At 39.8% G+C, this 115,343-nt stretch carries 97 protein-coding genes, 1 tRNA gene, 1 pseudogene and 1 riboswitch (1 of these 100 running past the window's edge); of the genes and pseudogenes, 34 read left to right on the forward strand and 65 right to left on the reverse strand.

Going from position 1 to position 115,343, the window contains the following annotated elements:
* From KNQ97_RS09375 to KNQ97_RS09385, 3 genes are all read left to right on the forward strand, one after another.
* The coding region (locus KNQ97_RS09375) for an IS3 family transposase (protein ID WP_139844455.1) at positions 1-81 on the forward strand (81 nt) is incomplete at its 5' end.
* A 771-nt stretch (positions 82-852) separates the two neighbouring features.
* On the forward strand, positions 853-1,755 hold the full coding sequence (locus KNQ97_RS09380; protein WP_253612140.1) for an AraC family transcriptional regulator: 903 nt from the start codon (positions 853-855) through the stop codon (positions 1,753-1,755).
* A gap of 111 nt (positions 1,756-1,866) precedes the next feature.
* Complete coding sequence (locus KNQ97_RS09385; protein WP_032043392.1) at positions 1,867-2,868, forward strand: aldo/keto reductase; 1,002 nt, start codon at positions 1,867-1,869, stop codon at positions 2,866-2,868.
* Positions 2,869-2,913: 45 nt separating this feature from the next.
* On the opposite strand, the gene KNQ97_RS09390 is transcribed toward KNQ97_RS09385, so the two are convergent.
* Complete coding sequence (locus tag KNQ97_RS09390) at positions 2,914-3,306, reverse strand: hypothetical protein (protein WP_253612142.1); 393 nt, start codon at positions 3,304-3,306, stop codon at positions 2,914-2,916.
* Between the two features lie 24 nt (positions 3,307-3,330).
* A complete protein-coding gene (locus KNQ97_RS09395) occupies positions 3,331-4,074 on the reverse strand; it encodes a hypothetical protein (RefSeq protein ID WP_253612143.1) in 744 nt (247 codons plus the stop codon).
* A gap of 228 nt (positions 4,075-4,302) precedes the next feature.
* Between KNQ97_RS09395 and KNQ97_RS09400 the strand changes: the two genes are divergently transcribed.
* Positions 4,303-5,190: a DMT family transporter gene (locus tag KNQ97_RS09400; protein WP_032061128.1), complete on the forward strand. Its 888-nt coding sequence runs from the start codon at positions 4,303-4,305 to the stop codon at positions 5,188-5,190.
* Here the strand turns inward: KNQ97_RS09400 and KNQ97_RS09405 are convergent.
* Positions 5,187-6,107, reverse strand: a complete 921-nt coding sequence (locus KNQ97_RS09405; RefSeq protein WP_000423163.1) for a LysR family transcriptional regulator — start codon at positions 6,105-6,107, stop codon at positions 5,187-5,189. The genes KNQ97_RS09400 and KNQ97_RS09405 overlap by 4 nt on opposite strands.
* A gap of 138 nt (positions 6,108-6,245) precedes the next feature.
* Between KNQ97_RS09405 and KNQ97_RS09410 the strand changes: the two genes are divergently transcribed.
* Both KNQ97_RS09410 and KNQ97_RS09415 read left to right on the forward strand, forming a co-directional pair.
* Positions 6,246-7,490 (forward strand): MFS transporter, encoded by a 1,245-nt coding sequence (locus tag KNQ97_RS09410; protein ID WP_253612144.1) that lies wholly within the window; start codon positions 6,246-6,248, stop codon positions 7,488-7,490.
* 124 nt (positions 7,491-7,614) lie between these two features.
* Positions 7,615-7,690: transfer RNA gene (locus KNQ97_RS09415), tRNA-Thr, on the forward strand.
* 641 nt (positions 7,691-8,331) lie between these two features.
* Here the strand turns inward: KNQ97_RS09415 and KNQ97_RS09420 are convergent.
* The 4 genes from KNQ97_RS09420 to KNQ97_RS09435 all read right to left on the reverse strand — a co-directional run bounded on the left by KNQ97_RS09420 (position 8,332) and on the right by KNQ97_RS09435 (position 12,205).
* Complete coding sequence (locus tag KNQ97_RS09420) at positions 8,332-8,754, reverse strand: GFA family protein (RefSeq protein WP_000114353.1); 423 nt, start codon at positions 8,752-8,754, stop codon at positions 8,332-8,334.
* Between the two features lie 8 nt (positions 8,755-8,762).
* Complete coding sequence (locus tag KNQ97_RS09425; protein WP_057094485.1) at positions 8,763-9,590, reverse strand: cyclopropane-fatty-acyl-phospholipid synthase family protein; 828 nt, start codon at positions 9,588-9,590, stop codon at positions 8,763-8,765.
* Between the two features lie 4 nt (positions 9,591-9,594).
* Positions 9,595-10,893, reverse strand: a complete 1,299-nt coding sequence (locus KNQ97_RS09430) for an NAD(P)/FAD-dependent oxidoreductase (protein WP_000350212.1) — start codon at positions 10,891-10,893, stop codon at positions 9,595-9,597.
* A gap of 439 nt (positions 10,894-11,332) precedes the next feature.
* Positions 11,333-12,205 (reverse strand): pirin family protein, encoded by an 873-nt coding sequence (locus KNQ97_RS09435; protein WP_253612145.1) that lies wholly within the window; start codon positions 12,203-12,205, stop codon positions 11,333-11,335.
* 277 nt (positions 12,206-12,482) lie between these two features.
* Between KNQ97_RS09435 and ycaC the strand changes: the two genes are divergently transcribed.
* Both ycaC and KNQ97_RS09445 read left to right on the forward strand, forming a co-directional pair.
* A complete protein-coding gene (ycaC, locus tag KNQ97_RS09440) occupies positions 12,483-13,109 on the forward strand; it encodes an isochorismate family cysteine hydrolase YcaC (protein ID WP_000046156.1) in 627 nt (208 codons plus the stop codon).
* Positions 13,110-13,129: 20 nt separating this feature from the next.
* Positions 13,130-14,104: a LysR substrate-binding domain-containing protein gene (locus KNQ97_RS09445; RefSeq protein ID WP_000912182.1), complete on the forward strand. Its 975-nt coding sequence runs from the start codon at positions 13,130-13,132 to the stop codon at positions 14,102-14,104.
* 104 nt (positions 14,105-14,208) lie between these two features.
* On the opposite strand, the gene KNQ97_RS09450 is transcribed toward KNQ97_RS09445, so the two are convergent.
* Together KNQ97_RS09450 and gabT are read right to left on the reverse strand one after the other, a co-directional pair.
* On the reverse strand, positions 14,209-15,657 hold the full coding sequence (locus KNQ97_RS09450; protein ID WP_000615675.1) for an NAD-dependent succinate-semialdehyde dehydrogenase: 1,449 nt from the start codon (positions 15,655-15,657) through the stop codon (positions 14,209-14,211).
* Complete coding sequence (gene gabT / locus KNQ97_RS09455) at positions 15,654-16,946, reverse strand: 4-aminobutyrate--2-oxoglutarate transaminase (protein ID WP_031963345.1); 1,293 nt, start codon at positions 16,944-16,946, stop codon at positions 15,654-15,656. The genes KNQ97_RS09450 and gabT overlap by 4 nt, the downstream gene beginning before the upstream one ends.
* Before the next feature lie 156 nt (positions 16,947-17,102).
* On the opposite strand from gabT, the gene KNQ97_RS09460 reads away from it, so the two are divergent.
* Complete coding sequence (locus tag KNQ97_RS09460) at positions 17,103-18,602, forward strand: PLP-dependent aminotransferase family protein (protein WP_253612146.1); 1,500 nt, start codon at positions 17,103-17,105, stop codon at positions 18,600-18,602.
* A gap of 64 nt (positions 18,603-18,666) precedes the next feature.
* Here the strand turns inward: KNQ97_RS09460 and KNQ97_RS09465 are convergent, their stop codons facing one another.
* Both KNQ97_RS09465 and KNQ97_RS09470 read right to left on the reverse strand, forming a co-directional pair.
* Complete coding sequence (locus KNQ97_RS09465; RefSeq protein ID WP_000718865.1) at positions 18,667-20,109, reverse strand: amino acid permease; 1,443 nt, start codon at positions 20,107-20,109, stop codon at positions 18,667-18,669.
* Positions 20,110-20,414: 305 nt separating this feature from the next.
* The gene (locus KNQ97_RS09470; protein WP_000081859.1) at positions 20,415-20,963 is read right to left on the reverse strand and encodes a helix-turn-helix domain-containing protein; all 549 of its coding nucleotides are present in this window, start codon (positions 20,961-20,963) and stop codon (positions 20,415-20,417) included.
* 68 nt (positions 20,964-21,031) lie between these two features.
* Here KNQ97_RS09470 and KNQ97_RS09475 point away from each other — a divergent pair, with 68 nt between their 5' ends.
* The gene (locus tag KNQ97_RS09475; RefSeq protein ID WP_253612147.1) at positions 21,032-21,727 is read left to right on the forward strand and encodes an AzlC family ABC transporter permease; all 696 of its coding nucleotides are present in this window, start codon (positions 21,032-21,034) and stop codon (positions 21,725-21,727) included.
* The gene (locus tag KNQ97_RS09480) at positions 21,724-22,047 is read left to right on the forward strand and encodes an AzlD domain-containing protein (RefSeq protein ID WP_000082714.1); all 324 of its coding nucleotides are present in this window, start codon (positions 21,724-21,726) and stop codon (positions 22,045-22,047) included. Before KNQ97_RS09475 ends, KNQ97_RS09480 begins: the two co-directional genes overlap by 4 nt.
* A 40-nt stretch (positions 22,048-22,087) precedes the next feature.
* On the opposite strand, the gene ssb is transcribed toward KNQ97_RS09480, so the two are convergent.
* The 3 genes from ssb to KNQ97_RS09495 all read right to left on the reverse strand — a co-directional run bounded on the left by ssb (position 22,088) and on the right by KNQ97_RS09495 (position 25,314).
* Entirely contained in the window at positions 22,088-22,669 is a 582-nt protein-coding gene (gene ssb / locus KNQ97_RS09485; RefSeq protein ID WP_001215080.1) for a single-stranded DNA-binding protein, read from the reverse strand.
* 51 nt (positions 22,670-22,720) lie between these two features.
* Positions 22,721-24,085, reverse strand: a complete 1,365-nt coding sequence (locus KNQ97_RS09490; protein WP_000980460.1) for an MFS transporter — start codon at positions 24,083-24,085, stop codon at positions 22,721-22,723.
* Positions 24,086-24,231: 146 nt separating this feature from the next.
* A complete protein-coding gene (locus KNQ97_RS09495; RefSeq protein WP_000680210.1) occupies positions 24,232-25,314 on the reverse strand; it encodes a DUF475 domain-containing protein in 1,083 nt (360 codons plus the stop codon).
* A gap of 262 nt (positions 25,315-25,576) precedes the next feature.
* On the opposite strand from KNQ97_RS09495, the gene tenA reads away from it, so the two are divergent.
* The gene (gene tenA / locus KNQ97_RS09500) at positions 25,577-26,251 is read left to right on the forward strand and encodes a thiaminase II (protein ID WP_000899418.1); all 675 of its coding nucleotides are present in this window, start codon (positions 25,577-25,579) and stop codon (positions 26,249-26,251) included.
* A gap of 49 nt (positions 26,252-26,300) precedes the next feature.
* Here the strand turns inward: tenA and KNQ97_RS09505 are convergent, their stop codons facing one another.
* The 4 genes from KNQ97_RS09505 to KNQ97_RS09520 form a co-directional block, all read right to left on the reverse strand.
* Positions 26,301-26,642, reverse strand: coding sequence for a GlpM family protein (locus tag KNQ97_RS09505; protein ID WP_000263330.1), 342 nt, complete (start codon positions 26,640-26,642; stop codon positions 26,301-26,303).
* 52 nt (positions 26,643-26,694) lie between these two features.
* Positions 26,695-27,048 carry a DUF1304 domain-containing protein gene (locus KNQ97_RS09510; RefSeq protein WP_000580165.1) on the reverse strand — a complete coding sequence of 118 codons (354 nt, stop codon included), beginning with the start codon at positions 27,046-27,048 and terminating at the stop codon, positions 26,695-26,697.
* 65 nt (positions 27,049-27,113) lie between these two features.
* On the reverse strand, positions 27,114-28,091 hold the full coding sequence (locus KNQ97_RS09515) for a zinc-binding dehydrogenase (RefSeq protein ID WP_253612148.1): 978 nt from the start codon (positions 28,089-28,091) through the stop codon (positions 27,114-27,116).
* Positions 28,092-28,094: 3 nt separating this feature from the next.
* Positions 28,095-28,697, reverse strand: a complete 603-nt coding sequence (locus KNQ97_RS09520; RefSeq protein WP_000826319.1) for a TetR/AcrR family transcriptional regulator — start codon at positions 28,695-28,697, stop codon at positions 28,095-28,097.
* Positions 28,698-28,993: 296 nt separating this feature from the next.
* Between KNQ97_RS09520 and uvrA the strand changes: the two genes are divergently transcribed.
* Positions 28,994-31,828, forward strand: coding sequence for an excinuclease ABC subunit UvrA (gene uvrA / locus KNQ97_RS09525; RefSeq protein WP_000083355.1), 2,835 nt, complete (start codon positions 28,994-28,996; stop codon positions 31,826-31,828).
* Positions 31,829-31,860: 32 nt separating this feature from the next.
* Here uvrA and KNQ97_RS09530 read toward each other — a convergent pair whose 3' ends face one another.
* Positions 31,861-33,567, reverse strand: coding sequence for a GGDEF domain-containing protein (locus KNQ97_RS09530; RefSeq protein WP_253612150.1), 1,707 nt, complete (start codon positions 33,565-33,567; stop codon positions 31,861-31,863).
* Between the two features lie 992 nt (positions 33,568-34,559).
* Between KNQ97_RS09530 and omp33-36 the strand changes: the two genes are divergently transcribed.
* Entirely contained in the window at positions 34,560-35,459 is a 900-nt protein-coding gene (gene omp33-36 / locus KNQ97_RS09535; protein ID WP_000733005.1) for a porin Omp33-36, read from the forward strand.
* Positions 35,460-35,517: 58 nt separating this feature from the next.
* On the opposite strand, the gene KNQ97_RS09540 is transcribed toward omp33-36, so the two are convergent.
* The 4 genes from KNQ97_RS09540 to KNQ97_RS09555 all read right to left on the reverse strand — a co-directional run bounded on the left by KNQ97_RS09540 (position 35,518) and on the right by KNQ97_RS09555 (position 40,560).
* Positions 35,518-37,485, reverse strand: a complete 1,968-nt coding sequence (locus KNQ97_RS09540; protein ID WP_001139476.1) for a choline BCCT transporter BetT — start codon at positions 37,483-37,485, stop codon at positions 35,518-35,520.
* Between the two features lie 165 nt (positions 37,486-37,650).
* Complete coding sequence (locus tag KNQ97_RS09545; protein ID WP_001256565.1) at positions 37,651-38,343, reverse strand: ion channel; 693 nt, start codon at positions 38,341-38,343, stop codon at positions 37,651-37,653.
* Positions 38,344-38,510: 167 nt separating this feature from the next.
* Complete coding sequence (locus tag KNQ97_RS09550; RefSeq protein WP_000871885.1) at positions 38,511-40,226, reverse strand: cation acetate symporter; 1,716 nt, start codon at positions 40,224-40,226, stop codon at positions 38,511-38,513.
* 1 nt (position 40,227) lies between these two features.
* Positions 40,228-40,560: a DUF485 domain-containing protein gene (locus tag KNQ97_RS09555; protein WP_000372818.1), complete on the reverse strand. Its 333-nt coding sequence runs from the start codon at positions 40,558-40,560 to the stop codon at positions 40,228-40,230.
* A 183-nt stretch (positions 40,561-40,743) separates the two neighbouring features.
* On the opposite strand from KNQ97_RS09555, the gene KNQ97_RS09560 reads away from it, so the two are divergent.
* Together KNQ97_RS09560 and KNQ97_RS09565 are read left to right on the forward strand one after the other, a co-directional pair.
* Positions 40,744-44,241, forward strand: coding sequence for a PAS domain-containing hybrid sensor histidine kinase/response regulator (locus KNQ97_RS09560; RefSeq protein ID WP_253612151.1), 3,498 nt, complete (start codon positions 40,744-40,746; stop codon positions 44,239-44,241).
* Positions 44,242-44,634: 393 nt separating this feature from the next.
* A complete protein-coding gene (locus KNQ97_RS09565) occupies positions 44,635-45,402 on the forward strand; it encodes a hypothetical protein (protein WP_001026735.1) in 768 nt (255 codons plus the stop codon).
* Positions 45,403-45,444: 42 nt separating this feature from the next.
* On the opposite strand, the gene KNQ97_RS09570 is transcribed toward KNQ97_RS09565, so the two are convergent.
* A complete protein-coding gene (locus KNQ97_RS09570; RefSeq protein ID WP_001023261.1) occupies positions 45,445-46,095 on the reverse strand; it encodes a response regulator transcription factor in 651 nt (216 codons plus the stop codon).
* 375 nt (positions 46,096-46,470) lie between these two features.
* Here KNQ97_RS09570 and msuE point away from each other — a divergent pair, with 375 nt between their 5' ends.
* Positions 46,471-47,208, forward strand: a complete 738-nt coding sequence (gene msuE / locus KNQ97_RS09575; RefSeq protein ID WP_000145860.1) for an FMN reductase — start codon at positions 46,471-46,473, stop codon at positions 47,206-47,208.
* 45 nt (positions 47,209-47,253) lie between these two features.
* Positions 47,254-48,366, forward strand: coding sequence for a dimethylsulfone monooxygenase SfnG (sfnG, locus tag KNQ97_RS09580; RefSeq protein WP_000192764.1), 1,113 nt, complete (start codon positions 47,254-47,256; stop codon positions 48,364-48,366).
* 93 nt (positions 48,367-48,459) lie between these two features.
* Here sfnG and KNQ97_RS09585 read toward each other — a convergent pair whose 3' ends face one another.
* Entirely contained in the window at positions 48,460-48,873 is a 414-nt protein-coding gene (locus KNQ97_RS09585; RefSeq protein ID WP_001019415.1) for an Lrp/AsnC family transcriptional regulator, read from the reverse strand.
* A gap of 105 nt (positions 48,874-48,978) precedes the next feature.
* Here KNQ97_RS09585 and KNQ97_RS09590 point away from each other — a divergent pair, with 105 nt between their 5' ends.
* Entirely contained in the window at positions 48,979-49,521 is a 543-nt protein-coding gene (locus KNQ97_RS09590) for a cysteine hydrolase family protein (RefSeq protein ID WP_253612153.1), read from the forward strand.
* A 46-nt stretch (positions 49,522-49,567) separates the two neighbouring features.
* Here KNQ97_RS09590 and acs read toward each other — a convergent pair whose 3' ends face one another.
* On the reverse strand, positions 49,568-51,517 hold the full coding sequence (acs, locus tag KNQ97_RS09595; protein ID WP_001002965.1) for an acetate--CoA ligase: 1,950 nt from the start codon (positions 51,515-51,517) through the stop codon (positions 49,568-49,570).
* A gap of 294 nt (positions 51,518-51,811) precedes the next feature.
* On the opposite strand from acs, the gene KNQ97_RS09600 reads away from it, so the two are divergent.
* Both KNQ97_RS09600 and KNQ97_RS09605 read left to right on the forward strand, forming a co-directional pair.
* Positions 51,812-52,387 carry a DUF805 domain-containing protein gene (locus KNQ97_RS09600; RefSeq protein ID WP_000457175.1) on the forward strand — a complete coding sequence of 192 codons (576 nt, stop codon included), beginning with the start codon at positions 51,812-51,814 and terminating at the stop codon, positions 52,385-52,387.
* Between the two features lie 112 nt (positions 52,388-52,499).
* On the forward strand, positions 52,500-53,480 hold the full coding sequence (locus KNQ97_RS09605) for a mechanosensitive ion channel family protein (protein ID WP_000752853.1): 981 nt from the start codon (positions 52,500-52,502) through the stop codon (positions 53,478-53,480).
* Here KNQ97_RS09605 and KNQ97_RS09610 read toward each other — a convergent pair.
* The 5 genes from KNQ97_RS09610 to prfB form a co-directional block, all read right to left on the reverse strand.
* Entirely contained in the window at positions 53,460-54,167 is a 708-nt protein-coding gene (locus KNQ97_RS09610; RefSeq protein WP_253612154.1) for a 16S rRNA (uracil(1498)-N(3))-methyltransferase, read from the reverse strand. The two genes, KNQ97_RS09605 and KNQ97_RS09610, sit on opposite strands and share 21 nt — an antisense overlap.
* Positions 54,164-55,456 (reverse strand): 3-deoxy-D-manno-octulosonic acid transferase, encoded by a 1,293-nt coding sequence (locus KNQ97_RS09615; RefSeq protein WP_253612155.1) that lies wholly within the window; start codon positions 55,454-55,456, stop codon positions 54,164-54,166. The genes KNQ97_RS09610 and KNQ97_RS09615 overlap by 4 nt, the downstream gene beginning before the upstream one ends.
* Before the next feature lie 168 nt (positions 55,457-55,624).
* The gene (locus tag KNQ97_RS09620; protein ID WP_000819048.1) at positions 55,625-56,683 is read right to left on the reverse strand and encodes an alkene reductase; all 1,059 of its coding nucleotides are present in this window, start codon (positions 56,681-56,683) and stop codon (positions 55,625-55,627) included.
* Between the two features lie 28 nt (positions 56,684-56,711).
* A complete protein-coding gene (locus KNQ97_RS09625) occupies positions 56,712-57,014 on the reverse strand; it encodes a helix-turn-helix transcriptional regulator (RefSeq protein ID WP_000350419.1) in 303 nt (100 codons plus the stop codon).
* A gap of 199 nt (positions 57,015-57,213) precedes the next feature.
* Positions 57,214-58,309 (reverse strand): peptide chain release factor 2 gene (gene prfB, locus KNQ97_RS09630; protein ID WP_096640204.1). Its coding sequence is split into 2 segments (ribosomal slippage): positions 57,214-58,236 and positions 58,238-58,309, totalling 1,095 coding nucleotides; the frame shifts between segments, so codons are not numbered across the junction.
* Between the two features lie 392 nt (positions 58,310-58,701).
* On the opposite strand from prfB, the gene KNQ97_RS09635 reads away from it, so the two are divergent.
* Entirely contained in the window at positions 58,702-59,469 is a 768-nt protein-coding gene (locus tag KNQ97_RS09635; protein WP_000731728.1) for a putative porin, read from the forward strand.
* A gap of 43 nt (positions 59,470-59,512) precedes the next feature.
* Here the strand turns inward: KNQ97_RS09635 and recJ are convergent, their stop codons facing one another.
* The 6 genes from recJ to KNQ97_RS09665 all read right to left on the reverse strand — a co-directional run bounded on the left by recJ (position 59,513) and on the right by KNQ97_RS09665 (position 66,224).
* Positions 59,513-61,213, reverse strand: a complete 1,701-nt coding sequence (gene recJ, locus KNQ97_RS09640; protein ID WP_253612156.1) for a single-stranded-DNA-specific exonuclease RecJ — start codon at positions 61,211-61,213, stop codon at positions 59,513-59,515.
* Entirely contained in the window at positions 61,214-61,870 is a 657-nt protein-coding gene (pdxH, locus tag KNQ97_RS09645) for a pyridoxamine 5'-phosphate oxidase (RefSeq protein ID WP_001286115.1), read from the reverse strand.
* A gap of 10 nt (positions 61,871-61,880) precedes the next feature.
* Positions 61,881-63,218: a phosphoglucosamine mutase gene (glmM, locus tag KNQ97_RS09650; RefSeq protein ID WP_000119868.1), complete on the reverse strand. Its 1,338-nt coding sequence runs from the start codon at positions 63,216-63,218 to the stop codon at positions 61,881-61,883.
* Positions 63,219-63,367: 149 nt separating this feature from the next.
* Positions 63,368-64,834, reverse strand: coding sequence for an IMP dehydrogenase (gene guaB, locus KNQ97_RS09655; RefSeq protein ID WP_000956023.1), 1,467 nt, complete (start codon positions 64,832-64,834; stop codon positions 63,368-63,370).
* A gap of 135 nt (positions 64,835-64,969) precedes the next feature.
* Complete coding sequence (locus KNQ97_RS09660) at positions 64,970-65,335, reverse strand: YkgJ family cysteine cluster protein (RefSeq protein WP_000952249.1); 366 nt, start codon at positions 65,333-65,335, stop codon at positions 64,970-64,972.
* Positions 65,336-65,426: 91 nt separating this feature from the next.
* Complete coding sequence (locus KNQ97_RS09665) at positions 65,427-66,224, reverse strand: MBL fold metallo-hydrolase (RefSeq protein ID WP_253612157.1); 798 nt, start codon at positions 66,222-66,224, stop codon at positions 65,427-65,429.
* A gap of 227 nt (positions 66,225-66,451) precedes the next feature.
* Between KNQ97_RS09665 and KNQ97_RS09670 the strand changes: the two genes are divergently transcribed.
* The gene (locus tag KNQ97_RS09670) at positions 66,452-68,590 is read left to right on the forward strand and encodes a TonB-dependent siderophore receptor (protein ID WP_253612158.1); all 2,139 of its coding nucleotides are present in this window, start codon (positions 66,452-66,454) and stop codon (positions 68,588-68,590) included.
* Positions 68,591-68,650: 60 nt separating this feature from the next.
* On the opposite strand, the gene KNQ97_RS09675 is transcribed toward KNQ97_RS09670, so the two are convergent.
* The 5 genes from KNQ97_RS09675 to KNQ97_RS09695 all read right to left on the reverse strand — a co-directional run bounded on the left by KNQ97_RS09675 (position 68,651) and on the right by KNQ97_RS09695 (position 75,541).
* Positions 68,651-69,226, reverse strand: a complete 576-nt coding sequence (locus KNQ97_RS09675; protein WP_001154984.1) for a TMEM165/GDT1 family protein — start codon at positions 69,224-69,226, stop codon at positions 68,651-68,653.
* A gap of 15 nt (positions 69,227-69,241) precedes the next feature.
* Positions 69,242-69,438, reverse strand: a riboswitch (yybP-ykoY riboswitch).
* Positions 69,439-69,474: 36 nt separating this feature from the next.
* Positions 69,475-69,747: a hypothetical protein gene (locus KNQ97_RS09680; RefSeq protein ID WP_000900285.1), complete on the reverse strand. Its 273-nt coding sequence runs from the start codon at positions 69,745-69,747 to the stop codon at positions 69,475-69,477.
* Positions 69,748-69,895: 148 nt separating this feature from the next.
* On the reverse strand, positions 69,896-71,878 hold the full coding sequence (locus KNQ97_RS09685) for a 2-oxo acid dehydrogenase subunit E2 (RefSeq protein ID WP_253612159.1): 1,983 nt from the start codon (positions 71,876-71,878) through the stop codon (positions 69,896-69,898).
* A gap of 2 nt (positions 71,879-71,880) precedes the next feature.
* A complete protein-coding gene (gene aceE / locus KNQ97_RS09690; RefSeq protein WP_000896433.1) occupies positions 71,881-74,598 on the reverse strand; it encodes a pyruvate dehydrogenase (acetyl-transferring), homodimeric type in 2,718 nt (905 codons plus the stop codon).
* 250 nt (positions 74,599-74,848) lie between these two features.
* The gene (locus KNQ97_RS09695) at positions 74,849-75,541 is read right to left on the reverse strand and encodes a M23 family metallopeptidase (RefSeq protein WP_000557460.1); all 693 of its coding nucleotides are present in this window, start codon (positions 75,539-75,541) and stop codon (positions 74,849-74,851) included.
* Between the two features lie 107 nt (positions 75,542-75,648).
* Here KNQ97_RS09695 and KNQ97_RS09700 point away from each other — a divergent pair, with 107 nt between their 5' ends.
* Positions 75,649-76,089, forward strand: a complete 441-nt coding sequence (locus tag KNQ97_RS09700; protein ID WP_000042455.1) for a DciA family protein — start codon at positions 75,649-75,651, stop codon at positions 76,087-76,089.
* 97 nt (positions 76,090-76,186) lie between these two features.
* Here the strand turns inward: KNQ97_RS09700 and lpxC are convergent, their stop codons facing one another.
* The 8 genes from lpxC to gshB all read right to left on the reverse strand — a co-directional run bounded on the left by lpxC (position 76,187) and on the right by gshB (position 85,423).
* Positions 76,187-77,089 carry a UDP-3-O-acyl-N-acetylglucosamine deacetylase gene (gene lpxC, locus KNQ97_RS09705; protein ID WP_000240700.1) on the reverse strand — a complete coding sequence of 301 codons (903 nt, stop codon included), beginning with the start codon at positions 77,087-77,089 and terminating at the stop codon, positions 76,187-76,189.
* Between the two features lie 110 nt (positions 77,090-77,199).
* Positions 77,200-78,375 (reverse strand): cell division protein FtsZ, encoded by a 1,176-nt coding sequence (gene ftsZ / locus KNQ97_RS09710; RefSeq protein ID WP_000135734.1) that lies wholly within the window; start codon positions 78,373-78,375, stop codon positions 77,200-77,202.
* A 164-nt stretch (positions 78,376-78,539) separates the two neighbouring features.
* Positions 78,540-79,802, reverse strand: coding sequence for a cell division protein FtsA (gene ftsA / locus KNQ97_RS09715; RefSeq protein ID WP_001287630.1), 1,263 nt, complete (start codon positions 79,800-79,802; stop codon positions 78,540-78,542).
* Between the two features lie 60 nt (positions 79,803-79,862).
* Complete coding sequence (locus tag KNQ97_RS09720; protein ID WP_000057904.1) at positions 79,863-80,717, reverse strand: cell division protein FtsQ/DivIB; 855 nt, start codon at positions 80,715-80,717, stop codon at positions 79,863-79,865.
* A 2-nt stretch (positions 80,718-80,719) separates the two neighbouring features.
* Positions 80,720-81,646 carry a D-alanine--D-alanine ligase gene (locus KNQ97_RS09725; protein ID WP_000063661.1) on the reverse strand — a complete coding sequence of 309 codons (927 nt, stop codon included), beginning with the start codon at positions 81,644-81,646 and terminating at the stop codon, positions 80,720-80,722.
* A 37-nt stretch (positions 81,647-81,683) separates the two neighbouring features.
* Entirely contained in the window at positions 81,684-83,132 is a 1,449-nt protein-coding gene (gene murC, locus KNQ97_RS09730) for a UDP-N-acetylmuramate--L-alanine ligase (RefSeq protein WP_000075472.1), read from the reverse strand.
* Between the two features lie 11 nt (positions 83,133-83,143).
* Complete coding sequence (gene murG / locus KNQ97_RS09735; RefSeq protein WP_000132435.1) at positions 83,144-84,241, reverse strand: undecaprenyldiphospho-muramoylpentapeptide beta-N-acetylglucosaminyltransferase; 1,098 nt, start codon at positions 84,239-84,241, stop codon at positions 83,144-83,146.
* 237 nt (positions 84,242-84,478) lie between these two features.
* Positions 84,479-85,423 carry a glutathione synthase gene (gene gshB, locus KNQ97_RS09740; RefSeq protein WP_001265491.1) on the reverse strand — a complete coding sequence of 315 codons (945 nt, stop codon included), beginning with the start codon at positions 85,421-85,423 and terminating at the stop codon, positions 84,479-84,481.
* A 160-nt stretch (positions 85,424-85,583) separates the two neighbouring features.
* Here gshB and KNQ97_RS09745 point away from each other — a divergent pair, with 160 nt between their 5' ends.
* Positions 85,584-85,796, forward strand: a complete 213-nt coding sequence (locus KNQ97_RS09745; RefSeq protein ID WP_032050638.1) for a DUF1737 domain-containing protein — start codon at positions 85,584-85,586, stop codon at positions 85,794-85,796.
* Positions 85,797-86,026: 230 nt separating this feature from the next.
* A complete protein-coding gene (locus KNQ97_RS09750) occupies positions 86,027-88,216 on the forward strand; it encodes a TonB-dependent siderophore receptor (RefSeq protein ID WP_253612161.1) in 2,190 nt (729 codons plus the stop codon).
* 71 nt (positions 88,217-88,287) lie between these two features.
* Here the strand turns inward: KNQ97_RS09750 and KNQ97_RS09755 are convergent, their stop codons facing one another.
* Positions 88,288-90,132, reverse strand: a complete 1,845-nt coding sequence (locus KNQ97_RS09755) for a N,N-dimethylformamidase beta subunit family domain-containing protein (protein ID WP_000257880.1) — start codon at positions 90,130-90,132, stop codon at positions 88,288-88,290.
* A 443-nt stretch (positions 90,133-90,575) separates the two neighbouring features.
* The gene (pyrE, locus tag KNQ97_RS09760) at positions 90,576-91,226 is read right to left on the reverse strand and encodes an orotate phosphoribosyltransferase (protein WP_000211302.1); all 651 of its coding nucleotides are present in this window, start codon (positions 91,224-91,226) and stop codon (positions 90,576-90,578) included.
* 38 nt (positions 91,227-91,264) lie between these two features.
* Between pyrE and KNQ97_RS09765 the strand changes: the two genes are divergently transcribed.
* Both KNQ97_RS09765 and KNQ97_RS09770 read left to right on the forward strand, forming a co-directional pair.
* Positions 91,265-92,089, forward strand: a complete 825-nt coding sequence (locus KNQ97_RS09765; protein WP_216117193.1) for an exodeoxyribonuclease III — start codon at positions 91,265-91,267, stop codon at positions 92,087-92,089.
* Between the two features lie 456 nt (positions 92,090-92,545).
* Positions 92,546-92,896 (forward strand): arsenate reductase, encoded by a 351-nt coding sequence (locus KNQ97_RS09770; protein WP_000913165.1) that lies wholly within the window; start codon positions 92,546-92,548, stop codon positions 92,894-92,896.
* A gap of 38 nt (positions 92,897-92,934) precedes the next feature.
* Here KNQ97_RS09770 and KNQ97_RS09775 read toward each other — a convergent pair whose 3' ends face one another.
* A complete protein-coding gene (locus KNQ97_RS09775; RefSeq protein ID WP_000717015.1) occupies positions 92,935-93,372 on the reverse strand; it encodes a DUF2147 domain-containing protein in 438 nt (145 codons plus the stop codon).
* A gap of 149 nt (positions 93,373-93,521) precedes the next feature.
* Here KNQ97_RS09775 and KNQ97_RS09780 point away from each other — a divergent pair, with 149 nt between their 5' ends.
* Together KNQ97_RS09780 and KNQ97_RS09785 are read left to right on the forward strand one after the other, a co-directional pair.
* The gene (locus KNQ97_RS09780) at positions 93,522-94,433 is read left to right on the forward strand and encodes an alpha/beta hydrolase (RefSeq protein WP_253612163.1); all 912 of its coding nucleotides are present in this window, start codon (positions 93,522-93,524) and stop codon (positions 94,431-94,433) included.
* Between the two features lie 175 nt (positions 94,434-94,608).
* Complete coding sequence (locus tag KNQ97_RS09785) at positions 94,609-95,802, forward strand: GGDEF domain-containing protein (RefSeq protein ID WP_000702279.1); 1,194 nt, start codon at positions 94,609-94,611, stop codon at positions 95,800-95,802.
* Here KNQ97_RS09785 and dsbD read toward each other — a convergent pair.
* The 12 genes and pseudogenes from dsbD to KNQ97_RS09845 all read right to left on the reverse strand — a co-directional run bounded on the left by dsbD (position 95,794) and on the right by KNQ97_RS09845 (position 110,988).
* Positions 95,794-97,608, reverse strand: coding sequence for a protein-disulfide reductase DsbD (gene dsbD / locus KNQ97_RS09790; RefSeq protein WP_253612196.1), 1,815 nt, complete (start codon positions 97,606-97,608; stop codon positions 95,794-95,796). The genes KNQ97_RS09785 and dsbD overlap by 9 nt on opposite strands.
* Positions 97,609-97,636: 28 nt before the next feature.
* Positions 97,637-98,404, reverse strand: coding sequence for a transporter (locus KNQ97_RS09795; RefSeq protein WP_001258761.1), 768 nt, complete (start codon positions 98,402-98,404; stop codon positions 97,637-97,639).
* Between the two features lie 12 nt (positions 98,405-98,416).
* Positions 98,417-98,962, reverse strand: coding sequence for an ankyrin repeat domain-containing protein (locus tag KNQ97_RS09800; RefSeq protein ID WP_000958427.1), 546 nt, complete (start codon positions 98,960-98,962; stop codon positions 98,417-98,419).
* A 378-nt stretch (positions 98,963-99,340) separates the two neighbouring features.
* Positions 99,341-99,571 (reverse strand): annotated as a pseudogene (locus KNQ97_RS09805) (transposase domain-containing protein); the annotation flags it as partial.
* Between the two features lie 416 nt (positions 99,572-99,987).
* Positions 99,988-101,277, reverse strand: coding sequence for a type II toxin-antitoxin system HipA family toxin (locus KNQ97_RS09810; RefSeq protein WP_086384371.1), 1,290 nt, complete (start codon positions 101,275-101,277; stop codon positions 99,988-99,990).
* Entirely contained in the window at positions 101,274-101,582 is a 309-nt protein-coding gene (locus KNQ97_RS09815; protein WP_004282130.1) for a helix-turn-helix transcriptional regulator, read from the reverse strand. Before KNQ97_RS09815 ends, KNQ97_RS09810 begins: the two co-directional genes overlap by 4 nt.
* A 190-nt stretch (positions 101,583-101,772) precedes the next feature.
* On the reverse strand, positions 101,773-102,033 hold the full coding sequence (locus KNQ97_RS09820) for a helix-turn-helix domain-containing protein (RefSeq protein ID WP_086384374.1): 261 nt from the start codon (positions 102,031-102,033) through the stop codon (positions 101,773-101,775).
* Between the two features lie 295 nt (positions 102,034-102,328).
* Positions 102,329-102,691 carry an MbcA/ParS/Xre antitoxin family protein gene (locus KNQ97_RS09825; RefSeq protein WP_004907123.1) on the reverse strand — a complete coding sequence of 121 codons (363 nt, stop codon included), beginning with the start codon at positions 102,689-102,691 and terminating at the stop codon, positions 102,329-102,331.
* Between the two features lie 130 nt (positions 102,692-102,821).
* Positions 102,822-106,037: a tyrosine-type recombinase/integrase gene (locus KNQ97_RS09830; RefSeq protein WP_253612164.1), complete on the reverse strand. Its 3,216-nt coding sequence runs from the start codon at positions 106,035-106,037 to the stop codon at positions 102,822-102,824.
* The gene (locus KNQ97_RS09835) at positions 106,021-108,348 is read right to left on the reverse strand and encodes a hypothetical protein (protein ID WP_004907117.1); all 2,328 of its coding nucleotides are present in this window, start codon (positions 108,346-108,348) and stop codon (positions 106,021-106,023) included. The genes KNQ97_RS09830 and KNQ97_RS09835 overlap by 17 nt, the downstream gene beginning before the upstream one ends.
* Positions 108,348-109,016: a hypothetical protein gene (locus KNQ97_RS09840; protein ID WP_010588950.1), complete on the reverse strand. Its 669-nt coding sequence runs from the start codon at positions 109,014-109,016 to the stop codon at positions 108,348-108,350. The genes KNQ97_RS09835 and KNQ97_RS09840 overlap by 1 nt, the downstream gene beginning before the upstream one ends.
* Positions 109,017-109,569: 553 nt before the next feature.
* Entirely contained in the window at positions 109,570-110,988 is a 1,419-nt protein-coding gene (locus KNQ97_RS09845; protein WP_086384373.1) for a phosphate--AMP phosphotransferase, read from the reverse strand.
* 306 nt (positions 110,989-111,294) lie between these two features.
* Between KNQ97_RS09845 and KNQ97_RS09850 the strand changes: the two genes are divergently transcribed.
* The 4 genes in view from KNQ97_RS09850 to rbbA are tightly spaced (at most 18 nt apart) and all read left to right on the forward strand, a layout consistent with a single transcriptional unit that may run on beyond the window.
* Positions 111,295-111,990: a TetR/AcrR family transcriptional regulator gene (locus KNQ97_RS09850; protein ID WP_057050471.1), complete on the forward strand. Its 696-nt coding sequence runs from the start codon at positions 111,295-111,297 to the stop codon at positions 111,988-111,990.
* Positions 111,991-111,994: 4 nt separating this feature from the next.
* Positions 111,995-113,392, forward strand: coding sequence for an efflux transporter outer membrane subunit (locus KNQ97_RS09855; protein WP_004907105.1), 1,398 nt, complete (start codon positions 111,995-111,997; stop codon positions 113,390-113,392).
* Positions 113,393-113,410: 18 nt separating this feature from the next.
* Positions 113,411-114,469, forward strand: coding sequence for an HlyD family secretion protein (locus KNQ97_RS09860; protein WP_057050470.1), 1,059 nt, complete (start codon positions 113,411-113,413; stop codon positions 114,467-114,469).
* A protein-coding gene (rbbA, locus tag KNQ97_RS09865) for a ribosome-associated ATPase/putative transporter RbbA (RefSeq protein WP_130114134.1) crosses the window boundary here: on the forward strand, positions 114,466-115,343 show its start. 1,879 nt of this gene lie beyond the right edge of the window; only the first 878 of its 2,757 coding nucleotides appear in the window; it begins with the start codon at positions 114,466-114,468; its stop codon lies beyond the right edge, outside the window. Before KNQ97_RS09860 ends, rbbA begins: the two co-directional genes overlap by 4 nt.

Below are 115,343 nucleotides of genomic sequence, written 5' to 3' on the forward strand. Positions count from 1 at the left end.
TATAATCATGAGAGAATCAAGGTGAAGCTACAAGGTTTATCCCCTGTACAATATAGAAACCAGTTTATAAAAACTGCTTAACTAACTGTCCAACTTTATGGGGGCAGATCACCCTACCGCTACGAAGGGGGACGAACGAGTTCGCCACCAAAAAGAGAACTTTTTGATGTCTTGTGTGTTATATCGATCTGTCAAAATCGACTGGCAATGTGGCCAGCAGGCAAAGGATAATCCGCGTGTTTTTGGGTGTCAATGTAAGGTTGAATAGAAATTGGTTAAATAATTATTGTTGTTTATTCAATTAGATATTTAAGCTAAAAAGACCTTTAATTTAAATTTAACGATATCATCATAATAGTAAAATTGGTGGCAGAACGAAAAGAGGTTAGCAGACTGGCCATACAGAACCAGCACACTCGAAAGTGTCCTCTTATCACTCTACCGTAGAATGGTGACAGAACGAAAAGGGGTTAGCAGATGGTACACAAAGGAAAACCCAATACACCCGAAGGTGTCACCCTTTTCGCTCTATCGTAAAATGATGGCAAAACGAAAAGGGGTTAGCAGGCTGGGTACAGTACCAGCACACCCGAAAGTGTCCCCTTTTCGTTCTACCGCAGAATCGGTTGCAGACAAAGAATAATTATCAAATTTTTAAGTGTCAATATTCATATATTATTAATTTATAAAATATTTTTATTTCTATTGGCTCATTTTTCTCATTGTTAATTTATCGTTCATTTTCAAAACTGTTTAAATGAACAGATTGATCACGCTATAAATAAAAGCTACAGTAAATAAAGTTTGAATTTTATAACTTTAAATAAATTGATAACGCACGCAGGCAAAGACATGGAAACCATACATGATTTTTATCGTCGATTTTCTTTAACCAGAGATAGCGATTACTTGGTTCCATCGACTTCGTTTGGACATTTTAACGTGTTCCAACGCGATGCCTGCTCGTTTCTGACGCCTTATAGCCGCCGCGATTATTATAAAATTTCACTGGTTTTAGGCACAGGTGAACTTCACTATGCCAACCGCTGGATACGAGTCGACCGCCCTGCTTTACTGTTTTCAAACCCAATGGTGCCCTATGCATGGGAAATTAATTCGCCCGAACAGGCAGGCTGGTTTTGTCTATTTACCGAAGAGTTTGTAAACCAAGAATCGCGACAAAGCTTTTTAAAAGACTCACCGCTATTTAAAGTCGACGGCGACCCGCTATATTTTTTAAACGAACAACAGGTTGAAGAAATTTCATTTATTTTCAAAAAGATGATGAATGAAATAAATTCAGACTACATTCATAAATACAACGTTTTAAGAAATTATTTGCATCTGATTGTGCATGAAGCCATGAAAATGCAACCGACCCAACAGTTTGAAAAACATAGTAATGCTTCGGTGCGCATTTGCCATTTGTTCTTCGAATTATTAGAGCGCCAGTTCCCCATCGACTCGCCACATTTTCAGCTTAAACTCAAAACTGCAAATGACTTTGCCTATGGCTTGTCAGTGCATGTGAACCATTTAAACCGAGCTGTAAAAGAAGCCACAGGTAAAACTACGTCTGAGCATATTAGCTCGCGCATTACGCAAGAAGCCAAAGCGCTGCTACAACACACCAGTTGGAATATTTCCGAAATTGCCTATAGCTTAGGCTTTGAATATTCAGCGTATTTCACTAACTTCTTTAAGAAAAATACCGGATTTTCGCCTAAAAAATTCCGCGAAGACTGTGTGGCCTAAAAACAGATTGTTTGAATTTTATAATTATTGGTTTGAATGTTATACGTCAGTTTGAGCCAAAGCATTTTATAGTTTTTCTACTCAAGTGATTTTGCAAAAAGAGTGTGAAAAATGAAATATAGAACTTTAGGACAAACAGGCGAAAAAGTATCAGCACTTGGTTTAGGTTGCATGGGAATGAGCTTTGCCTATGGTGCCTCAGACGACACACAAAGCATTGCAACTCTAGAAAAGGCCTTAGACCTCGGCATTAATTTTTGGGACACCGCCGACATGTACGGCAACGGCGCAAACGAAGTTTTGCTCTCAAAAGTTTTAGAAAAACATCGCGACAAAGTGTTCTTAGCGACCAAATTTGGCTTTCGTTATAAAGAAGATAACCTTAACCCGAAAAACTCTTTAGAGTCTTATATCGACGGCTCACCTGAGTGGATTAAAGTCGCGGTCGAAAACAGCTTAAGACGCTTAAATACAGACGTGATTGATTTGTATTATGCGCACCGCATAGACCCGAATGTTCCAGTTGAAGATACCATTGGTGCAATGGCGGACTTGGTCAAACAAGGTAAAGTGCGTTATTTAGGGCTCAGTGAAGCGTCGGCTGAAACTATTCGTAAAGCCCATGCAATACACCCGATTGCAGCGGTTCAACATGAATATTCGCTACTTACCCGTGAGTTTGAGCAAACCCATTTGCAAACCATTCGTGAGTTAGGTATTAGCCTTGTGCCGTATTCTCCGTTATCACGTGGTTTAATTACCAATACGCTTGATGTGAATAACCTAGATGAAAATGATTTCCGTCGCCAGTTACCACGTTATCAGGGCGATAACTGGAAAAATAACCAAAGCTTGGCGCAAGCATTTAGCGAGTTTGCTCAAAGTAAAAATGCAACAGCGGCTCAACTGGCTTTGGCTTGGATTTTGGCGCAAGGTGACGACATTATTCCAATTCCGGGTACGCGTAAAATCGAGCGACTTGTAGAAAATGTGGGTGCTGTAGACCTTCATTTAACAACGGCAGATTTAGCAGAAATTGAAGCGATTATTGCAAGATATCCAAACTTGGGCGCACGCTATAACGCTCAGCAACTTGCTGCGGTCAACCACTAAAATACAAGCCATAAAAAAGTCCGACTCAGTGTCGGACTTTTTTATTTAGTCTTTGCTATATGTGCCTTGCTGGCGTCCACCCTGCCAAATCGCGTCTAAAGATTTATCTGAAATCGTTAGGCTTTCAGGGAAAATACTTAAATCCTTTTTAAATTTAGCCTCTGGTTTTAAACCAATACAGTCACCGTTTTTCCACCATGTACCTTCGGCATATTGGTCTAAAGCACCCACAGCAAGCATCCATTGAAACTTGCCATCTGGCTGAAGTAAAAGTTCTGAACCAACTTCCATCACACCATTTAAATAATAGTGCCCACTCCACGCCTCATCGGCTTTTTGGAATTTCACTTCCTTACAGGTACTAGTCGGCTCTGCATAAATGTGAGCAGAAAAAATAGCTGTAGAAACAAGCAGTAAAGGTGCAAATATATTTTTCATTATTGTGTTCCTATATATTTAATCTTATTTCCCAGACTCAACTTTTAAATACATTCCATCGGCATAAACGTTATGTCCAAAGCCACAACCCGACTCACCTTCGTTTTGTTTAACCTGAATATAATTTCCTAATTTTGCATTAGATTTAAAATCGAGCTGAATACGGCAGTCTTGATCTTTATAAATGGTTTGCTTGGCATTAGTCGGCATTTTGGTGTCAAACTCACCCATATTTGGGCCATAAATTAAGCTTCTAAGTCCCATATAAACGCCCGAATAGCCAATGGCATATTGGCCCTGTTTACGACTTACCGTGATGTGATCCCACTCACCAAAACCTGAGTAACGGACGTATTCACCCGACAAATCATTTGATGCTTTAGGTTGAGGCAACTGCTTAAGGTTAAATTGACTAGACTTTGATTTTTCATCAAGCATAAACCATGCTCTTGCCCAAAGTGGCTGACCCAATTTGGCATAGGCTAAGCCCACGTTATTGTTGGCAACTTCAATATCACGGTCGGTAAATTTAACTGTGGTTTCATCTGCATTAGCCTTACAAAAAGCAGTCCAAGAGGCTTGGTTCTGGAAATTTTCGAGCGCTTTTTTATATTGTTTTTGATCGTAGAATTTCTTGCCTAAACTCGCGTATTGCTTCACTTTATTGCAGCTTTGTTGTAATTCTTGTTCATAAGAAAACTCTGCATGATTTACCGTTAAAGCTGAAAGCGTAAGAACCGCGCAACCTGTAATAATCGATTTAATCATTTTTAAAATTCTTTAATAATTAACTAATTATATAATATGAGCTGGCGCTATAAATCACAATTATTTGAAACAAAAGTCTATTAGAAGAGTTTATGTTTTTATAAAAATAGTTAAATCCATACAAAATAAATTTTTGAAAATATTAAACCTTAACTGGTTATTTTAATTGAATATTCAACCAAAAAATAATGTAGACTGCATGCGTAAAAATTAGGAAGAATTATAAGAGTGAATAATTTAATTATTGGAACCCTATTTGCACTGTGTGCAGCGGCTTTAAATGCATCTATTGGTGTAATTAGTAAATTACTCATGCACAGTGGTTTAAACCCGCAAGATATTGCCTTTTTAAAAACCATTATCGCCTTTTTCTTTTTAAGTGTGTTTTTATTTAAAGTACCTGTTAGCCAAAAGATTGCATTTATTAGCAGCACACCAAGTAAACTCAGTGTTTTTTCTCAAATTGCTATCTGTGCTTTTTTAGGTATTTTCTCGCTATTCTTTTTTGAGACCATTGCTTATAACCACGGTGCTGCGGCCAATGTGGTAGTGGTACTCATGGCTTCGGCTGCCATTTCTGCCCTATTTTTTGGGCGGTTCATTTTAAAAGAAAGCATCTACATTCATTCGCTTATTGGAACATTATTGGCAGTTGCGGGGATTAGTATCATTTCGTGGAAAGGTGAAAATAGCCTTTTAATGCTGATCAATGCTTCTATTGCCGGTACGGGTTATGGCTTATTTTCGGTTTTAGTGAAAAAGTTCAAATTAAACGGCGGGCTGTTTCTGACTAAATACTTACTGCTGTTTGGTAGTGTTTATCTTGCAGTTCCGTTTTTAGTAAATTTACATGCTATACACTTTAATATCGACATTGTCTTAGGTTTGATTGGTTTAGCCGTTCTACCAACCATACTCGGCTTTTTCTGTACCACTAAAGCGTTGTCTTATATGAGTGCCGCAAAAGTACAAGTGACCGAGCTTTCAGAACCTATTTTTGCAGCGCTCATGGCTTGGGTTTTCATTCATGAACAGCCGACTTTATCGTTTTTATATGGTGCAATCTTCATTATTTCAGGCATCTTTTTAATGAACAGAGCGCCGAAATCAAACTAGCTGATTTCATTTATTTCGTTGGCGTGGTGACAAGCCACTTGCACCACACTGGCAAAGTTAATCGCCATCTGTGAAGGGGCATGTTTCTTATAAGCAAGCCCTAAACCCACCGTAGGTACAGGCGCTTTCAAAGAGCGATAAGCCACACCTTGTATTTGCAATTGTTTGGTCGACTCGGGAACCAAAGACACCCCTAAGTTTGCAGATACCAACGATAAAATTGACACAATTTGCGGGGCATTTTGTCCAATTTTCGGTTCAAAGCCACGCTCATGGCAGGCTTGTTTAATCGCATCAAAAAGCCCTGCACTCACTGAAGGCGGCGAGACAATAAAATCAAGTTCTCGCAGCGCAGTTAAATCAATTTCTTGTGATACATCGTCGAGTTGAAAAGACTCTGAAGGTAAAGCAGCAATGAGCGGCTCAGCCAATAATTCTTGAAGAATGAGGCTATCCGGCATATTGCGTGGCGAGCGAATAATTGCGACATCTAAACGGTCTTCAAGTAATAGGTCGATGAGCAGTAAGGTATTGGCTTCTTCAAGCTTTAAATTTACTTTCGGGTATTGCTGCTGGAAATAGCGAACACATTTAGGAATTAAAGGATTCAACATTGAAGTACCTGTAAAGCCTAACCGTAATTGACCTACTTCGCCATTTGCCACTTGCTTAACAAGGTTTGCTGCATCTTCTACACGCTGCTGCACTGGCTGAATGGCATTTAAAAAGGCAAGCCCCGCTTCGGTCAGCTCCACCCCATGAGGCGAACGAATAAATAAATCTGCACCTAGCTCTTCTTCTAAGTCTCGTATTTGCATACTTAAAGGCGGCTGACTCATGTTTAAGCGCTGCGCAGCTTTGGTAAAGTTTTTTTCTTCTGCTACTGCCAAAAAGTAGCGTATATGCCTGAGTTCCATTGTTATATATAAAACATATCGTGTCCCATTATTAAATATATTAGAAAAATACCTTTTAAATTGCTAATTTTAATTTATCGAATTTTCTCGATGCAGCATGCCTTTAGGTCCTGCTCTTTTTTCTGTCATGGTCATGATATGAACTCTTCATCTACACCCAGTACCTTAAACACTGAGGCAACGTCTGTTCTTTCCCGTGAGTGGATTCACAAAGGGACTAAAGCTTATAAACATGCAGGATTTGCTTTATTCCTCGTAGGTTTTGCTAGCTTCTCTCTGATTTATTGTGTACAGCCACTCTTACCTGCATTTAGCCAAAGCTTTCAGATTAGTCCTGCGAGTAGCTCTTTGGCACTGTCATTAACGACTGCCTTTTTAGCAATTTCCATTGTGCTATCGAGTGCCTTTTCACAAGCGATTGGCCGTCGCGGCGTGATCTTTATCTCAATGCTGTGTGCCGCAATTTTAAATATTGTCTCGATGTTTACACCGAACTGGCACAGTTTGCTGATGGCGCGTGCGTTAGAAGGTTTACTGCTTGGTGGCGTACCCGCAGTGACTATGGCTTGGATTGCCGAAGAAATTGCACCTGAACACCTCGGTAAAACCATGGGTTTATATATTGCAGGGACAGCCTTTGGTGGCATGATGGGCCGTGTCGGTATGGGTATTTTGGTTGAATATTTTTCATGGCGCACCGCCTTAGGCTTACTTGGGGCAATCTGTTTTATTTGCTCAATTGCATTTTTAAAATTACTTCCCGCATCGCGTAATTTTGTGCAGAAAAAAGGGCTGAATTTAGGCTTTCACATGCAAATGTGGCGTGCTCATTTAAGCAATACTAAATTATTACGCCTGTTTGCCATTGGTTTCTTGCTTACCAGTGTTTTTGTCACCCTGTTTAACTATGCGACCTTCCGCTTAAGCGGTGCACCTTATTCACTGAGTCAAACACAAATTAGCCTTATTTTCTTGTCGTATAGCTTTGGTATGGTGTCTTCATCGTTGGCAGGTAGCTTAGCCGATCGCTTCGGTAAAAAAACCATGATGATGAGTGGCTTTGCCTTGATGATCGTGGGTAGTCTCATGACCCTGCTCAGCTCTCTTTTCGGCATTATTATTGGCATCGCATTTATTACCACAGGCTTCTTTATTACCCACTCACTTACGAGTAGTTCTGTGGGTGCCGAAAGCAAACAAGCCAAAGCCCATGCCAGTTCGCTTTACTTGCTGTTTTACTATATGGGTTCAAGTATTGTCGGCTCGGCGGGCGGTTGGTTCTGGTTACACGGTGGCTGGAGTGCGATTGTCGGTTTAACCGTCGTCTTGTCTTTAATTGGAATATTTTTAGCGGTTTATACTTCACATGCCAAAGCACATTAATGTAGTAAAACCCTAACTTTTTTAGGCTAAACCCGATGAGTATTTAAAAATCATATGAAAAAATTTAAATGCTCATTTTTTGGCTTGTATTTTTTTTAAGAAACTGTAAAATTCACTCCACATCGCCGGCATAGCTCAGTTGGTAGAGCAACTGACTTGTAATCAGTAGGTCCACAGTTCGAATCCGTGTGCCGGCACCATCATTAAACCTCATGAATATTTGATTTATGGGGTTTTTTGTTGTCTGTAGGTTTTGGAATAGACCTTTTGACTGTGCTGCCTTAGGTAGTAAAGAGATTCGTTAATAAGAAATGAAAAAAGCCCAACATCCTGTTGGGCTTTTTTCGTATTTCGTTACTAGGTATACATCCTGTAATACCTCACGTCCTGGTGCTTAAACTTATTATTGTTGTTTTACGTTTTGGAACTTCCTGTTCCTGATGAGTTCATCATAGGCAATTCATGAGGTCATAGAAAGACGTCAATTTCCTGAATGGATGTAGGAAAAAGCGTACATGGTTCTTTTAAATTTAAAACTTGATTTACCCATCATGAAATAAAAAATATGAATTTATAAACAAGTTCTGTTCTTCAATTAAATAAGAAAAAGATATAATGAGTTTATTACTTTATTTCTAAAATAAATTTAAAAACAACAAGGAACGAGATGTCTAATCTACCTTTAAACCTTTTTCAATCTTTAGTGATCATACTTGCATGCCTTATTATCCTTGTAAGTAAAATGCCTCAGCTAAAATTTAGAAAAACCATATTATTTTTAGCTCTTGGCAGTCTTACTTTAATCTGTGCTTTGGCAATATTTGGCTTCTTTAATTAAGCCTTATTTCTTGCTCTTCTCTATCATTTTTTCAAAGTGTTTAAGGTTTGGATTCAGCATGTCCCAAGCATAGGTCTGGCTCACAAAAACCTCCGCTTTAGGATGATAGAGACTTGGGTCATCCAAAGTGCCTGCGCGTATTGAAATCATTTCAGGAACAAGTTCAGGTAAGCCAAAAAGTTGAGAACCACAAGTCGGGCAAAAGGCTCTTTTAATGGGACGACCAGAAGAACCTAATGTCTCAAAATATTTAAGTTCGCCACTTATTTTCAATTCAGATTGATGAAAAAAAGCGATTGGTGCATAGGCCGACCCTGTTGCCTTTTGGCAATCTCGACAATGGCAATTAAAACTATAACGTGGCTCTGCATCGCTTTGATAGCTCACAGCTCCACATAAACATGATCCTTGATATTTAACTGACATGGCTCACCCTATTTTTTTATTGCTGTTATTTGAATATAACGTACATACCCATTTTGATAGAGTTGTTGGCATAACTTTGCAGTCATTTGGATTTTAAAATTTGCCAACCCTCGGTTATGGCTTTGTGCTTGTTGATTTTGAATATACTGTGAAAAACCTAATAATACCTGTTCTGATAAATCTTCGATTTTAATATCTGTAAAACCTTGTTGTTCCAAGGTAGTTCTCAGTATCTCTTCCGTGAGTAAGGCATCCCAAGTGACATCGGCTGCTTTAAGTAAATAACGATGCTTTTGTTCTTGTAGCATGGTCATGTTGTGACATGAGTCGGCACGCATCAAGTAATGAAAACCTAATCGTCCTTTTGAATTTAAAACTGGCGTAACCGAATCTAGAAATGAATTTAAATGACTGTGATAAGCCGCATCGATACATAAAATGGCATCGAAGCGTTGTTTAAATTCAAATTGTTTTAAATTTAAAAATGAACCGCAGAAAATCTGGCTTATTTCAGGAATAAGTTTTTGAATTTTATTAACACATGAAGCTTGTAGTTCAACTGCACTAAGGCTTTTAGGATGATAGTGCTGTAACCAGTGCAATAAACTTGCACCCTGCCCACAACCTAAATCGAGTAAGTGATCTTTTGAATTTAAATTGACAGCTTGTGCCAAATGATCAGCCAATTGGCGACAAGCTTCACGGTAGGTTTGGGTATTTTTCCAAAAACCCAAGTTTGTCCAAGCAAGCTCTTCACTATCCCCCAAACTTGATGCATCAATTGCATATTTATGAGGGATAAATCGAGAAAGAGCTGCTCGAACTTTTGCTTTCACAATTTTAGTAACCGAGTTCAGGGGCAACTTCGACCTTAGGCTTTAATCCCACGAATGGTAAAGGTGCACCCAAGATTTCAGCAATATGCATCGCAGAAGTCACTGCTGACTCTAAAATTGGCAAACCATCACATGACCATGAACCACAGTAGAATACTTTACGGTTTGGTTCTAAGTGACGTTGTTGTAGCTCTTTGTTTAAAGCAATGGTTTGCGAGTCTACAACTGCACGCGTTAAGGTCACTTTTGAAATGACTTTTTTAGGGTCAATATCCACTACTGGACGCCAAGTTTGGAATACAGGATTTTTACCTACCAGTGATGGCTCAACGGCATTCATCCAAACTGTAAACTGCTGGCGAGTAAACTTACGGTCCATCATATAGCTCAGCACTGACCAGTCTTTACGGCGTGGTGGCATTACTGTTGCATCTGTATGAATAACCAAGTCGCCTTGTTCAAAGCGGAACTGTTTAAGCAGATTCATATCTTCTGCAAACTGTTCAGGGTTTAAGAACTCTTCAAGTTTAGATGTCGGTGTCGCCACAATAACGCGGTCAAACGTACCTTGGTCACCTTTTTCATTTTCGACCAGTACTTTTTCACCTTGTAGCTCAACTTTTTTAATTGCCGAACCGCTATGGATATCAATGCCTTTAATTAGGCTGTCTACAAATGCAGGTGTACCACCTTTCATACGCAACAACATGTCACCATCAGTTAAATGACGCAAAAACTCAAGAAGGTTTTTCGCAGGCCAATCACCAATTGTTTTTGGGTTACATGTACAAATCGTATAAAGCACCGGCATAACTACACCATGCCAGAATACTTCTTCAATATCGTTCTGATTAATAAATTCAGCGAGAGTAATATCTTGATTTTTAGATTTAAAGAACTGGTGAATCGCAGTTTTTAATTGCAGCATCCCTTTTACCAGACGCCAGCCATATTGCTGGATACCTTTACGGTTATTGATAATTGGGAAATTACCAATACGGCTACGAGATGTGGTTAACCATGTTTCAGTACGATCTTCAAATAACCAGCTACAAGACATATAGGTACGAACCGGAAAAGTTTTAATGCCTAAATGTGCAGCAAGGCTGAGTGTATTTTTCCATAGATGCGGGTTCATAACACGCAATGGTGCATCAATAATCCCACCATCGAACTCAATGCTATGACTGTCCATTCCCCGGCCAGGAAGTGCTTCAAATATCGTGATTGTATGTCCTGCATCTTTCAGAATTCTTGCTGCTGCAAGTCCTGCCATTCCACTGCCAATAATTGCGATATCCAAAATGATGTCCCATTTTTCGAGAATTTTTTTGATTATCACTCATACCCTAAAAAAACACCGTATTAAAAACTACCAGATTTTTATTTTTTGCATCAATTTATATAGAAAAATTTTAAAAGGTAAGCCCAAAAGTTTTTCATAAAATTTTACAAAAGAGGATGACTGTATAAAAATCTATATTTTTTAAAAATTTAAAAAAATTCTTTTAAATAAAATAAGATAATTTAACTGTATTTATATCATTCGTTTTACAAGTATCATTTTTTGCGGTATTATGGTGGCATAATAATGAGAACTAAATCACACAAAACAATGCCGACACAATAATGATATCCATCATAAAAACAGAAACTTTACAGCGAAAAAGCCCGCTATTCACACTTGATAGCGGGCTTTTTATTACTTTGCTTTTAAAGATCATTAAGTACAGCTTAGCAATTTATCCTTCTTGCATGATTGAACCGAATTTTCCACGATTAAAATCGTTAATCGCTTCCATAATCTCGGCTTTGGTATTCATGACAAATGGACCATAACCTTCGATTGGCTCATTTAGTGGTTGGCCAGTCAACACCAAGAATTTAGTGTCTTCTTCAGCATTTAAGCTAAACTCAACGTCCTCACGAGATAAAATCGCAACGGTTTTGCCTTCAAGACGGTTTGTATCATTGACCACAACCGCGCCCTCTAGCACAACAACAAGGGTAGTATGCCCTTCAGGTACATACAGGGTATGTTTTTGGCCTTTTACCAATTTACCGTCCCATACATTTAATGGACTAAATGTAGTTGCTGCACCTTTTGCATCTGCATATTCACCTGCGATCACACGCAAATGACTACCATGCTCGTCTAGTGCAATGTCCGGAATATCTTTAGCTTCAATGGCTTGATATTTTCCAGGAGTCATTTTTGAATGCGAAGGTAAATTTACCCACAATTGCACCATTTCAAAAAGACCACCATGCTCTGCAAATTCAGGAGAATGGAACTCTTCATGTAACACCCCTGCACCCGCAGTCATCCATTGCACGTCACCGGTTTTAATGGTTCCGCCGCCACCACTTGAGTCTTTATGAGTCACTTCACCTTGATAGGCAATAGTAACTGTTTCGAAGCCACGGTGAGGATGTGAACCTACACCTTGTTGTTCGGTGGTTGGTGAGAAGTTATAAGGCGCTGCATAATCCAGTAACAAAAATGGGCTTAGGGTTTGGCCTAAACGGTCATAAGAGAACAGGTTATATACAGGGAAACCATCACCAACCCAATGCATGTGGTTATTTTGATATGCACCAAGAAATTTCTTCATCTGATCTCTCCTATATATGTAGGATTTTCTTGAACTGAGGTTGATTTTACGCCTCAATAATTGCAGTTTATAGATCAGGATTAGCAACACATTATTGCATTTATGGGACAATCATAAATTTTGATGTTTTGTTCAAGAGATCGTCCTATTTTTAAAATTCTTAATCCTATTTTTTAGACTTAATTACGACAACAAACTCATCTAGCATGATTTTAGGCACTGATGACCTACCCAATAATTTTTGATTATTCAATTTGATAACATGAGGACATAAAAAATGGCTCAAGATTATGTACGCTTAGACAAGGATAATGCTGCGGTTCTTTTAGTTGACCATCAAGCAGGTTTACTTTCTTTAGTTCGAGATATCGATCCGGATAAATTTAAAAACAACGTACTTGCTGTTGCAAATGCAGCAAAATACTTCAATCTTCCAACAATTTTAACAACCAGTTTTGAAACTGGTCCAAACGGTCCTTTAGTTCCTGAGTTAAAAGAAATTCACCCAGATGCTCCTTTTATTCCACGTCCAGGCCAAATCAATGCGTGGGACAATGAAGATTTCGTAAAAGCAGTTAAAGCAACCGGTAAAAAACAACTGATTATTGCAGGTGTTGTAACTGAAGTTTGTGTGGCATTCCCTGCACTATCTGCTTTGGCAGAAGGCTTTGAAGTATTCGTGATTACTGATGCTTCTGGTACTTTCAACGAATTAACACGTGATGCAGCTTGGGACCGTATGTCTAAAGCAGGTGCTCAGCTGATGACTTGGTTCGGTATGGCGTGTGAATTACACCGTGACTGGCGTAATGATATTGAAGGTTTAGGCACATTGTTCTCAAATCATATCCCTGACTACCGTAACCTGATTTCAAGTTACAATCACAACACTAGCCAAAAATAAGTTCTACTGCCAAGATTAGAATGCTTAAGCATTCTAATCTTGAATTTAAATGGGTTGAACGGACATTGATAAGCTCTTTTGATGATTTTTATTATTTCTATTTGGTCGTGAAACACGGCGGCTTTAGTGCTGCCAGTGAGGCCGAAAATATTAGTAAATCCAAGCTCAGCCGACGCATTATTGACCTTGAAAATAAATTTAATGTCAGCCTGATTCAAAGAACAACCCGCCATTTTAAAGTGACCGATTTAGGTCAAGAGTTTTACGAAGAATGCTGCAAAGTCATTGCTCAAGTTGAATGTGCAGAAAACGTGTTATTAAAGCAAAAAAGTGAGCCACAAGGTTTGGTAAAAGTAAGCTGCCCACCTTTAATGATGCATTTTCAAATTAGAAAAATTTTAAATCAGTTTTTAAAAACCTACCCTAAAGTTGAAATATCTCTTGAGCTAACCAGCCGTCGAGTAGATATCTTGCATGATGACATCGACCTTGCGATTCGAACCAATTTTGAACCGAATGAAGATTCAAATTTAATTGTTCGTGATGTGATTAAAACCGATCATTGTCTGGTGGCTTCACCTGAATTACTGCAAGGTCGTACCATTAAGCATTATTCCGAATTACAGGACTTTCCAAGTATTAGCTTAGGCACACAAAAGCAAAATTATATTTGGCATTTATGCAATATACGTAATGGTGAATCGGTTGATGTGCCTTATCAACCACGAATTAAAAGTAATGACTTGGCAGGTGTTTACTATGCCGTAATGGACGGTTTAGGTATTGCAGATCTTCCTTTTTTAACCGTTGAATCGGAAATTCGTAAAGGAACACTGGTCCATATACTTCCTGACTGGAAGTCGAATATTGGCATGCTACAACTGGTTTATGTGTCCCGAAAAGGCCAACGCCTTGTGGTCGAAAAACTCATTGAAACCCTCATTGATGAGCTTCGTCGTTTACCTGAAAGCCATGAAGGATATTTGCCGACTTAAATAAAAAAACCGGTCATGAATGGGCATGACCGGTTTTTTGTGAAACATCACATGCAGTATAACTGCATGTTTTCGTTCAGAACAAAGCGAACTCGCTTTGTTCCTTACTCAGATAAGTCTACGCAGAGGTATTTCATTTCGACATATTCTTCGATGCCGAATTTTGAACCTTCACGACCTAGACCTGACTGTTTTACGCCACCAAACGGAGCAACTTCGTTTGAAATTGCGCCTGTGTTAATGCCGACCATTCCGTACTCAAGTGCTTCACCCACACGCCATTGACGCGCTGTACTTTGAGTAAATAAATAAGCAGCTAAACCAAACTCGGTATCGTTCGCCATTGCCACTGCTTCATCTTCAGTTTTAAAGCGAAATAGTGGTGCAAGCGGACCAAAAGTTTCTTCTTTAGACACTTTCATGTCTTGCGTTACGCCAGTTAAAACTGTTGGTTCAAAGAATGTACCGCCAAGTGCTGAACGCTGACCACCAATACGAACTGTTGCGCCTTTCTCAGTTGCATCTGCAATATGAGACTGCACTTTAGCAATCGCATCTTCATCAATTAAAGGCCCTTGAGTTGAACCTTCTTGACGGCCATCGCCAACTTTAAGCTTAGACACAGCTTCAACCAAGCGCTCTGCCAACGCATCGTAAATGCCATCTTGAACATAAATACGGTTAGCACAGACACAGGTTTGACCGCTGTTACGATATTTACTTGCCATGATGCCCTGAACTGCTTGTTCAAGGTTGGCATCATCAAATACCAGTACCGGTGCGTTACCACCCAGTTCAAGCGAAAGCTTTTTAATGGTTGGCGCACATTGTTGCATCAAGATACGGCCAACTTGCGTTGAACCAGTAAAGCTTAACTTACGAACAATATCGCTTTCGCAAAGGGTTTTACCGACTTCAACTGCATCACCACTAATGTTAATTAAAACATCTGCTGGTAAGCCTGCCTGTAACGCCAAAACTTCAAGCGCATAGGCGGTTAACGGCGTTTGCTCTGCCGGTTTAACCAACATTGAACAACCTGCAGCAATGGCTGGACCTGCTTTACGCGTAATCATGGCAGCCGGGAAGTTCCACGGCGTAATTGCAGCTGTAACCCCAATCGCTTGTTTAATCACGAGCAGACGTTGGTTTGGCAACGTAGGTGTTAAGACTTCACCATCAATACGACGCGCTTGCTCGGCAAACCAGCGAATGAATGATGCTGCATAACCAATTTCACCACGTGCTTCTGCCAATGGTTTACCTTGCTCAGCTGTTAAGATTTGAGCCAGATTTTCTTTGTGCTCAAGCATGAGGTTGTACCATGCCAATAGCACATCAGCACGCGCCAAGGCAGTTTGCTTTTTCCAAGCAGCCTGCGCTTTTGCTGAACGGTTAATTGCGGCTTCAACTCCTGCACGGTCATAGGTTTTCACCCATGCCAAAGTTTCACCCGTAGCAGCATCCTTCACCTCGATATAGTCATTTGATGCAGGTGCTTCTAATGAAATATCAGGATGTTTTAATAAATACTGCAAATTATTTTGAATCATGCAGATTGCTCCATTGCTTTTGCACTACCTGCTTTTAGTGTCGCAAAACCTTGTTTCAAGATATCAAGACCTTGACGGAATTGCTCAGCAGGAATGGTTAATGGATATAAGAAACGAATTACATTACCGTATTTACCACAAGTAAGAAGTAACAACCCGTTCTCCATTGCATAGTTTTGTACAACTTTTGCTTGTTCAGCAGTCTCCAGTTCTACTGCAACCATTGAACCCAATGCACGAATATCTGTGACCACGTCACCTGTTGCTTGCTGAATATCTTTAAGCGTAGCAACTAACTCAGCGCCTAATTCATTTGCACGGTCGCATAAGTTTTCTTCTTCAATCGCGTCAATCACGGCATGCGCAGCTGCAACTGCAATCGGGCTACCTGCATAAGTACCGCCTAGACCACCCGGGTTTGGTGCATCCATGACTTCTGCACGGCCCACAACACCTGAAATAGGGAAACCACCGCCCAAGCTTTTCGCCATCGTGATGAGGTCTGCTTTAGTTTCATAATGGTTCATCGCAAATAACTTACCAGTACGAGCAAAACCAGATTGAACTTCATCAGCGACAAGTAAAATACCGTGCTTGTCACAAATTGCGCGTAAACGTTTTAAGAACTCGGCTGGTACCACATTGAAACCGCCTTCACCTTGTACTGGCTCAAGTACAATTGCCGCTACGTCATGTGGCGCAATATCTTCACTGAAAATATCTTCAACGCTTTCAATTGCCGCATCTACTGAAATCCCTTTTGCCGGTACTGGGTAACGTGCGTGGAACACACCCGCTGGCATTACACCGAAATCACGTTTGTAAGGTGCTGTTTTACCTGTCATTGCCATGGTCATGAATGAACGACCGTGGAAACCGTTACCAAAAGTGATAATGCCGTGACGACCTGTATAAGAACGAGCAATCTTCACCGCATTTTCAACAGCTTCTGCACCTGTTGTGAAAAAAGCTGACTTTGCAGGACCAGCAATTGGCGCGCGTTCATTAATACGCTCAGCTAAAGCGACATAGCTTTCATATGGTGTTACTTGATAGGCAGTATGCGTAAATTTAGTGAGTTGCTCGGTCACCGCTGCAATCACTTTAGGGTGGCGATGGCCTGTATTTAAAACCGCAATACCACCAGCGAAATCGATAAATTGGTTGCCTTCCTTGTCCCAAAGCGTGGCATTTTCAGCTTTTTCCGCATACCACTGACACATCACGCCTACACCACGTGGAGTTGCTTGCTGTTTACGTGCGTTAAGTGCAGAATGTTGAGTATCCATTTGATTCCCTCATATTTTCATCATCAGTTGCAGCTTAGTTTTTTTGCATCCTGTGCTTAATTTTCAGGGTGCTTTACAACGACTGCCTATGCATGTAATTTCGCTCGTCTGATGGCAACTGACGAGAGCCACTTTTTAACTGTAGGAGAGAGCCAATTGCGTAGTTTACTTGGAGATCATTTGCTGCAACGACTCCAACAGGACACTGAAGGGAAACTACATCAACGCCTTTTCCGTTGCCTGCGTGGTGCCATTATTGATGGAGTGATCCAGCCGAAGACTCGTCTACCTGCATCACGCGATTTAGCCAGTGAAATTCATGTTTCGAGAAATACCGTTCTTAGTGCCTACGAACAACTACAGGCCGAAGGCTATTTAGAAGCACGGACAGGACATGGCACATGGGTTGCCGAAAAATTACCAGAGAGTTTTTTAAATACACAAAACAAGAAAAAAGTAGTTTCTAGCCCAAATATTCAAAGTTCTTACGCCCTCTCACAGCGTGGCTCAAACTTATTAGGCTATGCCGCAGCCTCGCCACATCAATGGGGAGCCTTTGTTCCGGGAGCCCCCGATGTTACCGAGTTTCCACATCATATTTTTAGTCGTATTCAAGCACGCTTAAGCCGCGAACCGGATATTAACCGCCTGATTTATAGCAACGCAGGTGGATGCATAGAGCTTCGAAGTGCGTTGGCAGATTACTTACGTGTTGCGCGTTCAGTCCAGTGCGATGCGGACCAGATTATTATTACCGAAGGCATTCATCAAGCCATTGATTTAGTCTCACGTGCACTGAGTGATATGGGAGATAAAGTCTGGATTGAAGATCCCGCTTATTGGGGAATGCGTAATACGTTACGGATTAATGGCCTCGATATTCAGCCCATGCCTGTCGATGCTGAAGGCATTATTCCCGAAGAAAATCCGGATGTACCGCCCAAACTCATTTTTGTCACACCATCACATCAATATCCGCTTGGCTCACATTTAAGCCTTGATCGTCGCAGACAATTGATTCAGATCGCACGTCAGCACAATAGCTGGATTGTAGAAGATGACTATGACAGTGAGTTCCGTTTCTCGGGCCAGCCTTATCCATCTTTGCAAGGCTTAGAAAATAACGCACCTGTTTTATATATGGGCACGTTTAGTAAAACTATTTATCCATCTTTAAGAATTGGCTATTTGGTCGTCCCTAAGCCGTTATTTTCACCGCTACGTATTGTTGCGGCCGAACTTTATCGTGGTGGGCACTTGCTTGAGCAAAAAGCCCTCGCTGAATTTATTCGTGAAGGCCATTATGAAGCGCATATTCGCCGTATGCGACTGCTCTATGGTAAACGCCGCGATTACTTGGTGAGCTTAATTCAACGCTATCTTGGCCCCGAATTTATTCATAAATATGACGAAGCGGCAGGATTACATCTGGTTTTAAAACTACCGAACTCTTGCGATGATGTCGCGATTGCAGCCACAGCACTTGAACGTGGCGTCAAAGTTCGCCCACTTTCACAATACTACATGCAATCACATGCACATGCCGAACGTGGACTGCTGATGGGCTTTGCCTGTGTAAATGAAAAAGATATGGTGATGGCTTTTGGTGTCTTGCTCCAATGCTTACGTGAAGCAGGTGTACCTACGCTAAATTAACTATTCTCTCGTATTAAAACAAACAAAAAGAGCCTCACAGTGAGGCTCTTTTTTATTTAAAAATTTAAACTAACTTTTCTTCATGGCTATGAGTTAAATGGGTTGCACGACGCTCTTTACCCCAACCTAGCTTTTCAGACAACAATCCGAAGAACACAATAATGCCGAACAATGCTGTGGTGTAAATCACTTCTTTAAAATAGGTGCCTTCAATCAACATGGTAAGAATTGCACCAATAATTGCAAAGATCACCACATAGGTTAGGTAAGGGAACATCCACATTTTAAAGTCAATCTTCACGCCTTCAGCTTCTAATTTTTTACGCATACGAAGCTGAGAATAAGCAATGGTCAGGTACACATATAGTGTTGCTGCACCTGTTGTTAGCATGAAGAAGTCATAAACATTCATACTCTCTGTTGCAGTTAAAATTACCGCAATTACAGAGAAGAAGCATGACACAATCACGCCCACCCAAGGACTGCTTTTACTGTTTACAGAACCAAAACTTTTTGGTGCATCACCACGTTTAGACAACGAGAATAGCATCCGTGAACACGTGTAAAGCGCTGAGTTAAAGCAACTACATACCGATGTTAGAACTACAAAATTTACGATATGGCGCGCGCCCGGAATACCAAGTGCAGACAGAGTTACACTATAAGTACCCCAAGTTGAATCTTTTAAAAGTTCATTGTTGTGAGGAATCAAACATACAGCAACAAACATTGAACCAACGTAGAATAAAATAATGCGCCAAACCACCGAGTTTGATGCCTTACGAATTTCTTTAGATGGATTTGCAGACTCTGCCGCTGCTACAGTAACAATTTCAGCGCCAATATAGGCGAACATCACCCCAAGCAAGGCGGTAATCACTGATGAACCACCATTTGGCATAAAGCCTTGAGAGGTTAAGTTACTTATACCAGATGCAGCCGGATTGCCCCAAGGCCACAAATGCATAATGGCTAAACTACCAATCACAAGGAAAACAACAATCGCGATGACTTTGATGAGCGCAAACCAGAACTCGAATTCACCATAGTTCTTGACGTTTTGTAAATTGACAACAACCAGTGCAACAATGACGACGGTCATATAAACCCAGATCGGAATAAACGGGAACCAGTTATTTAAAATTTTTCCTGCTACATAAGCTTCCCAGCCCATGAGCATCGCCAGCGTGCACCAGTACAACCAACCAATTGAAAACCCTGCCCAACGGCCAATCGCACGGTCTGCATAAGTTGAAAAAGAGCCACTGTCGGGATTTAAAACGGCCATCTCGCCTAACATACGCATGATGAACCAAACTAGGAGGCCACCTAAAGCATAAGTTAGAAAAACTACTGGGCCGGTGTTGTAGATAATACTGCCTGAGCCAACAAAGAGAGAGCCACCAATAACCCCTGCAATCGAGATCATAGTTAAGTGGCGTGATTTAAGTCCATGTTTTAAACTTTGGGAGTGATTGGCTTCAGAACCATTTTGATGAGCTGCCATATCATTTTCCTTAATATATGGAGGATATCGGCTAGTCTCGGAAATCCTCCGAAGCCAAAAAATATCCCCTAAAAATTTAGCCGTTCTGCCCAATTCCTAAAACAGAAAATTCACTGAGCTTATCCGGCGCTTCCGTATGCATACTTCCAATGGCTTTAATTTGTCGTTTCGGCACTCAAGAAACGAGAGCCATTTTTGTAATAAAAGAGAGAGCCAATTGCAAAATTTATACGCAAAATTGGCCCTTTTTGTAGAAGATGCTGGTAAATGGCTTTTTGTTTTTATTTTAATCAGATTGAATTTCTTTAGTTTTGCTCAGAAATTAATAACGCCTTTGTGCCTGTTTCCAAGGCTCTAAATATATGTTTTTGATCGGCTGGATAACAAATATAGTCTCCAACACCCAGCTCAACCGCTTCATCAATTAAACCCACTAAAGCTCGCCCTTCAACCACAATAATATGTTCTACCGAACCAACTGGATGTGGTTCTGAAAGTCGATCTTCGCCCGGTTCAACAATCAATAAATACACATCTCGGCGCGCATGGGGTGGACAGGTCGCCAACAAAATTGCTTTGTAATTGGCAATCTCCGAACTCACCGTTGGCCCATCGCCACAGCGAATGACTTGCACTTGATTGCTCGGTTCTTCCATCAAACGTGCAAATGGAATATTGAGTGCAACACAAAGTGCCCACAAGGTTTCAATACTTGGATTACCTTGCCCTGCCTCTAATTGAGAAAGTGTAGATTTAGCAACACCTGCACGGCGCGCAACCTCTGCCAATGAAAGCCCTGCTCTTTGGCGTTCACGCGTTAAACCTTTGGCAATAATTTCGATTGGCTGAGACATTCATTCTATCCGTTCTATAAAAAAAACGATCGTTCGTTTTGACAAAACAATCAGACTTATTCATTATAATGGAAAATCGTTCGTTATATCATGCCATGACTACATACGCTCTTATTAGAAAACTTAGTAAAGATACTACTCGCTCGATTTTCTTTGTGTGCCTAGCAACGAGTGTCGTTGGTATGTCCTTAGGTTCACTCGCCGCAAGTTATGGCTTAGCACTCTGGATCCCACTTTGCCTGTCCATATTTGTGCTCGCGGGAACTGCTGAATTTATTTTTGTTGGATTCTTGGCGGTAGGTGGTAGCCCGATTGCAGCTGCAATTGCAGGACTACTCGTCAATTTAAGACATCTACCTTTTGGCATTGCGGTCAATGAACTGATTCGAGGCAAATTCTCTCAATATTTTGGGTCTCATATCATGAACGATGAAAGCGTTTTGTTTGGTATGGCACAGCCTGATTTCGAAACCAAAAAGGCTGCTTACTGGCTATGTGGTATAGGCATCATGCTCAGTTGGCCGCTCGGTGTCACTGCAGGTTATTTTATTGGGAGTGCTATTCCAGACCCTAAAACATTTGGCTTAGATGCGATTTTCCCAGCTATTTTAATTGCTCTTACTTTTTCTGCTTTAAAGAATAAGGTGACTCGAAAAGCTGCATTTGCCGGATCAACTTTAGCGTTGATAACCACACCTTTTTTAGCCTCAGGACTTCCAATCCTGATTTCACTTTTTGGCTTGATATGGGGTAGAAAAAAATGAGTCAACAGTTACTGATTATTGTAGGAATAGCTCTACTCGCACTGGGTACGTACAGTATCCGTTTTGCTGGTTTCCACTTAGGTGCCAAGTTTTCATTTTCTGAAAAATACCAAGTTTTACTCTCAAACGGCGCCACCGTTTTGCTCTGTGCTATTGCTGTAACCACTACATTTTTTGAAGGCCAACATTTCGCAGGTTTCGCACGTATATTTGGGGTGGGTTTGGCACTTTTCTTAGTTTGGAAAAAAGCCCCGCTTTTATTGGTGATTTGTCTGGCAGCGGCTGGCACAGCACTGGTACGTTTACTTGGAATTGAGTAATAAAAAAGGCGAGATAAACTCGCCTTTTTTAAAACTTTGATTAGAACGGTAAATCGTCGTCTAAATCAGCTGGTGCAGATGCTGGTTGTTGAGGTGCTTTAGGAGCGAAACCACCACCTTGTGGGCTATTGCCACCATTACCGAAACCACCTTGGCCACCATAACCACCATTGTTTTGGCCGTAGCCACCACCTTGGTTGTTATTTTGATAGCCGCCACCTTGTTGAGGCGCGTTAAAACGTGGTTGGTTAAAATCATTACCGCCAGCAAAACCTTGTTCACCTTGTTGACGAGCATCTAACATTTGCATCTGGTCGCCACGGATTTCTGTAGTGTAACGTTCTTGACCATTTTGATCTGTCCACTGACGTGTACGTAATGAACCTTCGATATAAACTTTAGAACCTTTACGTAAAAACTGCTGAGCAATTTCCCCTAAACGGTTATGCAAAACAATACGGTGCCATTCTGTTTGTTCTTTACGTTCACCTGTATTTTTATCGGTCCAAACTTCACTTGTTGCGATAGAAAACTGGGTCAACGAGCCCCCATTTGGAAAAGTTTTTGTTTCAGGATCACGACCCAAAGTACCAACCAAAATAACCTTATTTACACCACGCATTAGCTGTCTTCATCCTATACATTTCTATGTTTTACTTTATAAGAGTTATGCTTAAATGGCTACCTCTTTACCGAACAACTGCGTTAAATCACGTCGCGAAGCGTCATCAAGAGACTGTTTATCGACTTTAATATAAGCAACTTGCTGGTCAGGCATCACCACAACTTCTTCGATACCACGAATTGCCAATAGTTGTGTGGTCCACTCATTCACCTGTTGCACTTGCGGCAATGGCAGCACAATAGATGACAAATACCGCGGCTGAGCTAAACCAAAACTAATTAGCAGCCATATTATAGCAATCCCTGCTAAGACACTCCATCCAATCGCAGTATTATGTAACATCAATAATTGACCACCTAGTGTGCCACCAAAAAAGGCACCTAAGAACTGGCTACTGGCATTTACCCCCATAGCAGTGGCTTTCGACTGGATTGGAGCGGATTTTGACAGCCAAGAAGGTAATAAAGCCTCCATGACATTAAAGGCAATAAAGAAAATTCCTAAGCCAGCGAGTAATACATATTTTGATTGATAACCAAATATAAGAAGAAGCAAACCTGCAATAATGCCTGTAATTGCTGTTAAGAAAATGCCGCGCATTTTGCGATATTTTTCAGCGATGATAATGCTAGGAAATGCAAAAAACAGACTAATAACCAAAAGTGGCAAATACACCAAACCGTGGCTAGCCAAAGGAATATGCGCAAACTCGATAAGCTGTGACGGCACATAAATAAACATGGCGGTCAGCAATAAATGCAATGCAAAAACCGAAACGTGTAAACGGTTTAAATCACCCATTTGAATGACTTGTTTAAGCTGTGCCATGTAGCCTTGCTGATAATTACGATGGTGACGAGTGACTTTAGGCACCAGCAATAACATCGCAATCGCGATCAAACCCATGATGGTTGTCACAAAGAACAAACCAGAAATACCTACAAGGCTTGTGAGCCAAGGTCCAAGACTAAAAGCGACTACAAAAGATAGACCAATACTCATGCCCATGGCAGCCATGGCTTTAGTACGCTGCTCTTCACGCGTCACATCGGCTAAAAGTGCCATAACTACTGCCGAAACTGCACCCGCCCCAGCGATAGCACGGCCAATAATTACGCCATAAATGGTGTCAGATAATCCGGCAATTGCACCACCAATAGCAAAAAGCAATAGACCAAAGACCACAAGCGGTTTACGGCTAAAACGGTCAGCAAGTAAGCTAAATGGAATTTGTAAAATGGCCTGACTTAAACCATAAATACCTACAGCCAAACCAATGAGTGCTGGAGTCGCATATTGATATGACTGCCCAACTACAGAAAAGACAGGAATAATCATGAACAAGCCCAACATGCGTAGCGCAAAAATACTACTTAAGGCAAAAGTTGAGCGACGTTCCAAAGCATTCATCATATCAATACACGTTATCAAACTAAGTAAATTATAAGCCGATTCGTTTCTAAAAATACGGGACACCTTATTTAAAATAACGATTTGGTCTTAAAAAAATAAAGAGGCGTTTAGCCTCTTTAGTTTATCGAAGTTTGCTGAAAATTAGCTTAAGGCGACTGTTGCTCGCGCTTCGAATATTGAATTGAAGCGATAACCGCCCAAACAATGAACGCTACACCAATTAAACCTGTGACAACTTCCGGTACATGCACGCCTGTACCACTTGCAATCATAATGAATGCTAAAGCACCGATCGCATAATGCGCACCATGTTCCAAGAACACATAGGCATCTAACGTACCTTTTTCTACAAGATAAACTGTCATTGAACGGACGAAAATAGCACCAATTGCAAGACCGAGCATAATCACGACAACATCGCTAGTAATGGCAAATGCACCAATTACACCATCAAAACTAAATGATGCATCTAACACTTCAAGATATAAGAAACCACCTAAACCGGCTTTTACAACACCAGAAGCGGCGCCTGATCCATCTTGTAATACAGCATTACCATTTTCATCAATTTCAGGCTCACCACCTAACAAATGACTTAACACTTCAACGCCAATATAAACCACAATGCCCCAAATACCTGCCATGACCACAGCTAAGCGGTGAACTTCGTCCACATAAGCAGCCATCACGATTAAAGCAATCAAAGCAAGAAATACAGACATTGCCGGTACGCTTGCCAAGCTTGCAAGTTTAGATTCAAGCCATCTAAACCAATGCGTTTCTTTTTCGTCATCAAAGAAGAAGTTTAAGAAAACCAATAATAGGAATGTTCCACCAAAAGCCGAAATTTCAGCGTGATGTGCCATTAAACGTTCAGAATAGGTTTTCGGATCATTAAGTGCCATTTTGGCTACTTCGATAACACCCATATCAGCAGTCACTGCAACAATCACGACTGGGAAAATCAGACGCATACCAAAAACGGCGATTAAAATACCTACCGTTAAAAAGATCATTTTCCAGAACGGGTCCCAATTACGTAGAACCGATGCATTCACGACCGCATTGTCAAAAGATAAAGAAACTTCCATCACAGCTAAAATCGCGGTAATGGTTAAAGCTTTAAGCATGGTTGACACGCCCGCTTCAGGTCCATGGGTAAAACCCCAGTAAGCGGATAGTGCTAAACACACCACCGTAAAAAATATCGAAAATCGGAAATGCTTCATGGATCAGACCTATACCAAGAATTAAATTTAATCTTTCTTAAAACCGCGGCTATTATATCGATAATTAACCACAAAACGATGTTGTTTTGTGCCGTTATTCACTTTACTTTATCTCACTGTTTAATAAAGAAATTTATAATATTTCATTAACTTATTAATCGTATTAAATATTTTCTTGCGATATATCTATCATTATTATTTTTGTATTTTAAAATTGATTTAAAATCGGGTTTAGCTGTCTTATTTTAAATGGAATGTTTTTATGCTTTTTTCTCAAGAACTCTGGCAACGTAATTTAAATTTATATCAAAAAATTCTCGACCTGCCTTTTAATCAGGAACTTGCTAACGGTACTTTAGATAAAGAAGCTTTTTGTCATTATGTTATTCAAGATGCTCAATATTTAGTGGCCTATGGCCGTGTGTTGGCTGTTGCAGCAGCTAAAGCTTTTGATGCTGACGATATTATGCAGTTTTCAGATGCAGCTAAAATTGCAATTGTGGTCGAGCGCAGTTTGCATGACGACTTTATGAAAAACTTTGGTGTCACCAAAGAAGAATTTAAAAATACCCCATTGACACTGGCAGGCCATCATTACACTTCATTTTTGACAGCAACTGCTTGGTCTGAAAGCTACCCTGTTGTACTTGCTGCTCTATTACCTTGCTTCTGGATTTATGCCGAAGTCGGTAAAGACATTGTGAGTAAGTCTGTCCCAAACAATCCTTATCAGGCATGGATCGATACCTACGCAGGTGAAGAATTCCATACCGCCGTTCGTAATGTGATTGCGACGGTAGATAAAGTTGCCGCACGTTGTGATGCAGATACTTTAGAGAAAATGCATGCAGCCTATACCATGGGTGCAAAACTTGAATGGTTATTTTGGGATAGTGCCTACCATCAAAGACAATGGTTAGGTTTAGATCAGATCTAAAATAAGATGAGTTCTGACCATTTAGTTCATTAAATGGTCAGTGTTTAATTTAACTTTGAAACAATTGCCAGCCGTAAATCAAACCTGCCGCAGCCACAACCCAGCATAGTGTTGCGACTCCTAAACAAGACCACATCGACATACGAGTTGCCAGCACATAAACAGCAACTAAATAAATGGCATAAGGAATCAGTGACCATAGACCAAATAAAGCCGTTTTCTGTAATGCTTCAGCTCCTTTTTGCTGATAGACAATCACATGAGCAATTAAAGCGAAGGTTGGAAAAAGCGGGACTAAACCCGCAATATAAAATGCCTTACTTTTCGATAAAATCGAAATAATGAGGACAACCCCGGCCCCCAACATACACTTTAAAAATAACGCCCACATGCGCTGATCCTATCTGGTCATATCCATTTCAAAACGCTGTATTTTGCGCTTTTTAAAGAAAATTAACAGCGACTAAAGCAATCAATGCCGGAACCGCCTGAATATAAATAATCTTTTTACTGGCAGTCAGACCACCATAAATACCAGCAATCAGTACACAGCCTAAAAAGAAGTTGGCAATTGATGTTGCAAATGGTGCATCAGCCAATAAAGACCAAAATAAACCTGCTGCTAAAAAGCCATTATAAAGACCCTGGTTCTGTGCCATGACTTTGGTGAGTTTTGCTTTTTCTGCATTATTTCCAAAGGCTTTCATGCCATAAGGTTTGTCCCACAAAAACATCTCTAACACTAAAATATAGACATGTAATATTGCGATAAGCGCAATCAATATTTGTCCGATCATACAATTTTCCTTTTTATTTTAAAGATATGAAAAAAGATCAGTCTCTCGACTGATCTTTTAGTGTTTTACGGCTTTAATAATACTTTGCCTTGACGAGCGCCTTGCGTTGCTCTTTGAGCGGCAGTTTTAATCTCATCAAAACTAAATACACCTTCTACAGGAAGGATTAATTTTTTCTGAGTCGCTAATGTTAGCAGCTCAACGATCAGTTCCTTTTTACGAGCTGCTGGCATTTCTTTATTAACCACACTCGCCCAGAAACCTTTTACTGTGGCTTGTTTGAAAATTAGATCACCCGATGAAATCTGCATGGTTTCACCAGTCATACTACCGAACGAAACGAGCAAGCTATTTTCACTGAGTAAATTCAGCATTTCGCCACTTGCGGTTCCACCAATCGAGTCCACACCGGCAATAAGAGGTTGGTCACCGTGAATCTGTTTAACTTGCGCTTTCCAGTTAGGCTGATCAGTTGCCACAACATGTTGAATGCCTAATGCCTGCATCTCAGCAATTGCATCACTACGACGAACCAGATTAATCACAGGCAAACCACGTGCCTGTGCAATCATGGCAACTGTTTTACCGACTGCACCATTCGCTGTGTTTTGAATGAGCCATTGTCCCGGTTGAACATTTACAAAGTCGAGTAGCATGAGTGCACTAATTGGCATACCAATCAGTTGTGCTGCTGTTTCATCATCAATTTCATTATTGAGTGGAATAATCCCTTGAGCAGGCGCAATAAAGTATTCAGCCCAACTGCCATGCACAGCCGCAACAGCAATACGTTGCCCTACCTGTACATGTTCAACACCTTCACCTAACGCATCTACAATACCAACTGCCTCACTGCCACCAATCGCTGGTAAAGTTGGTTTATAGCCATAACTTCCTCGTACTGTCCATACATCATGGTTATGGATCGGAGACATGATGGTTTTAATACGCACTTCGCCTGCTTTTGGCTCAGGCTTTGGCATATCCGCCTGCTCTAAAACGTCTACAGGTTCGCCAAAATTACGATGGATAATACTTCGCATGCTTTATTCCTCTATCGGTTTTAAGAGTTGTTGGGTGGTTTCTAAGGCTAGATGTAGATGTGCTTTGTCTTGCGACAATTTTGTGAGTAAAGCAGCACCTAACCATAACTGGTACATGACTTGCGCAGTTTTCAAAGGATCAATATGTTTTGGAATTGATCCTTCTTGTTGCCCTTCTTTGAGTAGCAAAGCCAAACGTTGGGTTAGTTTGTGCACACCGTCATTTAGAATTTGACGCATATCTTCTGATAAGTCCGAAACCTCGGCTGCCAATTTCACAATCAAGCAGTTTTCAGCCCAGCTACCATGGACCGGATCATCAATCCACGCCTGCCATAAAGCCATTAAACGGGCATGGGCACTTTGCTCACTGTGCTGCCAAAGCTGTTCCATACGGACTTTATAATTAGCCATGTATTGCTCGAGCAACGCACAGCCAAACGCCTCTTTTGAAGCAAAGTAGTGATAGAACGAACCTTTAGGTACGTCACAAGCCTTTAAAATTTCTTGCAAACCAACACCGACAAAACCTTTATGTAGCACCAGTTCAAAACTAGTATCTAAAATGTGTTGTCGTGTGGTTTCGCTTTTATTTAATCGTTTCATACATTCATCATAAACAACTATTAGACCAGTCGTCTAGTAAAATTATGTTGCTGGTTAAAATTTGCTTAGAGTAGAAATGTAGAATGAGGAATGTTAAAAATACAACCTGCTTAATTAAACAAATTTTGTCGTTTGTCGTTTAACCGTCACAATTTGTCGCTTTAAATCATTTTATACCACTTGAACAATTTTAAATCGTTATCATATATAGGGTCTGTTGTTTATAACCAGTCACACCTCCCTGCGGCTGATCACTCAACACCTAAATTTTCATCAATACACAATTGAGATGTTTTATGAGCCAAAGTCATATCCGTATTCGAGGCGCACGTACCCATAACTTAAAAAATGTGTCACTCGATATTCCACGCGACAAATTTGTGGTAATTACGGGGCTATCAGGTTCAGGAAAATCTTCTCTTGCCTTTGATACCTTGTATGCCGAAGGGCAGCGCCGTTATGTCGAATCACTTTCGGCATATGCCCGCCAGTTCTTATCGCAAATGGAAAAACCTGAAGTTGACTCGATTGAAGGTTTATCACCAGCCATTGCGATTGAGCAAAAGTCTACTAGCCATAACCCACGTTCAACGGTTGGTACGATTACCGAAATTTATGACTATTTGCGTCTGCTTTATGCACGTGTCGGTACGCCTTATTGCCCTGAACACGACTTACCTATGGTTGCGCAAACTGTTTCTGAAATGGTCGATGCGGTAAAAAACCTTGAGGAAGGTACTGCACTCATGTTGCTTGCCCCTGTTGTTCGTGAGCGTAAAGGTGAATACAGCAACTTGTTCGAACAACTACAAGGTCAAGGTTTTGTTCGTGCTCGTGTTGATGGCGAAATCATTGATATTGATACACCACCGGAACTCGACAAAAAGAAAAAACATACCATTGAAGTCGTTGTTGACCGCTTCAAAGTACGTGATGACTTAGGCAACCGTATTGCTGAATCATTTGAAACTGCACTGCGTTTAGGTGGTGATATTGCAGTTTTATCGTGGATGAATGGCGAACACCCAGATCGCGTTTTTTCTGCAAAACACTCATGCCCTGAATGTGATCGCGCAGTCGCAGAGCTTGAGCCACGTTTATTTTCATTTAACAACCCTTTCGGTGCGTGCCCTGTCTGTGATGGCTTAGGTACACGTAGCCATTTTAGCCCTGAAAAACTCATTCCTAACCCTGAGCTTGCAATTAGTGAAGGTGCTATTCGTGGTTGGGATCGTCAACGTCCTTATTACTATTCAATGCTGCAAAAAGTTGCCGACCATTTTGGTTTTCAACTTGATACACCTTGGAATCAGTTAGATAAAGACACGCAAAAGAAATTCTTACAAGGTACTGGCAAAGAAAAAATCGATTTAAGTTATATCGATGAACGTGGTCGTAAACATACACGCGTGCAACCTTTTGAAGGAATTTTGCCACACCTTGAGCGTCGCTATCGTGAAACTGAAAGTAACTATGTACGTGATGATTTAGCACAATATTTGTCTAATGCAGCTTGTGATGCATGTGGCGGTTCACGTCTCAATGAAATTTCACGTCATGTTCGTGTAAAAGATAAAACCATTGCTGACATTACCCGCATGTCGATTGGTGATGCTGAAAGCTACTATCAAGGTATAAACCTTGAAGGTGCCAAAGGTGAAATTGCAGATAAAATCTTTAAAGAGATTCGTGAGCGTTTACATTTCTTGGTGAGTGTTGGCCTGAACTATTTAAGTCTGGCTCGTTCTGCCGAAACACTATCGGGTGGTGAAGCCCAGCGTATCCGTCTAGCTTCGCAAATTGGTGCAGGTTTGATGGGTGTCATGTACGTCCTTGATGAACCATCAATTGGTCTCCATCAACGTGATAATGACCGTTTATTACAAACGCTAATTCGCTTACGTGATTTGGGCAATACGGTATTAGTCGTGGAACACGATGAAGATGCAATCCGTGCAGCTGACCATATTATTGATATCGGCCCTGGTGCTGGCGTGCATGGTGGTGTTGTCATTGCTGAAGGTACGTATGATGAGCTGGCTAAACATGCCGACTCGCTCACAGGTCAATATCTTTCAGGCAAACTCAAAATTGAAGTGCCAAAACAGCGAACTCAACCACCTAAACCTGAAGAAAAAATTAAACTTTCAGGTGCAGCGGGTCATAACTTAAAAAATGTCGATTTAACCATCCCACTTGGCATTATGACTTGTGTCACGGGTGTTTCAGGTTCAGGTAAATCAACACTGATTAACCGTACGTTACTCCCACTGGCTGCAACACAGCTCAACGGTGCAACAACCTTAACAGCCGAAAAATTTGACTCGATTGATGGTCTACAACATCTGGATAAAGTCGTTGATATTGACCAAAGCCCAATTGGCCGTACACCGCGCTCTAATCCAGCGACTTATACGGGTCTATTTACGCCAATTCGTGAATTATTTGCTCAAACACCAGAAGCGAAAGCGCGTGGTTATAGTGCGGGTCGTTTCTCGTTTAACGTAAAAGGTGGACGCTGCGAAGCGTGTGAAGGCGACGGTATGATTAAAGTCGCAATGCACTTCTTACCAGACATGTATGTACCTTGCGATGCATGTCATGGCAAACGTTATAACCGTGAAACACTTGAAGTCGGTTATAAAGGCAAAAACATTTCTGATGTTTTAGAAATGACGGTTGAAGATGCTGCTGAGTTCTTTAGTGCTATTCCAGTTATTCACCGTCGTTTAGAAACCTTAACTCAGGTAGGTCTAGGCTATATTCGTTTAGGTCAAGCTGCGACTACACTCTCTGGTGGTGAAGCACAGCGTGTCAAACTGGCTCGTGAGTTAGCGAAACGAGATACGGGTAAAACGCTTTATATCTTGGATGAACCAACAACAGGTCTGCATTTCCATGATATTGCCAAGTTACTCGATATTTTGCATGAGCTACGCAACAAGGGTAATACCATTGTGGTGATTGAACATAACCTTGATGTCATTAAAACAGCAGACTGGGTTGTCGACTTAGGCCCTGAAGGTGGTTCGGGCGGTGGTATGATCATTGCTGAAGGGACACCTGAACAAGTAGCCGAGGTCGAGATTTCCCATACTGGCCGCTTCTTGAAACCGATGTTGAAGCAATAAAACAAAAAGCCGGAATTTATTTTCCGGCTTTTTTATCCCTCTACTACATTCCGTCCCCGAGCTTTAGCTCTTAAGAGTGAACGATCAGCGTTCTCTAATAACTCCATCCAGCTTGTCGCTCCAATCGCAAACCCAATACTGACCGATACATGCAATTTTTCTTGCGTACCAGATAGATCAATTTCCTCTAAAGAAATCGCAATACGAATTTTTTCGGCCAAGAGACGTGCATCTAAAAACTGCACCTGTTCTAACAAAATTAAAAACTCATCACCACCATAACGAACAATTAAATCAGAAGCCCGTACATTTACTTTTAATTGATCTGCGATACGCCGAATCACTTGGTCACCCACAATATGACCATATTGATCATTCACGTGTTTAAAACGATCAATATCAATAATCATTAAACAAGTTTGAGAAAATTTTTGAGGGTAACTCTCAACAATTTTTAAATACTCAGATAAAGCCAAACGATTGGATACACCCGTTAATGGATCTGTATTGGCAATATTTTTAAGCTGGAATTCAAAAGCATCTCGCTGCTTGAGCATTCTTTGTAAACGATCAATAGCTTCGAACAACGAAATAAATTCGCCTTTTTTAGGTTTCAACTCATCTATTGGGTAATCTGTGCTATGAGATAAATCAAGAATTAAGGTACGGGCCTGAATAAGAGGCTCAAACACCCTTCTCTTTGCATAAATTAGTGTAAGTAACGCTGCTGCTAAGGATATGCTTGAAATGAGTAAAGTAAGGAAAAACTTCTTTTTTGCTAAATAGTTTTCTTGAGATGCAATTAAGACGCTTTTATTAAGTAAAAACTTTTGCAAATCAATAACCGTGGTAAATTTATCAACGATTTGGTCTGTCAGCTCTGTTCCATTTAAATGATAGGCTTGGTGCTTTTGGCTTTCATCTAAAAGCTGACCCACAATAGGTACGCCTTTATCTAAAAATTCAGTTTTAACCCTTGAGTAAAGGCGATGATATTCCGGAGTTTTAGCTTGCTCTGACTGTAGTGTGTCTACAAGTGCCCATAAGTAGCGTGCTTGCTGCTGAGTCTGCAAAGACCGCGCCCGATTATCATTAGGTATGGTTTCTTTAAAAGTCACAGGCGCAATAACATTAGATGCGGTACGACCAGCTTGATCCCGCATATCGGTCAACACCACAATCAAAGTAAAGTAATTGTTAATTTGGCTATCTTTACTTTTTAACTGTAGCATCAAATTTTGTAAAACTTCTCGGCAGCTATCCCAAGCTCCAAACATAGCCAAAATTGCATTATCGAATTGTATAGAGCTTCTCGCTTGTTCAGGAGTTGCAACATAATAGTCAACTACAGCACGCGCCTGTTTTAAATCATCTCTAAATTTAGTATCTAAAGTATTTGCTAAATCGGTATAACCTTCTTCTTTTAAAATATGAATAGTTTCATTAAGTTGGCGATCAACAGAAAGGCGATATTCTTTTAAGTTTTTTTGATTTTTTAAAAAGTCGGCAGCGTTACTCGACATTAATTTATTTGCGGGCGCACGTTCTTTAGAGACTTTATTTGCAACTTCAGCAATTGATCTTAAGCTTTTAATTTCAACCAAAGCCTGTTTAGTTTTTAAGTACTCTTGATAACTGCTGACAATAAGCGGAACCGCCATAAACAGTAAGGACAAAATAATGACCAACATGAAGAAAAACAGTCGATTACTGATATGTTCTGAACGTAATCCTGACATTTCTAGCTGGTACTCCGTAAATGTCCTACCATGATCACTACTATAGAATGAAGTAATTAATCCGCATCCTAGCACTTTACTGAACAGAAGTTCAGCAACAAAGTTCGATTAACGCAATATACGCTTTCATCTTTTCTATTTCTTAAAAATTTGATCGAAAGAGCAAATGATGGCCATAGCAAAACTCCATTTTACAGATGATGTAAATTTCGCAATCCTATAATTAGCTTCTTTTTCCTCTTGGATGTTTCTCCCAGCATCCTAAACCCAGCCCTCAGCTGGGTTCTTTTTTATACACACTCAATAGAAGAAATTTCATATATTTTTTTTAATAAATATTAATGTTTTCTTATAGATAAAAAAAAGCTCAACCTTGGGGAAAGCTGAGCTCGTAAAGTCTGATGTGATAACACATCGTATCTGGGAAAGCACTTCCAACTCTAAAAATGTTAGATAGTGAACTTTGCAATTGAATTGTGTGACTTATCTCTAATTTTGTAAAGTAGATTAAATTGATCAGAATTAATTTTTTAATCGTTTTTTTAGTTTAAAAACATATTTTCTTTGCTTTATTCAATTATATAATAATTCAAAATAGATAGATTATTTAGATGAACTTATCAAAATAGTGTTAACTATTACTCAAAATACAGCAAAATTGAAAAAAGAATAATGTTTGAGTGGCTATTTATTAAACAAGTCGACAAATAAATTAACGTTAAAACCGATTAATAGAATCGCTTTTTCCAATTGTAAATGTAATTATTTTTAAACTATTTAGTGTCAATTCCCTATGAAACTTAAGGTTTAGACTCTTGTTAATGTTCATTTTTTTAGCAGGTTGACATAATACACTTCAATTGTTGTTTTTTTAACCATTTTTAACATAAGTGTCAAATTTCCTTAACATTACGTTTCATCTATTATTGACTTCATAAATTGTTACAATACAATGACCCCAGCTTTATCTCTTGTTAATGCTGGAAATGATTATGAAAAAACTTGGTTTAGCCACTGCTGTATTATTAGCCATGACCGGTGCTCATGCTTATCAATTTGAAGTTCAAGGTCAATCTGAATATGTTGACACAACTGCAAATGATAAAAACTTCACTGGTGACGTTGCTGGTACATTCTATTTGAAAAATGTTGATACAGCTAAGGGTCCTTTAGCTGAAGCAGCTTTCTTAAACCAAGCTTCTAGCGTGTCTTTAGGTTATAGCTATCAACAATATGACCAAAACAACGTAAACTACCACATTGGTACATACGGTGTTAAAGGTGAGGCATACGTTCCAACTCCTTACCTTCCTGTATATGCTAGCGCAACTTACAACCACACTGATGTTGATGGTAAAAACAACTTCTCTAAAGATGACAACGGTGACCGTTATGCATTAGAAGTTGGTGCTATGTTGTTACCTAACTTCTTAATGACTGTTGGTTATACAAGTGTTGCTAACCAATTCGCTTTAGATAACTTCGGTATCATCGGTAACGGTATCTACTCTGCTGTTAACCAAACTGCTGCTATCCAAAACGACCAAGATGCTGTTACAGCACGTGCTAAATATGTTGGTCCAATCGATGGAACTAACATGGCAATCGGTTTTGAAGCTGCTGGTGCATTCGGTCAAGAAAACCAATACGGTTTAAAAACTGACCTTTACTTAACTCCTAAGTTAAGTGTTGGCGCTACTTTCGTTGGTAACGATGGCGAAGCTGACATCAAAGGTAATGACCTTGGTGAATTCCGCCAAGCTTGGGGTGGTAATGTAAACTACTTCATCACTCCTGCTTTAGCAGTTGGTGCATCTTACATGAAAGCTGACGTTAAAAAGTCTAGCTACGATACACAAACTATCGGCTTAAATGCTAAATTCCGTTTCTAATTTAATTTAGAAATTGAATTAAAAAAAAGGACTCAATTGAGTCCTTTTTTTATGGCTATTAACTGCGTACGATATTTAAGAAATGTAAATGACGTTCGTACTGATCAATAATATCCTGAATCAAATCTTCCTGAGTCCAGTCCATTACATCATAGTTTTGTCCGCCTTCTCTCAAAAATACCTCAGCTTGAAAATACTGACCGTCTTCTGCTTCTGTACGACCAATTAAAAAACTTGGGGGTACTGTTTCACGTGAAACAACTTTATAAATAAAATTAATTTCATGATGATGATCGACTCGAAGCTGCATACCATCTTCCACTTCACTAATCGACACCTCAAGATGACGGCGTCTAAACTCATGCTGAATATTTTCAAAAGCACGTGAAACCTGCTTTTCAATATATTGCTTCACCTCTTCTTCACTATGAGGATAATGCATGATTAAACCAAGACGCTGCTGCCAGCTTCTAGGGTTATGAATGGCACGTGGTGTAATGCGAGCCTCTTGAATTGCTATCATTTTAGTAACATCAAGATGCAAGGCTTTTATTAGGCCCCAACTCATTAACAGCATGACTACGGTAAAAGGCAACGCACTCATAATGATTGAAGACTGAAGCGCCGCAAGACCGCCCACCAAGAGTAAAATAATAGCCAGCACCGCCATAAGCACTGTCCAGAACAGGCGCTGCCAAGTAGGTGAATTTTCTGTTTTTGCTGTTAAGTAGTCAGTAACCAATGCCCCTGAGTCAGCAGAAGTCACAAAGAATAAAACCACCAAAATAGTCGCCAGAATATTCATGACACCTGACCATGGCAAGTGTCCTAAAAACTCAAATAGAGCAACTGACGAGTCTTGCTGAACAGCCTGAATTAAAGTGGTTTGATGTTCATGGATAATGCTAAATAACGCAGCATTTCCTAAAAAGCCCATCCAGATAATAGTAAAGCCTGTTGGAATGAGGAGTACCCCGACAATAAATTCTCGAATAGTACGACCACGTGAAACCCTTGCGATAAACATACCTACAAATGGCGACCAAGAAATCCACCAAGCCCAATATAAAATAGTCCATCCCCCAATCCATCCATTCGGCTGATAAGCATATAAATTGAATGTCATGGTAAAAAGGTTAGAGATATACTGCCCAGTGTTTTGAATAGTGGTCTGAAGTAAATAAATACTAGGACCAGCGATAAAAACGAATACTAATAATATTAAAGCTAATACTAAGTTTAGCTCTGATAAACGTTTGACCCCTTTATCTAATCCTAAGAACACAGATAATGAAGCGAGAATACTCACAAAAATAATGAGTAAAACCTGAGTAGTGGTGCTTTGCTCAACACCAAATAGATAATGTAAACCAGAGTTAATCTGGGTAACACCAAATCCGAGAGAAGTCGCTACACCAAATACCGTACCAATGGTCGCAAATATATCAATGCTGTCGCCCCACGGTCCATAAATCTTTTTACCAATTAGTGGATACAGTGCTGAACGGGTTTTGAGCGGTAAATTATGCCGATAAGCAAAATAAGCTAATGCTAAACCGACCACGGCGTAAATTGCCCATGCATGTAAGCCCCAGTGGAAAAAGGTTACACGTAAAGCTTGTTGTGCTGCCTCAATTGTCTGTGGCTCACCACTTGGTGGGTTGACATAGTGCATGACAGGTTCAGCCACACCAAAGAACATTAAGCCAATACCCATACCCGCAGTAAACAACATGGCAAACCATGATCCGTTACTATATTCGGGCTGGCTATGGTCAGGGCCTAATTTAATACGTCCAATCGCAGAACAGGCAATATAAATGAGTAGGATAAGAAAGAAGGCAACCGATAAGACATAGAACCAACTAAAAGAATCAGTGATCCACTGCTTTAACTGTTGCGTGAGAAGTTCAAAAGAACTCGGAGCGATCACAACAACTGCTAAGAACAAAGCAATAATAATGACCGTACCCAAAAAGACATTGGGATTAACATTTGCGAACCAACTCGCTTGTTTGGAAGGCATAAATCCTCCATGTTATTTTAATGAAAATGACAGGCTTAAAGCCAATAAAGACATTCAGGAATGAACAAAGTTTTATCTTTCAATAGAGAAAGCCGATAATACTTTAAATAAACTTAAATAATATTGCAGTTACAAAGGTGTAAATAAATTAAAACACCTCCTTCTTTATTTATCAGAATTCTTTTTAGGCGTGTGCTTGATATATTGTAAAGCGATTAAACGCGTGACTATTAGGGCTAAATACATCACTCCACAAAACATCTGTAACATCGCTAAAACACGTGCTGGTGGACTAAGAGGCATTAAGTCAGACAGTCCCGTAGCGGACTGCAAACTAAAGCTTAAAAACAGTAAATCTAACCAAGTTTGTAAGTGATGGATGTGGTTTGGATTTTGAAAGCTATTAGGAATGAGTAGCTGGCAAATGTTATATAAAAATGCAAATCCCCAAGCCAGCAAGGTAAAAACTGCGGCAGCTGCAAACAACTCATCGCGGGTTAAATATCGGTCAGCAAACATATAGCGAAATAAACCATAAGCAGCCGAAAAGTAAGCTAAGGCTTCACAGCTATGGGCAAAAATCTGGATGGTTAAATTGCTATAGCCTAATAAAATAAAGACCGAAGCTATAATTGCCCCACTGACAAATGCGAGCCCCAGAAAAGTGAACATGGGTGTTTGGCGAATAACTTTAGCAATAATGAGTAATGCAAGTACCCCTAGCGCCCAAGTTAAGGTCCTATAAGCCTCGTTATCAAAAGTCAGCATAGCCAGAATAAGTAAAATGAATTGCACCAACAGCAGCCATGCAGAAGGCAACAATCGAAAGCTCGACCAGAATTCAATGATAGATCGCATTTAATTATTTTCCATTTTTTCATTATGTTTTGGATTATAGAAAATCATACTGTACAAAAAATAGGATAAACAAGTTGTTCTTTATTAAGGAGCTTCTTTCAATACACTTTACGAGATAAATAAAAAAAGCCCCGTAGGGCTTTTTTGAGATGTTCAATATATTTTGATTAGTGATCTGATGCGCCAGAAGCACCAATACCTGTCATTGAACGAACATATTGAGCGTCGAAAGAAGCGCGTTCTTTTTTCGCACGTGCTGAGCTGTCAGTTACCGAGAAGAACCAGCAGCAAAGGAACGACAAAGGCATTGCAAATAATGCAGGACCATTGAACGGGTTAATTGGGGTATCAGAGATTTTTAAAGTATCTACCCATACTGCTTTAGACAGAATAATGAGTACAACCGCTGTTACAAGACCAACTACGCCACCAATGACCGCACCACGAGTTGTTAAACCTTTCCAGAACATTGAAAGAACAAGAATTGGGAAGTTTGCACAACACGCTACAGAGAATGCTAAACCTACCATGAATGCTACGTTTTGCTTTTCAAACAAAATACCTAAAATCATGGCAAAGATTGCTAAACCAAGCGTCGCGATTTTTGACATGCGAAGCTCTGAAGCTGGCGTGGTTTGACCTTTTTTAAATACGTTAGCGTATAAATCGTGTGAGATCGCAGATGCACCTGAAAGTGTTAAACCAGCAACAACTGCAAGAATCGTTGCGAACGCTACTGCTGAAATGAAGCCCATGAATAAGTCACCGCCTAAAGCGTCACTTAAATGCACGGCTGCCATATTGTTACCACCAACAAGCTCAAGTTTGCCGGTCATTGCCATTTTCGCAACATCAAGGAATTGCGGGTTATTTGATACGAAAAGGATCGCACCGAAACCAATAATGAAAGTTAAAAGATAGAAGTAACCAATAAAACCTGTTGCAACGACAACCGATTTACGCGCTTCTTTTGCGTCTTTTACCGTGAAGAAACGCATAAGAATGTGTGGAAGACCTGCTGTACCAAACATGAGTGCCAAGCCAAGAGATAAGGCATCAATCGGGTTTGCGGCAAGTTTACCTGGTCCCATAATTTTTGCAGCATCTTCAAAACTTACATCATGAACTTTACTGAACACTTCAATTGATTGGGTGAACATGTTACTAAAGCTGAAACCAACCGCTTTCATCACCATAAAGGCCATGAATGTTGCACCACTTAATAACATCACTGCTTTAATGATTTGTACCCATGTGGTTGCTAGCATTCCGCCGAAAATAACGTATGCCATCATGAGTAAGCCGACAATCACAACTGCAATGTTATAGTTCAAACCAAATAATAGTTTGATGAGCTGACCTGCCCCTACCATTTGTGCAATCAAATAGAACGCGACTACAACAAGCGAGCTGAAAGCAGCTAAAGTACGAACTGGTTTTTCTTCAAGACGGAATGACACTACGTCTGAAAGGTTATATTTACCAAGGTTACGTAAGCGTTCTGCCACCAAGAATAAAACGATTGGCCAACCGACCATGAACCCGAGTGAATAGAGCAAGCCGTCAAAACCTGAGCTAAACACCATTGCAGAAATACCAAGAAATGACGCTGCTGACATATAGTCACCCGCAATCGCCAAACCGTTTTGGAAACCACTGATCCCACCACCAGCAGTATAGAAGTCTTGCGCCGATTGAGTTTGTTTAGCCGCCCATTTGGTAATAAATAAGGTAAAGCCAACAAAGATGATAAACATGATAATGGCATGCCAGTTGGTGGCTTGCTGTTCTGCTTCACCTAAGTCCGGGCTTGCCATAGCAACAGTTGAATATAGCGATGCTGCTGCCAATAAGGCTTTCGCTTTTAATGAATTCCATTTCATATTAGTGTAGTCCTTTCTCATGCGTGATGGCTTCAACTTCCTTCAACGCTTCTTCACTCAATTGGTCAAGGGTATTATTTGCGATATAGGAATACACACCACAAAGTAGGAAAGATAAAACAATAATTCCTAAACCTAGCGGGATCCCCCATGTCGTTACACCACCACTAAAGGAACTCATCAAAAATTCTTTGTTGTAGCCCACAAGTAGCATAAAGCCCACATAAAGCACTAACATGATGATTGTGAGCGTCCAGCTTAATGCACTTTTTTTCTTGACCATTTTTTGAAACTTTGGATTACGTAGAATCTGTTCTACTTGGCTTTGATCCATAACCAAACTCCTTACATAGTGCCCAACCTTGGTCACTTTTTTTTAATGTATTTTTTCATTATTAAAGTTAGCAAGATTCCAGCTCAGTCGTAACTTAGACTTTGGTCGTTAAAATTTAATCAATTTATAGCTTTGTTTCGGCTTGGGTTATGATAGGCATAAGGTTTCACTTATGTAGGTCATATGAACAGCTGGCTGATTATTGGGGTGCTCACTCTTTATATTGCGCTTTTATTTGTCTGTGCTTTTTTTGGTGAGAAGCATGCCAGTCGTCTTAGCACGCGTGGCCGTATGTTTTTATTTAGCTTAACTTTAGGTGTCTATTGTTCCTCTTGGACATTCTATGGGGCAACTGGGGCTGCCGTACGTGAAGGCGTTATCTTCTTACCTATTTATTTAGGTCCACTGTTATTTGTCTGGTTTGGTTATGATATCTGGCGGCGTCTAGGTCGAGTTCGTCAGCATCATGCGATTTCGTCAATCGCTGACTTTGTTGCGGCACGCTATGGTAAAAGTGGTGTACTCGCATCGTTGGTGACTATTCTTGCAGTTATTGCGATTATCCCCTACCTCGCGTTACAGCTGCGTGCGATTGCTTTAAGTACCTCGGTCATTATGGAGCAAAGCTCGCATATTCATACGACGACTAACAGCGTGTTATTGCTCACCAGTGTGCTTGCGATTTTAGCCATGATTTTTGGTACACGGCAGATTGCAAACACGGAGCAACACGGCGGCCTCATGCTTGCGGTTGCATTTGAATCATTTGTGAAGTTATTTGCCTTACTTTGTGTCGCTTTATTTTTTATTTTTGAATCACCGGCCAACCTGAGCCAAATGACCTCTGATGTAAACCAGACTTTTCAGGAAGTTCAGCTCTTTGGTGTACCCGAAACCTTCTGGATTCAAACATTATTGGCGGGTTTAGCCATTATTTGCTTACCACGTCAGTTCCACGTGGCGGTGGTCGAGCTACGCGATGAGAAGCATATTCGCGGTGCCCGTAAATGGTTCGCGGTTTATCTCATTTTAACTATTCTTGCCATTATTCCGATTGCAAGCTGGGCTTTACATGCCGCACCGAAGTTTCTAACCGTGCCTGATGTGGCTGTGCTGTCATTGCCTTTAAGTTATAACCAAGAGTGGCTGGCATTACTGGCCTTTTTAGGCGGATTCTCTGCCTCAACAGGCATGTTACTGGTGTCATCAGTAGCATTGTCTATTATGCTCAGTAACGACTTGATTATGCCTGCTCTATGGCGATTTAAGTTGCTGTCACGTCACGATAAGCATTTACCTAAAGTTCTTAAATTTAGCCGCCGTATCAGTATTGTTGCGGTGATGCTACTTGGCTTTTTATTCTTCCATTTCTTTAATGACATTAACCAACTTTCAGTTTTCGGCTTATTGGCCTTTAGTGCTGTAGCACAGTTTGCACCTGCCCTGATTGGTGGTTTGTATTGGCGTGGCGGAAGCCGTCAAGGCGTCTATGCAGGACTTATTATTGGATTTTTAATGTGGAGTTATACATTACTATTTCCAACTATTTTGCGTAGCTTGCCTGAAGCCTATCAGGAAACTGCTCAAAGTATTTTACTTTTCGGTCCTTTCGGCATTAATGCCCTACGCCCGGAATCTTTATTTGGTTTTGAGTCATTTGCACCTTTAACTCACGGTGTCATTTGGTCACTCGGTTTAAATATTGTTTTATATATCTGGATTTCAAAAATTTATCGGCCAAGCGTCGCTGAGCAAATTCAGGCAGAAAGCTTCTTTTATTATGAAACAAAGCCTTTACCATCACCGCACACCTCTACTGATTTAACCTATCTTCCTCATGATGCGGCCCGCTTAAAAGTGGGTGATTTATTTGCCCTAGCCAAAAGAATTACGGGTGAGCAACCCACTACGCAAGCGTTCGAAAATTTTTGTGAGCAAAATCACCTCACCCTCAACCCAAATAGTATTGCCAATGGCATGTGGTGGCGTTTTACCGAGCAATATCTGGCCGGTATTATCGGTGCCGCTTCTGCACGTACATTGCTCACAACAGCAATGATTAATAACGGTCTTGCTTTAGGGCAAGTGGCTAATATTTTAGACCAAGCATCGCAGTGGCAACGTTTTAATCAGAACCTTCTTATGACCATGATTGACCACATTACTCAAGGGGTAAGCGTGGTGGATAAAAATATGTGTTTGGTCGCATGGAACAATCAATATTTAAAACTGTTTGGTTACCCAAAAGACCTCGTTTATGTGGGCTGCCCAATTGCCGACCTCATTCGTTATAACGCCGAACGCGGTGAATGTGGTCCCGGTTCAGTTGAAGAACATGTGCGTAAACGCCTTCACTGGATGAAAGTGGGAAGTGCTCACGAATTTGAACGTATTCGTAAAGATGGCCGTGTAATTCAAATGCGAGGAAATCCGATTGCAGGTGGAGGCTTTGTAACGACATTTGCCGATATTACGGCCTTCCGTGCGAACGAAGCCGTGCTTGAAGCCCGCGTAAAAGATAGAACACAACAGCTTGCCGATGCCTTAACTGAACAACAGCTTGCACGTGAACAAGCTGATATGGCCAATATGTCAAAAAGTCGATTTATTGCCGCGGCAAGTCACGATCTATTACAGCCTATGCATGCTGCTCGTCTGTTTAGTACCGTTCTTGAGCAAAGTATTTCGACCGAAGAAGACCGCCAGACCCTACAACAGCTTGACCGAGCACTCTATGGAGCAGAAAGTATGCTCTCTGCCCTACTCGATATTGCACGTTTGGAAGGCGGCACCATACAACCAAAGAGACAACCTTATCCGTTGCATGATTTGCTCAGTGATCTTGAGTTGCAGTTTAAATCGATCGCTGCTCAGCGAAATATCTCACTGAAAGTCCACGATGTGTCTTTCTGGATCGATACCGACCCGCAGTGGATTCGTCGTATTATTCAGAACTTTGTCAGTAATGCTTTGCGTTATACCGCTAAAGGTCGAGTGGTGGTGGGTGTACTCCGCTCTGCGCAGCAGTCTGGACATATTCGAATTGGGGTTTGGGATACTGGACCAGGTATTGCCGAAGAACAACGAATTAAGCTATTCCAAGAGTTTGAGCGCTGCGGGCATTTATCACCTTGGGGTGAACAAGGTTTAGGGCTAGGACTTGCCATCGTACAACGTATGACAGGTTTGCTAAATTACCCTGTTCATGTTTACTCAGAGTTGGGCAAAGGCTCATGCTTTATGATTGAAGTACCTGTTGTCGAGCCACCAAAAGTTGCAACACCAGCTGTACAAGCCGTACCTTTAAAAACTAAAGCTTACCGTATTTTGTGCCTAGACAATGATGAAACTATTCTTGAAGGAATGAGTAGTTTATTAGGACGATGGGGTTATCAAGTTTTCAAAGCGACTGAACCTGAACAGGCGCTAGAAATTATTCAAAAAGAGAATATTCAGGTTTGGCTCATTGACCAGCATTTAAACCACAATCAACTTGGGGTTGATTTTATTACTCAAAATCGTCAAGAAGATGTTCCTGTTGCCTTAATCACAGCGGACTCGCACCCAGAGTTACCGCAGCAATTAAAAGAACTGAATATTGTTTTACTCAAAAAGCCGTTAAAACCAGCTTCATTAAGAGCATGGTTATCTGGGCTTAAAATTGCCAGCACGACAGACTAATCATTTATCGCTTCCCAACCTTTGATAAGTTTGGGGAGCGGTTCTTGGCAAAAATGTTTGACTGAATTTAAGCCAATAGGCAGAACTGCTCAAAAAGTCTACTTTTACCCATTAAATCATTGACCAAAATTTCCAATACCTTTTTTTCTATGGCAAAGCCCACCTTTTTTGTAAGTGAACACTTGTATACTTAGTTACAATTTAATAAATCATTGTTTTTATAATAGATTATTTACAAAAAAACACCTCATACGACTTTAGTCGTATTCTACTTGCATTCTTCATGACACATAAATATTCAAAACGAATTTTTAAATTGTATAACGAATTATCAAATCGATTTCCAATCTATATAGCTTCACTGCTCTAGAATGAATGCAAAGGATAACTGCCATGAATATTTCTGATAACACCCCACAAGGGCAACTCTCGTCTCAACAATTTTATCGTCAATACAGTGCCAATGCCTTACTTCCTGAGTTAGATTGGCAAAGTATTTTTCCGCATAGCAAGCTTAGCGAAGCACATATCAAAGCACTCAATACTATTTATCAGTGTGCTGTACCTCTCGCACTTAATGTATTTCATGATCTAAATTTTGATGTATTTGCGCCTGCTGCTTATCATCCGCAAGGCTTAGGTTTATTTGATAAATTAGCCCAACAAGAAGAGAACTTCTTAAAAGTTCTTACTGCTGAAAGTGAAAACCTTGACCATGAAACACGCCATCAAATCTGGAGCATGCTTCTACGCGGTGGTGCTGTTCTGGTTTTCAAGGCTTGGCTTGGTCATGTCAAACTCGGAGAAAACCAGTTAGATATGACTCAGTTCGATGAGCTTTCTGACTTGCTGTTTATTAAGACTCCTCCACATCAACTTGCTGAACGTTTGCATGTAGATGAAAAAGCAAAACTTGACCATATCTTCTTAATGTATGGCAATGATATTTTCCTTGACCGGTTCAATAGCCTAGAAACTGCAGCTCTCTTTGTTGATTTAGGTGTTTATGATGCGGCTTTCTTAAGCTTGCGTGATGACCGTGTAGCTGAATATTTAAAAAGCAAGGGCTATGTGACCCAAGAACAAATTGATGATTTGCAATGTGCTCTTAACCCACTGTACTGCGACAGCCTAACACCTAAGCAAGATTGCCTTGCCTAAGTGGAACATATAAAAAAGACCTCAATTGAGGTCTTTTTTATTTTAGATTTTTTTATCTTCAATATTTAATGCACTAATTGCCAATACAGCCTGTGTACGATTTTGTACGCCTAGTTTTCTAAAAATAGCGGTTACATGCGCTTTAATGGTAGCCTCTGAAACATCGAGTTCATAAGCAATTTGTTTATTTAATAAACCTTCTGCAACCATCATCAAAACTCGGAATTGCTGAGGCGTTAACGACTGGATACGTTCAGCCAAAGCAGTTTCATCTGCCGCTCTCGGATCAAGATTAATATTTGATGGCAAGTTTGGCGGTAACCAGATTTCCCCATCTAACACTTGACGGATTGCTTCACCAATATGACTTGGATGAGCCGATTTAGGAATATAACCCATTGCACCATGCGCAATTGCACGTTGAATAATTGATGCTTCTTCGTGTGCAGAAACCACAATAATAGGAATAGATGGATATTGTGCTCTTACATAGACCAGAGCCGAAAAGCCTGAAGCACCCGGTAAGTTTAAATCAAGTAATACCAGATCAGGTTCTGCCCCATTTTCCAAACGCTCATAAAACTCATCAACCGAAGCTGTTTCATGAATTTGTGCCTGCGGCAGGCTATAACGTACTGCTTGAATCAAAGCATGACGAAACAAAGGATGATCATCAACGATTAAAATATTCATAAGCGATTAAAGTAATCTTGAGCATAAGTATGGCCTATTGTAACCCTACTATTTAGATGAAAGATATGCTCATCTTATCCATTTTTATGCAAAATGTTGTTAAATACAGACGTTTGCTTCGATTTTCAGATGTTTTTACCTTTTAATCAAAATTAATCTGTTTTTTATATAAGCTTTATTTTTATTCTAAAAAATATATCATCAATAATTATATAAAATAAAAACAGTTATTTAACTCGCTATTTACTGATAAAAATCAACTATTCGGGTTTTATATTTAAAACTGATAAGGTTGACCAATTTCGTTATTTTACAGTTCGCCAGCATTGTTGATTAATAAGTCCAATCTTCTTTTTTAGGCTTAGGAACCAAATCATGACTGGTATCACATCATCAAAACCCTTAAATATTGTTGCTGTTTCTGGTGGTTTGAATACGCCATCTAAAACCGAAAGTCTGGTTCAGGCCATTCTTGATGAGTTATCTGAAGCAATTGATATTAAAGTTCACTTTATTAAATTGAGTGAAATCGGGCCATTATTAGGCGGCGCATTTTATCGCAACCAACTTCCACAGCGTGTACAAGATGACCTTGCAGCAGTTGAAGCAGCAGATGCCTTAATTGTTGGTACACCTGTCTACCGTGCCTCTTTTACAGGTCTTTTTAAACACTTTTTCGATTTTGTTGAACAAACGGCATTGGTCGATGTGCCTGTACTTTTAGCTGCATCAGGCGGTAGTGATCGTCATGCACTCGTACTTGAACATCAGCTTCGCCCATTGTTTAGCTTCTTTCAGGCACAAACTTTACCAATTGGCGTATACGCAACAGATCGCGACTTTACTCCTGAATATACGGTGAAAAGTGAACAGTTATCTGACCGTATTACGCTAGCCGTAGCGCGTGCATTGCCAATTTTAGAATGGGCACCAGCGAAAGGTAAACGTGCTGAAGTGGTTAAACCTAAATCTCAGCAAGCGAATCAAGAGCTCGGTATTAACAAGCAAATTGAGCAAGAAGAAGTATTGCCTTCAGCAGCTGTACCAAATCTCGATGCAGCAGAATCTCGTTTGCATCATAAGTCCGGTAAATCATTAACACATGTTGCCTAAATGCAATATAGCTAAATAAAAATAACGAAATTGGGAGAGAGCACCATGACGCAATTACAACAACCAATTAAATTTGCTTATTGGGTACCAAATGTAAGCGGTGGCCTTGTCGTAAGTAACATCGAACAACGTACAGACTGGAGTTATGACTACAATGTTCGACTTGCACAGGCAGCCGAAAACAATGGTTTTGAATATGCGCTCACCCAAATTCGTTTTACGGCGGGCTATGGGGCAGAAAACCAGCATGAGTCTGTGAGTTTCAGTCATGCATTACTTGCAAAAACTGAGAAACTCAAAGTGATTGCGGCTATTCTGCCCGGCCCTTGGAAACCGGCACTTGCAGCTAAACAACTCGCAACGATTGATTATCTAACTCAAGGCCGTATTGCCATTAATGTGGTAAGTGGCTGGTTCAGAGGTGAGTTTGATGCTATTGGCGAAGAATGGCCTGAGCATGATGAACGTTATGTCCGCTCTGAAGAGTTTATTCGCACGCTAAAAGGAATCTGGACCACCGATAACTATAGTTTCGATGGTAAGTATTACCAATTTCAGAACTACACACTTAAGCCAAAACCTCTGCAAAAACCGCATATTGAAGTCTTTCAAGGTGGGAGTTCACGTGCCGCACGTGACATGGCCTCTCGTGTGTCTGACTGGTATTTTACCAATGGTAATACTGTCGAAGAAATTCAAAAACAGGTCGAAGATATCCGAGCCAAAGCAAAAGCCAATAACCATCAAGTTAAAATTGGAGTGAACGCTTTCATTATTGCTCGAGATACCGAAGAAGAAGCAAAAGCAGTACTTCAAGAAATTATTGATAAAGCCAACACTGAAGCAGTAAATGCGTTTGGCGATGCAACTCGCGAAGCGGGTGCTGCTTCACCAGAACAAGAAGGCAACTGGGCAAAATCAACTTTTGAAGATTTAGTTCAATACAACGATGGCTTTAAAACCAATTTAATTGGTACACCTCAGCAAATTGCAGAGCGGATTGTGGCGCTTAAAAATGTAGGTGTCGACTTGGTTCTTTCAGGTTTCTTACACTTTATTGAAGAGGTGGAATACTTTGGTGAAAAAGTTCTGCCGCTCGTTCGTCAGTTAGAACTACAACAGGAAAAGGAGGTAGAAATTCAAGCTAAATCAGCCTAAAACCTCCAGTTAAAACAGCGCAAGACAATAAAAACAATAAATAAAAAAAAAAGACATATTGGCTCCAAGACTCGGCTTGGAGCTTTTATTTTTTTAAGCTTTCTCTACTTCTCGAATGACAGTTTCAACTGAGTAACGACACCATTTTGAGAGGACTTCAATAAAAGCATTGAGTTCTGCTGGTTCGAAATGACTAACGATCATATAACAAGCATTACCCATAACTTTAAAGCACTCATCGATTTGTTCATATTGCTTCACTAAATTTTCAATTTCTTCAAAGGAGCGTTGTTCATTTAAATGCAAATGAATAAATTGTTTATGCCTGTATTGCACAGCAATGGTGTAATTTTTAATAACGCCTGCATCCATTAACTGAGCAATTCGCGCTCCTACTGCCTGTCCTGTCCGATGAACACGCTGCCCAATTTCTTTATTTGTTAAGCGAGAATCTTGCTTAAGCAATGCAATAATTTTTAGATCAATAGGGTCTAATTCAATATTCATTTTTCATAACGAAAGAAAACTGGCGATAATGCTTTCATAGGACTATAGCCGATTTTGCGGGCAGAGAATAACCTTGTTTTATCTTATACCAACAAGAGTATTCTCATGAAACAAGCACTATTAGTTATCGATGTACAAAATGATTATTTTAAAAATGGCAAAATGGAATTGGTTGGACCAGATCAAGCGCTCGATAAAATAAAACAGCTCGAGCAATATTTTAATGAAAAAGGTTTACCGATTATTTATGTGCAACATATTAACCCGCCACAAGCCAGCTTCTTTCAAGAAAATACTGAAGGTGTGTTACTTCATCCAGAACTTAGTGCTGGCGGTGATTCATTAATCGTGACAAAGCATTATCCAAACAGTTTTTTAGAAACCAATTTAGAAGAACTTTTAAAAGCACATCAAATTGAACAACTCGTGATCACAGGCATGATGACACATATTTGTATTGATTCTGGCACACGTGCAGCCAAAGAGTTAGGTTATCAACCCATCTTAATTGGAGATGCCACTGCGACCCGTGATTTAAGCCATAACGGAAAAACTGTTAAAGCCGAAGATGTACAAACTGCTTTTTTAGCTGCTCTTGGTATGTTTGCGAGCGTACAAAATACTGCTGACTTTCTAGCAAAATCTTAAACAGGCTTAATAAAAAAGCCCCTATCGGGGCTTTTTTATTAAAACGTTATTTTTGTCTATCAGGATAAACTGTCGCAATCAGCTGATCCACCACAGCAGGTTCAGCTAGGGTTGAGGTATCGCCCAAACTATCCAGTTCATTCGCTGCAATTTTTCTTAAAATACGGCGCATGATTTTACCCGAACGGGTTTTAGGTAATGCTGGCGCCCAGTGCAGTGCATCTGGTGAAGCTACTGGTCCAAGTACTTTACGTACCCAGCTAATTAACTCTTTTCGCAGTTCTTCCGATTCCGGAACCCCCGCCTGCAGGGTCACAAAAGTACAAATACCCTGCCCTTTAATATCATGCGGCATACCCACAACAGCAGCCTCTGCTACCGATTCATGCGATACAAGAGCACTTTCAATTTCAGCCGTACCTAGACGGTGGCCTGAAACGTTTAAGACATCGTCAACACGACCCGTGATCCAGTAATAGCCATCTTCATCACGGCGGGCGCCATCCCCTGTAAAATAAGTATTTTTAAAGGTCGAGAAGTAAGCTTCAATAAAGCGATCTGGGTCACCCCAAATGGTACGCATCTGGCCCGGCCATGAATCTTTAATCACAAGGTTACCTTCGGCAGCGCCTTCTAGTTCATTGCCTTCACCATCGACAATCGCTGGTTGAATACCAAATAAAGGACGCGTTGCCGAACCGGGTTTTAAAGCTGTTGCCCCCGGTAATGGCGCAATCAAAATACCACCTGTTTCGGTTTGCCACCATGTATCAACAATTGGACAGCGGCCTTCACCAACAACGTTGTAGTACCAGTTCCAAGCCTCTGGGTTAATAGGTTCACCCACTGAACCTAACAAACGCAAACTACTACGGTTACTTTCACGTACATACGAATCACCCTCTCGCATCATGGCACGAATCGCGGTTGGCGCTGTATATAAAATAGAGACTTTATGTTTATCGACCACATGACCAAGACGTGCCCATGTTGGATACTGAGGCACACCTTCAAACATTAAGGTCGTCGTACCATTTGCCAATGGTCCATAGATTAGATAACTATGGCCTGTAATCCAGCCGACATCAGCGGTACACCAGTACACATCATCTTGTTTTAAATCAAAAACTTCTTTAAAGGTACTCGCCACATACACCAGATAACCACCTGTAGTATGCAACACTCCTTTAGGTTTACCTGTCGAGCCAGAGGTATAAAGAATAAATAAAGGGTCTTCGGCCTTCATTGGTTCTGGAGGACAGTTTGCATCCACCTCCATAATAATAAGGTGATACCACAAATCACGACCCGGCTTCATCTCGATTGGGTTTGCATTACGGTAAACCACAATCACGTTTTCAACGCACTCTGTGCCCGGCAATGCTAGAGCCAAATCAACATTTTCTTTAAGTGGTAACAACTTACCGGCACGTAGGCTTGAGTCAGCCGTAATCACAAGTTTAGCTTGGCTATCTTCAATACGGCTCGCCAACGAGTCTGGTGAGAAACCACCAAATACCACGCAGTGCACCGCACCAATACGGGCACAGGCTAACATGGCAATTGCAGCCTCAGTCACCATTGGCATATACAGCACAACGCGGTCACCTTTACCAATGCCATATTTCTTTAAAACGTTGGCGAAACGGCAGACTTCGTCGTGTAATTCTTTATAAGAAACGATTTTATGACGAGAAGGATGGTCACCTTCCCAAATAATTGCAGGTTTGTGAGGGTGTTCTTTAAGATGCCTGTCCAAGCAGTTTGCTGATACGTTCAACTCACCATCAGCAAACCATTCAATCTTGAAATTGTCTTTGTCAAAACTGGTATTTTTAACTTGGGTAAATGGCTTTATCCAATCGACAATTTTAGCTTGCTCTGCCCAGAATTCATCTGGGTTCTCGATAGAGTGTTGATAACGTTTAAAGTAGTCTGCTTCAACAGTACGAGCTGTTTTTTTAAATTCCTCTGGTACTGGATAGATCTCATTCATACGCAACTTCCTTGATCTTGTGCATCCCATCTCGAGACTGTGGCTATTATTTTACTGGATCTTATTTGTTTGCCTTTTCAGTATGATGACTCTTTCAAAGCCTAGACAATGCGACTTTGGTCATATATTAATCACTTACTCAAGCATACGAAATTGTGAACATTTTTATAAAATTAAGTTGATTTAAAACATTTGTCTATAGCTTTTACTTTTATAATTTTTTTAAGTTTTGATGGTTTTGACCATCAACAAAGTTTATTTTAGCTTTTAGAAGCAGTGCAGGAATAAAATAAGATGTTTGCCGAAACTCCCTCTTCACGTCCACCTCAACTCCCGTTTAAAGACAGCCCTTTTTCAATTCATGGCCGCTTTAACCGAATGAGTTATTTGGGTGGATATGGCCTGATTTATTTAGTCACAATCGTGGGCTATTTTATACTGGCTTCGTTTCTTGGAAGTTTTCAGCTTTCAAGTGATCTATTTAATTTTGAATTTTACAGCTCTCTCTCCGGTATAAGTGCTTTAATGGTCTGGGCTTTCTGGCTATTTCTGATCTATCTCAACATTATTCTGGTCGTTCGACGCCTACATGATTTAAATAAAAGTGGCTGGATGGGACTACTGTTATTTATTCCAGTCGTTCAGTTCTTTTTTATGCTTTATTTACTGCTTGCTTCTGGTACAGCGGGCACTAATCAATATGGTCCCGTTCGGCCTTCAACGTTTATAGAAAAACTGATGGCTTGGCTTATTTTAATCGCTATTTTAATTAGCCTTATTTCTACAGCAGGCTTTTTCTACTACTTCTCTGGTACCGATACTATTCAAACCCCCACACAAATCTTACAAAAAGGAACGGAATACTTTTAATTAAAAAACACTTTATTATTTAGATGAACTCATTATAGTAGGCGCACATTTTATCTCCTACTATGATGGAAGCTGAAAAGGCTTTCTGAATTTATTCAATTAGAGACTTGTCGTGGCTGATGAACAAAAATCCTTAACGGATGTTGCAAAAAATACAGGCGAACTTTTGCAAGAAGCAGGTACTAAAACCACTCAAACAGTTTTAGCGCATACCGAGAAATATCATGATGCCTATACCACTATCGACAAAATCGTAGATAGTTTTTGGGAACGTGTACCTTATATCTGCATTGCAATTGTTGTTTTTCTTATTTTTTGGCTACTGACCAAATTATTTAAGTTCTTTGTTCGTAAGACCTTAGAAAATCGCTCTTATACTCGTCAAAATCTAGTTTTAGTTTTAAACCGTGTCGGTAGTACAGCGATCTTATTCTTTGGTTTCTTAATAGCTCTCGTCATTATGATTCCGGGGTTCACACCAGGCCAGCTTATGAGTGCGCTAGGTATTGGTTCGGTCGCCATTGGTTTTGCATTTAAAGATATTTTCCAAAACCTACTATCAGGTATTTTGATTTTATTGAGCGAGCCATTCCGTATTGGCGATTCAATTGTGGTGAATTCACTTGAAGGAACTGTAGAAGACATCCAGATCCGTGCAACCTTCCTACGCTCACCGGATGGTCGCCGTATTGTTATTCCAAATGCAACGGTTTATACAAGTGCCTTAACTGTTAATACTGCTTATCAACAACGACGCTGTGAGTTCGTAGTCGGAATTGGCTATGATGATGATGAGCAAAAAGCAAAACAGATTATTTTAGATATTCTCAACAATGATCGAAATGTACTGAGTCAGCCTGCGTTTTCGGTTAACGTCACAGCTTTAGCAGATTTCTCGGTTAACCTGACTGTACGCTGGTGGGTTGATACCACTGAAACTGATATCTCTTCATCTATTAGTAATATTCAAGCTCAAGTGAAACAAGCTTTCAATGAAAATGATATTGATATTCCTTACCCAATTCAGGAATTAAAAATGGTATCTAATCCACCAGCTTTAAACCCTGAAACATCAGCTAAACAAACGACCTAAAATATAAGAAATAGACGTTTCGGTTCTTAAAATACGGTTGCCTAAGCTCATAGCTTGGCAGCCGTTTTTTATGAGCAAATCTACTTCGTAAGGAATAAATCCCCCTTCCGGCCCGACCACTACACTACAAGCATGGCTAATATTAATTGGCATACGTTGTTCAGCATAAGGATGAGCCACATAGGCAGGTGTTTCCTGCGTAATTAAGCTTGGCAAGACGTCTTCAACAAAAGGTTTAAAACGTTTATAAAGTTGAATTTCAGGAACAATTGTATCGCCTGCTTGCTCAAGTCCCAGCGTAACGTAGTTGTCTATTTGCTGTAAAAAAGGAGTTTGCCAATAGCTTTTATCAACACGATAACTATGAATCAGGCTTATCTTCTCAACACCTAAAGTCACACTGTCCATAATTAGACGGCGTAAAACTTTAGGTCTTGGTAAAGCTACAATTAAATGAACCGGAAGTTTTGCTGGTAGTGGTTCTTCACGAATAGGCCATATACAGACTTCATGCTCATTCATCGAAACAATTTCAGTGATATAACGGGCGCCGTTGCGAATACCAACTTTTAGGTTCTGGCCGACTGTAATATCAAGATGTTCACGCAAATGCTGTAATTGACGTTTTGAATGGATAGACCATGTATCCGATTGAACATCTTTAGGCTCTAGTAAAACAATATTCATGATTTTTCGGCCAGATAGCGATTAATCACCCCGATATGTTTTTGTAAGGAACCTTGATTACGTTGCAACACTTTATGCGCCTGTACCACTAACTGTTCAGTCGCCTCAGGTTCTGTCAGACATGCTAACCAGATATCAACGACCTGCTGTGCATCTTGAGCAATAAGCACAGCATTTTCATCAATGAACTCATCGACAATCGTTTGAAAGTTAAAATAACGCGGTCCAACTACAGTAGGTACATTTAAAACCATAGGTTCTAAAATATTATGCCCACCACCCGGCTCATTTAAAGAACCGCCTACAAAACACACCTGACTTAAGGCATACCATAACCAGAGCTCCCCCATACTATCAGCGAGATAAACTTGCGTGCTGGCATGAATACTTTGGCCCATACTTCTACGATGCGTAATTAAATTTAAATTTTGGCAAATTTCAAATACTTCATCGAAACGCTCAGGATGACGAGGCACCACAATACACACCAACTCACGATCTGAATTTAAATAAGGTGCGAGCGCTTCCAAAATTTGTTGTTCTTCGGGTGCATGTGTACTGGCAATCGTCACAACCTGCCGATTTTCCAGATACCACTGCTGATGCAATTGGGCTGCTTGTTTAATAAAAGCCTCTGGTGCATGAATATCAAATTTAATATTACCAACAACCTGACTTTTGTGTTCGTCTAAACCTAGCTCAACATAACGCTGACGAGTTGCACTATCTTGCGCTAACACCCAGTCCAGCTGTTTTAACATACCTGCGGTTAAACCCGAGACTTTGCCATATCCTTTTGCAGATTTTTCTGACAACCGAGCATTAAGCAGCAAACAAGGTACATGCTGTAACTTGGCTTGATCGATTAAATTTGGCCAAAGTTCAGTTTCAACCAGTGCTAAAAGCTTTGGCTGATATAACTCAAAAAATTTTTTTAAAAGAGGCTTCTGGTCTACAGGCAAATAAACGGCTTGAAATAAATCTAAATATGGTTCTTTTAGAAAAAGTGACTTGGCACGAGCCTGACCTGTTTTCGTGGTATTGGTCACTAAGACTGGCTGCCCAAGTTTTAGGTAATATTCAATTAAGGGCTGTGCAGCATTGGTTTCCCCGACTGAAACAGCATGAAACCAGATCGCTTTTACATTCTTCGGTGCTTCAAACGGCCCAAATCTTTCCAGACATTCCTGCTGATATAATTCTAGACTTTCTGCACGTCTTTTTATCCGCCAACGATAAAACGGTTTTAATAAATGAAGTGCGGTGTTGTACCAAAATGGGGTCGCCAAGCGATTTGCCTCAAATAGTCAAAATTCAAAAACTGCGGAAAATATAACATAGATAAAAAAAATGGCAGAGTTTCGATACCTAAACTCTACCATATACAAGAAAAGTCATTTACTGAACTCACGAAAGAGCAAGTTCAGCACATAGTAAATTTTAATAATATTATGAACTTATGAAGCTTCTAAAGCCGGATAGTCTGTATATCCTTCAGCGCCTTTAGCATATAAAGTCGTTGGTTGAAGTTCATTTAATGGTAAGCCTTGTTCTAAACGCTGTAAAAGATCTGGATTAGCGATATATGCTTTACCAAAAGATACAGCATCTGCTTGACCTTCACGCAAGATACGTTTTGCTGACTCTGGTGTCAGATTTTCATTGGCAATCCATACACCATTAAATTTTTTACGTAATTGTGGGCTAATACTATCAGCTGCTTCATATTCACGAGAGAAAATGAAAGCCACATTACGTTGGCTGAGTTGTTCAACCACATAACCAAATGTCGCTAGCGGGTTTTCATCACCCATATCATGCGAGTCGCCACGCGGTGCAATATGCACACCTACTCGGCCAGCGCCCCACACTTCAATAAAGGCATCAACTACTTCTAATAACAAGCGAGCGCGGTTTTCAACCGGACCACCATACTCATCATCACGCTGGTTAGTATTACTTTGAAGGAACTGGTCAATTAAATAACCATTTGCTGCATGTAGCTCAACGCCATCAAAACCTGCTGCTTTAGCCAATTCAGCTGAATGCTTATATTGAGCAACAATTTCCTGAATTTCTTCAATTGAAAGCGCACGTGGCGTTACATATGGACGTTTAGGGCGTAATAAACTTACTTCACCCGCAGGTTGAATCGCACTCGGTGCAACAGGAATATCGCCATCTAACAGCTCTGGATGTGAAATACGACCCACATGCCACAGTTGAACTACAATTTTTGAACCTTGAGCATGAACTGCTTCAATAATCTTATTCCATGCTTGTGCTTGCTCTTGTGACCATAGTCCCGGAGTATCTGCATAACCTACGGTTTTTGAACCAATCACTGTTGCTTCAGTGAGAATGAGACCAGCATTTGCACGTTGCTGATAATATTCCACCATTAAATCGTTTGGAACACGGCTTTCGCCACTACGCGCACGTGTTAATGGGGCCATTACCAGTCGATTTTTAATTTCAAAATCACCAACTGTTAAGGGAGTATTGAGTTCAGCCATGATCGCCTCGACTTACACTTTATTTGTTTTAAAGTGTTTGTTTTAAATGTTCGATATATTGCTGAATCAAAGCTTCGTTACGTGAAAAATAAGACCATTGTCCATATTTTTGGACCTGAATGAGACCCGCCTGCTGTAATACAGACAAATGATTGGACATTGTAGACTGAGCTACTTTACCCAAACGTTCAATATGACCTGCGCAAACCCCTTTTTCAAAACTACCACCACACTCTTCTACTGGTAAATAATGCTCCGGCTCTTTTAACCATTGCAGAATCTGCCGACGCAGAGGATTGGCTAGGGCTTTGCTAATTGCATCAATATCCATAGGCTCAACACGTCTTGTAAACGAACAAAGCTTTGTTCAGCATTTCGAAAACATAATATCGTATTTTTACGATATTCATATCTATTTTTTTCGATATTCATATCGTATTTTTCCGATTAACTTCCAAACACTGAACTGCTTTGCCGTTTTAATCGCTAAAAATTTAAGAGTTATAGAGAATTAAAAGTTCAAAAGACTCTTATAACCCCTGTTTTAAACTCGCTTCAATAAAACGATCAAGGTCACCATCAAGAACCGCACCAGTATTTGAATTTTCAACACCCGTACGTAAATCCTTGATTCGAGAGTCATCAAGTACATAAGAACGAATTTGGCTACCCCAACCAATATCAGACTTCGAGTCTTCAAGTGCTTGAGCGGCTTCATTACGTTTTTGCATTTCTAATTCATACAATTTTGCACGTAACTGTTTCCATGCATGATCACGGTTCGCATGCTGTGAACGTTGGTTCTGACATGCCACTACAATACCAGTCGGAATATGTGTCAAACGTACTGCCGAATCGGTTTTGTTAATGTGCTGACCACCTGCACCAGATGCACGGTAAGTATCAGTACGAACATCTGAAGGATTAATATCAATTTCGATATTGTCATCAACTTCTGGGGAGATAAATACCGCAGAGAATGAAGTATGACGACGGTTACCACTGTCAAATGGTGATTTACGTACTAAACGGTGTACACCAGATTCTGTACGTAACCAACCATACGCATATTCACCTTCAACACGAATCGTTGCAGATTTGATACCTGCGACGTCACCGTCAGAGACTTCCATAAGTTCTGCTTTAAAACCATGACGTTCAATCCAGCGCATATACATACGTAATAGCATTGAAGCCCAATCTTGTGCTTCTGTACCACCTGAACCCGCCTGAATCTCGACATAGCAAGGATTCGGGTCCATTGGATTGCTAAACATACGGCGGAATTCAAGTTTTGCTAATTCTTCTTCAGCAGTACTCAGTTCAGACTGAACATCTTCAAGCAAGCTTTCATCATCAGCTTCTACAGCCAAATCCAACATTGCTTTTGCATCTTCAAGCTGTGTAGATAAGCCATCTAATACATTAATAACGTTTTCTAGTTCGCCCTTTTCTTTCGCCATTGCCTGAGCACGGTTTTGATCATTCCAGATCGCAGGGTCTTCTAACTCACGTAAAACTTCTTCTAAACGTTCTTTTTTTAGATCGTAGTCAAAGATACCCCCGTAGTGTTTGGCTACGATCAGTTAAGTCTTTCAATTGGTTTAGATAAGGATTAATTTCCACGCGAGTGTTCCCATAAAAGCAGATAAACAGTCGAATATTTTATCATAGCTACGGTTATCTTCGAACCTGCTTTAATCGCTAACTCTTATTTCAATGAATAAGTTTGCTAATTTTCTTTCAGTAGATTTTAAGCTTAACTCGTAACATCCCCATACAAAATTGGGTACTTTTCCAGCATTTTTAAGTTTCTACACAAAATCTCCTCATTTTTAATAAAATAAAACATTGTTTTTTTATTATTTAAAATCAATATATTAAATTAAATGTAGTTACATAAAAAGCACATGGTTACAGTCCAGTTACTTGGACAAGATTGACGGTGAATGATTTTGCTCTAGACTGAAAGTTGTAACAAAACATTTATAAAATCGTTTTTAGAGGGGAGAGATTCCATGAAAAAACTAGCAATTGCATCAGCTCTTTTATCTGCGCTTGCAGTAAGTGGCGCAGCAAACGCTTACCAAGCTGAAGTTGGTGGTTCTTACAATTATCTTGATCCAGATAACGGCAGCAGCGTAAGCAAATTCGGTGTTGATGGGACTTATTATTTCAACCCTGTTCAAACACGTAATGCACCGCTTGCAGAAGCAGCATTCTTAAACCGTGCAAGTAACGTTAACGCACATGTTAACTATGGCGATAACAGCGGCACAAAAGACACTCAATATGGCGTAGGAGTTGAGTACTTCGTTCCTAACTCTGACTTTTACCTTAGCGGTGATGTAGGCAGAAACGAACGTGAAATCGACAACACTAATATCGACAGTAAAGTGACTACTTATGCTGCAGAAGTAGGTTATTTACCAGCTCCTGGTTTATTACTTGCTCTAGGTGTTAAAGGTTACGACGAGAAAGACGGTAAAGACGGTGCAGATCCTACCGTTCGTGCTAAGTATGTAACCCAAGTTGGTCAACATGACGTAAACCTTGAAGCTTATGGTGCGTTTGGTGACCTTGACGAATATAAAGTTCGTGGTGACTACTACATCGATAAAACTTTAAGTTTAGGTGTGGACTACTACAATAACGACTTAACTGATAAAGATGAATTTGGTATCAATGCTAAAAAATTCTTAAATCAGCAAGTAAGTGTTGAAGGTCGTGTTGGATTCGGTGATAACGACAACACTTATGGTGTTCGTGCAGCATACCGCTTCTAATCTAACCTAGATTAAAAAAGTCCGCTCAATTGAGCGGATTTTTTTATTGATTTAAATGCACAATGCGTAGCTGTAAGCTCACATTACCATTAAAGACATTACGGTCTATTTCATAAACCAAATGCACATGGTCTCGCATCGGATCAAACTCGAAGCGACCTGCTGCATTAAAAGCAATAGCATCGAAACTATATTGGTCTATCGCTAATCTAAGCTTTAAATGTGTCTCTTTGAGCCAACGAAAATCGATAACTTTAAAATATCCTTCAAATTGAGGCAGTGGAAATTTTTGTCCCCACGGACCTAATTGCTCAATCCAGTTTAAGGTATCTAATTGCAAAGCAGAGACAGGTAGCTCACCATCGGTCCATAATGTCGCTTGAAAGATTGATTCATCCATAGCAGCTACACAATCATTAAATACAGTTTTAAAAGCTTCAAAGTTTTCTTTACGAATCGTTAAGCCTGCCGCTGCCGCATGTCCACCAAAATGACTCACCAGCTCAGGATGTTGTTCGGCAACTTGTTCAATGGTATCTCGAATATGCACCCCATCAATGGAACGTGCTGAGCCTTTAATATGAATACCATCTTCATCTGGAGCAAACACAATCGTTGGGCGATGAAACTGTTCTTTTAAACGTCCCGCGACAATCCCGATGACACCTTGGTGCCAGTTTTCTTTAAACAGAACAAGCGCCGCGGGAATATCTTGTTGTGAGAGTTGTAAACTGTCTAAAGCAGATAAAGCTTGTTGCTTCATCTCCCCTTCAATTTGACGGCGATCGATATTTAACTGATTTAATTGCTGAGCAATGGGGTATGCAGTTTCCATTGTCTCGGCCAATAAACACTCGATCCCAATACGCATACTCTCCATACGTCCAGCAGCATTAATGCGCGGTCCGAGCACAAAACCTAAATCTTGAGCACGTATTGAAGTAGCTTCCCGACCAGCGATATCGAGTAAGGCTAAGATTCCCACTCGACACTGATGTTGCTGAATACGTTTTACACCGGCATCAACCAAAATACGGTTGTTATAATCCAAAACAGCAACATCGGCATAAGTTCCCAAAGCGACTAAATCTAAATATTGAGTCACTTTACTTGTGCTTTTACCCTGTCTATTGCGTAGACTCGCCAAATTGGCAAGTACATAAAAAGCAACGCCAACACCGGCAAGTGCCTTACTTGGAAACTCACAGCCTAATTGATTTGGATTAACAACTGCTTCTGCAAGTGGTGTTTCTTTAGTCGTTAAGTGATGATCAGTAATAATCACTTGCATGCCTAGGGCATGTGCTGCATCAACACCAGCATGGCTAGAAATTCCATTATCTACTGTAATTAATAGATCGGGTTGATAGGTGTGATGAGCAAGCTCAGCAATGGCAGGAGTAAGTCCATAGCCATATTTAAAACGGTCCGGTACCAGATAGTCGACTTGTGCTCCCATATCGCGAAGCACGAGCATCATTAAAGCAGTGCTGGTTGCGCCATCAGCATCATAGTCCCCCACAATAACTATTTTTTTCTGCTCATCGATGGCTTGATCCATTAATGCTACAGCAGCGTCCAACCCTTTGAGTTCAGGAGCCAGTAAATTCTTAAGCTTTAACTCTAGTTCTTGCTCGGATTGTACGCCCCGTCTTGCCAAAATTTCGGCAATAAACGGAGGCACGCCCTGAAACTGTTCAGGGCGTGTCAATAAAGGTCTTTGTTTAATTTGTATTTTTGTCATTTAAGGCATCAGTCGGTGCAACGTCCATTGACCGTCGATTTTTTCATAACTCAAGCGGTCATGTAAACGATTTGGTCGCCCTTGCCAGAACTCATAATAATCCGGCTGTAGACGATATCCGCCCCAGAACTCCGGCTTATCGAGTACTTCACGGCTTTGAACTTGTTGTTGCAAGTCTTGAAAACGCTGTTGTAACAACTCGCGACTTTCAATTTTGCCACTTTGGGGGGTACTGATATGAGCTGCGATCTGGCTATCACGTGGACGTTTATGATAGTAGTCTGTAGATTCCTGTTCAGGAATTTTTACAACATGCCCACCTACTCGTACCTGACGCTCTAGACTTGGCCAATAAAATAACAATTCAGCATATGGATTTTCTGCCAAATCTATACCTTTCTGGCTGTCATAGTTGGTATAGAAATCATAGCCCGCTTCTGTCGCACCGCGTAACAACACAGTTCTGACATGCGGACGACCACTAGCACTCGCAGTTGCTAATGACATTGCATACGGTTCATGCAAGTTAGCTGCTAAGGCATGATTAAACCAACCTAGAAATTGTTCGTGGGGATTGCTAGCAACTTGAGTCTCGTACAACTCGCCTTGTTCATAGCTTAAGCGCAATTCACTTAAGTCTTTAATGACATCACTCATGCCATACACCTTATGCGACTTGTGCCTGTGAACGAACTGCATTTGCTAAATGTTCAGCTAAAGTTTTCACTTCTTGCTCGTTATCACCTTCAACCATGACACGAATGACTGGCTCAGTTCCAGACTTACGAATTAAAATACGTCCACGTCCTTTGAGCTGCTCTTCAGCTTTATTAAACTCAGCAACTAATGCAGGAATAGAATATGGATCAAGCATTTGTTCCAAACGTACATTTACAAGAACTTGTGGGTACAGTTTAAAGTCGTGAACTAATTCGTGCAGCGCTTTGTTCTGCTCAACCATCACAGTTAACACTTGTAATGCTGCAATAATCGCATCGCCTGTTGTGCTCTTGTCTAAAGTCAGAATATGACCAGAAGGCTCACCACCTGTTACCCATCCATTTTCTTCTAGGGCTTGTAACACATAACGGTCACCGACTTTTGCACGGACAAAGCCAACATTTGCTTTTTCAAGTGCAACTTCAAGTGCCATGTTACTCATTACCGTACCAACAACACCTGCTGGCTTATTTTTTGCCTGAGTCGCTAAAATATATAAGATGTGGTCACCGTCAATTAAGTTACCGAACTTATCAACCATCACTACACGGTCAGCATCACCATCAAAGGCAATACCTAAGTCAGCCCCATGTTCCACAACCGCCTTTTGTAAGCTCTCTGGATGAGTTGAACCACAGTTTTCATTAATATTTAAACCATCTGGCTCATTGTATAAAGCGACAACTTTAGCGCCGAGTTCACGGAAAACCGAAGGGCCAACGCTGTAAGCAGCGCCGTGAGCACAATCCACAACAATTTTTAAATTATTTAAATCAAAATGATATGGGAAGGTAGATTTACAAAATTCGATATAACGACCATTTGCATCGGTCACACGAACACTTTTACCTAAGTTTGCAGTGTCTTCGATAAATAAATCTTTTTCTAATTCTTTATTAATTTCTTCCTGCAATGAATCTGGTAATTTTTTACCTTCACTTGAGAAGAACTTAATCCCGTTATCAAAATATGGGTTATGTGATGCAGAAATAACAATCCCTGCATGTGCATGTAAGGCACGGGTAAGATGTGCAATTGCCGGTGTCGGTAATGGTCCAAGTAAGTGAACATATACACCAGCAGCATTTAATCCCGCCTGCAAAGCAGACTCTAAAATATAACCGGATAAACGAGTATCTTTTCCTAATACAACAAGTGGTTTATTTTTCGGACTCGTTCGTTTTAATACCTTCCCTGCAGCAAAACCGAGTTTTAAAGCAAACTCTGGCGTAATCGGCATTTGCCCAAATTTTCCACGAATACCATCCGTTCCAAAATAACTCATAGCTTATCTCATTTTTACGCCACTTCAGCCGTGGCTCATTTCATATATGGCTATTCCGCCATATCTCTTTTCATCGGATTTACTTTACACCAAAAACAAAAAGCCGTCAGTGTACTGACGGCTTTCTTGATTGTTTTGGTTACCAAAATCTAACCAACACGATAGTTCGGAGCTTCTTTAGTAATCGTTACATCATGAACATGTGACTCAGACATGCCTGCTGAAGTAATTTTCACAAATTTCGCATTTTGGCGAAGATCTTCAATCACAGCTGAACCTGTATAACCCATCGATGAACGTAAACCACCCATCATTTGATGAACGATATTACCCATTGGGCCTTTATATGGAACGCGGCCTTCGATTCCTTCTGGTACTAACTTCTCAGCACCCGCTTTTGAATCTTGGAAATAACGGTCAGCAGAACCAGTTGCTCCCGCCATTGCACCTAATGAACCCATACCACGATATGCTTTGTAGTAACGACCTTGGAAAAACTCAACTTCGCCCGGCGCTTCTTCAGTACCTGCAAGTAATGAACCAACCATGATCGTACTTGCACCCGCACCGATCGCTTTAGCCATATCGCCAGAGAAGCGGATACCGCCATCTGCAATTAAAGGAATTTGATCTTTTAATGCACTAGCAACGCTGTCAATTGCAGAAATTTGTGGCATACCGATACCAGCCACAATACGTGTTGTACAGATAGAACCAGGACCAATACCCACTTTTACAGCATCTGCACCTGCATCTAATAATGCTAATGCAGCATCACCAGTTGCAATGTTGCCACCAATCACTTGTACTTGAGGGAAGTTTTGTTTCACCCAACGTACACGTTCAATTACACCAGCAGAGTGGCCATGTGCTGTATCAACAACAATGACGTCAACACCAGCTTCAACCAATGCTTCCACACGACTTGGTGTATCAGCACCTGTACCTACCGCAGCACCAACACGTAAACGACCAAGATCATCTTTACAACTGTTTGGATAACTCTCAGCTTTGCGGAAGTCAGTCACTGTAATTAAGCCTTTAAGTTCGTTGCTCTCGCCAACGACCAAGACTTTTTCAATACGGTGTTTTTGCAATAATGCTTGAATATTTTCTTTAGACTCGCCTTCACGTACAGTGACTAAACGATCTTGGCCTGTCATGATGTTGCTAACAGGTTGTTCTAAATTGGTTTCAAAACGCGTATCACGGCCTGTCACAATACCAACAACCTTGCCGTCTTTAACAACAGGTACACCACTAATGTTATTAGCAGAGGTAATTGCAATCAGTTCACGTACTGTAGTTTCAGGGCTTACAGTGATAGGGTCTTTCACCATACCCGCTTCGAATTTTTTCACACGGCGTACTTCTGCAGCTTGAGCAGCAATATCCATGTTTTTGTGCAAAATCCCGATACCACCATTTTGCGCCATTGCAATCGCCATACGTGACTCAGTCACTGTATCCATTGCAGCTGAAACTAATGGGATATTTAAATAAATGCCGCGAGTTAAACGTGTCTTTAGAGAGACATCTTTTGGGAGAACAGTAGAGTAGGCAGGAAGTAATAAGACATCATCGAAGGTTAGCGCTTCTTGAACGATGGTCAGCATAACAATCTCACTGGTAAATTCCGTGAGCTATTATAAACAAATTTCGATGCAATTTTCATATTATCTTTGCCTTTTTCAGCAATAGATATTCGCCTACTCTAAATATTTCCCACTTATTATTGTGTTAGCTTATATTTAACTCACCTGATCATAGTCGTGATCATTCTCTGAATCTGCCGGGCTAACTTGAATAAGAGGAATAAGCTGGTGCGCTAAACGAGCTTTATTACACTGCTCATCCGCAATCTGCACTTCTCTACAGGTAGAACTACGCACCGCATAGATGGAACAACCCACCTCTTTACCAATTTCACCCGTCAAAGCCTGACATCGGGGCTCAGGCTGATTAGTTCCACGCATACATGAATAGACAGGTGTCAAAGGTTCAACTAGATGTTCTTCCATTAACTCGGCCTCAGCCCAGTAAAATGAAACCCGAAAATGTGCACAACATGCCCCACAGCGTAGGCATTCATCTGGAGTCGCAACTTGAGATAACATTTTTATTCAAATTCTCGTCATCAAAAATTTTTCTGCGACGCGAAATCCTAAAAAAATTTCAAATTGGACTCAATATGTCGAATATTATTTTTTATGTTGGACAGCTAAAAATTTGTTCTGTCATTAAATCTACACCGCATGGCAATGTTTCAATCCAGTCTAAAAACTGATTAATCATCTCTTTACCAATAAATGGACTACCGTGCTGAGGGACAATCATTTCAATATCCATCTGACGAACCATGTTGCCCCATAAGCGAATGACTTTATTTGAACACATATAACGTTGATGAAAAGCTTTCATTTTCATCACATGGCTATCAAAATCTTTTAGAGGCTGACTTGCATCATCTACAATAGATGCTCCCATATCGCCCGAAAACAAAATTTTAGCCACGGGATCATAAAACTGAAAATTACCCACCGAATGTAGAAAATGCGCTGGAACGATTACAAGTTTCGATTCACCTAATTGAATCACTTGACCACGATCAGGCAGCTCAATCAGACGGTCTTCCCAATTCCCTTTCATACGCTCACTCATAAATGATGAATTTAAGTGAGGTAAAAAACGTGCCCATAATTTTGAGGCCACCACTTTAGCATCGGTATAGACTAACCAGCGGGGCATTGAGGTGATAATATCTGGATCCTGATGCGAAGCCATCACATAATCAAGATTTTTAAGGCGCGTATATTTATTAAGTTCCATTGTCAACGGAACATAGGTCAAATCACCACCCGGGTCGATCACGGCAGCACGCTCATGATCAATAATTAAAAATTGATTGGCTTGTATGCCTTCCCCTTTGACCAAACTGGTAAAACTAATACATTTGTGTACGCCATTATCAAATAATATCTGTGATGTTGTTTTTTCAAACCCCATAAAATTCCCCAAAAAAACTTTAAATATTAGATATTTTTATTTCCATAATAAAATAATGGGATTCAATAACTCATGCAATGAATTACTTTATTTTTCTCATAATATTTTAAAATTGATTTTGTTTTTCTTATTTTATAAATGAATCATAATGTTATTTAAAATTAAACTGCAATAAATTAAAATAATTCTCATTATCAAATTTACTTTTTGTGCTGTTTAGGCCTCCCATGACTCAACGCTTTGCTTTTTCAACTTCAAAAACTTTGTTAGCAGTTGCTATTTTTACTTCAATGACAACAAGTCATGCTGAAGAAACGGCAGAACAGCAAAATTCAACCAATGTGTTACCCACTATTTCTATTCAAGCACAAAAAGAAAACCCCACTTCTTATGTCGCAACAAAAGCAAATTCAGCTTTAAAATCAGATGCACCTCTATTTAAAACTGCTCAATCCGTTTCTGTCGTCACCCGTGAACAACTTGACCAAAAACAAGCAAGAACTTTAGCAGATGCACTTGAAGGTGTTGCAGGCGTAGAAGCTGGGAAACTTGGTCGCCGCGGTTGGGATGATTTCATTATCCGTGGGCAAACTTCTTCTGATTCGGTCTATGTCGATGGTTTAAGGGTAGGCCAAAATACTTATGTTGCCACCGAACTATCGGGCATGGATCAGGTACAAATTTTAAAAGGTCCTGCTTCTATTAATTTCGGTTTAGTTGCTCCAGGTGGTATGGTCAATTTAGTGACTAAAAGACCGGAAGCAGAAAGCTTTGCACGTGCTAGCATGACTTATGGTAGTTACAGCCTTAAAGAAGGAACATTCGATTTAAACTACAGCCCAAACAATAGCGAAAAAGGTGCTTTCCGTTTAAATGGACGTATCTCTGATCAAGATGATCCAACCGATTATGTTTATTTTAAAAATTTTTATATCTCGCCTTCTTATAATTTTGACCTCGGTGATAACACTGACCTCTCTGTAATCGCAAGCTATCAACACCGCGAATATATTCGTCAGCAAGGTTTACCTGTAATTGGTACATTAAAAGACAACCCTAATGGACCTATAGATCGTAGTTTATATATTGGCGATCCTAATTTCGGTAAATATGAGGCAGATGTTTATCGCACTGGTTATACGTTTAAACATACTTTTGATAATGGCTGGAACCTTAACCAGAATTTTGCCGTACAAAAAACTGAAATGGATGGCCAAGCAGTCTTTGCTCAAACTAAAAAGTTTTGGGCTGACTCAACTTACACAACAATAAATCGAGCAAATAACAGCCGTCACCAAATTATTGATAACCTAAGTTTCGCCATTGATAACCGTTTAAATAAACAATTTGATCTATATGGCATGCAACATGACGTTAATATTGGAGTTGATGCTTTTCAGGAAAAAAGTGATTACACCAATGATAAATATAATATTGGTAATTTAAATATCTATGACCCCGTTTATGGTCAAGCTGTGGAATTGACGGAAAATGTACGTAATATCAACCGTCTCAAATATCTAGGACTTTATTTACGTGACCGCATTCAGCTTAATGATCAATTACTTTTAAGCTTATCTGGTCGTCAAGACTGGGCACAAACTCAAACTAGAAGTTTGGTTAATAGCAATACGAGTAAACAATCAGATAATGCATTTACGGGCAGTGCTTCTGTCATGTATACCCTCAATGACATTGTGGCACCTTATGTGAGCTACGCTACTTCATTCACCCCAAATAGTGGTACTGATGTAAATAGCAACCCATTTAAGCCAGAAAAAGGAAAGCAGGTTGAGGTCGGGATGAAACTACAAAGTCCCGATCAACGAATTCAAGGTGCTATCGCTTGGTATGATTTAAAACGTCAGAATGTTGTAGTTAATGATTCAGTAAATCCAAATGAAAAAGTACAACGTGGTGAACAGTTAACTCGCGGTATTGAAACTGAACTTAGTGCAGTAATTTTAGAAGGTTTAAAATTAACGGCTGCATATACCTACACAATTGATGCAGAAATTAGTAAAGATGCAAATGCAAGCAATGTAGGGAAAGCGCTCGACAATATTCCTGAACACGCTTATAGCTTGTCAGCTCGTTACAAATTTGACCCTGCCTCAAAACTTGGTTGGTATATCGGCGGTGGATTCCGAGGTGAAACCTATAAAACTATGGATAAGCTAGATGTCCATATTCCAGGCTATACCGTATTTGATACAGAAGCTGGTTATAATGCTGAGCATTGGGGTGCTCAACTTGCGATCCGTAATCTATTTGATAAAGATTACTATGCGGGAGCTCTCAACGAAAATTTGGTAACTCTCGGCAATCCACGCCAAATTAACTTTACTGTGAAATTTAACTATTAAAATTACCTATAGAAAAAACGCACTCCATTCGAGTGCGTTTTTTTGGCAGCTTAAAATGCATTAGAAGAAATAATGCTGTACGAGCGTAGAAACACCTACAATGAAGAAAATAGCAGCGCCAATTTTATGAATGAGCGCAATAGACAAACGTTCAGCCAACTTATTGCCAATAAATACAGCAGGTGCATTGGCAATCATCATTCCTAAAGTTGTGCCTAACATTACCCAGAAAATGCTGTCATAACGTGCAGCTAAAGCGACTGTTGCAATTTGGGTCTTATCACCAATTTCCGCCAAGAAAAACAAAATAAAAGTTGCGCCAAAAACACCAAACTTTTGCCATTTATTAATACTCGCTGTTTCATCATCAAGCTCATCCGGAATAAGCATCCAGAACGCCATACCAATGAAACCAACCGCAAGTACCCAGACTAAGATTTCAGGGCTTAAAACCGTTGTAATCCACTGCCCAAGCACAGCAGAAATACCATGGTTAATTAAAGTTGCTAAAAGAATCGCGATTAAAATAGGGATTGGCTTACGAAAACGTGCAGATAATAAAAGTGCCAACAATTGAGTTTTATCGCCCATTTCAGCGAGGGCAACAATCGAGGTAGAAATCAGAAATTCTTGCATGTCGGTTCTCTGGCTAGCATAAATGCCTATGACCTACCCCTCCTGCTAGCCAAATATCATAAAATGATTGCAGAGTGGTAAATCAAAGGTCTTGCCAACTCAGGAACGATGAGACGTTTAAGCTATGATGACCATGTTCTGTTGAACAATTATGTTGACCATCACCTATTCACATTTGCTGTGAATAGCGGCTACTCCCCAATGAAGTATGGGCTTATTATATTCGACTAAATCTATTTTTCAAATATTCAGGCAAAAAATTTTACCCATGTCCACACGAATAAACGGGCTATTCCTAACAGCACTGCAAAACAAGCACTTATACTGATAAAACCAATATGGCTGCTACTTGTTCCAGTTTGATATTCAAGGGGTAAAATCAGAGTAGCGACAAACACTTCAATCCCCATGACAACATAAGTCATCCACTCCCAAGGGAAGTGCAAAATACTGACCCATATTCCCATCAATAAAAATACAACCAACAACAAGGGCAACATAATTTTCAGAAAACCCAACATTTACTATTTCTCCTTTACGTAATAACGAGAAATGTCTCCTCACTCTCGATAAGTCCTGCTTAATCTGTAGATTAACCTAAAATTAAGTCAAATAGACATTAAAACAAAACCCCGCCGAAGCGAGGTTTTAGTATGTTCTTTCAAAGCATTAGATTAATAAAGTACGAATATCTTTAAGAAGTTTCGTAAGTTTATTTGTAAAGCGCGCTGCATCCGCACCATTAATTACACGGTGATCATAAGACAATGACAACGGCAACATTAAGCGTGGATCAAAGTCTTTACCATTCCATACAGGCTGCATCGTTGCAGGTGAAATACCCAAAATTGCAACTTGTGGCCAGTTAACTAGTGGCGTAAATGCTGTACCGCCAATTGAGCCCAAGCTTGTGATCGTGAAGTTAGCACCTTGTAAATCTTTCGGTGTTAATTTCTTATCACGCGCTTTTTTACTCAACTCACCTAATTCAACAGCAATTTGCTTAATTGATTTTTGGTCAGGATTACGTAGTACAGGTACTGTCAAACCATCTGGAGTCGCAACCGCAATACCCATATGGATTTCATTACGGAGCAATACAGATTTCTGATCATCTGCTAAGTGACCCGCGAAATAAGGCTCTTCTTTCAACAAGTGTGCTACTACTTTTGCAATAAATGCCAAAATTGTTAGGCTCACACCTTGTTTCTTAAAGCCGTCTTTCAACTCACCACGCCAAGCTTCTAGCTCAGTAATATCCGCAAGGTCAAACTGAGTTACTTGTGGAATGTAGTTATTTAAAGACAACTGCGGTACAGAAACTTGCTGTAAACGCGTCATTGGTTTCACTTCACCGCCACCAAAAGCAGTAAAGTCAGGTAATGACGGCAATCCAGCCGGAGCAGCAGTAGCTTGAGCCACTGGTGCAGCTTGCGGCGCAGTTAAACGGCTCTTCACATAAGCAAAGATATCTTCTTTAACAACACGGCCATGCTCACCAGAAGTTTTAACTTGTGACAAGATCACACCAAGTTCACGAGCCAGCTTACGAACAGCAGGACCAGCATACACTTTAGCGTTTTCTGCTTCTTGCTCTTTCGTTAACTTATCAGTACCAGATGTAGGTGCCGCAGGTGCAGACTGAGTTGCAACAGGAGCGGCTGCTTTAGGTGCTGCTGCCTGAGGAGCTGGGGCTGCTTCTGCTTTTGCCGCTGGTGCAGCAGCAGGTGCTTGGCCTTCAGCTTCAATTGTTGCAAGCAATACACCTTGTGAAACTTGTTGGCCTGCTTGCAAGTGAATTGCTTTTACAACACCAGCAACGGTACTTGGAACTTCCACAGTTGCTTTATCTGACTCAACAACAACAAGGCTTTGGTCTACATCAACTTTATCGCCAACTTGAACCAAGATTTCAGCAACAACAGCTTTGTCTACACCCAAGTCAGGAACATTGATATCAACTGAACCAGACTGAGCTGGAACCGCTGCCACAGTTTCTTGCTTTGCAGCAACCGGTTCTGCTACCGCAGCTGGAGCTGGTGTAGTAGCAGGAGCTTCTGCTTGCGCATTAGATGCAGCTGCTGTTTTCACTTGAATAAGAACAACACCTTCTTTAACGGTATCGCCTTCTTTTACTTGAATACTTTCTACAGTACCAGCAACACTACTTGGAACTTCTACAGTCGCTTTATCTGACTCTACAACCACAATACTTTGTTCAACATCGATCTGGTCACCCACTTTAACGAGGATTTCACCAACCAATGCTTTTTCAACACCGATGTCAGGTACAGTCACTTCAACAGTTGCAGTTGATGTAGCAGCAGAAGGTTGAGCTGAAGCTTGAGTTTGTTGCGCAGGTGCTGGAGCAGCTGGCTTTTCAGCCGCAGGAGCTGGTGTTGGTTCCGGAGCTGCTTGTGCCGCACCTTCTGCTTCGATCTCAATCAAAGCAACACCTTCAGTCACATCATCACCTTGATTAATCAAGATACTTTTTACGACACCTGCTGAAGTGCTAGGCACTTCAACAGTTGCTTTATCAGACTCAAGCACAACGATACTGTCGTCAACTTCAACACGGTCGCCAACTTTTACTAAAATTTCAGCGACGTTTGCTTTATCTACACCAATATCAGGGGTCTTAATTTGCATGCTTAGTTCCCCTCACCTGTTTGCGTTTCATTGTATTCAGCAACTGGCTGAACTTCCGGATGTGCTTGCGGCGCCCATGCAACCGGACGGTCAGTATCTAGCTCAAAGTTAGAAATTGCATCTTTCACTAAACGTGCGTCTACTTCACCTTCGTCAGCTAATTTTTTCAAGGTAGCAACAACGATGTGCGCAGCATCAACACCAAAGAAACTACGTAAGTTCGCACGTGTATCTGAACGGCCGTAACCATCTGTACCCAATGCAACAAATGGGCGACCATCTGGAAGATAAGCACGGATTTGTTCACTATAAGCACGCATATGGTCGGTCGCAGAAACTACGATACCTTCCGTACCACGTAATTGTTTAGATACCCAAGATTCTTTAACTTCTTCAGCAAGTGGGTGTAGGCGGTTGTATTCTTCACATGCCATACCATCACGTGCCAATTCATTGAAGCTTGTTACACTCCAAACGTTTGAATGGATTTGGTATTCATCACGTAAGATTTTCGCAGCTTTAATCACTTCGCGAAGGATTACACCTGAACCAAGTAACTGAACAGTTGCTTTTTCATCTTTCTCGAATAAATACATACCACGTTTAATGCCTTCTTCAACGCCTTCTGGCATTGCAGGATGCTCGTAGTTTTCATTCATTACCGTTAAGTAATAGAACACACGCTCTTGGTTCACATACATACGTTGTAAACCGTCATGTACGATGACAGCCAACTCATAACCAAAACATGGGTCATAAGATACGCAGTTTGGAATCGTGTTCGCCAAGATGTGAGAATGACCGTCTTGGTGCTGCAAGCCTTCACCGTTCAATGTTGTACGGCCAGCAGTCGCACCTAACAAGAAACCTTGAGCTTGTGCGTCACCCGCAGCCCATGCAATATCACCAATACGTTGGAAACCAAACATTGAGTAGTACATGTACATTGGAATCATTGGCAAGTTATTGGTTGAATAACTTGTCGCTAACGCAGCCCATGCACTCATCGCACCTGCTTCGTTAATCCCTTCTTGTAACATGTGACCGTCTTTTGCTTCACGGTAATGCATTAACTGCTCTTGGTCTTCCGGTGTATATTTTTGACCGTGAGCGGCATAAATACCAAGCTGACGGAACATACCCTCTAAACCAAAAGTACGTGCTTCATCCGGAACGATTGGCACTACGCGGTCTTTAATTGCTTTTTCTTTAAGTAAAGCAGCAATTAAACGAACCATCACCATAGTGGTTGATTGCTCTTTGCCCCCCGAACCTTTCAACACTGCATCAAATACAGATAAATCAGGAATCGCTAAAGATTCACTCTCACGACGACGTGCAGGTAAGTAACCACCTAACGCTTCACGACGCGCTTTCATATATTTCATTTCTGGAGAGTTTTCACTTGGGCGATAGAATGGAAGCTCTTCTAATTGCTCATCTGTGAATGGAAGGTTGAAACGGTCACGTACATATCTTAAAGAGTCGATTTGCATCTTTTTGATTTGGTGAGTTTTGTTCACCGCTTCAATTTCTTCAGACAAACCGTAACCTTTAATGGTTTTCGCCAAGATTACTGTTGGTTGACCTTTTGCTTTCATCGCTTCTGCATATGCAGCAAAAACCTTGTAAGGGTCATGACCACCACGGTTAAGATTATCGATATCTTCATCGCTTAAATCTTTTACAAGTTCCGCAGCTTCAGGGTATTTACCAAAGAATTTTTCGCGTGTATATGCGCCGCCTTTTACCTGATAGCGCTGATAGTCGCCATCAACAGCTTCTTCCATACGTGCTTTTAATGCGCCACTTGTGTCTTTAGCTAGTAATGGATCCCAATGACGCCCCCATACTACTTTAATGACACGCCAGCCTGCGCCACGGAAGATTGATTCAAGTTCTTGAATAATTTTACCGTTACCACGTACAGGACCATCTAGACGCTGTAAGTTACAGTTAACTACCCAAATTAAGTTATCAAGCTTCTCACGACCAGCAAGTGAGATCGCGCCTAAGCTTTCTGGCTCATCCATCTCGCCATCGCCGAGATATGCCCAAACTTTACGATCTTCTTCTTTGATCAAGCCACGGTTCATCAAATATTTTTGAATGTGCGCTTGATAAATCGACATGATTGGACCAAGACCCATTGATACAGTTGGGAATTGCCAATAGTCAGGCATTAAATATGGATGTGGATAGCTGGGTAAACCGTTACCGCCAACTTCACGGCGGAAATTACTTAACTGTTCTTCAGTTAAACGTCCTTCAAGGAATGAACGTGCATAAATACCAGGAGCACAGTGTCCTTGGTAATAAATCATATCTCCGCCAAAGTTATCACTGTTAGCGCGGAAGAAATGGTTAAAACCTACGTCATATAATGTTGCACTTGATGCGAAGCTCGCCAAGTGACCACCTAAATCATCACCTGTTTTATTCGCGCGAAGTACCATTGCTAAGGCATTCCAACGAATCAATGCACGAATACGGCGTTCCATATCTTGGTCGCCTGGCATTGCAGGTTGCTCTTCAACAGAAATTGTATTTAAGTAAGGTGTATTGAGACGTTGAATTGGAACATGCTTAGCAATTGCTTGTTGGTAAAGTTTTTCCAACAAGAAAGCCGCTCGCTCAGTTCCCATGTGTTGTAAAACTGAATCGAATGCATCTTGCCATTCTTGGGTTTCTTGTGCGTCGGAGTCACCGTAAAACGCCATAATTCACCTGTTCCTTGTTCTCTAATCTACTTTGTATTTTTACCACGTTTTACCCCTTTCAAGTTATTGCCACGGGTGAATGTGGGGGGGGCCTATTATTTTCTGAATGAATAGTCATTGACCGAGCAGTAAACAAAATAACAAAAAAACGCCAATAAAGGCGTTTTTTTATACAATCATTACGTTAAAAAAGGTTTAAGTTAATTTCAAATTCATAAATTTAATAACCTTGACCTTGGAGGCAATGTAATTAAGGCAACATTGCCAAGTAAGTTGATGGATTCTTACGTTGACCATCTTTAACTACTTCGTAATGTAAATGTGGACCAGTACAGCGGCCTGTACAACCAACATTAGCAATATGGTCACCAGCAGAAACCTGATCACCTACTCGAACCATTAAGCGTGAAGCATGCGCGTAACGTGTTAAATAACCATTACCATGGTTAATTTCAACATATTGGCCATAACCTGTGCCCCAGCCTGATTTAGTCACAATACCCGGGCCAGTCGCATAGATTGGCGTACCACTTGGTGCAGCCATATCTAAACCACCATGATGCTCTGCACGACCACCCATGGTACGACCACCAAAGTTAGAAGAAACACGTACTGTATCAGGAAGAGGATGAGAAACTAACCAAGAATAAGGATTTGAAGAAGAGGTTTTAAATGAGTTTTTAGCTGTCGTTGTGCCGTATTTCTTTGCCAGTGAATCATTGTTGAGTTCAACTGTTTTCTCACGTAAAGTCACTGAAACTTTTGCACTCGCCGGAAGATCTAAATCATCAGGATGAGTATATGAGCCTTGAGATAGTGTTTTTGATAACTGTTCCAATCGATCTGAATCAGTAGATTGGTTAATATTTTGATAATCTGCAAAAGCAACCGATGCTGCCGAAGCGGCAAGTGAAAACGCTAATAAAATACGACGCGTGTGCATAAAAACCTCTTGAAACTGTTCTTACTCAAGTTCCTTATGATCTCTTCCTTGATATCGGTTGAAATGAACGCTTAAGATTAGGACAAGAAACCATTTGAGAATGATCAATGTCTAAACCCGATAACGTTTTTCAACAAACCGGAAAACACATAAAAACAGGAAACCTTACGTTTCTAACAACGCAAGTCGCGCAATGGCAAAGACTTACGAAAATAATCCAACCCTTATTGCCCCAACCGGAACAATGGCAAGTCGTGTGTTATCAAAATGGCTCTTTAATTATTACTGGTGAAAATCAGGCAATGATTAGTCAACTCAGCTATTTACAGAGCCAATATGTATCTAAATTATCTCAACTTGAAGGATTAAAAGACTTACAAAGAATTCAAGTTCGCTTAAGAAATAAAACTATTCCTGTAACGACCTCATCTGAGCCTTCTAAATCCATCCCCCCGGAAACACAAGAAATGTTACGTAGTGCCGCCGACTTCGTGAGCGACCCTAAGCTTAGCCAAGCTTTACTACGTTTGGCAAGCAATAAAAAATGATGAGCTTTCTATTTCTTAATTAGAATCGTTCTTAATATGTGATAAAAATCACACTTACCAATGTTACATTATAACATAGCCAAATAAAGACAATGACTTATGTCACACTCACGTATGGAATTGGACAGTCTTTCTCGTCATCAAATGTTACAATTTCATAATTACTCGGATCGCTTTGAACATTGCGTAATAGCTGATTATTTAAGGCATGTCCTGATTTATAGCCATCAAACTTGGCAATAATTTGATGACCAAGTAAATACAAATCACCAACTGCATCTAAAATTTTGTGACGAACAAACTCATCGGCAAAGCGTAAACCTTCTTCGTTCACCACACCCGTATCATCTACGCCAATTGCATTATCTAGACTTGCTCCTAAAGCTAAATTATTTGCTTTGAGATAATCCAAGTCTTTCATAAAACCAAAAGTTCGTGCCTCACTGACCTCATACACAAACGTTTCAGTAGAAAAATCGATGGTTGCAGACTGATACTCTTTGGCAAATGCAGGATGATCAAAATCAATCGTAAAGTTAAGCTGAAAGCCATTATGCGGGCTGAATATTGCTTTTTTATCATCAATTAAAGCCTCAACTGGCTTTAATATTTTTATAAATTTCTTAGGAGCATCTTGTTCACGCAGGCCACCTTGCATGAGCAAATAAATAAATGGACCAGCACTACCATCCATAATTGGAACTTCAGAAGCAGACACTTCCACAATTAAGTTATCGATTCCTAAACCTGCAATCGCACTCATCACATGTTCGATTGTCCCGACTTTAATATCGCCAGTAACAAGATTTGAACACATAAATGCTTCTTGAATCAGCAATGCATTAGCAGGAATATCGACAGGTGGATCCAAATCGATACGGCGAAATACAATACCTCCATCCACGGTATGTGGAATGAAATTGATCATCACTTTTTGACCGCTATGAAGACCTATTCCACTCGCTTTTACCACACGATTGAGAGTACGCTGTTTCACCATGCTTTGTAACTTCTTTTTTAAAACCGCTATACGTTAGCATATTTAGTCATTGATCAAAAATAAAAAAAGGCAGTGTTTATACACTGCCTTTCAATAGATTGTACGCTAAATTACTTACGTTGCTGATTTTTCAAGTAATCTTGAATACTCATTGGCGAAGAACGCGGTGTTGAACTTGGCGCATTATTCACGTCATTTTCAGCATTTTGGCGTTTATTAATTGCAGGAACGTCATCTTCATCTACAGATTGTGCAGATTGAGTTGATGTATGGCTAACTGTATTACGCTTTCTTGGCTCTGCATCAGCTGCATTACGTGTTAAACCAGTTGCAATCACAGTTACGCGTAATTCATCACGCGCATCTGGGTCAAATACTGTACCGTAGAAGATTTCACCTTCATCGAGGTCAACAATCTGGTTAACAACGTCAGTAATGATTTCTGTTTCACGTAATGTGATGTCATCGCCACCAGTAATGTTAATTAATACGCCTTTCGCATTAATAATATTCACATTATCAAGCAATGGGCTACGGATAGCTTGTTCAGCTGCTTGACGCGCACGGTCTTCACCACGGCCCAAACCAGCACCCATCATTGCGTAACCACGAGTACTCATTGCAGTTTTCAAGTCCGCGAAGTCAAGGTTAATGTGACCACGGTTAACTACAAGGTCAAAGATACTACGTACAGCGTTTAACAATACGTCATCTGCCTTCTTATAGGCATCTTTCATTGAAATATCACCATAAACGCTTAATAAACGTTGGTTAGGAATAATAATCAATGAATCAACATGAGCTTCAAGCGCTTCAATACCACGCTCAGCAGACTTTTGACGACGACGGCCTTCAAAGTTAAATGGAGTTGTTACAACACCAACAGTCAAAATCCCCATTTCTTTAGCAACTTCGGCAACAACCGGAGCTGCACCAGTACCTGTACCACCACCCATACCAGCGGTTACAAACACCATGTCAGTCCCTTCAAGGTGCTGACGAATAATTTCACGGCTTTCTTCTGCTGCTACCTGGCCTACTTCAGGGTTAGCACCTGCACCTAGACCGCGTGTACTTTGCTCACCTAACTGAATTTTGAAAGGGGCATTCATACAGTCAAGTGCTTGTTTATCTGTATTAGCACAAACGAATTTAACACCCTGAATATCAGACTGTACCATGTGCTGAACGGCATTACCGCCACCGCCACCTACACCAAATACAGTGAAACGGGCTTGACCGTTGCCATCGTTTAGTTCATCTTCTATAAATTCAAATGAGGCCATGACCTTTAGGGTTCCTAATACATTATGGCAGTCACTTCAGCCCGTATACTGCCTTGATTTTCAAAAATAACTAATTTTAAGAATGCTGTGCAATACCAACCTTGTCAAGTACAGTGGTTTTCTCTTACAACTTCCTAACAATTCTACCAATAAATACATACATCCTAAAAAATGGCTTTAAGTTTGCTATTAAAAGCATTCCAGCCATTCACCATTCGTTCCCATACCGAACGGTCATTTCCCTCTTCAGGCTCCTCAACAGCTTCTTGTAATTCACTTTGGCTAAACATAAGTAAACCAGCTGCTGTTGCATACATTGAGCGGCGTAATGCAGCTTGATGCTGATCATCAGCATACACCTGTAATGGCGGATTACCTAGATGGGCAGACACACCTAACATACGACGCGCCAAACTTACCATACCTTCAATCTGGCAAGCATCACCAGTCAATACAACACCATGATATAGACCATGGATTGCACCGCTTTGTTCGAGTTCTTCGCGAATCTGGCTGAAAATCTCTTCATAACGAGCAATAATAATTTCCGCTAACTCAATTCGGCTAATCGTTTGCGGACCATCAATACCCTGTACTTGAATCATATGGTCAGGCTTAACAGCACTTAGATCAACGCAGCCATGCAGAATCTTAATACGTTCAGCTTCTTCAGTGGTTGTTTGTAACACGGCAGCAATATCACGTGTCACATGCTCACCTCCACGCTGTAAGGTGCGTGCTAAAGCCAAACGGCCATCTAAATAAACTGCTAGATTGGTAATACCTGCACCAATATCGACAAGACAGACACCATATTCTTTTTCATCTTTAAGCAAACTTGCCTCAGCCGTAGCCAAGCAAGAAACCACCATTTTCTCAACTCCAATGTTCGCGCCTTTCATGGCACGATCAAGGTTTTGCATAGTGGCAATCGGCATCATCATAAGCTGATAATGACCAGTCATGCTGTGAGCGGTCATATTGATTGGGTTTTGAACCCATTCAGATGAGTCGCCTAATTCAAATCCTAATGGGACTGCACTCGCTAGATAATAGTCAGAAGTCACATGGCTTGCTTTTGCCAACTCTAATGCACGTACAACTTCATTGGTTGTAATCACATGTGCCGGGTTAGCAACAGGTGTGCGTCCAGAAGCATAGAAACTTTGTAGCTCGGTACTCGGAATAGATACCCACGCACTATGAATGCGACATTCGGCCATATTTTCCGCTTCAGCAACAGCGTTTTTAATCGCAGCAATGACTTTATCGAGACTTACAATTTTTCCTTTGTTCATGCCTCGATTGCGAGCAGTTGCCATACCGATAACCTGAATGTTATCCGGCGCATGAATTTTTCCAATCAAAACTGAAACTTTATGCGTCCCAATGTCAATCGCAACAACTGAGGGAACAGCTTCACTCATCACTCATACCATTTCTTTGTTGTCTAATACCAGGCAAATTGCCTATTTTAAAGCCACGTATTATGGCTTTGCTTTTGTACCACCTGCAATGCTTGTGTCATCACTCGTTACAACAAACTGACCATTCACGATTTTAGGTGGGGTTGCATTCTTCCATTGAATAGATAATCCATTACGATATCGCAAATCAATGGCTGAGATTTTCGTCCACACAGGTTTTAGGTCAGATTGTGCCAAGTGACTTAAACGTTGCAATTTATTCATTGTTTGATCTTGGTCAACAATAATTCGTAAACCAGAGTCAAACTGCATAAACCAAGTCATTCGCTCTGTTAGATATAACTCTTTTAAACGCAAATTAACAGGATGGAATAACTGATTAATTTCATTATAGCGTCGCATCATCATTTTAGACTGACTCACCGGACCGTGTAGTAACGGAAGCTCAGGATGAAGTCTCGGCTCTGCTTCACTAAATACATCGCCACCATCGCTCAATAAGCGACCTGTTCCCCAACGGGCGATAGCATGTCGAGGCATAACACGAACGCGAATACCATTGGGCCAGGCACGAGATACGACGACTCGGTCTACCCATGAAATTTCTAATGCTTTATCACGAATCTGCTCTAAATCAGATGTAAAGTAGTTATCTTTTACAATCGGCTGCACATATCGCATCACTTGCTGAGTCTCAACTGGAGTCGTTGAACCTACAACTTCAAGTTTTGCAACAGTTGCATCAGTAATAACTTTATATAGTCCGTAAATTCCGACCGCCAAGACTAAAAAGGCAATAACCAGCAACACCCATCCGCCGGCATTGGCAAGTTTTTGCTTGCGCGTAGGCGGTTTTTCATGAATGGAGGTAATTGCCGCACGTTTACGGCGCATGGATGCCGGAAGTTGTGCCATATTTAAGCCGTACCTTCCAATGTTTGCTCAAGAATTGCAACACACAATTCATCAAAGCTATAACCTACTGCTTTAGCAGCCTTTGGTACAAGCGAATGACTGGTCATGCCTGGCACAGTATTTACTTCTAAAAGCCAGAAATTACCTTGCTCATCCTGCATTGCATCAATACGTCCCCAGCCTTCTGCACCTACGGCTTGGAAAGCGCGTAAACATAGAGCTTGTAGTTTTTTCTCTTCAGTTTCGCTAAGACCACAAGGAATGCCATACTCAACATCATTACGTTGATATTTTGCTTCATAGTCATAGAAAGCAACATCTGCTGGTGGCTGCAAACGAATAACTGGTAGAGGCTGACCATTTAAGAATGAAATCGTAAATTCGCGTCCTGTAATCCACTTTTCTGCCATAACTACAGCATCGTGCTGAGTTGCCTTTTCAATTGCTGCCGCAAAATCTTCAGCTTTCTCAACCTTACTCATGCCTACACTTGAACCTTCATGTACAGGCTTGATAATGACAGGCAACCCCAATTCAGCAATCACTGAATCCAAGTCAGTTTCTTTAGTAATAATGCGATACGGTGCGGTTGGTAAATCACTACCTTGCCAGATTTGCTTGGTTTTGACTTTATCCATACCAATGGCAGAACCTTGTACACCCGTTCCTGTATAAGGGATGTTCAACCACTCAAGCACACCTTGGATTTGACCGTCTTCGCCACCACGACCATGCAATACAATAAATGCACGGTCATAGTTTACAAGTTCAGTCACGCTACGGTCTTGCGGATCAAATGCCTCAGCCTGAACACCTGAACGTAACAAGGCGTCCAAAACTGCCTGACCACTATCTAAAGACACAGCACGCTCAGCCGATTTCCCACCAAGTAACACGGCAACTTTGCCGAATTTTGTAGCATTTGACACGTTTAAATCCTTAACCCGATAATTCAATACTTTTTGTTTATTTCACATACAAATGGTGCTGTGCAAGTTCTACTGAAATTGCTCCCACGTTACCTGCACCTTGCGTTAATAACAAGTCATTTGGTTGTAACACATTTTGCATGATGTTTTGCAAATTACCTTCAACCGGATCAATCAAAATCGGTTCAACCTGACCACGCAAGCGAATACTACGCGCCAAAGTACGGCTATCTGCACCAACAATTGGTTTTTCCCCAGCCGGATAAACTTCTAGTAATAATAATTGGTCGACTTGAGATAAAACTTCAATAAAGTCATCAAAACAATCACGAGTACGAGAGTAACGGTGTGGTTGGAAAAGCATAACTAAACGACGATCAGGATGGCTCTGACGAGCAGCTTTAATCGTAGCTTCCACTTCTTTAGGATGGTGTCCATAGTCATCGACTAATTTTACATTCCCTTCACCAAGTTCAAATTCACCTTGTACTTGGAAGCGACGTCCAACACCACTAAAACCTTTTAATGCACGGCTAATTGCTTCATCCGAAACGCCTTCATCAGTTGCAACACCAATTGCAGCCAAAGCATTTAAAACGTTATGTAAACCCGGTTGATTAATGGTTAGACGTAACGGCTCACGTCCTTTACGTAATACCGTAAAGTGCGAACGCATACCATCTTGCTCTACATCAATCGCACGGATGTCATTATCTTCATTAAAACCATAAGTAATAACCGGACGGCCTACACGTGGCAAAATCTCGCGGATGTTCGCATCATCACCACAAACCACAGCCAAGCCGTAGAATGGTAAGTTATGAAGGAACTGTACGAAGGTATCTTTTAATTTATCGAAACTGCCTTCATAGGTATCCATATGGTCAGCATCGATATTGGTTACAATCGCTGCCATTGGCTGTAAATAAAGGAAAGATGCGTCCGATTCGTCAGCTTCAGCAACAATAAAGCGGCTTTCACCAAGCGCTGCATTTACGCCTGTACTGTTAAGTAAACCACCGATCACATAAGTTGGGTCGAGGTTTTCTTCCGCCAACATTGTTGTTAATAAACTGGTGGTTGTAGTTTTACCATGTGTACCTGCCACAGCAATACCATGACGGTAACGCATAAGTTCACCGAGCATTTCTGCACGACGTACAATCGGAATACGTTGTTCAATGGCAGCTTTAACTTCCGGATTTTCCGGGTCAATTGCTGTTGACACGACAAGCACATTTGCATTTTTAATATTTTCTGCTTCGTGTCCGATATAGACCTTAATGCCATTTTCTTCTAATTGTTGTGTGGTTTTTGAGGCCTTAATATCTGAACCGGAAATTTTATATCCTTGGTTAGCTAACACCTCAGCAATACCACACATACCTGCACCGCCAATTCCCACAAAATGAATGTGTTTGATACGGCGCATTTCAGGCACTTTAATCAGTTTTTTTGCTTGGTTCGCAGCTGTTGTTGGAGACATAGTAAATCCGATTACATTTTTTGGATAAGATCAACCACATGCTGAGTTGCATTTGGTTGGGCATGTTGACGCGCTTTCACTGCCATTTCTGTAAGTAATTGGCGATTCATCAGCGTAGTAAACAATTGATTTAAAACTTCTGGTGTCATAGTCGATTGCTGGCAAATTTTTGCAGCACCGACATCAGCCAGAAATTTGGCATTTGCAGTTTGGTGGTCATCCACCGCAATAGGAAGCGGTACAAAAACTGCTGCAACACCAGCTGTTGCTACTTCTGTCACAGTTAAAGCGCCAGCACGGCAAATAATCAGGTCTGCTTCGCTATAAGCTTTCGCCATATCTTCAATAAACGGCAAAACCTGTACGGTCAAATTTGCTGGCGCATCTGCGTACAAAGCTTGAGTTGCTTCAACCTGTTGCTGACCACATTGATGGAAAATATTCAGTGGAACTTCAAGTTGTTTTAATGCCGGAGGTAAGCGTTCATTCAGTGCTTTTGCACCTAAAGATCCGCCCACAATTAAAATATTTAACGGCTTACCCGCTTGCTCGCGTTCATCATAGCGCCACTTTGGACTTAAGATATCAGTGATTTCACGACGTACCGGATTGCCGGTTGTTACTACTTTTTCGCTAGCAGGAAATGTATTTGGAAACGCTTCACATACCACTTTAGCAACACGGGATAACTGTGCATTGGTAAATCCTGCAACCGCATTTTGCTCATGGATGAGAACAGGAATACCTAATAAACGCGCTGCTAGCCCACCCGGGCCTGCCACATATCCCCCAAAGCCTGCAACAGCATCCACTTTAAGCTGTTTCATATAGCGCATTGCACTAAAAGTTGCTTTTAAAATTTTAAAAGGTGCAGCAAGTTTACGGATCACTCCGTTTCCACGCACACCTTGAATATCAATTTGATAAATTGGAATATTTTGATCTTTTAATAAACGATTTTCCATACCTGTTGGCGTGGCTAACCATGAAACTTGACAACCTTGTTGTTGAAGTTGTTTGGCTACGGCGAGGGCTGGAAAAACATGTCCACCAGTACCGGCAGCCATCATCATGACATGTTTAGGTTTGCTTTGCTGTGAATCGGTCACGGTCTAATTCTTCAACTCAAAAAACAATGGAAATTGTCATCTATTTTTGTAGCCGTTTATTTTAATCCTAAAGCTTCATTAACGAAAAGCGAATTTCACTCGTTTATAACAGAAAGATGTGCTTTTTTGAAAATATGCCTACAAAGCGCTAGCGTATTTCATATTGTGATTTTATTAATTCATATATTTTCGGGTGATTTCCAATAATAAGCTTAGGAAACCACCCGAACTAGACCCTTATGCTGGACGACCGGCTTCTAATACATCAAATAGGTCATCGGCAATTGATGTACCAAATTGCGCATCAATTTCACGAATACAGGTTGGACTTGTCACATTAATTTCAGTGACATAATTCCCAATTACATCAAGACCTACAAATACCAAACCTTTTTCACGTAAGAAAGGACCAACTTTAGCAGCAATGAGTTTGTCATTTTCTGTGAGTGGACGCGCTTGACCTAAGCCACCAGCTGCCAAGTTACCGCGTACTTCACCATTTTGCGGAATACGTGCCAGACAGTAAGGAATAGGCTCGCCATTTACCATTAAAATTCGTTTATCCCCTTCTACAATTTCAGGAATATAACGCTGAGCCATAATTGGGCGGGTGCCTAATTCTGTAAGCATTTCTAAGGTAGAACCAATATTTACACCGTCTTGGTATAAACGGAAAATACCCATACCACCCATACCATCAAGTGGCTTAACGATCACATCACCGTGCTCGGTAATAAATTCGCGAATCAAGCTCTGCTGCGATGTTACTAGTGTCGGCACCTGTAATTCAGGAAATTGCGTAGCAAACAATTTTTCATTGCAGTCACGCAGTGATTGAGGCTTATTAATAATCCATGAACCTTCACGCTCAGCTTGTTCGAGCACGTAAGTTGTGTAGACAAAGTTCATGTCAAAAGGCGGATCTTTACGCATGAGTACAACATCATAAGCCGCGATTGATTCTTTTTTCTTTTCGCCTAACTCATAATAATGGTTGTAATCTTCGAAAACTTTTAACGGAGAGATGAGACCGTAAGCCTTACCTTGATCGATATATAAATCTTGTTGTAATGCATAACCTAACTCATGTCCACGACGGCTCGCCGCCCACAACATTGCCATGGTTGAATCCTTTTTCAGATTTACGGTTTCAATCGGATCCATGACGACAAGTACACGCATGCTCAAGCTCTTCTTAAAATTTAAATTAGCATGAGTATAGCTGAGATTTTTCACTCGTTTTTCTTAATTTTAGTAAAACCTTATCCGTTATTTCTTTATCTTGAATTAAGGTAAATTCAGTTAAACTACTCCCATAAAATATTATTTTTAAAGGCTAAAGATGAAACTTTATCGCTATTTAACCGGACCTGATGACTCTGCTTTTTGTGCACGAGTGACTAAAGCACTTAATCATGGTTGGGAGCTCTATGAAGCACCTACTATGACTTTTAATGGCTCTCAAGTCATTGTAGGCCAAGCGATTTGCAAAACAATTGACGAAAATTATGATCCAGAAATGGATATTTTAGATGTTCTCAAAAATAACACGTAATTCCAGAAGGGTGCTTTTAATCGATGAAAAGCCCCCTTTAAAACCCAATTAACAAGAAAAACTAATGAGTCAACTCATACAATTCGTTTAATTTGCTAATTAACTTATTAAAAATCAGTTATTAAAAAATAAATATGTCATTTTTTAAGATAATAGTTCTTTTATTCTAAATAATTAAATGATTATAATTATCATTTATACTTTTATTTTTGTTAATTGATTTTATTTTTATGTTAAGAATTTCTATACCATCTCCCCAAATGAAGCGTCTTTTCCCGCTCAGCTTACTCAGTTTAATGATTTTAAATATTCAAGGTGCTAACGCCGAGGAATTGATTGGCTCCTCATCAAAAGCCGCAGCCAGCATGCCAACCATAAAAATCGAGGCCATGAGTGAGCTCGACCCGATTAAAAGCTATATCGATTATGACAAAGCCAATGTCACTCGTAATGGTTTAGATAAAAAAGATATCCCTCAAACCGTTGATACCATTGATGTCCAGAAATATAAAATTTATGGATCGAATGACTTAAGCGTCATGCTGCAAGGTACACCAGGGGTATCAACCAGTTACGATATGCGTGGTGATGGGATCACGATTCGTGGTTTTGGTGCTGATACAGGTGATATTTACCGTGATGGCATACGTGAAAGCGGACAAGTACGCCGTAGTACAGCCAATATCGAACGTATAGAAATTTTAAAAGGCCCCGCTTCGGTTTTATATGGCCGTAGTGCTGGCGGCGGGGTTGTAAATATGGTGAGTAAATTCGCCAATTTTGACTCTAAAAGTTCAGTTGGCGCATATGCGGGTTCATACGATAACTACGGAACAACCGCTGACATCAACCAAGTACTTAATGACAATTTAGCAGTGCGTTTGACTGGAGAATATGGCGAGGCAGGCAGCTTCCGCTCTGGTATTGAAAATAAGATTGAGATGTTTTCCCCAAGCTTTACCTATAAAAATGACGATGGAAAGCTGACTTGGACCACACAATATACCTATGACAAATTAGGTCGAGTTCCTGACCGTGGACCAACACGTGACAACTTGCCTGCGGGAACTTCAATTAAAATGGGATTTGCCCAAGACGGCGATTATGTTGATGATATTTTGCAAGTCGTTCGCTCCGATGTGAATTATGAATATGCGCCTGATTGGAACTTCCACTGGGCGGCAAGTTACCGACAAGCAGAACAGAACTTTGACCACTTTTATTTTGGAAATTATTGTGGTTTAGATGGAAAAAACTCAAAGAATGAGGCTTGTACAAAAAAAGGTTACATCGACCAAATTTACTACTGGCAACAAACCAGCAATAAGACCACCACCAATACATTTGATATTAAAGGAAAGTTCAAGACAGGCCAGCTTGAACACCAAATTATGGTTGGTACAGACTGGACTTATGAACAACGAGAACCACGTCTAGCCAATAAAACTCAAAATGGATCGGCCATTTATGGTTACGTTAATCCAATCACTGGTGAACGAGAGTACAGTCGTGGCAATGGCCCATTAAAGATTAGTCAGCATAACTATAATGAAGGCACAACTTACGGCGTATTTATTCAAGATTTAATTGGTCTAAATGACCAACTTAAACTTATGATGGGACTCCGCTACGATTACTTCGACTTTTCAACTACTAACAAAATTAAGAATGAACATCGTAATGTAAAAGACAGTACTTTTAGCCCAAATGTTGGCTTGGTATGGCAACCAGTTCCTGAACATAGCTTTTATACGTCTTACTCTAAAAGCTTCGCACCATTTGGTGGACAAATGGGTGTCAACCAAGTTACTGGAAGTACCGATGTCGCGAAAATGGATAAAGAGCCTCAATATAACGAGCAATATGAAGTTGGGGTAAAAAGTGAATGGTTCGATAATCGTTTAAATACTCAATTTTCTGTCTTTGATATCCGTAAAAATAATATTCGCTATAAACCAAACCCTGACAGTAAACCAGAGGTTTGGGCAACTGCTGGTCAACATCAATCTCGTGGTCTCGAATTTAGTTTTATTGGCCGTGTACTTGATAATGTCTTTGTTCGCGGTGGGTATGGCTATACCGATGCCAAAGTTAAAGAAGATAATCAAAACCCTGAGCGAGAAGGCAATTATTTAGCCAACACTTCTAAAAATACGGGTAATTTATTTGTTCGCTATTTACCAACTGAACAGTGGTATACCGAAGTGGGCGTGACCTATGTCGGGTCTTATTATCCAAATATTAATAATCAGGTAAAAATGGAAGGCTTTAACCGTGTCGATGCGGCGATTGGGTATAGTGCAGAGCCGTGGAATGTCACACTTGCGGTGAACAATTTAACCAATAAAGAGTACTGGCGTTCAGACAGCATGCCAGGCACACCACGTAATGTGTTATTGCGTTTGAATTATCAGTTTTAAGTAAATATTAAAAAGGCATACCCCTATTTTAGAGGTATGCCTTTTTATTAGATAGTATACATTTTAGAATCTTAAGGCTGACGGAGTCCATAAAGGTCAATTTTCCAAAGAAGATTTTGGGTTGTAGCAACAAAGAGGATTGATTCAACTACTGCCAGACCAGCAGAATAGTTACAGTGATGGATATAGGCCCATGCACTACTTTCACAAATAAAGTCATTGTTTGAACGTAACAAGCGATTATCTGTAGTTGAAGCGAAGAGAATATCTCCATAAGCAGCCATTGCATTAACAGTAGCATCCTGCGTGAATGTCGTCATTGCTACCCATGACGGAGTTGTTCTCGTTGCTGGCGCCCTCCATAATGCTCCCAGACTATCAACTGCATAAAGCATTCCGCCCGTAGCAGCTAACGCCTTGGTTCCACCAGTCGGGCCAGTCCCCATTGAAGCCCAAGGCTGCCCCCCCTCTGAAGCAGGCTTCCACCAAAGTTGATTATCGGATGTAACACAATAAAGTGTATCTCCAAGAGCTGTCATTGCAACGACATTATACGCATGACTAACATCACGCCAAGCTACATCTGCACCAATAGGGTACCGCTGTAAAAGTCTATTTTGTGTTGTTGCCATGAAAATTTTGCCTTGCAATGCGGTGAGCGCACAGCAATCATTTGCATATCCAATATTCTCCCAATCCCATGTTATACGCTGTTTAAGACGGGAAAATACATTACGTGTGATAGTAGTCACAACGGCATCACTACCCAAAACATATATCCAGTCCGTTGTTGCAGCATTAAAAACTGTACCGTTATGAGAAAATATACCCATTGTCGCGCGCCCTGGTTTACCAGTCCATGAACCAAGCTCTGCTGAGGCAAGCACAGTCATAGTCAGTGGTGTATTTTCATCTCCAGTAACACGTGGGTAACCCTCCTCCTCATCTACATAAGCTGCAGCATCAGTCTCATAGGTCATAAAAGCTGATGTTGTAGTTGTGGATAAAACTCCGTTGAACACCCAATGTTCTGGAAACCGGATTGTATATGCTGTCGCTGTTCCACCATAAGCACCTTCAGTGAAACCAGTCCCAAGAAATGAATTCTGGGGTCGGTTCAATGGTGGTTCTGCCCATGCTACAGTCGTATCATAAGCATTTTGATTCGGGTCACTACCAGCAAATTTATAAAAAACAACCATGCGGTTCCCTTGTTCTAACCTTACAGCTCGGTAGCATGTGTTACCAGAAAGTATGATCAGGTTACCACCGTTAGCAATAAACTGCTCCGTTTGGTCTCGCATTGCTCTTGTCCAGTACTCATCATGTCCTGCAATGATCAAACACTCATAGTTCGTGAGTAGATTTGAAATACTATGGAGGTCCACACTTGAGCAATATTCAATTGCTATTCCTTCAGTTTCAAGCCAGTGAATGAGAATAGACTCAGGCCCATTACTTGCTGGTGTACCACCAGATCGATTAAATGAAACTTTATTCGCACGAGCTCCTCCCACACTATTAAAATCATATAAACTTTTGCCACCTGCCGCATTATAGGCGGTCGGTGTCAGAAAAGAGACTTGTAAAAGCACCTTAGAAACGGCCGCCGGAATGACTGGCCGAATCACAAAAGTAAGCACATCTTGAGACATATAGGCAAGTCTGTATAACCCAGAAGGCCAATTTGAAGGGATATTAAATGTTGTTGAAACTGGCCAACCAAATCCTTCCCATGGGTTGGTAGTCGGAAGTGATCGGGTAAAAAGAGTTGTAGTAATTGTTGATGATACTGAGGTTGTTCCTATACGCTCTATGGTTAAATTCATTACCCCAGGTACATCAGTACTGAGATAAAAACTAATTGAACTTCCAGGTAAGACGGAAGTTGCTGATGAATATCCAAAAACTGCCATGTTTCCACCTCTTATCCTTATGAAATGAAAAACTGGAAAATTTCTTACATCTTTTAACGCTTTTATCTATAAATGAGCTCATTTCTAGCATTCGTCAAGATCAATAACTTAGGTAAAATTTTTAAAATTAAAAATTATTAAATTTATTATTCATCAGCAATTTAATATATTTTATCAAAAAGAAAAAAATATAGTTTCTAAAGAGTATTTTAAGTTTTAAATATAATTATTGATTTCACATGAATTTTAAAATAAAAACAAAACCAAAAATAAAAATAAAAAATATTATTTAGTAAAAAAATCAAAGTATTATTTAGTAATTTATAATATTTACAATAAGAAAGAATATTTTATATAATTTTTAACTCTATTTTTTATATATCCTTTAAGAAAAATTAATAATGAAAAAGGAAGCTTTGTGCTTCCTTTTAAATTGTTAAAAATTAAATTCCGTACTTTTCACGATACGCTCGCATATCGGCTAAAGCTTCTTTTTCGTCTTTTCCATCTAAATAATCCATTAAATCTTTCATGGTAATCAGTGCGTGCACAGGGATTTCTAATTCTTTTTGAACTTCTTGAATTGCAGAAAGTTCACCTTGCCCACGTTCTTGACGATCTAGCGCAACCAACACACCCGCAATAGTTGCACCGGCATTTTTCAAAATCGTTACCACTTCGCGAATCGCTGTGCCTGCGGTAATCACGTCATCAATGATCCAGACTTTTTTACCTTCAACCGCAGCACCGACTAAAACACCGCCTTCACCATGATCTTTTGCTTCTTTACGGTTAAAGCCCCATGGCACGCTCTTGTTATGTGTTTGCGATAAAGCAACAGCAGTCGCAGCTACAAATGGAATACCTTTGTAAGCCGGTCCAAAAATCACATCAACATTTTCACATTGTGTTAATTTATCGGCATAGCCTTGTGCTAAAAGAGATAAAGCTTCACCATCGTTGAGTAGGCCTGCATTAAAAAAATAAGGACTCACGCGTCCAGATTTTAAAGTAAACTCACCAAATTTAAGCACACCGCGTGATAATGCGAGTTCGATAAATGCTTGCGGGTGAAATGACACAGGCGTTGTCATGAGGTGCTCCAAATTCACAATTGAGGTTAAATTTTCGCATGATACCAAAGGATCAGTATCCAAGTGATGTAAAAATTCTTCGAGTCGTTTCCATTAACGTAAATGGCTTACGTTCTTCAGTGACGAAAGGCTTACTTGAATGGTTAGAACAATCAGATGCCGATGTCGTATGCATGCAGGAAAGCCGCATTACCCATGAACAATGGACTGAGAAATTTAGACCCAAGGGATGGCATACCCATCTCTTTCCAGCAGAGCGTGCAGGCTACGCAGGTACTGCAATTTATAGCCGCTTACCCTTTGTCTCTATTAAAGATGGTTTAGGGTTTGAATTGGCCGATAGTCAAGGCCGCTTCATTTCTGCCGAATTCGATTTAGGTTTGTCACATCCCGTACATATTGCATCATTATACTTACCTTCAGGCTCAAGTGGTGAAGAAGCGCAAGCACGTAAAGATTTATTTTTAGGTGAATACGCCAAAATCTTGAAACAATGGCGTGATGAGAATAAGTCCATCATTATTTGTGGCGATTACAACATCGTTCATAAACGAATTGATATTAAAAACTGGTCTGGCAACCAAAAGTCGTCTGGCTGTTTACCACATGAGCGTGCATGGCTTGATCATATTTATGATGAACTTGGTTATGTAGATACTTTCCGTGTTGTAAGAACAGAAGCGGAATTGTATTCATGGTGGTCAAATCGCGGACAAGCGCGTGCGAAAAATGTAGGTTGGCGTATTGACTACCACGCATGTTCACCAGACTGGAAAGCACGCACTGTAAATGCATGGGTCTATAAAGATCAATGGTTTAGTGACCATGCTCCAGTTATTATCGACTATAAAATTCAAGAATAAGTGAACACATGTTCACTTACATTGTCGTTTTTACTTACAACACATGTCGCTTTTGAGTATTTTTCTTACACATGTTTAACGGCATTATAGCCCCACGGCACAGGGAAGCAGTCAGGATGACGCAAAAGGATAGGACGCCGTAGGAAGATAAAATAAACTTAAGATAAGTTTATTTGCAAGGATGTGACAATGGACGTTGAAATGAGACCCGCATGATCAGGATGATTAAATGCGGGTTTTCTCTTTTCTATCTCTTATTTTTTGCGCTACGTTCTTTTAGTTTTTTAATTTATTCTTATTAAGCTCATTATTACCTTGTCTTATGACAATAACATGACATTCTTTATTGTTTTAATCATTATTTTTCATTTGTTTTAAAAGTATCTGTATAAAGTAGTGCTCAAATGCATTTTGGGTTAGGCTGTGTGTTCTTTCTTTTTGACATGGTCCGATAAAATGTTAAAAATTTATGGTATTAAAAACTGTAACTCGATGAAAAAAGCATTTGATGCTTTACAAGCAAAAGGTTTGAGCTACGAATTTCACGATTATAAAAAACAAGGGATCGATGCCGATACTCTAAAAATCTGGTTAAAAGAAATTGGACAAGATACGGTGCTCAACAAGAAAGGTACGACGTGGAAAAAACTATCTGAAGAAGAACAAACGCGTGCTTTAAGCAGTGAAGATCATCTTATTGAAGCGCTAATTGCTCAGCCAAGCTTAATCAAGCGACCAGTTCTACAGACCTCTAAAGGGTTTCTTGTGGGCTTTGATGAAACGGCCTATCAAAACTTAAGTGCATAAAAAAACGAGCCCAATGGCTCGTTTTTTTATTTAGGCTTTTAGTTCGCACGAATCCAAGTTTGGTTACGGCCCAATGCTGAAACGCCAATATAACCACGTAATTTAAGCTTCTTACCGCCCTCAGCCAACTCACCTTTTAATTTGTAAGTTTTGCCAGATTTCGGGTCTAAAATTGTACCGTTTTCATAACTGTTGCCACCTACATTTTTTAGATTATGTACAATGGTCACACCTTTAAGCGGTTTGTTTTTATACGGACCTTCACATTTTGTACAAGCGTTTTCTTCACCTGGTGTCAAAATGTTTTGAATGGTTGCAGTTAAGGTTCCATCCTTCTGTTCCGTAAACTTTACTACGGCTTTGGGCTTATTGGTTTGGTCATCAATCGTTTTCCATACCGTTCCGTTTAGTGGGTCAGCCGCATTGGCAAATGCAGCCATACCAACAAGTCCTAAAGCTAAAGCAATCTTTTTCATTTTTGTAATATCCTTGGGTCTTCCAAGACTTCAGTATTCAAAACTCGCAACGATATTGCAATTTTTGAATGTGACTGTTTCGTGTAACCTTGTAACCTTGAAAAATAAAATTTATAGGGAAACAAGTAATTAACATAAGCGGATACTATATGAATATACCTAATGTTTTAAAATATTATTTCACAGAAACATTTCTTAAAACAGCAATTCGCAAACCAAGTCAGTTGAATTTACCTCCAACTGCTCTGCGCCCTATGCTTGAACAACTTTGCCGAGCATTTCCAAAACAAAAAAATGTAACTGTTCGACCAATCCGACTTGCTGGCATTAAGGGTGAGGAAATTAAAGCTCAAGATTCAGCGACCCAGCTTATTTTTCATATTCACGGCGGCGCCTTTTTTTTAGGAAGTTTAAAAACACATCATGCGTTCATGACAGATTTGGCTGCTCGTACCCAAATGCAAATTATTCATGTGGACTATCCACTTGCACCCGAGCATCCATATCCTGAGGCAACTGAGGCCTTATATGACGTCTATCAATCATTATTAGTTCAAGGTATCCAGCCTAAAGATATTATTTTATCTGGTGACTCTTGTGGAGCTAATTTGGCTTTGGCACTTTGCTTACGTTTAAAAGAACAACCCGAACTTATGCCAAGTGGCCTGATTTTATTGTCACCTTTTCTAGATTTAACCCTAACCAGTGAGTCTTTAAGATTTAACCAAAAACATGATGCCCTACTTTCTCTTGAAGCTCTTCAGATCGGTATTCAACATTATATTGGCAATCATATTGCGGCAGATGACCCGCGTGTTTCACCTATTTTCGATAACTTAGAAGGTTTACCGCCAACATTAGTTCAGGTCGGTTCAAAAGAAATTTTATTAGACGATGCCAAACGTTTTAGAGAGAAAGCTGAAGAAGCAGGTGTCAAAGTACACTTTAAACTTTACACAGGCATGTGGCATAACTTCCAAATGTTTAATGCTTGGTTCGAAGAAGCAAAACAGGCGATGGTGGATATTGCTGAGTTTGCTCATGAACTTGATAAGACGTAATCAAAATGAAGAAGTGACAAATTTAAAATTTGTCACTTCTTCTTATTTTTCACAATCCAAATCATGAGGTTTAATTTATGAATCATGGTATGTTTAGGTTATGAATCCTTCAAACTCTCCCTCTTTAGGATGATCTGACGAAGAGACATCTCTATTTAGGAGTTCCTTTATTATTATGAAAATTCGTTTAATCACTCGTCCTATAAATAAAATAAAACAGGTGATTCTCGATTTCATCCATCACAATCACATTATTAACTGGACCCCATTACAAAAAAGCGCATTAATGCTTACCCTCGCCTGCGCAATGAATTTCAGTTGGATTTTATGGAAAGGCTATATTTTAATTACTCCTAGTATTTGGCAATGGGCAAATCTATCTTTAGTTGAATCACAAATCTGGCTGAATTTACTGACCTTATTTTTATTAGCTGTACTCATTATTCCTTGTTATCGCTACAAAGACCAAGCTTGGGCGCAAAAAATTGTGCCTTTAATTAGTGTACAAGCCTTTATGCTGATGTTGTGCCACGATGGATATTTAATTGGTAGTATCAGCCCTGCCACAATGGTGGGTTACGTAGGCACTATTGGCGTAGGTTTGGTTTTATTTGAAAGAAAAATTGTTTATAGCGCTTTTATACCTGCAACTATTATTCTAGCGGTATGTACATATTTAAGTATGACGGGGGTTATTTCATATGCTCCCCTATTTAATTTTACAGCGATGCGTCATGCCCAAACCAATCCATTTTGGCTAGGAAGTATGCTGTTTTTTATTATGCCCATTTTAGTGGCGTGTTTTATTTTATTTGAAATATTGCTGACCCAATGGCGTCAACGAGAAACCTATATTCAACGTTTAAGCCAAATCGACCCATTAACTAATGTCTTAAATAGACGAAGCTTAAACACCCATCTTGAAGCACTTCATGAACAGCAATTTGATTATGCCGTGATACTTCTTGATATCGATCATTTTAAAAAAATTAATGATATATACGGACATCACCAAGGTGATCAGGTTTTGATTGAAATTGCTCAGTGTCTTTCTGAAAACTTACGTAATGAAGATATTATTGGACGTTTTGGTGGAGAAGAATTTATTTTATTACTTCCTCATACCGATATTATTCAAGCAGAAAAAATTGCTGAACGTTGCCGGCAAGCTTTACAAGAATTGACTATCTTCAATAATCAAAATATCCAAATTCATGTAAGTGCCAGCTTTGGCATCAGCAGTTCCGCATTTGCAAATGACCCCTATCTTGTGATTAGACAAGCCGATCAAGCGCTCTATGCGGTAAAGGCCTCTGGGCGTAATCAAGTACGCACTTTTCACCAACTACCTCAGATCAAATCAATTTGAATCTTTAGCTTTTGATAAGCTCGCCAGCTGTTGTAAAAGCTCTTGCTGACTAAATGCGCCTGTTAAACGTAAAGAACGAATTTCTTGCTGTTGCTTGTTTAAAAAGAGATACGTAGGAGGCCCAAGAATATTCCATTGTTTGAGTAGAGCTTCATGTGATTGGTCATAATGACTCAAATCAAGCTTAATGAGATAGTAAGGCGCAAGAGCCGCCTGAACCTCAGGTGCTTTTAAAATACGATGTTCAATAGGCTGACAAGCCACACACCAATCGGCATAGACATCAACAACAATAGCCCGATCAGCAGGAGCTGCTGCTAAAATCTTTTGAAAGTCTGCTGCCGTGGTCGCCACATGCCACTCAGCCATATGCTCAGAATTTTGTAAGCTACGATTTTGAATATGTTGATACTGGTTATAAACCACAAATGGCGTTACCAATAAAAGTAGGAGCGCATAAAGCCACTGTAACTGTCCTTTTTTCCAAAAGAACTGATACAGCGCATAGATAATAAAAGCCAACCCAAGTACAAAACTAAGTGCTTGCATCCCCCAATCTGGTAATAAAGGACGGATGAAATAAAGGCTTAACCCCAACATCAGAAAAGCAAAAATCACTTTAATCTGATGCATCCAGTCGCCCGCTTTAGGTAAGAACTTTGCACCTAAAACACTCGCGATGAGTAAAGGTATTCCCATGCCAAAACCGAGACAGAATAAAAGCAAAGCACCTTGCCATTGGTTCTGGGTTTGAGAAATAAATAATAAAGTTCCAGCCAAAGGCGCAGTCATGCATGGGCCAACCAAGAGCGCAGAAACCACGCCCATAACGCCTGCACCAACTAAAGTGCCGCCTTGTTGCATAGACTGAATACGATCAAGGCGATTTAACCAAGTTTGCGGTAACCGAAGCTCAAAAAGCCCAAACAGATTTAGCGCAAAAATCACAAACAACACACTAAACGCAATAAGAGTAGCAGGCTGTTGTAGCCAGCGTTGGAAATTTAAACCCGCTGAAGAAGCAATCAAGCCTAGACCTGCATAGACCAATGCCATACTACACACAAAAGTAAGTGCAATCGTCCAAGCTTTTAAACCTTTGTGATCTCGGATAATTAATGAAGTTAAAATCGGCAGCATTGGTAAAGAGCATGGCGTAAATGCAAGCAGCATGCCTAAACCTAAAAATAATAAAACACCATACCAAAGCGAGTGTTCAATTAACTTTGCTGACCAAACCTGATCTTGGGCAATCTCTGGAGCAGCTCCTTCAGCTTGAGTAGCTGAACTCTGATTCTCTAAAGACTCCGTAGAGCTTGATGCTTGGGTATTTGCCAAATCTAATAAGCGTTTTGGTGCTGCACTAGCCTGATTTTGCAAACCGACCAGACCATCTGCGTCAGTTTGAAACTCAATAGTTTGTGGAGGATAACAAATACGGTCTTTGGCACAGCCTTGCCAAGTTACAGTGTAGTGCTCTGAAGGCTTGGTTTTAATCTGGAAGTTGACTTGATGGTAATAAACTTCGCTTTGGCCATAGTTCTCATCATATTGAGAAACCGCTTTAGGCAATTTTAAAGTTAAAGGCTGATTGCCCTGTTGTACGGTAAATTTATGTTGATATAAATAATAATTCGGCTGAATCTGCCACGATAACTTTGCGGTATGCGATTGTGGCGATTCAACCGAAAATGAAAAAGCCTGTTCGGGTGACAATAACTTATCTTCTGCAAAGACAAACTGACTCAATACAAAAGTAGCGGCTACTAGAAAATAAATAATTCCCTGAGAAATAAGCTTTTTCATCAATAATAATGAGTTCAAGTTAGTCTGATCAGAATAAGAATGCCATGCCTAAGCCACCTTTGTAGCTCTTATCTTGACCTTCTAAGTCCACACCAATATTTGCATCAAGTTGAGTGCGGTTATTTACTGCGTAAACTAAACCTGTTCCTAAACCATATTGGTAGTCTTGGCTTTCAGCTTTACGATAAACAAATTCAGAATATCCTGAAAGTTTGCCCGCAATCTTATAATTGATGGTTGGAATTGCAGTCACTGCCCAGTTACTGTTTTGTACTTCATAACGCATGGTAATAGAAGTATCCAACAAATCATTATATTTATAAGCTACTGCTGAACTTAAACTATATATATCGTCATGGGCAGTAAACTCATCATTACCTGTTGCAATGACAGCTTCAGCCAATACAGCCATTGTTAAATTTTCATCATTTAAATCAATCGCTTTTTTTAAGCCGATACTTACATCGCCAAAACCTGAGTTATCCGTTTTTTTACCAGCACGTTTAGTTTGAGTCCATGCCGGACCTTGCCAGCCTAATTGCAATTCCAAACCATCAGCTAAACCTGTACGGAATAACATATCCTCATTTACAGTAACTGTTTTTTCTTTAACGCCATCAACAGTTGTCTCTGTATAGGTTGCACTTGGTAAGCCTTGTTCCCATGCTAATTTACCAACTGGCGTAATGCCTGTTCCAAAGCCTGAACCCGGACGATCAAACGAGAACTCTGCGGCAAAAGTACTTCCTGCAGCAACGGTGGTCAGAGCAAAAGTTAAAATTTGAAATGTTCTCATTCTATTATCCAATCAAGTAGTTAATTCTTTTGACATTTTTGCTCCGTGACGGCGCAATAACTCTAGTGTTTCACGCTCTTCTTGAAGCGCTTCTGACCAATCTATTTCATCAAAATCACAATCAAAGAACAACTGACTGATTGAAGATAAAATGGTGAGTCCTTCTTCATCACGTGTGTTTGGATCAACTTTTTCATCTAGCAAGCGCTGAACTGCTGGTGCACATGCCGAACTTGCTGCATCCCATAGTGGACCATAAAACTCTTCTGCATCCCAAAGATGAACATTTGCCTTTGCCTGAATGAGGGCTTCAAGAATATCGAGATAAACTTGCAGGGCTTGCTGTTTTTCTTCTTGTGATAATGGAGTCCCCGCTTCATACGCTTCAGAGACGTCTTCCCACCATTTAAAAATTCCATCACAAATAATGGACACTGGCGGTCCTTGTTCCGGATCAATGAAATTCGGATCAAGACCCTCAGCAAGTAATTTTTGTACTTGCGCGAGTTCTAATTCTTCTATGGCTTTAATTAAAGCCTGCTGTTGGGTGGTTAACATGACCATCTCTCAAAAATATATTAGCGCTATTATGCCTAATCTCTACTGAAGATTGGCAATGTTCACCGACATAAATTACATTAAATATATTAAAAGTACATTAAAATAAATACATATAAAACAAATACTTAATTCCTTAATATTTAATGGTGTAATTTAAAGTAGGGTAGGGTAAGAAGAAGTTGGTCACTTTAATATGCATTAAAATTCAACAATAATAACCAACATAAAATATGCTTCTATTTTTTATTATTTTTATTTTTTACTATTTGATAAAATTATTTAGCTGCTGAGGAGTCCTGAATTTGGTAAGCAGCAATAGTCAAACAAATTGACCTAGATTCTTGGTAAGCGTCCGCTGAGCCCCATCGCTATTTTTTAATTTGAGTTGGGTTTCCATCGGTGTGGCAGTAATTCTTCTATTTGGGTCACTTTCAGTGTCGGCAGCCTTTTCAGCACATCACTTAAATAGGCATAGGGATCTAGCCTATTCAGTTTTACTGACTGGATTAAAGGCATGATGTTCGCCGCTCGCTGACCAATGCGCAGTGAGCCAGCAACCAGCCAGTTCTTACGTCCCAACGCCCAGGGGCGCATTTGGTTCTCCACCCCTTGCGAAGCAGTGCTTCTTGTATCAGTAACCCACCGTTGATTAGGCTGCGTTGGATTAAATCGGTGGCTACTCAACAGTCGCTCTTTACGTAGTCTCGCACATCATAACGCAATAACTTTGTCAGGTTTTCTGAATCTTAAATCCATAATATTGGGTCTTATGTTTAGATATGGCTATTAAGCCACAAAATAATGGAGTTATAAAATGTGTCGGTTGATCGGTAAGAAGGTGCTTTATTGGCCTGATTAGATCCTATTAGATTAAAGAAGTCTAATTAGACATTTAAAATCTAATGGAATCTATTGCAATGAACCAATCGTTGCTGCTTAATTGAGATGACTATCATCAAGATTTCCCCAGTCAAAATGATAAGCTACCATAGCAGTTATCAGACTCAACGTATTTACGGGTTCTAATTATTTGTAAATATCTGAAAGTCTGGATGCAATTTTTTCCAATGTTCTCTTAATTTTTCTTTATGAGCGGAAATCATAGGTAAGTCTAGTAATAGCGCTGGCCATACTGACCGTGCTTTGTCCATGATCTCGTGAAGTTGTTTTTCAATTACACGCCATGGAACACCGACTTTTTCTGCCCATTGTTCAAAGTGTTTCATCTCAACTAAATACCAATCTTTATTTTTGGCAAGATTCAATGCGAAGTGACGCTCATTTTCAATATATACACTGGTCATCAATATATCGTATGCGGGAGATAATCTTGGTATTCTTTTATCGTGATAAATCATACTCCAGTTCTTTAAGTGTGCATCTCCATTGGCGAGTAAAATATTGATGAGTAAACGGCTGGCAAATTGCTGAATATCAAAAATTTTGTTATCTGAATACTGGTAAATGATCTTGCCTATCTGCTCATAATTTGTGGTGCTGTATTTCTGATGTGGATATGCGCCGAAGATCTGAGCAAAATCTTCGATGTGAATAAGCTCTGTAGTATCAGCAGTACTCTGTCTATCAAATCTTTTGATTGCGAAAGCATATTGCTCTTGGGGTAAATTTAATGGTGGAAGGTCTTGTAAAAGGGCCATATCCACCAAGCGAATCTCAGGGACATCTATTCCGACCGTTTTGGCAAGGGTCATCATAGAATATTCATTTAGCGGAACAAAAGCATGTCTGGAAGAAGGAGTTTTGATAATCCAGTCCCCGAGTAGAGTCGTTTCCGTTGCCTGTGCTAGTGTAAAACGCCCATCTTTGGCTTTCATGGAAAACTTCATTTGGACGCCGGCCAAGGAAAACTTATTATCTGTTCGAATCTCTTGCTTTAAAATTTGATCTGGATTCGAGATCTGCAGTTTGAATTTTATTTCATCTGGAATTTCTTCTGGATCTAATGGAGTCGCAATGAGTGCTCCAGGTAAATCATGACCTAAAGCTGCCAATAACTGAAATTCATTGTCTATATGTACTTTGAGGCTTTGTGCAATCAGTTCACGTAATGCACCTTCTGGTAGCAAGTTTGATAGCAAGGGGTGTAAGCGCTGATGTGTAACATAGGTCTTTTCTAAAATTTTATCCGCTTGAGGATACAAGGGGGAAGTCAGCAGGCTCAAGGTCGGACGTTGCTGATTAAATCGGAAAGAATCCGTAAAAACCAGAATACTTTTTCCGCTCTGAAATCCTGCCAAGTATCCAACGACAGCGTGATGTAATGTTAATTTCAGGACGGCAACAGTATTCATGGTTCCTCTCCTCCGAGAAGACCCTTCCATGGGTTAGTCATTAAGTCATCCTGATCTTCAATAGTGACTTTAATTTCATCATTCAATAATTGTCTGATCAAATGAACCTTATCATCAGGGATGAGCATCAGTTGAGCATTTAATCCTGCCGCTATAATTTCTAAGGTCTCTAATCGAGGGTTGCCCTGACTTTCCAGTTTTTGGTACTGCTGTCTTGAAATGCCTGTACGTGATTGCATATCAACTTGCTTTAAGCCCAATTGGGTTCGTCTTTTTTTGATTTGCTGAAGTAAAGACTTATTCATTGTAGATACATTTATTGCTTTTAGGTCCTGTAAGAAATATATTAGTTTCTTTTTTTTTGAAAAGCAATTTATGAATTTATCATTTCGATCTGTAAAATAGCCCTACTTGTATGAGAAATGGGTGTTCAAGTTGTTGTTGATTTTGCATTGTTGGATGTAAATACCAAATGATAAGAGCCTGTAAATAATTTCATTCATCATATTCTGAAAATATTTCTTCAATTTCATCCCACTGTGGCAATTTAAACTTTTTTTTATTCACTTCGAATTCTAACCCTACGCCATCAAGCACACGTTCAAATATGTCAAATGAACCTGTAAAACGGCCATTCTCTATCTCTGAAATTGTTGTTTTATTGACTTTAGTCTTTTCTGAAAGACTTTTCTGTGTATAGCCTAATCCTTTTCTTGCCAAACGTATTTCTTTACCTATTTCGCCTCTTGTAGCCATATCAATTTTTCGCTCCCGAAACTTGTTAGCCATATAGCAAACTTTTAACTAATTATTGTGAATGTTTGCTATATAGCAAACTTCTATAATGATTGTTGAATAGTTATTGAATTTATAAGGGGGATTTGCCTCGCATCAGGTTAATAAAATCCAATATATAGCAGCAGTTCGCAATTAATTGACGGAATTAGGCCAGACATATACATCTTGAGAAGAAGGGGGATTCTTATACCTCGCATTTGAATTATTGGAGAGGACTATCACTTTCAAATTTTTCTATAATACTTTGCTTATCTTAAAGTTTAGCCCGAAGACCTTCCACCAATTGTAAAACAGAGGCTAATCCTTGAGGGTTCTGAATCTGTTCTATTGGAATACCACTCATCAATTTATTGGGTGATTTCATAAAATGCTGCATCCAGGCTGTATCCCCACCTGTAAGAGCATCTAGTGATGTGGTAATACGGATTAAAGTGAGGGCGATTTCTCCCTGTTTTGAAGTGGGATCTAATTCAAGAGAGGTTAATTTTTTCACTGAATCTATATTCAGTATTAAGGCTAGTTGATCTTGTGTAAGACCAAGGCGCTCAGCAGCAGCTAAAACTGCCTTAGCTAATATCATTTTCTGTTTTGCAGTTTTTTCTGATGTTGTACGCATGACTGATCCCTGTTTCAGACGCTGCTAATTCATAGAGTTTATACTATTTAATTATCGTTGATCAGACATCCAATTTTTACTAAAGATATATTAAATTTGACTTTAGATAAGGAAACAACGGTTAAATTATTTAACAGCATGTAGTGATTTCTAGTCCTGCAACTTGGAGTTCAAGAGATCGAGGTCTACCGATACAGGCTAAATGTAAACAGAATTTAAACGCTGCCAGTGCTTTGGCATCTTTTGTTGAGTAAAGCTGGAGACGAACATAATCTTCTTGAGTCGTAGGATGCTCTGTTGTGCTCGATTTAGCCAGCTTCAGTAATAAAGGTTGTTTCTTTTTATCTAACAATTGTACCAAGTCTTGTCCAAGCAAATGCCAAAATTGATGGGGAAACAGGTCTTTTACCTTGGAATAAAATGATTCCAATTGATCGATTTTATTCCATCGATAATGAATGCCGGTATGAGAAACTGTAACACGACTTAAAAATGTCTCAAGCACCGCTTTTATTTGATCTGGCTTTTTTTCAAATATATTTTGAATATTTTCAAAAAAATAGTTCCTTGCTGTGCGCTCTTCAACGGTATCTATCATGGCGGGTTTCAAAGGTTTATCCAGATGATTTGTGTTGTTGAGATCAAATAATCTTGGGTTATTTTTTTGAGACTTGAGCTGGCCTAGTTGTTTTGCATTTTCATACCAGTAGTTAACCAGTTCTACAGGTAAACACATTTCCTTTGAGACTAGATCTGGATCATGATGAATTTCCAGTAAATTTAAGCATTTAAAAAACCATGCAAATGAAATTTTGGATTCCTTTGTTCCTGCAAAATATTTAAAAAAATCATGAGGCTGAGCGTTAAATGAAACCTCATCTAGAATATCTTCTACGTTACTTTTTAACCAGTCAGTTTGATCGTTGAGTAACTGCTGACTTAAATGGACAGCATGTTTTTCGAAATTGAATGGAGCAGAATCTTTTACTGTGTTTAAAAATTTGAAAGAAGGCAGGTAGCCCATCATTTTCTTTGCTAATTGAGTATCTATGTCTGGGTGATATTGCAGTATTTTATGTCCAGCGATCAGGTAGCTCAGATGAATATAGCTTTTAAAGGTTTCCGTAGGGTCAATGTGACCCAGTAAATGGGCAATCATAAACCAATGATTTTGACCATGCGTATTACGGAGTAACTCTGTCCGAATGGACTGATATTCTTCTGCAGTATAATCCGTAAGATTCTTGACCAGTGGAGCATAATCGCAGTTGAGCAGAATGGATAAGTGATTGGCAGCCGTGTGTCGAAATGAGTGAAAAGAATAGTCATGAGTTTTAAAAAGCTCGTTCATAATCATTCTGAAAGGTGTTGTCACCGTATGTTTGTTCAGCTTGCTATTTTCATTCCAGTTGCTGAATAGGTATAAGTTTTCCTGATTGAGTAGACGTTGCTCGACTACATGATTATGAAATAGTTGATATTCATCGGTTTTTAATAAGCAATACACAGGAACTTTGCGTTCAGCACTATCTGTTTTAAGTTGATGTAAATTTCCTTTCTTTTTTGAGCCGTAAGGCTGAATCCATACGGATAGACAGCTCAAGCCCTCGATATCCCGCACACGTAAGCCTAGAATTTCATTAATACGCATACCGGTACGGTAAGCTAAGATATAGATGATTTTTAATATCTTATAAGTATTTTCTTGACTATTAGCACCTGAAAATAAGGTATCTAACTTGTTCATGAAAGCTTGATAAGTCATGGGACCAATGATACGTGCTCTCGGTCTGTTTTGTATGGCAATTGACTCTAATTCGAGAGACTCAGCTTCAAAAACTGTTTGTTGAAAGCTATGGAAGCGTTTCAACATCCTGACGGTCTGACCACTGGATTTTTTAAACTCAGGTTGGCCTGCTTCATCTGCGAGTCGGGTATTCGTGATGATTTGTTGGTAGATCTTCGCTAGGTTCGTATTCAGATCATCTTCGCTATCTAGATATTGTAAAGAGTGAGTTAACCACGGCTCGGCAATACGCGAATAATAAGTGTAAATCGAACCGTCTTTTAAACGCTTATTCTGCTGAAACGATTTTTGAAATTGGTTTACGCAAAAATTAAAACGTTCAGCCAGTGGCTGAATCTGTTCTAATTCTGGTTTATAAAGGCTGATGAGCCATAAGGCGACACGTTTACTATACTCATTAAATTTATTAGTATTTTCAATGCAATATTTAATGATTAATGCATCGATACTTTGATCAGTTTGTGATGTACGAATCAGTTGTAAAAGGTCTTTGTGAATCTTTATAACATCATCCAAGGCTTGCTGAATGTCATCATTAGAGTAGGATTCCCTCACAGTAGATGGTGATTTTTCTACATTTGAATCAGTAAGAGTGTCCTGCTGATATTTAAATTTTGGATGAAGAAATCTTTCAAATTCTATTTCTGATAAGCCACAGGTTGCAGTATTCTCAATGAGGCATTGTGAAAGTGCAGGATCAATGTCAACTTTCGGGAGTTGCATCCAGTTAAAGTTGGCGTAGTCGCGTAACAATTTATAAGTTTTGAGATTAAATGGTAACTTAATCTTATTAAAAATAAGCTGTAGATAGTCTTCTACATTCTGGTTTACTGTACGAATATTTCTGCTATTAAAATGAATTAACCATAAGCGTGTAATTTGATCCGGAATAAAATTACGCGATTTACGGATGGTTTTTTCATCAATAAAGAGATCTCCATAAGAGGGGGAGAGCGGTTCTAAAAATATAATGTTCAGATCTTCGATCTTTCTGATTTTTGCCGGATCTTTTAAGTGTTCAAGCAAAGCTTCTAAAGAGGATTTTTGATTTAAGCCTGAGTAAAGCAGGGCAGAAATAACAATATTTCCAATGATTTCATCATCAGAAAATGTCTTGCTATCTTTCGCTAGAATCCAGTAGTCCCAAAGCTTATCAAGAACTTCATCAACCTGATGTCCCTTCTCGATCCAGTCCATTGTAAAAACCGGCTGATCACGCTGCATCTCAAATGTCAGATTTGGTAGGGGCAAAGTCTCACGACGATTTAAATTGATTTGCTTGATATATGACCGAAAAAATTCATGCGCATATTTTTTCCAGGCCAAGCTTGGAGCTTTGCGTTTAATAAACTCATAAATTGCTGGATAGAAGGATTCAAGATGCCCTTTTTGTTCCAAATCTTGTTCTTGGAAGTATTGAATTAGCTCCTGTTCTACATCTGCTCGAAGCTGTTTTTCCTGATCGAGTCGGTCTTGTTTTCTACGTGCTTCGGCATATAGTGTTCGAGTTTGCTTAGTACGTTTATTGAGTGAGGACATCTAGTTCAATACCGGTAATATTAAAATGATCTTTCATTTGTTCAAGAATATGAGCAATGCTTGAATATTGTGAAATAGATAAGCTGGAATAAGGATGAGCAGCTTCTTGCTGCATCGGTTCATGACCGAATAAAGCTAAAATTTCAATTTCGTTAATTTTATTGCTGAGAAACGCACGGGCAGTATGCCGGTGCCAGTTTTCATGCTCCAAACCTAACTCAGGATGAAAGTTTTTTACAATTGATGGCCTTAATGGGTGCCATTGACCATCCTGAAAGATATTCAAAAGTGGAAGCTTGCTCTCTAAAATATGTTGAATATATTGTGGAATTTCTGGCTGACTAGGAGCAATTTGAGTTTTAAAATAATGTAAAAATTCTATGAATTTCTGGAGTTCTTGTGCGACAAAATGACCCAGTGGAATTAAACGTCCATAGCCTTGACGCCCACCCACCTCTTTATCAGAAACCATGCATATTTTTCTTTTCAGGTTAAAGCTTTTTAAAAAACCTGGAAATTCAGCGACGGGTCGTGCAGCAGTAAAGAGCAACAAGAAATGCCACATCCACAGATTGTAATGATTGAAAATTGCTATCCAGTCGTCTTCTTTTTGTGAAATTATTCTGAATTTGAGTGTGGCAAAGATATTTTGAATCACATTTGAAGTAGGTGCTTTGCGGCTACCAAAGTTTTTTTCTGCAGCATATTCGATATTCTGGTAGTCATCGGATAACGACTCACACAGCTCTTTTAAAATTGAGACATATTCAGTCTGTAAAGTCAGGATATTTTGATGACAATAAGAAGTAGAAGAAGACTTATTTGCATCAATACCGGTGAGAAGGTCAGCAAGCTGTTTATTTCCAGTGCGTTGCAAAATAGTCTGATGTAAAAGAGAGCTAATTCTTATTAATGATAATTTTGGAATATAAAGTTTGGCTCTCAGCTGTTTCAAATGTTGCTGAATGTCCTCTTCCGTAACGGTGTTACCATCTCGTAGCGAAGCAATAAATGAATTCGGGATCGGGATGTCCAGATGAACTGTTTGGTTGAGCAAGCCATCTGGATAAGCAAAATCCTTATTTTCAAAAATTGAAAATTTACTTCTCAGAAAATATTGCCCATTGCTTTGCTTGATCTGTTGGCGAGAATTCAATTTTTTAGCACGTTTACTTTGTAGATGTAGCCACTCCTGGATTTTATTTCCGGTCAGAAATGACAGCATCAGGATCAAGGATGCCTTCTTTTTTTTGGTTTCTTTATCCTTGTCTTTAGAGTCTTCTTCAATTTCAACAATGTAATTTTTATATAGTTCAGTAAGTAGAGCACTTATACTTGTGATATTAGGAAAGAGGCTGCTGTATGGCAGCAAATGTTCTTTTCGTTGAATATGTTTGGCAACCAGAGGCAGCACATAGCTCTGGCTGGATTCTGAATATTCAGCCAGAGGGGTAACGATGGTTGGGTCTACAAGTATTTGACGTGTATCTTGGTCATCTAGTTGTTTTTCTATATTGAGAGCTTTAGATTTTTGCCCTTTTTTAATTTCTGAACTTTCTACAATCAGCTGATCTTCGTCTAAAAATTCATGTTGCAGTTGAGTCTCGATGCTCTCTTTGGCAATTTTTGCTTTATTTTCCAAAACATAATTAAAGGTGATGCGGATCACTTTGAGCAGGTTTTGCATAAAATCATTAGATGACTCTTTATCACGTTCTTCATCAATAACCTCATTCAAATACCGAATAAATTCAACTAAGGAAAGGGATGGATCTTTAAGATACTTTTTCCAAAGAAGCATATATTCAGGAGTATTTTGATATTCTTTTTCGGAACTCAGAACCCGATTGGCGGTACGGAAGCGCTGGAATAAACGTTTTACAGTGTTGAAATGTTCTGTGTGATCATCTTTAAAAAGTTCAGGTTGAATGTCTGGAAGCGCAATTAGGTAAACTGCTGCTTTTAAGACCAGGATATTCCAGATTAACGCATTTTCTTCTGACTTTGCTAATTGTGCAATTGAGTTCACATACCAAGTGACTGGTGTTGCGCGAACAGTATGTTTTCGAGAGGAGACCAAGGCAGCGGGTCTAGCAACAACAGAACTGGTTTCTAGATCAAAATCTAATAGATCGAGATTCAGCCCTTCCAGACATTGATCAGTTGGATATGAAATCAGTAAATCAGCAACATATTGAATATGTTTGGTACGTTGGAGCTGCTCGTCACCAAAGAGTTTTTCCAGTGTCTGTTTTAATGATACCCGCGTAATATCAGCAGCATTTTGATGGCTTGGGTTAGATTCTGACATTATGCTTTCCATAGCTGATCTGGCGTGAGAACGAAGTCGGGATTGTTTAGAAGCTGCTGCACAATTCCACTGGTTTGCTGCAGTTGATCAAGCACATTCTGTCTTTTCCGGTTTATAACTTTATTGCGGTAATTCAGTTGATTTTGTGTGCATGACAGCAGTTCTGCAAGCAGATCCAAGCTCATAGTACGGTGAGGTTTGAAAGAATTTTCTTTGTTTAAAGCCAGGATAACTTCAGATGAAATATGGGCATTAATCAGCGATTGCATTTTTTTAGGGTTAAGTCGGTCCAGTTCATGATAAAAGGACAGAAATTTTATGAATTCTGAACTTGCCACTTTTTTTAATAGCTCAATTTTGTCCTCATCTTGAGGAAAAGAATGAACAAGTACGTTAATATTTTTTGGTATATGCTGAGACCAATATAGAAACCACTGAAAATTATTTGTAATGGTAAAACCAGAGAAATTAGGATCTTTCCATACGTGAAGTTCGAGACTTGGATTTAATGTAGACAAATCAGTTTTTAAGGATTTAAAAGCCTCTTGATAGCAAAGATAAATTCCAGAAAAATAAGGATGTACACTGATTTGGATTTTATTAAAATTTTTACACAACAATTTTTTAGGTGTGCCAAATTTTTCATTGAAATCAAAAGCCGTTTCCATAGTCCCCATAAGTGTAAAAAACAATCAATTGAATATTCTTATAATTTTTTGAAATATTAAACAAGATTGATATACCCCATATCTTGTGTATATTTACAATTAATATACAATATATTGTTATTTTTATATAATTTTAAGAACTAAATAACAACCTATAACATGCTGTATATTTGAAGATATAGAGGTTCTTACTTGGGAAATTAAACAATTGAAACAGGTAGAAGTTGTTACAGATATTCTATGCAATCAATCTCCCACTTGAGTTTTCAGCCTTATTCGCACATTGGAGGTATAGTTTCAAGCCTGATGAAAACGGAGCTTGGAAATTTTTATTAGCTAAAGAACTGAAAGAAGTTGAATATTAAATTAATACAGCCTCAAAATTAAAATGGACCTCTTTACCTAGAGGGCTATTATTTTGAGTTCATAGGGGACAGCTCTAGTTATCCCAGTATGAGACAGCCTCATTCTGCCCTGTTTCAAATGCTTTTGGACTCATTCTTTCGAGATGCTAATGGCACCTGATTTGATTATAAAATATCTTTATATAATCTTATAAGTTTTCTAAGTGACCTAAATTTTTATTTTGTACGCTATGAAGGATAGTTTGCAAAATTTCAATTCGTGCAGCATATTTACTATCATTGGCAATGATGTGCCAAGGAGAAATATCTGTGCTCGTATATTTGAACATATCTGATGCTGCTTGTAAGTAGGCATCCCACTTTTCTCTATTACGCCAATCATCTTCTGTTAATTTGAAGCTTTTTTGAGGTGTATTTTTTCGCTTGTAAAAACGACGTAATTGTTCATCTTTTGAAATTGCTAGCCAAAATTTTATAACAATTGTATTTGTATCAGACAGTTGTTTTTCGTACTGATTTATTTCTTCATAAGCATTTTGCCATTCTATTGGGTTAATTAAATCTTCTACACGTTCTACAAGTACACGTCCATACCAGCTGCGATCAAAAATATTAAGTGCCCCATTAGTTGAATGCTTATTCCAAAAACGCCACAAATAAGGACGTAATCGTTCAAAATTTTCTGGTGCTGAAATACTATGAATATTATATTCGTGTAGCCCTAGAAATTTAATGATGCGCTTAATTGAACTGCCTTTACCTGCGGCATCCATACCTTCAAAAACTAATACAACGTTATGTGATGAATAACGTAGAACATCTGCGACTTTCCTTTCTAGTTGTTTAATGGTTTTTTTATACTCTATGTGGCTAATTTCACTTTTTTTTATTTGAGTTAAAATTGAAGGAATAGGTGCCGCCTGATATTTAAATTTATTCTTAATTTGTACAGGTGGTAGTTTTAGATGTTTAAGTATTAATTGAGAAAACTGTGTATTTCTTTCTATATTGTTTTCACTATTAATGATTACCCAATCGTGGGTGAATCTATTTCTTAAAGTTTGAATTTGATTGTATAAGGTTTTAGTTTTCCATTTTTTTTGTGGAAAATCATCCCATGTAAAACGTGGAACTCTTTGGATTTTATTAATAATATCAATATTTTTTGTGCGAATTTTTACTTTGCTCCATGAAACATCAAACCAAACTTTAATAATATCTACATTATTATTTTTTAAGTAACTTTCAAATTCATATATACGCTTTAAGTGTTCGTTGAATACATTATTTTGTATTTTTTCATCATTTAATATAGTTGACACTAGTAAATCAGTATACCAATTCCCATAAAAAAACATGATTTGTCCATTTTTTGGAATGTCATTTATGTATGGTTGCCAAATTAATTTATTTTCTTTGACTCTATTTGGGGTTTCAGCCTTAATTTTTAAATATCTAGGATCCATTAATTCACTTAGCTTTTTGATTGATTGATTTTTTCGCGTTAGTTCAATTCCGCCAATTATTACTAATATACTTTTTGATTTAGAATTCTTGAGTTTATATTGTTCTTGAATTAATTTAATGGAGAGGTCTTGATAATTCATTTTAAGTCTCGTTTAAAAAATTTTTAATAAAATAATTATAAATTCAGTTACAGTCAATGTTATTGTTTTATCATTAAAGTTGTTTTGCAACAACTTTTTTTGTGCCATTAAAACAAAGCCGACTAAAAAGATCGGTATTTTTTTTATTATTATTTTTATTAGTATGTTTAATGTAAGTTATTGTTATTTATTGATATTTAAAATATTAAAATATAAATTTTGACCTTTTATTATTTTAAGTTTATATTCTTTTCAGAAAAAGTTGTTGACAGTAATATTTTTATATGTCTTTGGAGTGGGGCTGTTGTGAGTCTTGAGATTTCAACTGTTTTAGAACATAAAGAAAACTTGAATAATGCTTTTTTTAAGAAAAAGACACAGGTTAGAGCAATTGAATCTGATTTAAAGATGGTGAATCAGACTATTAAGCTTCTATCGGAAGGTGGCGTTAATGCAGTTACATTAGAGGCAGTAGGTGTGAATGCTGGATACAGTCGCGGTTTAGTTTCTCGGCGCTATGGTTCTAAGGATCAATTACTTGTTCGAGTTTTAAATTATTTGGAAAACTGGTTAAATGAGAAATCTAAAATTGCAACTAATAATAAATATGGTTTAGATGCTATTAATTCATTAATTTTAAGTATTTCAGATGATTTTTATTTGTATCGTGAAAAATATAGAGCATATTTTTGGTTGAGATTTTATGGTTTAGAGCAAAATAAAATTTTAAATGAATGTCTGGTAAGATCTCATAATATGCGTGAGGAAAACACTATTAAATGGCTTAAAGAAGCATTAGCTCTAGAGGAATTATCAAGAAATGTAGATATTGAAATGGTACATGATTTTATTAAAACATCATTGATGGGTTTAGTTCATAACTGGATGGTAGATCCTAATTTTAATATTGAAATTAGATTGAAGCAGTTAGTTTATATTCATTTAAAAAATATGTTTTCAAATTCTCATTTTTATCATTCTGTTAATTTTTGGGGTGAATAATATTATGCAATTTACCCAATTAAAATATAGTAGTTTTTTAATTATATTCAGTATTACTGGTTGTCAACAAATAGATCCTTATCAGAAGCCTAAAATTTCTTTATCTCATAATTATCCGATTCAAACTCAGCACTCTTACCAAGCACTTTCTTGGATTGATTATGTCAAAGATCAACAACTTATTAATATTGTCGATCTGGCACTAGTGGCGAATCAGGATTTAAAGATTGCTTCATTACGTATGCATGAAGCACAAGCGGCTTATAACATTCAACGTGCTGAACTTTTTCCGAATATAGGTGGTACTGCGAGCATGGAACGCAGTCATGTGCCTGCCGACTTATCTTATGTCGGTAGAGAAGTGACATCCAGTCAGTATTCTGTGGGTCTTGGCATGAACCAATGGGAGCTGGATTTGTGGGGTCGTATCCGCAGCTTGAATGAAGCGGCTTTGCAGCAATTTCTTGCAGTTGAAAGCAATGTGCGTGCAGCACGCAATAGTATTATGCAGCAAACTGTTCAAAGTTATTTAACGTTATCTGAACTGGATAAACGCATCCATTTTGCTCAGCGCTCTGTACAGAATTATGAAAAATCAGTACGAATTTTTAAGCGCCGTTTTGAGGTGGGTGCAGGCTCTAAAGTGGAATACATGCAAGCAAAAACAATGCTCAGTAATGGTCAAGCTTTAGTGGCTGAATTACAGAAATCCCGTGCACTGACTGCAAACTATTTAGTGCAATTGGTGGGACAGCCGATTTCTTTGCCTAAAACAGATTTAGATCAAGTGACTTTTAAAACAAGTATGCTACAAACGGGTTTGCCTTCAGACTTATTGTTGAACCGTCCTGATATTCATGCTGCGGAAGCAATGCTTAAATCTAAGCATGCCAATATCTATGCGGCACGCGCAGCATTTTTTCCACGTATCGCACTGACGGGCAGTTTTGGAACAGCCAGTGCAGATTTAGACGATTTATTTAAATCTGGCAGCAGTGTTTGGTCGTTTGCTCCTAGTATCAGTGTGCCTATTTTTACTGCGGGTCGTCTAAAAAATAATTTGACCTTAGCAGAAGTGCGTAAAGAGATTGCAGTGGCAGAGTATGAAAAGACGGTACAGAACGCATTCCGTGAAGTCTCTGATGCACTGGTTCAACAGAAATATTTAGATCAACAATTACGGATTCAGAAACAAGGACTCAGTGCTTTCCAGGAAACTGCACGGCTGGCACAACTGCGTTATGACAACGGTGCTGTGGGATATTTAGACGTTTTGGATGCACAGCGCAATTTACTTAGTGCAGAACAGCAATTGATTGAAACGCAAAGTAGCTTAATGCAGTCCTATGTCAGTCTTTATTTTGCCTTGGGTGGTGACACCGCATTTGCAAAAAAAATTTAAAATATTGGGTAATTAAACATGAATTTTAAGAAAATAACCATTGCTGGGTTCATCGTTGTTTTAGGGTTGGTCGCTTATCTGATCTGGAAAAATATGAATAAGCCAGACACTGATGCCTTAGTCAGTGGCAATGGACGTATTGAAGCCACTGAAATTAACGTATCTAGTAAGCTATCTGGCCAGTTAGAAGAAATTTTGGTTAAAGAAGGTGACTTTGTCGAGCCTGGTCAAATCTTGGCGCGGGTTAAAATTTCGACTTTAGAAGCCCAGTTACGTGAATTGGAAGCACAACAGCGTCAAGCCCAGGATGCGATTGCGACAGCGGAAGCACAAGTGGCGATGCGGATCAGCGAAAAAGCCGCCGCTGAAGCCATGGTACAACAGCGTGAAACAGAACTGATGGCGGCTAAAAATCGTTTAGCGCGTACCGAAGTTTTAGCCAAAGAAGGCGCATCGTCCAAGCAACAACTGGATGATGAACGTGCCGCAGCACAGCAAGCCGTTGCGGTATTAAGCGCAGCCAAAGCACAGGTACAAAGTGCCCAAGGGGCAATTGTTGCGTCTAAAAGCCAAGTGTCAGCCGCACATTCTCAAGTCGATGCCATCAAAGCCTCGGTGGAACGGATTAAATTTGATATGGATGATGCACAGTTACGTGCACCATTAAAAGCACGTGTTCAGTTCCGTGTCGCGCAGCCGGGTGAGTTGGTGGCAGCGGGCGGGCGTGTGCTCAATCTGATTGATTTATCTGATGTGTATATGACGTTCTTTTTGCCTGAAACCGTTGCAGGTAAAATTGCTATTGGAACAGAAGTACGTATTGTATTGGATGCTGCGAAAAATGTGGTGATTCCAGCTACAGTGTCTTTTGTTGCCGATACTGCACAGTTCACACCAAAATCGGTGGAAACGGAAAGCGAACGTCAAAAACTGATGTTCCGTGTTAAAGCGAAAATTGATCCAACTTTATTGAACAAATATATCGAACAAGTCAAAACAGGTTTGCCAGGTGTGGCATATATCAAAATTGATGATCAGGCAGCTTGGCCGACATTTTTAGAGAACACAGTTAAATGATGACACAACAATCTGAAAAAGGATCGGTTGTTGCAGAAATTGAAAATGTTAGTCTGAAATATGGAAAAACGGTTGCACTGAATCAAGTGTCGCTATCCTTACCAGCAGGCTGCATGATCGGTTTAATCGGTCCAGATGGGGTGGGGAAATCCAGTCTATTGGCTTTGCTGTCAGGGGCGAAAATTGTACAGCAAGGTCGCTTAAAGGTGTTGGGCGGTGATATTGCCGATAAACAACACCGTACCCGTGTTTGCCCACATATTGCCTATATGCCGCAGGGTTTAGGGAAAAACCTATATAAAACTTTATCGGTTGAAGAGAATTTACAGTTTGTGGCACGTCTGTTTGGGCATGATGCTGCCGAGCGACGCAAACGGATTGATGATCTGACCAAAAGCACAGGCTTGTACAATTTTCTCGACCGTCCTGCGGGTAAATTATCGGGTGGGATGAAGCAGAAATTAAGTCTGTGCTGTTCTTTGATTCATGATCCCGATTTTCTGATTTTAGATGAGCCGACCACAGGGGTTGACCCTTTGGCACGGGCGCAATTTTGGGAACTGATTAACCGCATTCGCAAAGTTCGTCCACAGATGAGTGTTATTGTTGCTACTGCTTATATGGATGAAGCACAAGGCTTTGACTGGCTGGCGATGATGGATGATGGGCAGATTTTAAAAACTGGCACACCACAAGAATTATTGACTGAAACGCAATGTAACAGTTTAGAAGATGCTTTTATTCAACTATTGCCAGAAGAAAAAAAGCTCGGCTATGAGCCTGTGGTGATTCCGCCTTTACCTGACTACGGTTCAGAAAGCTATGCTCTTGAAGCGCAAGATTTAACAGTGAAATTTGGTGATTTTACTGCGGT

The sequence above is a fragment of the Acinetobacter sp. UC24323 genome (genome assembly GCF_024151445.1).
In the GTDB taxonomy this organism is placed as follows: domain Bacteria; phylum Pseudomonadota; class Gammaproteobacteria; order Pseudomonadales; family Moraxellaceae; genus Acinetobacter; species Acinetobacter baumannii.

Bases quoted from the DNA above. Each gene is read 5' to 3' on its own strand.
- KNQ97_RS09770 (WP_000913165.1), top strand. From the start codon at position 92,546: ATGTTAAAAATTTATGGTATTAAAAACTGTAACTCGATGAAAAAAGCA.
- KNQ97_RS09860 (WP_057050470.1), top strand. From the start codon at position 113,411: ATGAATTTTAAGAAAATAACCATTGCTGGGTTCATCGTTGTTTTAGGG.
- dsbD (WP_253612196.1), bottom strand. From the start codon at position 97,608: ATGAAAAAGCTTATTTCTCAGGGAATTATTTATTTTCTAGTAGCCGCT.
- KNQ97_RS09565 (WP_001026735.1), top strand. From the start codon at position 44,635: ATGAATATTTCTGATAACACCCCACAAGGGCAACTCTCGTCTCAACAA.
- KNQ97_RS09835 (WP_004907117.1), bottom strand. From the start codon at position 108,348: ATGTCAGAATCTAACCCAAGCCATCAAAATGCTGCTGATATTACGCGG.
- ftsZ (WP_000135734.1), bottom strand. From the start codon at position 78,375: ATGGCCTCATTTGAATTTATAGAAGATGAACTAAACGATGGCAACGGT.
- KNQ97_RS09495 (WP_000680210.1), bottom strand. From the start codon at position 25,314: ATGAAGCATTTCCGATTTTCGATATTTTTTACGGTGGTGTGTTTAGCA.
- KNQ97_RS09520 (WP_000826319.1), bottom strand. From the start codon at position 28,697: ATGAAACGATTAAATAAAAGCGAAACCACACGACAACACATTTTAGAT.
- KNQ97_RS09530 (WP_253612150.1), bottom strand. From the start codon at position 33,567: ATGTCAGGATTACGTTCAGAACATATCAGTAATCGACTGTTTTTCTTC.
- KNQ97_RS09390 (WP_253612142.1), bottom strand. From the start codon at position 3,306: ATGAAAAATATATTTGCACCTTTACTGCTTGTTTCTACAGCTATTTTT.
- KNQ97_RS09680 (WP_000900285.1), bottom strand. From the start codon at position 69,747: ATGTTGGGTTTTCTGAAAATTATGTTGCCCTTGTTGTTGGTTGTATTT.
- murC (WP_000075472.1), bottom strand. From the start codon at position 83,132: ATGTCTCCAACAACAGCTGCGAACCAAGCAAAAAAACTGATTAAAGTG.
- glmM (WP_000119868.1), bottom strand. From the start codon at position 63,218: ATGAGTTATTTTGGAACGGATGGTATTCGTGGAAAATTTGGGCAAATG.
- KNQ97_RS09395 (WP_253612143.1), bottom strand. From the start codon at position 4,074: ATGATTAAATCGATTATTACAGGTTGCGCGGTTCTTACGCTTTCAGCT.
- KNQ97_RS09855 (WP_004907105.1), top strand. From the start codon at position 111,995: ATGCAATTTACCCAATTAAAATATAGTAGTTTTTTAATTATATTCAGT.
- KNQ97_RS09745 (WP_032050638.1), top strand. From the start codon at position 85,584: ATGAAACTTTATCGCTATTTAACCGGACCTGATGACTCTGCTTTTTGT.
- KNQ97_RS09445 (WP_000912182.1), top strand. From the start codon at position 13,130: ATGCTTAAGCATTCTAATCTTGAATTTAAATGGGTTGAACGGACATTG.
- KNQ97_RS09490 (WP_000980460.1), bottom strand. From the start codon at position 24,085: ATGATGAATGCTTTGGAACGTCGCTCAACTTTTGCCTTAAGTAGTATT.
- KNQ97_RS09765 (WP_216117193.1), top strand. From the start codon at position 91,265: ATGATACCAAAGGATCAGTATCCAAGTGATGTAAAAATTCTTCGAGTC.
- KNQ97_RS09720 (WP_000057904.1), bottom strand. From the start codon at position 80,717: ATGGCACAACTTCCGGCATCCATGCGCCGTAAACGTGCGGCAATTACC.
- KNQ97_RS09585 (WP_001019415.1), bottom strand. From the start codon at position 48,873: ATGAATATTGAATTAGACCCTATTGATCTAAAAATTATTGCATTGCTT.
- gshB (WP_001265491.1), bottom strand. From the start codon at position 85,423: ATGCGTGTACTTGTCGTCATGGATCCGATTGAAACCGTAAATCTGAAA.
- KNQ97_RS09810 (WP_086384371.1), bottom strand. From the start codon at position 101,277: ATGAATACTGTTGCCGTCCTGAAATTAACATTACATCACGCTGTCGTT.
- omp33-36 (WP_000733005.1), top strand. From the start codon at position 34,560: ATGAAAAAACTTGGTTTAGCCACTGCTGTATTATTAGCCATGACCGGT.
- KNQ97_RS09660 (WP_000952249.1), bottom strand. From the start codon at position 65,335: ATGTTATCTCAAGTTGCGACTCCAGATGAATGCCTACGCTGTGGGGCA.
- KNQ97_RS09540 (WP_001139476.1), bottom strand. From the start codon at position 37,485: ATGCCTTCCAAACAAGCGAGTTGGTTCGCAAATGTTAATCCCAATGTC.
- KNQ97_RS09830 (WP_253612164.1), bottom strand. From the start codon at position 106,037: ATGTCCTCACTCAATAAACGTACTAAGCAAACTCGAACACTATATGCC.
- msuE (WP_000145860.1), top strand. From the start codon at position 46,471: ATGACTGGTATCACATCATCAAAACCCTTAAATATTGTTGCTGTTTCT.
- ftsA (WP_001287630.1), bottom strand. From the start codon at position 79,802: ATGAGTGAAGCTGTTCCCTCAGTTGTTGCGATTGACATTGGGACGCAT.
- KNQ97_RS09465 (WP_000718865.1), bottom strand. From the start codon at position 20,109: ATGGCAGCTCATCAAAATGGTTCTGAAGCCAATCACTCCCAAAGTTTA.
- KNQ97_RS09625 (WP_000350419.1), bottom strand. From the start codon at position 57,014: ATGGATATTGATGCAATTAGCAAAGCCCTAGCCAATCCTCTGCGTCGG.
- KNQ97_RS09590 (WP_253612153.1), top strand. From the start codon at position 48,979: ATGAAACAAGCACTATTAGTTATCGATGTACAAAATGATTATTTTAAA.
- KNQ97_RS09755 (WP_000257880.1), bottom strand. From the start codon at position 90,132: ATGGCAGTTTTTGGATATTCATCAGCAACTTCCGTCTTACCTGGAAGT.
- KNQ97_RS09675 (WP_001154984.1), bottom strand. From the start codon at position 69,226: ATGCAAGAATTTCTGATTTCTACCTCGATTGTTGCCCTCGCTGAAATG.
- KNQ97_RS09800 (WP_000958427.1), bottom strand. From the start codon at position 98,962: ATGTTAACCACCCAACAGCAGGCTTTAATTAAAGCCATAGAAGAATTA.
- pyrE (WP_000211302.1), bottom strand. From the start codon at position 91,226: ATGACAACGCCTGTGTCATTTCACCCGCAAGCATTTATCGAACTCGCA.
- ssb (WP_001215080.1), bottom strand. From the start codon at position 22,669: ATGCGTGGTGTAAATAAGGTTATTTTGGTTGGTACTTTGGGTCGTGAT.
- uvrA (WP_000083355.1), top strand. From the start codon at position 28,994: ATGAGCCAAAGTCATATCCGTATTCGAGGCGCACGTACCCATAACTTA.
- KNQ97_RS09665 (WP_253612157.1), bottom strand. From the start codon at position 66,224: ATGGGGTTTGAAAAAACAACATCACAGATATTATTTGATAATGGCGTA.
- KNQ97_RS09750 (WP_253612161.1), top strand. From the start codon at position 86,027: ATGTTAAGAATTTCTATACCATCTCCCCAAATGAAGCGTCTTTTCCCG.
- KNQ97_RS09475 (WP_253612147.1), top strand. From the start codon at position 21,032: ATGGAAAATCGTTCGTTATATCATGCCATGACTACATACGCTCTTATT.
- ycaC (WP_000046156.1), top strand. From the start codon at position 12,483: ATGGCTCAAGATTATGTACGCTTAGACAAGGATAATGCTGCGGTTCTT.
- KNQ97_RS09610 (WP_253612154.1), bottom strand. From the start codon at position 54,167: ATGAATATTGTTTTACTAGAGCCTAAAGATGTTCAATCGGATACATGG.
- acs (WP_001002965.1), bottom strand. From the start codon at position 51,517: ATGAATGAGATCTATCCAGTACCAGAGGAATTTAAAAAAACAGCTCGT.
- KNQ97_RS09420 (WP_000114353.1), bottom strand. From the start codon at position 8,754: ATGTCAGTTAAATATCAAGGATCATGTTTATGTGGAGCTGTGAGCTAT.
- KNQ97_RS09405 (WP_000423163.1), bottom strand. From the start codon at position 6,107: ATGGAACTCAGGCATATACGCTACTTTTTGGCAGTAGCAGAAGAAAAA.
- KNQ97_RS09470 (WP_000081859.1), bottom strand. From the start codon at position 20,963: ATGTCTCAGCCAATCGAAATTATTGCCAAAGGTTTAACGCGTGAACGC.
- KNQ97_RS09450 (WP_000615675.1), bottom strand. From the start codon at position 15,657: ATGATTCAAAATAATTTGCAGTATTTATTAAAACATCCTGATATTTCA.
- KNQ97_RS09670 (WP_253612158.1), top strand. From the start codon at position 66,452: ATGACTCAACGCTTTGCTTTTTCAACTTCAAAAACTTTGTTAGCAGTT.
- KNQ97_RS09775 (WP_000717015.1), bottom strand. From the start codon at position 93,372: ATGAAAAAGATTGCTTTAGCTTTAGGACTTGTTGGTATGGCTGCATTT.
- KNQ97_RS09700 (WP_000042455.1), top strand. From the start codon at position 75,649: ATGTCTAAACCCGATAACGTTTTTCAACAAACCGGAAAACACATAAAA.
- KNQ97_RS09635 (WP_000731728.1), top strand. From the start codon at position 58,702: ATGAAAAAACTAGCAATTGCATCAGCTCTTTTATCTGCGCTTGCAGTA.
- gabT (WP_031963345.1), bottom strand. From the start codon at position 16,946: ATGGATACTCAACATTCTGCACTTAACGCACGTAAACAGCAAGCAACT.
- KNQ97_RS09620 (WP_000819048.1), bottom strand. From the start codon at position 56,683: ATGGCTGAACTCAATACTCCCTTAACAGTTGGTGATTTTGAAATTAAA.
- recJ (WP_253612156.1), bottom strand. From the start codon at position 61,213: ATGACAAAAATACAAATTAAACAAAGACCTTTATTGACACGCCCTGAA.
- KNQ97_RS09410 (WP_253612144.1), top strand. From the start codon at position 6,246: ATGAACTCTTCATCTACACCCAGTACCTTAAACACTGAGGCAACGTCT.
- KNQ97_RS09385 (WP_032043392.1), top strand. From the start codon at position 1,867: ATGAAATATAGAACTTTAGGACAAACAGGCGAAAAAGTATCAGCACTT.
- lpxC (WP_000240700.1), bottom strand. From the start codon at position 77,089: ATGGTGAAACAGCGTACTCTCAATCGTGTGGTAAAAGCGAGTGGAATA.
- KNQ97_RS09840 (WP_010588950.1), bottom strand. From the start codon at position 109,016: ATGGAAACGGCTTTTGATTTCAATGAAAAATTTGGCACACCTAAAAAA.
- KNQ97_RS09570 (WP_001023261.1), bottom strand. From the start codon at position 46,095: ATGAATATTTTAATCGTTGATGATCATCCTTTGTTTCGTCATGCTTTG.
- KNQ97_RS09480 (WP_000082714.1), top strand. From the start codon at position 21,724: ATGAGTCAACAGTTACTGATTATTGTAGGAATAGCTCTACTCGCACTG.
- KNQ97_RS09695 (WP_000557460.1), bottom strand. From the start codon at position 75,541: ATGCACACGCGTCGTATTTTATTAGCGTTTTCACTTGCCGCTTCGGCA.
- aceE (WP_000896433.1), bottom strand. From the start codon at position 74,598: ATGGCGTTTTACGGTGACTCCGACGCACAAGAAACCCAAGAATGGCAA.
- KNQ97_RS09515 (WP_253612148.1), bottom strand. From the start codon at position 28,091: ATGCGAAGTATTATCCATCGTAATTTTGGCGAACCTGTAGACGTTTTA.
- KNQ97_RS09795 (WP_001258761.1), bottom strand. From the start codon at position 98,404: ATGAGAACATTTCAAATTTTAACTTTTGCTCTGACCACCGTTGCTGCA.
- KNQ97_RS09380 (WP_253612140.1), top strand. From the start codon at position 853: ATGGAAACCATACATGATTTTTATCGTCGATTTTCTTTAACCAGAGAT.
- tenA (WP_000899418.1), top strand. From the start codon at position 25,577: ATGCTTTTTTCTCAAGAACTCTGGCAACGTAATTTAAATTTATATCAA.
- KNQ97_RS09825 (WP_004907123.1), bottom strand. From the start codon at position 102,691: ATGCGTACAACATCAGAAAAAACTGCAAAACAGAAAATGATATTAGCT.
- KNQ97_RS09550 (WP_000871885.1), bottom strand. From the start codon at position 40,226: ATGAAATGGAATTCATTAAAAGCGAAAGCCTTATTGGCAGCAGCATCG.
- KNQ97_RS09505 (WP_000263330.1), bottom strand. From the start codon at position 26,642: ATGTGGGCGTTATTTTTAAAGTGTATGTTGGGGGCCGGGGTTGTCCTC.
- KNQ97_RS09685 (WP_253612159.1), bottom strand. From the start codon at position 71,878: ATGCAAATTAAGACCCCTGATATTGGTGTAGATAAAGCAAACGTCGCT.
- KNQ97_RS09510 (WP_000580165.1), bottom strand. From the start codon at position 27,048: ATGATCGGACAAATATTGATTGCGCTTATCGCAATATTACATGTCTAT.
- KNQ97_RS09780 (WP_253612163.1), top strand. From the start codon at position 93,522: ATGAATATACCTAATGTTTTAAAATATTATTTCACAGAAACATTTCTT.
- KNQ97_RS09845 (WP_086384373.1), bottom strand. From the start codon at position 110,988: ATGAATTATCAAGACCTCTCCATTAAATTAATTCAAGAACAATATAAA.
- KNQ97_RS09545 (WP_001256565.1), bottom strand. From the start codon at position 38,343: ATGCGATCTATCATTGAATTCTGGTCGAGCTTTCGATTGTTGCCTTCT.
- pdxH (WP_001286115.1), bottom strand. From the start codon at position 61,870: ATGAGTGATGTCATTAAAGACTTAAGTGAATTGCGCTTAAGCTATGAA.
- sfnG (WP_000192764.1), top strand. From the start codon at position 47,254: ATGACGCAATTACAACAACCAATTAAATTTGCTTATTGGGTACCAAAT.
- guaB (WP_000956023.1), bottom strand. From the start codon at position 64,834: ATGCTGACCATCGTTCAAGAAGCGCTAACCTTCGATGATGTCTTATTA.
- KNQ97_RS09820 (WP_086384374.1), bottom strand. From the start codon at position 102,033: ATGGCTACAAGAGGCGAAATAGGTAAAGAAATACGTTTGGCAAGAAAA.
- KNQ97_RS09560 (WP_253612151.1), top strand. From the start codon at position 40,744: ATGAACAGCTGGCTGATTATTGGGGTGCTCACTCTTTATATTGCGCTT.
- KNQ97_RS09815 (WP_004282130.1), bottom strand. From the start codon at position 101,582: ATGAATAAGTCTTTACTTCAGCAAATCAAAAAAAGACGAACCCAATTG.
- KNQ97_RS09435 (WP_253612145.1), bottom strand. From the start codon at position 12,205: ATGAAGAAATTTCTTGGTGCATATCAAAATAACCACATGCATTGGGTT.
- KNQ97_RS09600 (WP_000457175.1), top strand. From the start codon at position 51,812: ATGTTTGCCGAAACTCCCTCTTCACGTCCACCTCAACTCCCGTTTAAA.
- KNQ97_RS09555 (WP_000372818.1), bottom strand. From the start codon at position 40,560: ATGGATCAAAGCCAAGTAGAACAGATTCTACGTAATCCAAAGTTTCAA.
- KNQ97_RS09785 (WP_000702279.1), top strand. From the start codon at position 94,609: ATGAAAATTCGTTTAATCACTCGTCCTATAAATAAAATAAAACAGGTG.